Here is a 112,644-nt window from a genome sequence, read left to right as displayed (position 1 = left end):
CCGCCGCCCGGTGCCGGCCCGGCGACGGGCCGGGTCGCAGAAGACCCCGTCGACCCGGGAGACGTCGAACGTGGTGGCGTCGCCGCACTCGACCGTGAACAGCTCGGCCAGCCCGTGCGCCGCGGCGTTGGCGGCGGCCATCGCGGCGGTCACCGGATCGGCCTCCACCCCGTACACCCGGATGCCGGCGCGGGCCGCGGCGAGCGCGTCGGCACCGAGCCCGCAGCCGAGGTCGGCCAGGGTACGCACGCCGGCCGCGCGCAGCCGGGCGGCCCGGCGGTCGGCGACCACCCGGCGGGTGGCCTGCTCCAGCCCGGCGCGGGTGAGGAACATCCCGGCGGCGGCCGGGCCGAACTTGCCGACCGCCCGATGGCGCAGCTCGGCCTGGGTCAGTGCCGCCGAGGCCAGTGCCGGCGGCACACCGGTCGCGCGCAGGGCCGACGCCGCGACCAGCGGGTCACCGCCGGCCAGCCCGGCCGCCGCCGCGAGCGCGGCCGACCCCTCGGGGGTACGCAGCGCCGCCAACTGGTCGAGATCCACCCGAGCATTGTCCCGGGCCGACCGGACTGGCCGGACAGTGGTGTCAGTCGGTGGGCGTGGCGGCGACGAAGGCCCGCCAGCTCGCCGGGGGGAAGGTGAGCGCCGGCCCGGCCGGGTCCTTGCTGTCGCGCACGGCGACCACGCCGGGCAGGTTGTCGGCGACCTCGACACAGGCGCCGCCGTTGCTGTTGCTGCGGGAGGACTTGCGCCAGGTGACGTAGTCCGGCTTGACCGGGCTCTGCCCGGTCTCGACCGCACTCACGTACGACGATGAATAGTTGATCAGTTTGCCCAGCTCCTCCTGGCTGAGCCCGCGCGCCTGGCGTGCGCGGCGTAGCTGTTCGTGCAGGAACGTCAGTGTCGGTATCCGGGACACTCGGCTCCCCTTTCCGCGGCTTCTGGTGGAGGCAACCGACGGTAGGGAGATGGCCACTCTGTGGCGAGGTGTTCCCGGCGTGTTGCGGTAACGACTGGGCGGATCTGTGGCGACACGGCGAACGGTGCGTTGGCACTCTCCTTGACGGAGTGCTAGCCACGGAATAACCTGCGATTAGCACTCTCACCCTGAGGGTGCCAGCTTCCGGGTTTCACGACCCGGGTGCGAAACGCCAGGCGGACCGGCACCCGCGACGACGGCCCCGCCCGGTGGCATGTGGCAGATTGACGCTGGTCGGCCCCGCCGGCCAGCAACGAAACCAATACCCCAGGAGGGTATGCCCGTGACTACCGCGACCAAGGTTGCGATCAAGCCGCTCGAGGACCGGATCGTGGTCCAGGCGAACGAGGCTGAGACCACCACGGCGTCGGGCATCGTGATCCCCGACACCGCCAAGGAGAAGCCGCAGGAGGGCACTGTCCTCGCTGTCGGCCCGGGCCGGATCGACGACAACGGCAACCGTGTGCCGCTCGACGTCAAGGTCGGCGACACCGTTCTCTACTCGAAGTACGGCGGCACCGAGGTCAAGTACGCCGGCGAGGAGTACCTGGTGCTCTCCGCCCGCGACGTCCTCGCGGTCATCGAGAAGTAAGCAACCGATCAGTGCCATTGCCCCGGTCCGGCTCGCCGGGCCGGGGCAGTGGCGCTTCGAAGGGACATTCATGGCGAAGATCCTGAGCTTCTCGGACGACGCCCGGCACCTGCTGGAGCACGGTGTCAACGCCCTCGCGGACGCGGTCAAGGTCACCCTCGGCCCGCGCGGGCGCAACGTCGTCCTGGACAAGAAATTCGGTGCGCCGACGATCACCAACGATGGTGTGACCATCGCCAAGGAGATCGAGCTCACCAACCCCTACGAGAACCTCGGCGCGCAGCTGGTCAAGGAGGTGGCGACCAAGACCAACGACGTCGCCGGCGACGGGACCACCACCGCGACCGTGCTGGCCCAGGCCATGGTTCGCGAGGGCCTGCGCAACGTGACCGCCGGGACCAACCCGGCCGGGCTCAAGCGGGGCATCGACGCGGCGGCCACCAAGATCTCTGAGGCGCTGCTCGGTCGGGCCGCGGAGGTCACCGGCAAGGAGTCGATCGCGAACGTGGCGACGATCTCCGCGCAGGACTCCACCATCGGCGAGCTGATCGCCGAGGCGATGGAGCGGGTCGGCCGCGACGGTGTCATCACCGTCGAGGAGGGCTCGATGCTCACCACCGAACTGGACGTGACCGAGGGTCTCCAGTTCGACAAGGGCTTCATCTCGCCGAACTTCGTCACCGACCTGGAGGGTCAGGAGTCCGTCCTTGAGGACGCGTACATCCTGGTCACCACCCAGAAGATCTCGGCGATCGAGGAGCTGCTGCCGCTGCTGGAGAAGGTCCTGCAGAACAGCAAGCCCCTGCTGATCATCGCCGAGGACGTGGACGGCCAGGCGCTCTCCACCCTGGTGGTCAACTCGCTGCGCAAGACCCTCAAGGTCTGCGCCGTGAAGGCCCCGGGCTTCGGCGACCGGCGCAAGGCGATGCTCCAGGACATCGCGATCTCCACCGGCGCCGAGCTGGTCGCCCCGGAGCTGGGCTACAAGCTCGACCAGGTCGGCCTGGAGGTGCTCGGCACCGCCCGGCGCGTCGTGGTCGACAAGGAGAACACCACGATCGTCGACGGCGGCGGCCAGAAGGCCGACGTCGCCGACCGGGTGGCCCAGATCCGCAAGGAGATCGAGGCCTCCGACTCCGACTGGGACCGGGAGAAGCTGGCCGAGCGGCTGGCGAAGCTCTCCGGCGGCATCGCCGTGATCAAGGTGGGCGCGGCGACCGAGGTCGAGATGAAGGAGCGCAAGCACCGCATCGAGGACGCCATCGCGGCGACCAAGGCCGCGGTCGAGGAGGGCACCGTGCCCGGCGGCGGCGCCGCCCTGGTGCAGATCCTCCCGGTGCTCGACGACGACCTGGGCTTCACCGGTGACGAGAAGGTCGGCGTCTCGATCGTGCGCAAGTCGCTGGTCGAGCCGCTGCGCTGGATCGCGCAGAACGCCGGTCACGACGGCTACGTCGTGACCCAGAAGGTCGCCGACATGAAGTGGGGCAACGGCCTCGACGCGGCCAAGGGCGAGTACGTCGACCTGGTCAAGGCCGGCATCATCGACCCGGTGAAGGTGACCCGCAACGCGGTCACCAACGCCGCCTCGATCGCCGGTCTGCTGCTCACCACGGAGAGCCTCGTGGTCGAGAAGCCGGAGCAGGCCGAGCCGGCCGCCGCCGGCGGGCACGGCCACGGCCACCAGCACGGCCCGGGTTTCTGATCCGGTAGCGACACCCGTTCCGGGGCACACCGTCGTACGGCGGTGTGCCCCGGTCCGTCTCCAAATCATTACCGCACCCTGACATGGTTGGCGACCCGCCGAGTTGATCGCGCACACTGGGCCGATGAGCACCACGTCGCGCCGGTACGCCGCGCTGGCCGGAGTCACCGCCGCCGCCATCGCGATCGGGATCGCGGAACCGGTGGCGGTGCTGACCGGGCCCCGGTCGGCGCCGCTGGTCGCGGTCGGCGGGGTGGTCGTCGACGCCGTCCCGGAGTCGCTGAAACAGCTCGCCATCGACATCTTCGGCACCGCCGACAAGATCGCCCTGCTGGTCGGCACCGCGCTGCTGCTGGGCGCGTTCGCCGCGCTGCTCGGGGTGCTGGCGGTGCGCCGGTTGGCCCTCGGCCTGGCCGGGATCGCGGCGTTCGCCGCCGTCGGTGCGGCCGCCGCCCTGACCCGTTCCGGCGCGGACGCCGCCGACGCGCTGCCGTCGGTGGTCGGCGGCGGCCTCGGCGCCCTGGTGCTCTGGCTGTTCATTGCCGGTCCGCTGGAGCTGGACCCCTGGCCCTGGTCCCCACCCAGCCCACTCGCGTCCCATCAGCCGGTGACACCGGCACCGGTGTCGCCAGCCGGCCCTTCGGCGGCGGACGGCCGCGCGGTGCCCGGCACCCCACCGGTGCCGTCCGCCTCGCCGGAACCGGCCGTGCCGCCGGTGTCGTCGGCCTCGCCGGGGGCGGCCGTGCCGCCGGTCTCGTCTGCCTCGCCGGGGTCGGCCGTGCCGCCCCCGGAGTCGGCGGCGCCGGGCGAGGGGGTCGATCCGGAGTCACGGCGACGGTTCCTCACCGGCGCCGGGTTGCTGCTCGGCACGGCCACGGTGGCCGGTCTCGGCGGGCGCTGGCTGGCCGGGCGACGCGGGGTGTCCGCCGCCCGGGAGGCGATCCGGCTGCCCGCGCCGGCTGTCCCCGCACCGGCCCTGCCGGCGGGCGCGGACCTCTCGATGGCCCAGCTCGCGCCGTACGTCACCTCGAACTTCGGGTTCTACCGGATCGACACCGCGCTGGTGGTGCCCCAGGTGGACCCGGCGACCTGGCGGCTGCGGATCCACGGGCGGGTCCGTACCGAGCGCACCTACAGCTACGCCGACCTGCTGGCCCGGCCGTTGGTCGAGCGGTACATCACGCTGGCCTGCGTCTCCAACGAGGTGGGCGGGGATCTGATCGGCAACGCCCGCTGGCTCGGCGTACCCCTGCGCGAGCTGCTGGACGAGGTCGAGCCGGAGGCGGACGCCGACCAGGTCGTCGGCCGGTCGGTCGACGGCTGGACGTGCGGCACCCCCACCGCCCTGCTGCGCGACGGGCGGGACGCGCTGCTGGCCATCGGCATGAACGGTGAGCCGCTGCCCGTCGAGCACGGCTTCCCGGTACGGGTGGTGGTGCCCGGCCTCTACGGCTACGTGTCCGCCTGCAAGTGGGTGACCGAGCTGGAGTTGACGCGGTTCGCCGACTTCGACGCGTACTGGGTGCCGCGGGGCTGGTCGGCCCAGGGGCCGATCAAGACCCAGTCGCGGATCGACGCGCCCCGGGCACGCAACCGCCTGACCACCGGCCCGGTGACCGTGGCCGGCGTGGCGTGGGCGCAGCATCGGGGCATCCGCCGGGTCGAGGTACGCGTCGACGGCGGGCCCTGGCAGGAGGCGGAACTCGCCCCGACGGTGTCGGTGGACACCTGGGTCCAGTGGTCGTGGCGCTGGGACGCCACGCCGGGCGAGCACCGGCTCCAGGTCCGGGCGACCGACGCGACCGGCGAGACCCAGACCGAGCGCACTCAGGGCGTCGTCCCGGACGGCGCCACCGGCTGGCACACGGTCACCGTCACCGTCCGCTGACCGCGGTGGCATGCTGGCCAACCGGGGTCAACCGGACACCAGTCCCCGTTAACCTCAGCCGGTGGAGGCAGGGCGTGGCGGCAGGCGCTCCCTGATCCATGGCTACGGTGTTGCGCGCCGAGCCAGCTGGCTGGAGCTCTTCTTCGACCTGGTGTTCGTGGTCGCCGTGTTCCGGCTCGGCCAGCGGCTGGTGGACGATCCGTCGGCCCGCGGAGTGCTGGTCTTCGCCGGTCTGATCAGCGCGATCTGGTGGTTGTGGTTCAGCTTCTCCTATTTCGCCGACCTCTTCGACGACGACCGCCCACCGAGCCGCCTGGCGCAGCTGACCGCGATGCTGGGGGTGCTCGCGTTGGCAGCTTCCCTCCCCGGTGACGCCGCTGCCGACGCCAGCCGCTTCGCGGTGATCTACGGGCTGCTGCTGGCGCTGCTCACCGCGATGTACGCAGTCGTGGGCTGGCTCGATGTCGAGGCACGGGAATTCTGCTGGTGGAACGCGGCCGGCTTCCTGGCCGCCGCCGGGCTCTGGTGTGGCTCGCTCCTGGTGGCCCCACCCGCGCGGTACGGGGTCTGGAGCGTCGCACTCGTCGTCAACGCCACGATCGCCGGACCGCTGGCCTACGCCGTGGTGCGCCGGGCGCCGACGCAGAAGTCCCACATGCCCGAGCGGTTCGGTCTGTTCACCATCGTCGTGCTCGGGGAGGCGGTCCTGTCGGTCGCGAACGGGATCGACGCCACGGGGTGGCGAGGTGTCTCGGTGGCGACCGGGATCGGCGGTTTCGTCATCGCCAGCGGGGTGTGGTGGGTGTACTTCATCGCCACGTTCGACAGCGAGGCGGGAAACCGGGCGCTGCGTGCCGGGCGGCAGGCGGTGGTCCGGAGCTACCTCTACGCCTACGGGCACCTGCTGGTCTACGCGGCGATCGTGACCGCGGGTGTCGCCGTCGAGCTGGCGGCGGAGGAGGCGGCCCACCGGGGGCCCGGACATGACGTGGCCGGGCGGCTGCTGGGCGGTAGTCAGCTGGCGATGATCGCCGGCTGCGTCATCATCTACCGGGGAATCAGCCTGTCGGTCAGCCGCCGGGTGGCGTTGGCTCAGGCCGGGGTGGGCTTCGTCGCGCTGGTGGTCGCGCTGGGGGGACTGCCGCCGCTGGTGGCGGTGTGGCTCATCGCGGCGGCCTGGGTGGTGCTGGCGGTCGTCGAACAGGGTGCCGCGTCGGGCCGGTCACGCTGACGGCCTTCCCGCCGTGGTGCCGCGACCGCTGGTCACGCTCGGGTCGGCCCGACTCGGCTGGCCGCGGCCCGCCCCACGGTTGGAGCACCGTGAAGCGGGCCGCGAGGTGGTGCCGGGCACGTCAGACGGCGATGCGTCCACCGTCGACGGGCAGCACCGCGCCGTGCACGAAGCTCGACCGCTCGGTGGCCAGGAAGGCGACCGCCTCGGCGATCTCCTCGGCCGAGCCGGGCCGGCCGGCCGGTGCCATGGTGGCCAGCTGGTCAAGGTTGTCCCCCATGCCGGCGGTGCCCTCGGTGCGGGTCGGGCCGGGGCTTACCGCGTTCACCCGGACGCCCTGAGGCCCGTACTCGGCGGCCCAGGACTTTGTGAGCAGGACCAGCGCGGCCTTGCTCGACCCGTAGAGGCTCATCCCCGCCTGACCGAACTCGGCGACCATGGTCGTCAGGTTGATGATCGCGCCGTGGCCGCGCTTCGCCATCTCTGGCGCGAGTTCGGCGACCAGGAAGTACGGGGCCTTCACGTTCAGCGCGAACACCGAGTCGAAGTCCTGCTCGGTGGTCTGCTCGGTGGGGCCGAACGGGTAGATACCGGCGTTGTTGACCAGTACGTCCACCTGCCCGACCAGCTCCCTGGTCCGCGCGGCCAGGTACCGGGCCGACGCCTCGTCACGCAGATCGGCGACCAGGAAGTCCGCCCGCCCGCCTGCCGCACGGATCTCCCGGACCACGTCGCCGCCCCGGGTCTCGTCCCGCCCGGAGATCACCACGTGGGCACCGAGCGTGGCCAGCGCCATCGCGGTCGCCCTGCCGATGCCGCTATTGCCACCGGTCACCAGCGCCGATTTTCCTCGAAGGTCTGTCATCGTTTCTCCACCCACATTCAGTTCCGTCAATCGGCGGCTTCGGTCGGGGCTGTCCCGACCAGTGGGTGCAAGTCGTCCAGGGGCTCAGCGTTTCCCATCGCCCTCTGCGGGCTGCTTATGGCCGCCATAAGCACCGCGGTCGTGCAGCTGCCGGAGCTACTCCGGGTCCCGCAGTTCCAGCGCGGCGATGAAATGACCGAGGTCGCGCCGGTGGGAGTCGGCCGGCCAGGCCGCCCAGGTACGCCGGACCAGGGGATGCCCGACCAGCGGTGACCAGGTGACCGGGTCGGGAATCGGTGGTGACCAGTCGGGTGGCGCCAACGCGAAGGCTGCGCCGGCGGTCACCGCGGCGAGCTTCACCGCGGGGATGAGTTCCTGTCCTTCCGGCGCGACAGGCCCGAGATCGAGTCCATGGCTGCGCAGGATCGCGGTGAGTTCGTCGTACCAGGCGGGGCTCCCGGAGCGGGGGAAGCCCACCCAGCTCAGCCCGGCCAGCGCGTCCAGGCGAATCCCGTCGGGCCCGGCGATCTTGGCGGCCGGTTCGGTGGCCAGCAGCACACCCAGCCGTTCCTCGATGACCAGCACAGCGTCCAGGTCCGGGCCGACCGGGCGTTCTCGGACCAGTCCGACGTCGATGTCGCCGGCCCGCAGTGCGGCGACCTGCGCCGCGGTGGACATGTGGCGAGCCTGCACCCGGGTGCCCGGGTAGGCCGCGGCGAGATCGGCCAGCGGTCGGGAGAGTACGTCGGTGGGGAGTTCCAGCGGGATCCCGAGCCTGAGCACGCTGTCGCCGACGGAGGTGTGCCGGGCGACGGCGGCGACCGCCTGGTCGTGCCGGGCGAGCACCGCGCGAGCCTCGTCGAGCAACGTCATGCCCGCCTCGGTGGCCCGCACTCCGGTGCTGCCACGAATCAGCAACTGCACGCCGAGTTGTCGCTCCAAGGCGTTCATGCTCTGCGACAGCGCGGGCTGGCTCACGTGCAATCTGCGCGCGGCCGCGGACAGACTCCCCTCCTCGACGACCGCGACGAACGCCCGCATTTCCCGTATTTCCACCCGCCCATCACATCACGCAGGCCGATGCCCCTCGCGCGGCGAGCCCTCGGGTGCCTGCTCCGCGATGTGCGTCGACGCCGCGCCCCGGTGCAGAGGCGCGGCGTCGCATGTCGGTGTCGCGGAGGTGAGGCCGCTCAGGCGACGTTGCGCTGGGCCGGGACGGTGGACTTGTGCGGGCGGCCCAGCCGGGCCTCCAGGCGGGCCACGTCGACACGGGCCTGCCGGCGGTCCGCCAGGTCCTCCCAGCCGAGGGCGAGGAGCCGCAGCCGCTCCGACTCGCTGAAGCCGCCCCACACGCCGTACGGCTCGCGGACCGACAGCGCGTGCGCGGCGCACTCGGCGCGGACCGGGCAGGCGCGGCAGACGGTCTTGGCGGCGGACTCCCGACGTAGCCGGGAGGAACCCCGCTCGCCGTCGGGGTGGAAGAACTGGGCACTGTCCCGCCCTCGGCAGGCACCGAGCCGCTGCCAGTCCCATAGGTCGACGATGGGTCCGGGCAGTCTACGTACGTTCGACATCAGCACCCCTCCTCCCGCGCGGCACCGCGAGATCCTTTTGGCCGGCTTCCGGGCGGCGGGCCGCGCAGGCGCACCGTTCCCGGCCTGGATGTCTCGGTACCCGGGCTTTCCCCGGCTCACACGTCTGTGATCGAGAACGCCCCAGATGTTGCGGCTTTTGTCCTATCTGTCGGAAAAGTTCGGAGGATTGCCCGGAACCCCCTCCTCAGCCGACCCCGTCATGGTCTGCTCGTTGGCGGAGAGGAGATCACAGTGCGTACCGTTCTTGTGTGCGTTCGGACACCACTCGCGGCCCAGCACCTGACTTCGGCCGCCGCGCGGCTGGGGCTGTCCGCGATCGTTCGTACCGCCGTCTCCGATCCCGAGGTGATGCTGCGGCTGGCCGAGCGACCGGCCGACGTGGTGCTGGCCGACACGGCCCTCACCCGGCCGGACAGCGCGGGCTTCGTCCGCCGGGTCCTGGCCCGCGCGCCGCAGGCGGCGGTCGTGCTGCTCGGCGCCGAGGAGTCCGAGGCGGCGGCGGCGACCATCAGCGCTGGCGCTCGGGGCCTCATCCAGAACGCCGACCATGACCTGACCAGCGCGGTGGCCAAGGCTCTGCTGCTGCTCACCGCGCCCGGCCGGGCGTCCCGGCAACGGATCACCGACCCGGCCCGGGACACCGCGGCGGTCGGCGGGCGCTCCGCGCCGTCGCTGCGCGGCTCGGGCGAGCCCGGCTGGGGCGCCGCGCCCGGCGAGGGCCCGGCGGGTGTGCCGTCGGTGCCGGTGCAGCGGGGCGACGACGAGGTCGAGCCGGCGACCGGTGAGCCGGAAGCGGACCAGACCGAGCCGCCCAGCCCCGCCCCGAGCGCCCGGCCTGCCCGGGCGGTCGGACTCACCGAGCGGGAGCTCCAGGTGCTGCTGGGAATGGCCGAGGGCAAGAGCAATGCGGAGATCGGCCGGGAGCTGTTCGTCTCGGAGGACACCGTCAAGACCCACGCCCGTCGGCTGTTCCGCAAGCTCGGCGCCCGGGACCGGGCGCACGCGGTGGCCGCCGGGTTCCGCGCCGGCCTGGTCGCCTGATCCACCACTCCGACGCGACACGGGCCTGATCGTGCTCGATCCAGGATGTAGTGGCTTCCTCGAACCGGGAAGCCACTGTTTCCTTGTTGCAGCACGATCTTGCCGGCTCGAACACCGGGCCGAACGAGCGGGTGGACCGGGTCAGTCGGCGGCGGGGGTGCCCGGTTCGTCCTCGGTGCCCTCGGTCAGGGTGTCGTGCACCCCGTCGGCGTACCCGCGGGCGTAGTCCCAGGTCACGTAGTGGTCCGGGTCCGGGTCGTACGCCGGCTCGTGCACCCGCGGCCGGCCCGAGTTGAGCAGGTGTCGCAGGTTGCCCCGGAGCAGGTCCCAGTCGAAGTAGTGCGGCTCCCGGCAGTCCTCGCACTCGATCACCAGCCCGCGGACCCCGATGGGCGCCAGCAGCGCCTGGTAGATCTCCAGGTCGGCGAGGTCTTCCAGCACATCCTGCCGCTCGACGTCGGTCAGCGGATCCGGCGTCGCGTCGTCGCCCGGATCGTCCAGCCCCGCGGTCGGGTCGGCCGGGTCGCCGTTGAACGGGTCGATGGGCTCGTCGTGCACCCCCTCACCGTAGACCCAAGTCGGTGGGAGCGTCCGCCCCCGGCCCCGCGCCGGGCCGGCCCGCCACCGGAGGAGTCGCCCAGCTCACTGGGTACGATGGGACGACGCGCCGGCACCGTGGCGCGTTCCGGTGCCCGCCCGCGCCACCTCGCTGAAGCCCATCCGAGCAGCTCAGGGGAGCAATCGTGGAAAATTCGCCCAGCACCGACCTTCCGGCCGGCGCCGAGCACGCCGAGCTGGGCGGCCACCTGCCCGAGCTGCCGGCCGGCTCGGCCCGGGTGGTTCCACTCGGGCTCACCTTCGACGACGTGCTGCTGCAGCCGGGCGAGTCGGACGTGGTTCCCAGCCGGGTGAACACCCGTACCCGGCTCACCCGCACGATCGAACTGACCATCCCGCTGCTCTCCAGCGCCATGGACACCGTCACCGAGGCGCGGATGGCGATCGCCATGGCCCGCCAGGGCGGCATCGGCGTGCTGCACCGCAACCTGTCCCTGGAGGACCAGGCCCTCCAGGTCGACCTGGTCAAGCGCTCCGAGTCCGGCATGATCACCAATCCGGTGACCGCCAGCCCGAACGACACCCTGCGCGAGGTCGACGAGCTCTGCGGCCGGTACCGGATCTCCGGTGTGCCGGTGGTGGACGGGGACGGCCAGCTCGTCGGCATCGTCACGAACCGCGACATGCGCTTCGTCTCCGAGCCGGACACGCCGGTGCACGAGATCATGACGCGTACGCCGCTGGTCACCGCTCGGGTCGGGGTGAGCAAGGACGAGGCGCTGGACCTGCTGCGCCGGCACAAGGTCGAGAAGCTGCCGATCGTCGACGACTCGGGCCGCCTGCGTGGGCTGATCACCGTCAAGGACTTCACCAAGAGCGAGCAGTACCCGGACGCCACCAAGGACGACGCCGGTCGGCTGCGGGTGGCCGCCGCGATCGGTGTCGGCGAGGACGCGTACAAGCGGGCCCGCACCCTGGTCGACGCGGGCGTGGACGTGCTGATCGTGGACACCGCGCACGGCCACCAGCGGGCGGTGCTGGACATGGTCCGCCGGCTCAAGAAGGACGTGACGATCGACATCGTGGGCGGCAACGTGGCCACGTACGCCGGCGCGAAAGCGCTGGTCGAGGCCGGTGCCGACGGCGTGAAGGTCGGCGTGGGGCCGGGCGCGATCTGCACCACCCGGATCGTCGCCGGGGTCGGCGTGCCGCAGATCACCGCGATCATGGAGGCCGCCCGGGCGGCCCGTCCGGCCGGCGTGCCGGTGATCGGCGACGGCGGCATTCAATACTCGGGCGACATCGCCAAGGCGCTGGTGGCCGGCGCCGACACGGTGATGCTCGGCAGCCTGCTGGCCGGCTGCGAGGAGAGCCCCGGCGAGCTGATCTTCGTCAACGGCAAGCAGTACAAGGCGTACCGCGGGATGGGCTCGCTCGGCGCGATGCAGTCCCGGGGCCAGGCCAAGTCGTACAGCAAGGACCGCTACTTCCAGCAGGACGTGCTCAGCGACGACAAGCTCGTGCCCGAGGGCGTCGAGGGTCAGGTGCCCTACCGGGGGCCGCTCTCGCGGGTGGCCCACCAGCTGGTCGGCGGGCTGCGCCTGGCGATGGGGTACGCCGGTGCGGAGAACATCCCCGATCTGCACCACCGCGGCCAGCTCATCCGGATCACCGCGGCCGGGCTCAAGGAGAGCCACCCGCACGACATCCAGATGACCGTCGAGGCGCCCAACTACCACACCCGCTGACCATCCCCCAACAACCTGGAGTCCCCCATGCGTGACGTGGTCGAGATCGGGCTGGGCAAGACCGCGCAGCGCGGCTACCACCTGGACGACATCGCCATCGTGCCGAGCCGCCGGACCCGGGACGTCGACGACGTCTCCACCGCGTGGCAGCTGGACGCGTACCCGTTCGGCATCCCGTGCGTCGGGCACCCCTCGGACGCCACGATGAGCCCGGCCTCGGCCGTCCGGCTCGGTGAGCTCGGCGGCCTCGGCGTGCTCAACGTCGAGGGGCTGTGGACCCGCTACGAGAACCCGACCAAGGTGCTGGAGGAGCTGGCCGGCCTCGACGAGGACGCCCGCGCCACCAAGCGGCTCCAGGAGGTGTACGCCGAGCCGATCCGCCCGGATCTGATCGCTGAGCGGGTCCGCGAGCTGCGCGCCGGTGGCGGCACGGTGGCGGTGCGGGTGTCCCCGCAGCACACCCTGGCGCTGGCTCCGGTGATCCTGGACGCCGGAGTGGACATCCTGGTCATCCAGGGCACCATCGTCTCGGCCGAGCACGTGTCGACCACCGACGAGCCGCTGAACCTCAAGGAGTTCATCGCCGACCTCGACCTGCCGGTGATCGTCGGCGGCTGCACGGACTACAAGACCGCGCTGCACCTGATGCGTACCGGTGCGGCCGGCGTGATCGTGGGCATCGGTGGCGACGAGTGGTCGACCACGGAATCGGTGCTGGGCATCCGGGTGCCGATGGCGACCGCGATCGCCGACGCCGCGGCGGCCCGCCGGGACTACCTCGACGAGACCGGCGGCCGGTACGTGCACCTGATCGCCGACGGCGACATCCAGACCTCGGGTGACATCGCCAAGGCGCTCGGCTGCGGCGCGGACGCGGTGATGCTCGGGGAGCCGCTGTCGCTCTGCGAGGAGGCGCCCGCCGGTGGTGCCTGGTGGCACTCGGCGGCCAGTCACCCGTCGCTGCCCCGGGGCGCGTTCGAGGTCGCCGGTGAGCCGATCGGCTCGATGGAGCAGCTGCTCTTCGGGCCGGCCGACGAGGCCGACGGCCAGCTGAACCTGTTCGGCGGGCTGCGCCGGGCGATGGCCAAGTGCGGTTACCGCGACCTCAAGGAGTTCCAGAAGGTCGGGCTGGTCCTCGACCGCTGACCTGTCTCCCGTACGCCGGAAGGCCGGCCCCGCCACGCTGCGGGGCCGGCCTTCGTCGTACCGGGGGCGTCAGCCCTCGGTGAACTCGGGCCGCGCCGGCGTCACTTCTTGAGGTAAATGGTCAGGTCGGACATGTTGCGGTAGCTGGTCGCCGCGAAGTCGAGCGACTGGCCCCGGTTGGCGGCGCCGCCGGGGGCGGTGTCCATCTCCCAGTTGGCGTGGTGGAAGTCCCGCTCGCCGATGGTCTGGAAGAACTGCTGGAAGTTGAGGTCGCCCTCGCCCAGCGGGGTCATCTGGTAGCCGTTGGGCACGCTGGTGTCCCGGTCGCCGTCCTTGGCGTGGAAGAGCGGGAATCGGGTGGTCCGGTCGGCCACGGTGAGGATCGGGTCGAACAGGTCGGTCACCTCGCGGCCCGCCGGGTCGACGTACTTCTGGTGCTTGTAGCGGGCCACGTAGGCCCAGTAGATGTCGAGCTCGAAGAAGACGTACCGGGGGTCGGTCCTGCCGAAGAAGTACTCCAGCCGCCGGACGCCGGAGGAGCGGGTGGGTCGGCCCTGGTCGTCCAGCGGACCGGAGTCGAGCAGGAAGCTGTACGCGACGTCGTGGTTGTGCGTGTAGAGCCGCATGCCCCGGGCCCGGGCCTGCCGGCCCAGCTCGTTCCAGGTGTCGGCGGCGGCGTCCCAGTCGGCCTTGTACGCGCTGTTGGTCGGGTCGCTGCCGGTGCCGATGTTCTTCATGCCGAGTTCCTCGGCGATGTCCAGCTGCTGCTGGAAGGTGGCCGCCTGGATCGAGGCGTGGGTGCCGTTGGCCACCAGGCCGTTGTCGTCGAGGATCTTGCGGATCTCGCGGGGCGTGATCTGCCGGCCGAGGATGTCGGTGCTCTGGGTGTAGCCCGCGAACTCAATCTCCTTGTAGCCGATCTCGGCGAGCCGGGCGAGAACCCGCTCGAAGCCGTACGGCACGCCGCTGTCGTCGGGCGCGGCGGTGATCCGGTCCCGGACGCTGTAGAGGATGATGCCGCGGTTCCTCGACGGGATCAGCGGTTCGACCCGAAGCCTGCTCTTCCCCTTGTCCTTGCGGTGGGCGAGCGCCGGGGTGCCGGTGGCGAGGACCGGCAGGCCGGCCGCGCCGAGTGCGGCGGCCGCGCCGGCGGACGCGGCGAGCAGTGACCGACGGCTGAGCCGGCCGGGAGAGGAGGCGTCGGGTGCGGTGTGGTCTGGCATCTGTTCCACCTTTCGCGACGGCGGTTGCCGTCGATGTCGATCAGCAGACGTGCGACGAGGGTCAGGTCGCGGGGCGCCGCCGAGTGACCGTTCCGCATTCCCGGCGGCCGGGAGCGTGCGGGTGCCGCGAGGTCGAAGGGGCAGGTCCACGCCGCCGTCACGGCGGGTGGCAAGGGACGGTCGTCCCGTTCAAGCGCGACCGGCGTGAATGTTCCGAACGCATTACATCTTGGTGACAGACAGTAACGTCGATCGAAGCCGAAAGAAAGTATTGATCAGAGCCAACTTTTGTTTGATTCAACGAAAGCAGCTGATGGTCTTCGATACCGGCTTCCCGCCCGGTGGTGCTGGCTAGGCTCGTCGTGACCCGGGAGGCCGCAGGAGGAGTGTGCATGGTCGTGACCGGACGGACATCGGCCCGCCGCCGGCTCGCCGCCGCCGTCACCGCGCTGACCTGTGCGATCGCGGTGGCCACGGCCGGCTGCACCCACGACGACGACGGGTTCCGGCCCGGTGCCGCCGACGCCGGAGACCCGTACGTCCCGGGCCGTGGCAACGGCGGCTACGACGTCACGCACTACGGCCTGGACGTCCGCTACGACCCGGCGACCGACCGGCTGACCGGCCGGGCCGCCATCACGGCGACGGCCACCCAGGACCTGTCCCGGTTCAACCTGGACCTGGCCGGGCTCGAGGTCAGCGCGATCACCGTCGACGACGCCCCCGCCGAGCACCGCCGCGACGACGGCGAGCTGGTGGTGACACCGCCCGCCGGGCTGCCGCGCGGCCGGGCGTTCACGGTCGCGGTGGAGTACGCGGGCGTGCCCACCGCCATCGCCGACGGGGAGCTGGGCAGCGGCGGTTTCCTGCACACCGCCGACGGAGCGGTCGCCCTGGGCCAGCCGGACTCCGCCGCCACCTGGTTTCCGGTCAACGACCACCCGTCCGACAAGGCCAGCTACGACCTCGCGGTGACCGTCCCGGACGGCCTGTCGGTGCTGAGCAACGGGGTGCCCGGGCCGAAGAGCAGCGCCGACGGCTGGACCACCTGGCGTTGGTCGGAGCGCACACCGATGGCCAGCTACCTGACCACGCTGGTGATCGGCGACTACCGGGTGGTGAGCGGCAGTCACGCCGGCCGGCCGATGGTCACCGCGGTGGCGGCGAGCATTCCGGCGACCGGTGGCGCGGCCGACTCGTTGGCCCGTACCGGCGAGATCGTCGACTTCCTGGCCAGCCGCTTCGGCCCGTACCCGTTCGACTCGTACGGCGGGATCGTCGTCGCCGACGACCGGATCGGCTACGCGCTGGAGACCCAGTCCCGCCCGGTCTACGGGCCCGCCTTCTTCGACGACGACCGGCCCAACCCGGGTGTGGTCGCGCACGAGCTGGCCCACCAGTGGTTCGGCGACAGCGTCTCGCTCAGCAGGTGGGGCGACATCTGGCTCAACGAGGGCTTCGCCAGCTACGCCGAGTGGCTGTGGGAGGAGCACGACGGCGGTCGCACCGCGCAGCGCAACTTCGAGCTCCAGTACGCGGCGACCGACTGGTCGCAGCCGTCGGTCGAGCCGGGCCGGGAACGGATGTTCGGGACCGCCGTCTACAAACGCGGAGCGCTCGCCGTGCATGCGCTGCGCCGGACCGTCGGAGACGACACCTTCTTCCGCATCCTGCGTACCTGGACCGCCGAGCGGGCCGGGGGCAACGCCACCACCTCCGACTTCGTCGCGCTGGCCGAGCGGGTGGCGAACCGGCAGCTGCGCCCACTCTTCGACGCGTGGTTGGTGGGCGGTGCGGCACCCACCCTGCCGTGACGGGGCCGTGATGGTCGGTCGATAGGCTGCCGCCCTGCGGCCGGCGGGCGGACGCCGTTCGCGTGGGGCGGCGCAGGCCGCCGCCGTACGGGGGAGGGCTCGTGATGTGGGTGACGAGGCACAGGCTGCGGGTGTCTGCCGGTCTGCTGGTGACCGCGGCGCTCGTACTGTCCGGATGCGACTCTTCGACCCCGGAGGCGGCGCCGCCCATAGGTGCCTCCCCGACGCCGTCGCGGACGTTCGCCCCCGGCGCGGCCGGGGTCGGTGACGCCTACTTCCCCACCTACGGCAACGGCGGCTACGACGTCGGCCGGTACACCGTCAAGGTGCGTTACGACCCGGCGAAGGACCAGCTGACCGGCAAGGTCACGGTGCAGGCCACCGCGACCGCCGACCTGTCGGCGTTCAACCTCGACCTGGCCGGCCTGACCGTCAGGACGGTCACCGTGGACGGCGCCCCGGCCACCCACACCCGGCAGAAGAACGAACTGGTGATCAAGCCGGCCGCCGGCCTGATCAACGGCAACGGATTCGTCGCCGAGATCGGGTACGAGGGGCAGCCGAAGCCGTTGAAGAACGAGGTGCTCGGCGACGGCGGGTTCCTGCACACCTCGGACGGTGCCATCGCGCTGGGCCAACCCGAGTCGGCGAGCACCTGGTTCCCGGTCAACGACCACCCCTCGGACAAGGCGGCGTACGACTTCGAGATCACCGTCCCGGACGGTGTGACCGCTGTCAGCAACGGCGTACCGGGTGGCAAGACCAGCAAGGACGGCTGGACCACCTGGAAGTGGTCGGAGAAGTCGCCGATGGCCAGCTACCTGAGCACGCTGGTGATCGGCAAGTTCCGGATCACCACCTCCGAGCACAAGGGAAGGCCGGTGTACAGCGCGGTCACCACGAAGGTGGCCAAGGGTGCGGCGGACGCCTCGATCGCGAAGACCGTCAAGGTGGCCGACTACCTGGAGAGCGTGTTCGGGCCCTACCCGTTCGACGCGTACGGCGGTGTGGTGGTCTCCGACAGCCGGATCGGCTACGCGCTGGAGACCCAGAGCCGCCCGGTCTACTCCGCCGCCTTCTTCCGGCAGGGCGAGAACACCGAGGTGGTCGCGCACGAACTGGCCCACCAGTGGTTCGGCGACAGCGTGGCGCTGGCCAAGTGGGAGGACATCTGGCTCAACGAGGGCTTCGCCACGTACGCGGAGTGGCTCTGGGCCGAGCACACCAGGGAGTACACCGCCGAGCAGGCGTTCGACAGCCGGTACGCCCAGGTGCCGGCGCAGGTGTGGACGACGCCGCCCGGCAAGCCCGGGGTGAAGGGGCTGTTCAGCGAGTCGGTCTACCAGCGCGGCGGGATGACCCTGCACGCGCTGCGGGTCGCCGTCGGCGACAAGGCGTTCTTCGAGATCGTCAAGACCTGGGCGGCGGAGAAGCGCAACGGCACCGCCACCACCGCCGAATTCGTGGCGCACGCCGAGCGCATCTCCGGCAAGCAACTCGACAAGGTCTTCGACGCCTGGCTCTACGGCACGAAGAAGCCTCCCACCCCCAAGCCCCTCTGATCCCGCCACGGTCCCCGCGATCCGGTCAGATCGCGGGGACCCCGGGTCAGGTCTTGACGCGCAGCGTGGGGTGGGCGGACAGATAGGCGTCGGCGCGGCCGGCGCGCAGCTCGGAGATGAACTTCCGGCCGACGCTGGTGAGCTGTTCGCCGCGGTAGGCGCTGCCCTTGCCGACGCCAGAGCCGGGCAGGCCGACCAGCACGAACCGGTCCTCCGGCACCCCGCCCAGCGCGTACGCCAGGTCCACGATGCGGCGACCGCCCACGTAGACCAGGGTGTCGCCCAGTGCGGCGACCACCTGGTCGACCCGCTCCGGCTGCCGGGCCAGGCCCTCGTCCAGGATCTTGCGGGTCAGCGCCCGGATCAGCTGCTGCTGGTGGCGCTGCCGGGCGTAGTCGCCGCCGGTGATGTAGCGCTGCCGCGCGTAGTCCAGCGCCTGCCAGCCGTTGAGGTGCCGGTCGCCCTTCTCGTAGACCATCTGCGGTCCGGTGTACCCGCCCGGGGCGCTCTCCCGGTACTTGCCGTCGGGCCGACGGTGCAGTGAGGCGACCCGCTGGTCGACGTAGATGTCCACCCCACCCAGGGCGGTCACCAGCCGGTCGAACCCGGTGAAGGTGAGCACCGCGCCAGCGTCGATGCGCAGGCCGGTGTACCCGCTGACCGTGCTGCGCAGCAGCTCGTACCCCTGGGCGGTGCTCGGCTGTTTGGGCTTGCCCGGCACCCGGCTGCCGAAGCTCATCGCGTGGGTGAGCTTGGTCTTGCCGCCGGCGTAGTCGGCCTTCGGGAACGCCGGGATGTCCACCAGCAGGTCGCGGGGGAGCGAGAAGAGGTACGCCCGGCCCAGTCCCTTGGGCACGTGCAGCACCAGCACGGAGTCGGCGTGCGGCTCCCAGCCGGGCACGCTGACCCGGGTGTCCACCCCGACCAGCAGCAGGTTCAGTGGTCCGGTGATGTTGGCGCCCGGCGGCGGCCCGGTCGGGCTGGGGCTGGGCGTGCCGGCCGGCAGCGCGCTCGGCGAGCCGGCCGGTGCCGAACGGTCCGGCGTGTCGTCGCCGGTCAGCCGGGTGACCACCACCGCCCCGGCCGCGACCAGCGCGACGATGGCGAGGGCCGCCAGCCCCAGCAGCAGCCACCGCCGGCGTGGTGCCATCGATCCGAGAACCATCTTCGAATTCCCTTCCACCCGTATCCGGAACAACGCTCCGACGGGTGCTCCGGGTTGCGGCCGGAAGGCACCGGGTCGGTCGGCCGGAGCATGATCGCGCGAAACTGCCGCTGGCGCGAGCGCTACTCACCGGTAATGATGCGTTCATGCGGTACGACGTGATCGTCATCGGGTCCGGCTTCGGCGGCAGCGTCACCGCGCTCCGGCTGGCTGAGAAGGGCTACTCGGTCGGCGTGCTGGAAGCGGGCCGACGGTTCGCCGACGACGAGTTCCCGCAGACGTCGTGGCGGGCCCGCCGGTTCCTGTGGGCGCCGAAGCTGGGCTGCTACGGCATCCAGCGGATCACCCTGCTCCGTCCGGCCGACCGGCGATCCGGCGGCGGTGTGCTGGTGCTCTCCGGAGCCGGCGTGGGCGGCGGTTCGCTGGTCTACGCGAACACCCTCTACGAGCCGCTGCCAGCCTTCTACAGCGATCCGCAGTGGCGGGACATCACCGACTGGCGCGACGAGCTGGCCCGCCACTACGACCAGGCGAAGCGGATGCTCGGCGTCACCACGTACCCGGTGGACACCGGAGCGGACCGGGCCATGCGGGCGGTGGCCGAGCGGATGGGGGTGGGGCACACCTTCCACGCCACCCCGGTCGGCGTGCACATCGGCCGCCCCGGCCAGCGGGCCGCCGACCCGTACTTCGGCGGCGCCGGCCCGGAGCGCACCGGCTGCCTGCACTGCGGCTCGTGCATGACGGGTTGCCGGCACGGGGCGAAGAACACCCTGGTCAAGAACTATCTCTGGCTCGCCGAGCGGCTGGGCGCCACGGTGCACCCGCTGACCACGGTGACCGCCGTCCGGCCGGCCGCCGGCGGCGGGTACGAGGTGCACACCCTCCGCACCGGGGCCTGGCTGCGTCGCCGTCACCAGGTGATCCAGGCCGACGAGGTGGTCTTCGCGGCCGGGGCGCTCGGCACCCAACGGCTGCTGCACGAGATGAAGGCCGATGGGGCGTTGCCGGGGCTCTCGCCGCGCCTGGGCGAGCTGACCCGGACCAACTCGGAGGCGATCCTGGGGGCCTCGGTGCCGCGCCAGCGTGCCCGGTCCGAGCGGCTGGACTTCACCGAGGGGGTGGCGATCACCAGCTCGTTCCACCCCGACCCGCAGACGCACGTCGAGCCGGTCCGCTACGGACGCGGTTCCAACGCGATGGGGTTGCTCCAGTCGCTGCTGGTCGACGGGGGTCCGCACCGGGTCCGGCGCTGGCTGGGCAGCATCGTGCGGCAGCCCGGGCTGGCCGCCGGCATGCTCTCGGTGCGTGGCTGGTCGGAGCGCACGGTGATCGCCCTGGTGATGCAGTCGGTGGACAACTCCCTGACCACCCGGTGGCGGCGTGGCGCGCTCGGCCGCCGGCTGGTCACCGGCCCGGGCCACGGCGCGCCCAACCCGACCTGGATCCCGGCCGGCAACACCGCGGCCCGGCTGCTCGCCGAGGAGATCGGCGGTACGCCCGGCGGCTCGCTCACCGAGCCGTTCGACATCCCGGTGACCGCGCACATCCTGGGCGGGGCGGCGATCGGGGCCACCCCGGCGGACGGGGTGATCGACCCCTACCATCGGGTGTACGGGCACCCGGGGCTGCACGTGGTGGACGGCGCGGCGGTCTCGGCCAACCTCGGCGTCAACCCATCGCTGACGATCACCGCGCAGGCTGAGCGGGCCATGTCCCTCTGGCCCAACAGGGACCACCCCGACCCGCGACCCCCGCTCGGCAGCCCGTACCGCCGGGTGGACCCGGTCGCACCGCACAACCCCGCCGTCCCGGCGGACGCTCCCGCCGCCCTGCGCCCCTGACCCACCCCGGCGGCGCGCTGGGGGCGAGCCGGTGCCGGGGGCGGCGGTGACTGTCGGTAGGCTTTGTGCACATGAGCCTGCCTCGCCCCGTCCTCGTGGTGGACTTCGGAGCCCAGTACGCCCAGCTCATCGCCCGCCGGGTCCGCGAGGCGAACGTCTACTCGGAGATCGTGCCGCACTCGATGCCGGTCGCCGAGATGCTGGCGAAGAACCCGGCCGCGATCATCCTCTCCGGCGGCCCGTCCAGCGTCTATGCGCCGGACGCCCCGCAGATCGACGCCGGCGTGTTCACCGCCGACGTGCCGGTCTTCGGCATCTGCTACGGCTTCCAGGCGATGGCCCAGGCACTCGGTGGGACGGTCGCGAGGACGGGCAGCCGTGAGTACGGCGGCACGCCGCTGCGCCCCCGTCTCCTCGAGCCCGGCGTGCTGCTCCGCGACCTGCCGGCCGACCTGCCGGTCTGGATGAGTCACGGCGACTGCGTCACCGAGGCGCCCGAGGGCTTCACGGTGACCGCCGAGTCGGAGGGCGCGCCGGTGGCGGCGTTCGAGGACCTGGCCGGTCGCCGGGCGGGCGTGCAGTTCCATCCGGAGGTCGGGCACACCGCGCACGGCCAGGAGATGCTGACCCGCTTCCTGTACGACATCGCCGGCATCGAGCCGACGTGGACGGCCGAGAACATCATCGACGAGCAGGTGGCCCGGATCCGCGCCCAGGTCGGCGACAAGGAGGTCATCTGCGGCCTGTCCGGCGGGGTGGACTCGGCGGTCGCCGCCGCGCTGGTGCACAGGGCGGTCGGTGACCAGCTCACCTGTGTCTTCGTCGACCATGGCCTGCTGCGTGCCGGTGAGGCGGAGCAGGTCGAGAAGGACTACGTGGCGGCCACCGGCATCAAGCTGAAGGTGGTCGACGCGGCGGACCGGTTCCTGGGCGCGCTGGCCGGGGTGACCGATCCGGAGCAGAAGCGCAAGATCATCGGTCGGGAGTTCATCCGGGTCTTCGAGGCCGCCGCCCGCGAGATCGCCTCGCACGGCGATGTCGAGTTCCTGGTCCAGGGCACCCTCTACCCGGACGTGGTCGAGTCCGGCGGCGGCACGGGCACCGCCAACATCAAGAGCCACCACAACGTCGGCGGCCTTCCGGAGGACCTGAAGTTCGCGCTGGTCGAGCCGCTGCGCACGCTGTTCAAGGACGAGGTCCGCGCGCTCGGCCTGGAGCTGGGCCTGCCCGAGGCGATGGTCTGGCGGCACCCGTTCCCGGGCCCCGGCCTGGCCATCCGGATCATCGGCGCGGTCGACCGGGAGCGTCTCGACCTGCTGCGCCGGGCCGACCTGATCGCCCGGGAGGAGCTGACCGCGGCCGGCCTGGACCGCGGCGTCTGGCAGTTCCCGGTGGTGCTGCTCGCCGATGTGCGCAGCGTCGGCGTGCAGGGCGACGGGCGCAGCTACGGGCATCCCGTGGTGCTGCGCCCGGTCTCCAGCGAGGACGCGATGACCGCAGACTGGTCACGACTGCCCTACGAGGTGGTGGCCCGCATCTCCACCCGGATCACCAACGAGGTGGCCGAGGTGAACCGCGTGGTGCTGGACGTGACCAGCAAGCCGCCGGGCACCATCGAGTGGGAGTGAGCGCGCCTCACGCGGTCGGTGGATAGGACGGCGTCGGGGCGTACCCCGGGTCCGGCACGCCGGGCGCGGGCCCGGCGGTGGGCGGCGGGCCCTGCGGCGCGACGCCCGTCGGGTGCGGCCAGGCCGGCGCTCCGGTGGGCTCCTCGGGCATCAGGAACCACATGATCGGGTACGCGAACAGCGCCAACCCGCCGGTGAGCAGGCCGCTGACCGCGAAGATCACCCGGACCACGGTGGGGTCGACGGCGAAGTAGCGACCGAGGCCGCTGGCGACACCGGCCACCATGCGGTCGGTGGTGGGTCGCCGGAGCTGCTTGTACGGGGCGTGGGGAGCGGTGGTGGATGTCATGCCTCCACACTCCGCGCCGGTGCCCGGCCCGACCTCGGTGACCGCCCGGATCCTTACCCTGACCGATCCCTGATCGGGGTCAGACAGTCAGGAATCCGACTCTTTTCCGTTCCGGTAACCCGGCCCGGGGAGAATTTGCTTCCGTGACCACCTTGCTGGAGCCGCTCCGCAGGATCGCGGCATACGCAGTTTGTGCTGACCCAGACGGCCAAGTGTTGCTGGTCCGTGCATCGGAGCGCTCCGGCACACCCGGCACGTGGTCGCTGCCCGGTGGGGCGGTCGACCACGGCGAGGACCCGAACCACACGGTGGTCCGGGAGACCGCCGCCGAGACCGGCCTCTCGGTCGCCGTCTCGGGCCTGGCCGACGTGCTCGCCGACATGCGGGCCCTGCCGGAGCGCGGCATCACGATCCACACCGACCGGCTGATCTACCGGGTGGCGGTGCGCGGCGGCACCCTCGCAGACCGGGTCGGCGAGCGCCCCACCGATCTGGCCCGCTGGTACACCCTCGACGAGGCCCGGCAGCTTCCGCTGCGCTCGTTCACCGCGCGTGCCCTCGGTCTGCCCGCCTCCTCGGCCGACGTGGTGCCCGACGAGGCGCCGGAGTTCCCCTCCTTCTACGCGGTGCCCGGCCCGGACGGGCTGCACCGGGCGCAGCGCTTCGCCGCGTACGCGGTGTGCACCGATCCGGCCGGTCGGGTGCTGCTCACCCGCGTCTCCGACGGCTACCCGGGCGCCGGCTGCTGGCACCTGCCCGGCGGCGGCACCGACTACGGCGAGCAGCCGGGCGCGGCGCTGATCCGGGAGCTGGTCGAGGAGACCGGCCAGACCGGCCGACTGGTCGAGCTGCTCGGCGTGGCCAGTCACCGCGACGCGGCCTCGCTCGGCCCGGAGGGCTACCCGATCGACTGGCACGGGGTGCGTGCGTTCTACCGGGTGGTGGTCGACCAGCCCAACCCGTTGACGGTGGCCGACGTGGGCGGCTCCACCTGCGAGGCCCGCTGGTTCGCCCGCGAGGAGCTGGGCGCCCTCCCCACCCACCACCTCACCGAGGTGACCGCCGAAGCAGTCCAAGCCGCCCAACTCACCTAACCCGCTCCCTCCCTCTCCCACCCCCCTCCCCGGCCCCCCGGACCCGCCCATCCCTGCGTTGATCATGAAGTTATTGTCAGGACACGCCGAGATGGATGGCGATAACTTCATGATCGACGGGGGATGGCGGGGGATGGCGGGGATGGCGGGGAGCGGGATGGAGCTGCGGCGGGGTGTGGGGGTCTACGGGGTTCTGTGGGACTCGGGGCGCGTGTTGGTGGTGCGGGAGCGGGGTGGGGACGAAGGGCCGGAGGTTTGGCGGGTGCCCGGGGGTGCGGTGGCGCATGCCGAGCATCCGGAGCACGCGGTGGAGCGCGAGGTCGCCGGGCAGACCGGGCTGACCGTGACGGTGGACCGGCTGCGGGCGGCCGTCGCCGACGTGACCACCTACCCGGAGGACGGCATCGCCCTGCACACCGACCGGTTGGCGTTCGAGCTGAGCACGCGTGGTGGCACGCTGCGTGACGCCGGGGACGGCCCGACCGACCGGGCTCGCTGGGTCACCACCGCCGAGGCGGCCCGCCTCCCGCTGGCACCGTTCAGCGCCGAGCTGCTCGGCCTGCCGGTCACCCCGCTCCCGACCGGTGTCCACCGGCCCGCCGAGCCGTTCCCGCCGGCGCACCCCGACCGTCGGCTGCGCTTCGGGGCGTACGGGCTGGTCACCGATCCGGCCGGGCGGATCCTGCTCACCCAGATCGCGCACGGCTACCCGGGAGCGGGCAGGTGGCACCTGCCGGGTGGCGGCACCGATCACGGCGAGCAACCAACCACCGGGCTGCTCCGTGAGCTGGTCGAGGAGGGCGGTCAGCTGGGCCGGGTGGTGGAGCTGCTCGGCGTGGACAATCTGCACAACCCTGCCGCGCTCGGCCCGGAGGGTCGGCCGTTGGACTGGCATGGCGTCCGAGTGATCTATCGGGTGCTGGTGGACGTACCTACCGATGCGGTGGTCACCGAGTCTGCCGGCGGTTCGACGGCCCGAGCCGGCTGGTTCACCCCGGCCGAGGCCGCCGACCTGCCGTTGACCGGGATCGCTGCCTCGGCAATCGGACAGTCGGGTCGATAGCCCCACGCTCGGTGAGCCGAGATGGTGACCCTCCGGTACAGTCGATGGCGGGAATGATGGAGGAAACGGGCGATGAGGCCCGGCATGGGAACAAGAGTGCGGTTCGCGCGGTTTAAGCCAGATATAAGTACCGCCGGCAGCTATCGCCAAGTCCCGTTCCCCTATGCGATGGTGTACTCCGCAAAACGGCTGCCGGGCCACGCAAGGTCCGGCACGAGACAGCCGGACACCCGCCCCACGGCGGCAGCCGATCCGGTGATGGAGGAAACGTGCCGAGAGCCCTATGGCGCCGGCGTCGTACGACTGACAGTCCGCGCCCCGCCGGGCGTCGCTGGGCGGGCCGGTTGCGCCGCAGCAGCACGTTCGCCCGTCAGGTGCTGCTGGTCCGTGTGGGCCGCCGCGACGGCGACCTGCGGACCACCGACCTGGCGCTGCCCGAGCACCGGTACGCCGACCGGCAGCGCCGCCGCTACGGCCTGGACCGCCTCGGCCGCTCATCGCTCGACGTCAGGCGGTCGGAGATCGAGGCCGTCATGCCGGTCAGCCCGGCGCTGCCGCCGATGGCGCACGCCGACGAGGCTTCGGCCCGGTCGATCCCACTGCTCCCCGGCGAGCGCACAGTCGCCCGCCGGATGAAGTTCGGCCTGGTCAACGCGTGCACGCTGGCCAGCCTGATGCTCGGCATGCTCGCCATCTTCCAGGCCATGCAGGGTGAGGTGCGCCTCGCCGCGCTCTGCCTGATCGCCTGTGTCGCCTTCGACGGTCTGGACGGCGCACTGGCCCGCCGGCTCGGTGTGGCCAGCCCGTTCGGCGCACAGATGGACTCACTGGCCGACATGTGCTCGTTCGGTCTCGCCGCGCCGGTCGTGGTCTACGCCTCGCTCGCCGGCTCGGTGTCGACGGCCGCGGCGGCGGTGGCCTGCGCCCTGGTCGCAGCGTGTGCCGCGATCCGACTGGCCCGTTTCAACGTCTCGCCGAAGGACGGCCGCTTCTTCTGCGGGGTGCCCACCACCATGGCGGCCGCGGTGCTCGCCGTGACCGTCGCGATCGGTCTGCCCGTCCCCGGCCTCGTGCTGGTCGCCGGGGTGGCGCTGCTCGCCTTCGCGATGGTCTCCAGCTTCCCGTACGCCAAGCTCGCCCGGCTGGTCAAGCTGCCGCCGTGGCTCTGGCTGGCCCCGGTGATCGGCGCGCTGGTCGACATCCGGCTCACGTTCGCCCTGATCGTGGTGGGTTACCTGGTCAGCGGGCCGGTGCTCTGGCTGCGGCAGCGTCGTACCGCCTGATTCGCGCGCAAAGGAAACGGGGCGCCCGCCGACCGGCGGGCGCCCCGTTTCTCGTTGGACGGGGTCAGCGCCAGCGGGCGATGACCGTGGAACCCCCGACCACCTTGTCGCCCGGTCCGACCAGCGGCTCGGCGGCCTCGGCCGGCAGGTACACGTCGGTCCGGGAGCCGAACCTGATCAGCCCGAAGCGCTCGCCCTTCGCGAGCAGCGCGCCGATCGGCGCGCGCTGCACGATCCGGCGGGCGATCAGCCCGGTCCGCTGGGCGACCACCACCGTGCCGCGGCTGGTGTCCAGCACGGTGTACGCGGCCACGTTGTGCTCGGCGTCCGGCTTCATCGCGTTGACGAAGCCGCCGTCGGCGACGAAGTAGTCCACCACCTTGCCGGCGACCGGCGCCCGGTTGACGTGCACGTCCAGCACGGACAGGAAGACCGCGATCCGCAGCCACTCACCATCGCCGAAACGTTCGTCGTGCAGTCGCTGCACCGACAGGACCTGCCCGTCCGCGCTGGCGACCACGGCCGCCGGGTCCTCCGGCACGTCGCGCTGCGGGTCGCGGAAGAACGCGGCGACCGGCCCGGCGGCCAGCGCCGGCAACAGCCAGAGCTTGGACGACGGACGTGCCACCCGGGCCAGCACGGCCAGGCCCAGCGTGATGCCGGCCGCGGCCACCCCGTTGGAGTCGATGTGCATGCCACGGGTCAGCGGAACGCTCGACGGCCGGTGCGCCGGGGCCAACCGGTCGGCCGCGGCCGGGCTGGCCGCGGTGAACCGCAGCCGGTAGATCCGGACCGGCGGCGAGTTGCGCAGCACCAGGTCCGCGCCGACGCCGTAGAGGGCGTCCTGCCGGGCCAACTCGGCGGCGGCGCCGGTGGTCCGACCGGGCGTGGCGGCGGTGGCGACGTTCAGCACCGCGCCGTCGGCCAGGTGCTTGACCAGGGTCTCGATGGTGCCGCGGGTGTCCTCGGCGGTGCCGGTGAACGCCTCGCCGGCGATGACCACCCTGGCGACCTCCGCCTCGGCCAGCGAGTCGATCACGCGAACCCGGTCGGCGACCCACCGGCCCTGGGCGGTGACGTGCTCGCGCAGCACCGTGACGCCGGACGACTCGGCGGGTACCACGGTGAGCCGGTCACCGGGGAGCAGCGCCTCGATCGCCGCGGCCAGCACCGCGGACTCCGGGCTCGCGCCGACCAGGAGGGCGACCTTGGGATCGTTGATCCGGGCCAGCTCGGTGACGAGCGTACGGGCGGCTCGCTCGCCGATGCGGACCGGACCGGACCGACCGGTGGTACGCACGGCGGGGGACTGGGTCATGTCGGACGGGCTCCTGACGGGGTAGAGACGGGAATCGCGGCGGGGCCCGCCATGGCGGGACGGGCCGGCCGGCGGAGGCGAGATCTCCACCGCTCAGCATATGCGCCTGCCCGCGCCGGCCGCACCGCCGGAGCGGTGGAGAAGGCCGGCGCGGGCAGGCGCCGGGTCAGGGCTCGCGCCGCTGGTCGTCCCGCTCGTCCGCCGGGTGGTCGACCCGGGTCGGCTCGTCGGCCTCCGCCCCGGCCGGGCCGGCGAGGAGGCCGGTGGTCGGCTCGTCGCCCCCGTCGGCGCGCTGATCGGAGACCGGGGTGGTCTCCGGCTCCGACGGCGGGTGGGCCAGCCAGGCTGGGTGGATCACCTCGGCGGTCGGCGTCTCCGGTGCCCGCATCTCGGCCGTCGGCGTCTCCGGTGCCCGCATCTCGGTGGTCGTCTCCGCCACCGGTCCCGGTGTGGGAGCGTCCCAGGTGGAGCGTTCGGCGTCCCAGGACGGCAGGCCCGCGCCGGAGATCGGCGCGGACGCACCGGAGACCGGCACGGCGGACTCGGCGGGGACGGCGTCCTGAGCGGTCGGTCCCGGTTGGGCCGGCCGGCCGGAGCGCAGCGCGCCGACCAGCCCGAAGACTCCGATCAGGATCAGTGCGCCGGCCAGGAACCAGCCGACCGGCGGCAGTGCGAGCCCGAGCAGTTGGGCGAGCAGCCACCAGGCGGACAGCCCCAGGAACACCAACCCGAAGGCGAACGACACCAGGTCCGTACGGTGAGCCTTCACCGGGTCACCTCCAGGTTGCCGGCATTGACGTGGATGTACAGGCGCAGTGTCCCGCCCCCGGGTCCGTCCGCGCCCAGGTCGGTGGACTCGCGCAGGCGCCCGTCCAGCCCGCCGGACCGGTTGCCGAAGATGGTGGCGTCGCCCGCGTTGACGTCCGCCACCGTGGTGACGTCCACGTTCGGGGGCACGACCACGGTCGCCTGGCCGAAGTTGATCGCCACGGTCACCTGGCTGTCCCGCTTCGCGAAGTCGATCCCGCGCAGGTCGAGCACGGCGTCACCGAAGCTGTTCTCGTACCGGTCGGCGAGGTCGCGGTAGTCGGTGGGCGCCCAGGTGACCGCGCCGTCGACGCCGCGGATCCGGTCGTACGACTCGGCCACCGTGGCAGTTCCCAATGCGGCGGCGGTCACCAGGCCGAGCGCGATCAGCCAGCGGGCCCGGCCGAACCAGGTGCCGACCAGCAGCCCCAGCGCGATCGTGGCCAACGCGGCGGCGAAGTACGCCGAGGCGCCGACGTCGAAGACGTCCAGCAGGTCGAGCAGGGCGACGACGCCGAGTGCCAGAAAGATCAGCGAGAACGTCACCGCGCCGAGTGGCGACCGCTCCCGGGGTCGCTTCGGCGGCTTCGGCGGCTTCGGTGGCTTGCGCGGGGGGTACGCGGCCGGCGCGGCGTACGGCCCGTGCGGCGCGAACGGAGGGCGGTATCCGGCCGGTGCCGGTGGCGTGACCGGGTAGCCGGCAGCGGGCGCACCGGTCACCGGCGCCGACGGCCAACCCCCGCTGGGCGTGCCGGTGCTCGGCCAGCCCTGCGTGGTGGACGGTGGTGCCGGCCAGGCGGCCTGCGGCGCCGTCGTGGCGGCCGGGCCCCCGGACACCGGACCCACTCCGGACACCGGCTGCGCGCTGGTGACCGGCTGCGGGGCGGAAGCGGCCGGCGCGTCGTACACCGGGGCGTGCGGGGTCGGCGTCCCGCCCGGAGCCGCGCCGGCGTACGCCGGATCGCCGCTGGCCAGCGGTGCGGTCGCCAGCGGGCCGGTGGGCGGCACGGCGCCGGAGGCCGGCGCCGGCCAGGCGACCGGCGGGACGGGCCCGGGCGGCGTACCCATCGGCCCGGAGGGCGCCGCCCCACCGGGGACACCGGGCTGTGGCCCTCGGCTGTCCCGGTTGAGCAGTAGCGCACCGCCGATCAGGATGGCCGCCCCGAGCAGCACCGCGCGGAAGGCGTCGGTGACGATGTAGCCGAAGCTGGCCGCGACCAGGATGCCCAGGATGATCACGGTCACCGGCGACATGCTGGACCGGCCGCGTCCGAGCATGGACTCCACGGGGGACGCGGTGTCGCCCTCGTTGGGGATGATCAGCCAGGCGGCGACGTACACCAGGATGCCGATGCCGCCGAAGAACCCGAGCACCGCGAGCAGCACCCGCCAGAGCACCGGATCGGTGTTGGTGGCTCGTCCGATGGCCGCGCAGACCCCGGCCAGGTAGCGCCCCTCACGCGGCCGGACCAGCCCGTACCGCGAGGTGAAGCCGGCCCCGCCCAGCGGCGGCGCCGACGGCCCGGGACCACCCGGCCCGGGTGGCGTACCCCCGGCCCCGCCCGCCCCGTAGCCGGTGCCGGCCGCGTACCCGGCGCCGTAGCCGGCGCCGGGCCCGTAGCCCGCGCCGCCGGGCCCGTAGCCGCTGTCCGGAGCGCCCGGTGTGGGGTCGGCGGCCGGACCCGCGTCGAAGCCGGTGGTGGCGCCGGTGGGCGGGCCGAACTGGGTGGGCTCGGCCCAGCCGGCGGGTGTCGCGGCTGGTGAGGGCGGTGATGAACCGCCCGGCTGTGCCGACCCGGGTCGGGGCGGCGGGGCAGCTTCCTCGGTCATGCCTCGATCCTGCTGCCAGGTGGGCCCGAGCGACCTCAGGACCCGACCCTGACCCCACCCTGAGATCCGGGCGGCCGGAATGTCGGGGGCGTCCCCGTGGTCGCGGTACGCCGCAGCGTGTGACGATCGGATCCACCGACCTCGCCCGACCCGCCACCGTGACCAGGGAGCCTCCGATCAGCATCGTGACACCGCCCCCGCGCCTCTACCGCGCCCCCGAGCACCGGATGGCCGCCGGCGTCGCCGCCGGCATCGCCGACCACCTCGGCATTTCGGTGCTGCGGGTGCGGGTCGCGTTCATGGTGCTGCTCGGCCTGAGCGGGCTCGGCCTGCTGCTCTACGCGGCCTTCTGGGCGGTGGTGCCGCTACGGCCCGGTGACACCGCGGTGCCGCGCCGGCGCGACGTGGCCCAGCTCCTGCCGTTCGTGGGGATCGGGCTCGGGGTTCTGCTGATCCAGGTGATGGTCTTCGACTCGGTCGGCGCGGCGGGCACCGCCGGCTGGCTGGTGGCCATCATCGCGGTCGGCGCCGGCGTCATCTGGCACCAGTCCGCGCCCGAGCGGCGGCGGCGGTGGGGCGACACGATGCCGGTGCCCTGGCTCGGCGCGGTGGTCGAGGAGAGCGACCGGCGGGCCTTCGTGCTCCGGTTCATCGGCGGCGGGGTGCTGGTTGCGGTCGGCATCATCGGCGTCGCGGCGGTCTACTCGCCGGCGCAGAACTTCGACGCGGTGATCAACGGCGTGATCTTCGCGCTGGTCGGGCTGGCCGGGGTCGGTGTGGTCGCCGCGCCGGTGCTCTGGCGGACGTACAGCCAGCTCCGCTCGGAGCGCGAGGGGCGCATCCGCGAGCAGGAGCGGGCCGAGCTGGCCGCGATGGTGCACGACCAGGTGCTGCACACGTTGGCCCTGATCCAGCGCAACGCCGGTGACGTCAAGACGGTGCAGCGGCTGGCCCGGGGGCAGGAACGTTCGCTGCGCAACTGGCTCTACAAGCCCACCGCGTCGCCGAACGAGCGGCTCGCGGCCGCGCTCGAGCAGGCCGCGGCCGAGGTCGAGGACACCTTCGCGATCACGGTGGAGGCGGTGGTGGTCGGCGACCGGGAGAACGACGAGCGGGTCGGCGCGCTGGTCGCCGCCGCGCGGGAGGCGCTGGTGAACGCGGCCCGACACGCGGGGGTGCAGACCGTGTCCCTGTACGCCGAGGTGGAGCCCGATCAGGTCAGCGTCTTCGTCCGGGACCGGGGAGCGGGCTTCGACCCGGATACCGTGGAGGACCACCGGCACGGCGTACGCGGCTCGATCATCGGGCGGATGAAGCGGCACGGCGGACGGGCCGAAATCCGGTCCGGCCCGGGGGAGGGGACAGAGGTCCGGTTGATCCTGCCGATCTCCCGGGACTCGTCCGCAGCGGAGAGGAACAGATGACCATGGCCGAGCAGTCGATGGAGCACCTCGACCCGGCGGACGCCCGCCCCGAGCGGCTGCGGGTGTTCCTGGTGGACGACCATGCGATGTTCCGGGCCGGGGTGCGCGCGGAGCTGGGCGCCCACGTCGAGGTGGTGGGCGAGGCGAGCACGGTGGCCGAGGCGGTCACCCGGATCGCCGCGACCGGACCGGACGTGGTGCTGCTCGACGTGCACATGCCCGACGGCGGCGGGCGCGCGGTGCTGGAGGCGATGCGGCGCAGCCATCCGCAGGTCAAGTTCCTGGCACTGAGCGTCTCCGACGCGGCGGAGGACGTGATCGGGCTGATCCGGGCCGGCGCCCGTGGTTACGTCACCAAGACCATCTCGCCGGACGAGCTGGCCGCGGCGATCCGTCGGGTCGCTGACGGTGACGCGGTGTTCAGCCCTCGGCTGGCCGGGTTCGTCCTGGACGCCTTCGCGGCCCGGCCGGACGCCCCGGTGGCCGACCCGGAGTTGGACCAGCTCACCAACCGGGAGCGGGAGGTGCTCCGGCTGCTCGCTCGGGGGTACGCGTACAAGGAGATCGCGAAGGAGCTGTTCATCTCCATCAAGACGGTGGAGACGCACGTGTCGAACGTGCTGCGCAAGCTCCAGATGTCCAACCGCTACGAACTCTCGCGATGGGCGGCGGACCGCCGCCTCGTGTGACCCGGGTTCCGCCACGCGCAGCCGGTGCATCTCGGCCCGGTCTGTGTCGTCGAATCCGCCGGCGTCGCCCGGGTGATGATCAGAAAAGCGACGTCGGCGCCCTCGTCCACCCAGCCGGCAATCTTGCCTGTGCAGCCGAAGGCGGCATCGTCCGGATGGGCAAAGACGGCCGGCGCGGGCCGGCCGTCGGACAGCACCGGAGCGGACGCGGGAAAGCTCATAGATCCCGACCCCGCGCGCGGCGGCGGTGTCCGGCTGGGCCACGTATTTCCTGCTCAGAGCTGCCCGACCCAACCGGTTTCTGATCATTTTTCAGGTATCGGCAACGTGGCGGGCAACTAACGGCTTGATAACGGCACCTTCACGGAAGCGGCAAGTGAGTGTCACAGTGGCAGCACCTCACCCTCGGTCTGCGGCACTCCGTACGGCCCACGACCACGACCTCCGCTATTTCGCGGCCGGTTCGTGGCTGTGTCGCCTGCGTCGGGTCGTACCTCGTCGGTGGGGGAGCCCGGCGGATCGGAACATCAGGGGTGTCTCCAGCTTCCCTGTGAACCCGGCGACCCGCGCCCCGGGGTGGTCGGGCGGTGTCACCCCCAGACGTGCGTGAAACCCACGACGGAACCAGGTTTAGAAAGAGGAGGCCCCTCGGAATGAGAGTCTCGAAGCGGGCGACGAGCGCGATCGCGCTCAGCGCGGCTGCCGCGCTTGTCGCGAGCGGTTGCTCGAGCGGTGACGGTGACGGCGACGCCGCCGCCAGCAAGGACGGCTCGATCGTTATCCACGGCGTCCAGCCGGAGAACCCGCTGGTCCCGTCGAACACGACGGAGACCGGCGGTGGCAAGATCATCGACTGGATGTGGACCGGCCTGGTCGAGTACCCGAACGACGGTGGGGCCCCGCGCAACGCGCTGGCGGAGTCCATCAACACCACGGACTCCAAGGTCTTCACGATCAAGATCAAGAAGGGTACCAAGTTCCACGACGGTACCGAGGTGAAGGCGAAGAACTTCGTCGACGCCTGGAACTGGGCCGCCTACTCGCCGAACGGTGCGCAGAACGGCTCCTTCTTCTCGGACATCGCGGGCTTCGACAAGACCTACACGTCGGACCCGGACGGCGAGGGCCCGAAGAAGGCTCCGGCGCCGACGGCCGAGAAGCTGTCCGGCCTGAAGGTCGTCGACGACCAGACCTTCGAGGTCACCCTGGCGGCCCCGACCGCGGTCTTCCCGACCAAGCTCGGCTACAGCGCCTTCATGCCGCTGCCGGACGTGTTCTTCACCCAGAAGCCCGAGGAGTTCGGCAAGAAGCCGATCGGCAACGGCCCGGTGAAGTTCGTGTCGTGGGACGACAACGTCCTCATCAAGCTGACGCGCTTCGACGACTACAACCTGCGCGACACCATGAAGGTCAAGGACGTCGACGTCAAGCTGTACCAGGACGAGACGGCGGCCTACAACGACCTGCTGGCCAACAACCTGGACTTCCTGGAGTCGATCCCCACCTCGGCGCTCGCCGGTGACAAGTGGAAGACCGACCTCGGCGAGCGGGGCCTGTCGACCACCACGCCGACGACCGGCCTGATCGCGTTCCCGATCTACGACAAGCGCTTCCAGAACCCGAAGCTGCGTCGTGCCGTGTCGCTGTCGATCAACCGCCAGGAGGTCACGGACAAGATCTTCTTCGGTACCCGCAAGCCGGCCGACAGCTGGGCGAACCCGCTGACCCCGGGTGCCAAGCCGGGTAACTGCACCGCCTGCAAGTTCGACGCCGCCGAGGCCAAGCGGCTCCTGGCCGAGGCCGGTGGCTTCACGGGCGAGATGGTCTTCTACTACAACACGGACTCCAGCCACAAGGACTGGATGGACGCTGTTGCGCAGCAGGTCAAGACCAACCTCGGCATCGAGGCTCGCGCAGAGGGCATGCCGACGTTCGCGGTCTTCCGCCAGCAGGTCAACGCGCACAAGATGACCGGCCCGTACCGCGCCGCCTGGCAGCAGGACTACCCGGACGTGGAGAACTGGATCAACCCGCTCTACGTGACTGGTGGCTCCTCGAACGACGGCCTCTACAGCAACCCGCAGGTCGACACCCTGGCCAAGGCCGCCGGTGCCGCACCGAGCCTGGAGGCCTCGCACGAGCAGTTCTCCAAGGCCGTCGAGCTGGTCGACCAGGACGTGCCGAGCATCCCGGTCTACTTCTACGGCCAGCAGTCCGGCCACTCGGAGAAGGTCAAGAAGCTCGAGCTGAACAACGTCGGCGAACTCGACATCACCTCGGTCGAGCTCTGATCCGAACGGTCTGACCCCGGGTCGGGCTCGCCACATCCGGTGAGCCCGACCCGGGGCCGTTCCGCGAGTGAGTGTTACAACATCCACTCGCCACGTTGTCACCACCGTGTCGGCCGTCCGACGCGCCCCCTGTCTGGAGGACCACCCCATGGGCCGTTATCTGTTGAGACGGCTGCTCCAACTCGTGCCGGTCTTCATCGGTACGACGTTCATGATCTACGCCCTCGTCTGGGCCGTTCCGGGCGATCCGTTCGCCGGCAAGTGCGGTGACCGCCGCTGCCCGGACCAGTACATCGCCTTCATGACCGAGAAGTACCACCTGGACCAGAACGTCTTCGTGCAGTACGCGAACTACATGAAGAACCTGCTCCAGGGCGACTTCGGTCAGACGTTCTCGCAGCGCGAGATCAGTGACATCATCCTGACGTCGTACCCGAACACGCTGAAGCTGGCCCTGGTGGCGCTCAGCATCGAGGCCGTGATCGGCCTCGGCGCCGGCGTGCTGACCGGTCTGCGGCGCAACGGGTTCCTGGACAACCTGGTCCTGGTCTCCACGCTGTTCCTGATCGCGCTGCCGGTCTTCGTCGTCGGCTTCGTCCTTCAGTGGCTGCTCGGCGTGCAGTGGGGCATCATCAAGCCGACCGTCTCCTCCGAGATGCGGCTCTCCGAGCTGATCGTGCCGGGCTTCGTGCTCGGTAGCGCGTCAGTGGCGTACATCGCCCGGGTGGCACGAACGAGCATCGCGGAGAACCGCCGCGCCGACTACGTGCGTACCGCCATCGCCAAGGGCCTCCCGATGCGCCGGGTGGTGGGCGTGCACCTGCTGCGCAACTCGCTCATCCCGGTGGTCACCCTGCTCGGCACCGACCTCGGTGCCCTGATGGGCGGCGCGATCGTCACCGAGGGCATCTTCGGTATCAACGGAATCGGCCGCCAGGTCTTCCGCGCGATCGTCACCAAGGAAAGCGCTACCGTGGTAGGGATCGTGGTCGTCCTCGTGCTGGTCTATCTCGTGATGAACCTGCTGGTTGACCTGCTCTACGCCGCCCTGGACCCGAGGATCCGCTATGAGTGACCCGAGTACCGCATCGATCGTCAGCACCCCTCCCGCGCAGCCGACCGACGCCGGCGCCCCCACCACCGCTGGCCTGCCGCAGAGCAACGAGAAGCCGCGCGGCCTGCTCGGTGACGCCTGGCGGGACCTGCGGCGCAAGCCGCTGTTCTGGATCTCGGCCACGCTGATCGTGATCTTCCTGCTGATGGCGGCCTTCCCGGCGCTGTTCGCCCCGGGCGACGCGGTCAACGGCACGCTGTCCCGGAGCCTCAACAAGCCGTCCGCTGATGGCTGGTTCGGTTACGACGTGCAGGGTCGGGACGTCTACGCCCGGGTCATCTACGGCGCGCGTGCCTCCATCGTGGTCGCCGTGCTCTCCGTGCTCGGCACCCTGCTGGTCGGTGGTGCCATGGGCATCATCGCCGGCTACCGCGGTGGCTGGGTGGACGCTCTGCTCAGCCGGATCGCCGATGTCTTCTTCGGCCTGCCCTTCGTGCTCGGCGCGATCGTCATCCTGACCACGTTCAACGGCTCGAACTCCGGCAACAGCAAGGCCCAGATCATGGGCCTGGTGATCGCCTCCCTGATGGTGCTGAGCTGGCCGGTCGTGATGCGGCTGATGCGTTCCTCGGTGCTGGCCACCAAGGAGGCCGACTACATCGTCGCGGCACGCGCGTTGGGTGCCGGCACCGGCCGGATCATCCTCAAGCACCTGCTGCCGAACTGCCTGGCCCCGCTGCTGGTCTACGGCACGATCATGGTCGGCTCGTTCATCGGCGCCGAGGCCACCCTGTCGTTCCTGGGCGTCGGCCTGAAGTCGCCGGTGGTGTCCTGGGGCATCATGATCAGCGACGGGCAGCAGTTCATCCGGGTCGCGCCGGGGCTGGTGTTCTTCCCCGCCGCGTTCCTCGTCACCGCCGTGCTGAGCTTCGTGATGCTCGGTGAGGCGGTCCGCGAGGCCCTCGATCCGAAACTCCGCTAGGGGAGATCCAGTTGTCCGACATTCTCGTGTCTGAGCAGTCCGCGCCGGGAACCGGCGGCTCCGGACGTCCCTCCGGCCGGCTGCTCGAGGTCGAAGACCTGCGGGTGGAGTTCCGTACCCGGGACGGCGTCGCCAAGGTCATCAACGGGGTCACGTACCACGTCGACGCGGGGGAGACCCTCGCCGTGCTCGGCGAGTCCGGCTCCGGTAAGAGCGTCACGGCGCAGACCATCATGGGCATCCTCGACACCCCGCCCGGCTTCGTCACCGGTGGGCAGGTCCGCTTCCACGGCAAGGACATGCTCCGCATGTCCAACGAGGAGCGCCGCCGCATCCGCGGTGAGGGCATCGCGATGATCTTCCAGGACGCGCTCTCCGCGCTGAACCCGGTCTTCACCGTCGGGTTCCAGATCGCCGAGCAGTTCCGGGTCCGGCGGGGCATGGGTCGCGCGGAGTCCAAGAAGCGCGCCATCGAGATGCTTGACCAGGTCAAGATCCCGAACGCCAAGGACCGGTTCAGCAACTATCCGCACCAGTTCTCCGGCGGTATGCGGCAGCGCGCCATGATCGCGATGTCGCTGGCGCTCGACCCTGAGGTGCTGATCGCGGACGAGCCGACCACCGCGCTCGACGTGACCGTGCAGGCCCAGATCATGGACCTGCTCGCCGAGCTTCAGCGTGAGCGGCAGATGGGCATGATCCTGATCACCCACGACCTCGGCGTGGTCGCCGACGTCGCGGACCGGATCGCGGTCATGTACGCGGGCCGGATCGTCGAGGAAGCCGACGTGTACGACCTGTACGCCAAGCCGGCGCACCCGTACACGTTGGGTCTGATCGACTCGATTCCGCGTATGGACGAGAAGGGGCAGCAGCTCCGGACGATCAAGGGCCTCCCGCCGAACCTGATGAACATCCCGCCGGGCTGCCCGTTCAACCCGCGCTGTCCCATGGCTCAGCCGGTGTGCCGGGAGAAGCTCCCGCCGCTGCTGCAGGTGGGCACCGCACGGGCCAGCGCCTGCCACTTCGCCGAGGAGCTGGTGAACCGTGTCTGAGAACATCATCGAGGTCCGTGACCTGGTCAAGCACTACCCCGTCACCCAGGGCGTGGTGTTCAAGAAGACCGTCGGTCAGGTCAAGGCGGTCGACGGGGTCTCGTTCGGCCTCCGTGCCGGTGAGACGCTGGGTGTGGTCGGTGAGTCCGGCTGCGGCAAGTCGACCCTCGCCCGGGTTCTGATGAACCTGGAGCGGCCGACCGCCGGCAGCGTGGTCTACAAGGGCCAGGACATCTCCAAGCTCTCCGGCGGTGCGCTGCGGCGCCTCCGTCGGCAGATCCAGCTGGTGATGCAGGACCCGTACACCTCGCTCAACCCGCGGATGACCGTCGGTGACCTGCTCGGTGAGCCGTTCGAGATCCACCCGGAGGTGGCGCCGAAGGGCAGCCGTCGGGCGAAGGTCAGGGAACTGCTCGACCTGGTCGGGCTCAACCCGGAGCACATCAACCGGTACCCGCACCAGTTCTCCGGCGGTCAGCGCCAGCGCATCGGCATCGCCCGGGCGCTCGCGCTGCGGCCCGAGGTGATCGTCTGCGACGAGCCGGTGTCGGCGCTGGACGTGTCCATCCAGGCCCAGGTGATGAACCTGCTGGAGCAGTTGCAGGGCGAGTTCGGGCTCTCGTACGTCTTCATCGCCCACGACCTGTCGGTGGTCCGCCACCTCTCGGACCGCGTCGCGGTGATGTACCTCGGCAAGATCGTTGAGATCGGCACCGAGGACGAGATCTACGAGCGGCCGACCCACCCGTACACCCAGGCGCTGCTCTCGGCGGTGCCGGTGCCGGACCCGACCCAGCGGAACAACAAGACGATCATCCGGCTCACCGGTGACGTGCCGTCGCCGATCAGCCCGCCCTCGGGCTGCCGGTTCCGGACCCGCTGCTGGAAGGCGCAGGACGTCTGCGCCGAGCAGGTCCCGCTGCTGGAGATCCGGCGGAGCTCGGATCACCCGAGCGCCTGCCACTTCGCGGAGAAGCGCGAGATCGTCGCGAGCCACGAGGCCGCCTGAGTCACCCGGAACCGCCTGCCGACGTCACCACGACGACGGCAGGCGGTTTCGTTTGTCCGGGGCGCCCGGCTGCCTGCTTCGGAGCCGAGCGGTGGCGTCGGACCGGTCGCAGCGTGGGCCGTCGAGCGGCGGCCGCCCGAGCCGGGGCCGGCCCGTGCGGCTCACAGTGGGCCGCGCCCCGCTCGGAGCAGCAGCAGTGCCAGTTGGGTGCCGTCGGCGCCGAGCGCGACCCGGAAACGCTCCAGGATCTCCCGTTCCCGGGAGAGCACCAGGCGCGTCCCGCCGGACGCCATCCGGGTCGCCCCAACCTCCTGAGATAGCGTGGCCCGCTCGTGCCAGAGCGAGATCAACGCGTCGTCGATCTCGTCGATGCGTTCCCTGATCTGCACGATCCGTGCGGCGGCGGCCGGCTCCGCGGTGCCGGTCCGTGCCTCGGTCGGCCCGCCGTCCTCGGCCGGTGGCGCCATTCCCACCGGGGGCTCGCTCCCATTGACCGGGGGCTGCTCAGCCCCTGGTCGGACCGGCCCGCCGCTCTGCTCCGCCACGTCTGTCATCATCGGGTACCTCTCGCACTGTCGTGCCCGGTGCCCGGATCCCGGGACGAAAAAGCCCCGGGCTCCAGGAGCCCGGGGCTTTCGCAGGTCTGATCGATCAGGCGCGACCTACGGCTGCCGGACTCCCGGTGCCGTAGTAAAAGTAGTAGCGCTGAGCGAACACGCCGTCGAGTATGCCCATGCCACCCGCCTGTGCGCAAGGAATCGGCGTCAACAGGCACCTCCTCGGCTCCGGCACGTTCTGCGGGCGGGCCCTGGTGTGACCACCACGTTGCTTCCACCGTCATCGTTCTCCGTCGGGGGGCGGGCGCGCCGGCGACGACACCGCGCGGTCGGGAAGTGTCTGGCCGGCGGCATAGACTTGTCGCGCGATGCATCCTCTCTTCGACATTCCCGCGTCCTCGCCTGCGCCGGAGTCCGCGCCGGCCCGTCCGGACCGGCCCCGGCCGGCCGCCGTCCGCCTCGATCCGCAGCAGTTGCTCGCCGGGCTGAACGGGCCGCAGCGCGACGCGGTCACCCACGCCGGCTCTCCGCTGTTGATCGTCGCCGGTGCCGGGTCGGGCAAGACCCGGGTGCTCACCCACCGGATCGCCTACCTGCTCGCCGCGCGGGACGTGCACCCCGGCGAGATCATCGCCATCACCTTCACCAACAAGGCCGCCGGCGAGATGAAGGAGCGGGTGGCCGCGCTGGTCGGCCCGCGGGCCCGGCTGATGTGGGTGTCGACGTTCCACTCCGCGTGTGTCCGGATCCTGCGGGCCGAGCACGAGCACGCCGGGCTCAAGTCCACGTTCTCGATCTACGACGCGGACGACTCACGCCGGCTGATGCAGCTGGTCACCCGCGAGCTGGACCTCGACCCGAAGCGCTATCCGGCGCGCGGGCTGGCCGCCCAGGTCTCCAACCTGAAGAACGAGTTGGTCGACCCGGAGCAGTTCGCGCAGCGGGCCAAGGGGCCCAACGAGCGGGCGCTCGCCGAGGCGTACACGCTCTACCAGCGGCGGCTGCGCGAGGCGCACGCGCTCGACTTCGACGACCTGATCATGACCACGGTGCACCTGCTCCAGTCTCATCCACACGTGGCCGAGAGCTACCGTCGCCGGTTCCGGCACGTCCTGGTCGACGAATACCAGGACACCAACCACGCGCAGTACACGCTGATCAAGGAGCTGGTCTCCGGCACCGAGGGGCTGGAGCCGGCCGAGCTGTGCGTGGTCGGTGACGCCGACCAGTCGATCTACGCGTTCCGGGGCGCGACGATCCGCAACATCCTGGAGTTCGAGCGGGACTTCACCGACGCGCGGACGATCCTGCTGGAGCAGAACTACCGCTCCACCCAGACCATCCTGAACGCGGCCAACGCGGTGATCGACCGGAACACCTCCCGCAAGCCGAAGCGGCTGTGGAGCGAGGCTGGCGCCGGCGAGCAAATCGTCGGCTACGTGGCCGACACCGAGCACGCCGAGGCGGACTGGGTGGCCCGGGAGATCGACCGGCTGGTCGACGCCGACGAGACCCGCCCCGGCGACGTCGCCGTCTTCTACCGCACCAACGCCCAGTCCCGGGTCTTCGAGGAGGTGTTCATCCGGGTCGGCCTGCCCTACAAGGTGGTCGGCGGGGTGCGCTTCTACGAGCGCAAGGAGGTCCGCGACGCGCTCGCGTACCTGCGTTCGGTGGTCAACGACGACGACACGGTGAGCCTGCGGCGGGTGCTGAACACCCCGCGCCGGGGGATCGGCGACCGAGCGGAGGCGTGCGTCGAGGCGCTCTCCAGCCGCGACCGGATCTCCTTCGGCGCGGCGCTGCGCCGGGCCCGCGAGGCGCCGGGCATCTCCAGCCGGGCGGCCAACGGCATCGCCGACTTCGTGGCGCTGCTCGATGGTGCCCGGGAGCTGGCCGAGACCGGCACTCCGGAGGAGGTCCTGGAGGCGCTGCTGACCCGCTCGGGCTACCTCAGCGAGCTGGAGGAGAGCCTGGACCCGCAGGACGCCGGCCGGGTGGACAACCTCCAGGAGCTGGTCAGCGTCGCCCGGGAGTTCACCGAGCGGATCGAGGCGACCGGCGCCGAGGGCGAGCGGGCCACCCTGGCGGGCTTCCTGGAGCAGGTCGCACTGGTCGCCGACGCCGACCAGATCCCCTCCGACGACCCCGACCATCAGGGCGTGGTCACCCTGATGACGCTGCACACCGCCAAGGGGTTGGAGTTCCCGGTGGTCTTCCTGACCGGGCTGGAGGACGGCGTCTTCCCGCACCTGCGTTCGCTGGGCGACACCCGCGAGCTGGAGGAGGAGCGCCGGCTGGCGTACGTCGGCATCACCCGGGCCCGACAGCGGCTCTACCTCTCCCGGGCGGTGACCCGCTCGGCCTGGGGGCAGCCGGCCTACAACCCTCCGTCGCGGTTCCTGGAGGAGCTGCCGCCGGAGCTGGTGCACTGGGAGCGCACCGAGGGGTCGTACACCTCATGGGCCGGTGGGGGCGGCGGCGTCGGTGGTCGTGCGGACCGCGCGCCCGGCGTGCGGGGCACCTTCAGCGGGGGCACGCCGAAGGCGGCGCAGTTGGCCAAGCGCCTCGGGGTGGACGGCAGCCGACTGACCACGGCCAGCGAGCTGCCCCAGGGGCCGAAGGTGTCGGCGGGCGACCGGGTCAACCACCAGCGGTACGGGTTGGGGCGGGTCGTCGCCGTCGAGGGGCACGGCCCCGGTGCCCGCGCGCAGATCGACTTCGGTGACCAGACCATGTGGCTGGTGCTGCGGCACGCCCCGATCGACAAGCTCTGACCCGGCCGGGCCGAGACGTCGCCCGGCGTATCTGGCCCGCCCGCCCAAGATCGCACTATGTTGCGGAAAGAGTGGCCTCCGGCAGCGCGGACGCCACTCTTTCCGTGATGTCGTGTGGATCAGTACCCGGTCGAGGTGTGACCGGTCCAATCGGCTACTGCGAGCTCACTCTTGAGGTTTTCCTGTAGCTCAGCGAGCTTGGCGGTGACGTCGGCGCGGTGCGCCTCCGCGGGAAAGCGCCGGTGTTGTACGAGAACCTACAGCCGGCAGTAGGTCCTCACCACAGATGTCGGTGATCGGCGTGTGAGCCTGGAGCTCTGCGCTGGTTCTCGGGCCCCCTAAGAGCAGGACGTCCTGCAGCACCTCCTCACCCGCGCCCTCATCCGCTGACCGCTCTGATGGGTCTTCAAGGAGGAGTCTGCACCGGCTGCAGACTCCCACTCACCATCGAGCAGGTGCACCAGCCGCGTGAGCGCGCCGAATCAAGGGGCCGCTGCTTGAATCTCGGACGGGTCGGCTGCCGCGGTGGTGACCGCGTCAAGACCGCTGGCTTCCGGGCCAGGACCAGGGTCGAGTGAGTCAGGTCAGCACGCGGATCGGGCTGCCGTCGAGGAAGGCGCCGATGTCGTCCACGGCGTCGCGGAAGAACGTCGCGTAGTTCAGCTCGCTGACATAGTCGAGGTGCGGCGTGGCCAGCACGTTCGGCAGCGTACGGAACTCATGTCCGGCGGGCAGCGGCTCCTCGTCGAACACATCCAGCCCGGCCCCCGCGATCCGCCCCTCGCGCAGTGCGGACGCCAGGGCGGACTGGTCGACGATCGCCGCCCGCGAGGTGTTGACCAGGTAGGCGGTGGGCTTCATGAGCGCGAGTTCCCGCGCGCCGACGAGCCCGCGCGTCCGGTCGCCGAGCACCAGGTGAACGGAGACGACGTCGGAGCCGGCGAGCAGGGCGTCCAGGTCGGGGGCCCGCCGCGCGCCGCCCTCCTCGGCCCGCTCGCGCGTCAGGTTCTGGCTCCAGGCCAGCACGTCCATGCCGAACGCCCGCCCGACGGCCGCGACCTGCGACCCGATCCTGCCCAGGCCGAGCAGCCCGAGGGTGCGTCCGTGCAGGTCGGTGCCGAGGGTGTGCCGCCAGGGACCGCTGGTGCGCAGCGCGGTCGCCTCGGACACCAGGTGGCGGGCCAGGCCGAGGATCAACGCCCACGTCAGCTCGACCGTCGAGGTCCAGCCGCCGCCCGTGCCGCACACCGTGACGCCGTGCGCCCGCGCCGCCTCCAGGTCGATGGCGGCGTTGCTCATGCCGGTGGTGACGAGCAGCCGCAGGTGGGGGAGCCGGTCGAACACCTCGGCGGGGAACGGCGTGCGCTCCCGCATGGCGACCACGACCTCGCAGTCGCGGATGGCCGCCACGAGCTCGTCGGTGCTCGTGGAGTGCTCGCGGAAGCTGGTGACCCGGACCCGGGACCAGTCCGCCAGCCCGAGCGCCACCCCCTGGTAGTCGTCCAGCACGGCGCAGCGCAGATCAGTGGACATGACGAAGGACCGTACGCCCCCTGCTCCAGCTCATCGCTGCTTTGGCGCTGGAGTCCCGCTTGCGAGCAGGACGGCATATACAGGGGCGAGTCGAAGCGCACACCACCTCGGACCTGCGGTTGTTCCTGTGCTGGTACGCGGAGCGGTGTATCGATCCGCTGCAGGAGCCGCGACCATCTGGTGCGACCGCATCTCGCGACCAAGCCACCGGAACCTGGCCACGTCGGCGCCCAGCTGTAGGTCCTCAGCAGAGTTGTCGGTGCTCGGTGCGTTGGCCTGGAGACCTGCATTGGTTTCTCACTGGCTTGTCGGCAGGTTCTTCTCACCGATCTGTCGGTTTCTTGATGATCTTGATGGCCCACGCACTGCCTGACTCTGATCGTGGCGTTTGGGGTTAGCGGCAGCGTTATCGCAGCCGCTGTGGGGAACGCTTGATTAGCGACCCCGATCGGGACGCCGTCGGCCGGTCGGCTCAGACGCCCGCCAGCGCTTCCGTCGGCGTGAGCCGGGCGGCCCGCACGGCGGGGTAAAGTCCCGCGACCGTGCCGATCAGCAGCGTCGCGGCGAACCCGCCCGCCGTCGCCCACAGCGGCACCACGGCCGGCCAGTCCTGCGTGGCCGCGTACCCGCCGGTCACCACGACGCCGATCAGGATGCCGCCGAGGCCGCCGAGCGCGGACAGCAGCAGCGACTCCACCAGGAACTGCAGCAGGACCTGGCCGCGGGTGGCCCCGAGCGCCCGGCGCAGGCCGATCTCCGACCGGCGTTCGAGTACCGAGATGACCATCGTGTTCGTGACGCCGATGCCGCCGACCAGGAGCGCCACCGCGCCGAGGCCCAGCAGCAGACCGCTGAACGTGTTCTCGGTGATCGTCCTGGCGGCCAGTGCGTCGGAAGGCCGCGAGACCAGGACCTCGGTGGGCGCCGTCGGTTTCACGGTGCGCGGAAGGGCCATGCGCACCTCGACCACCGCGTCCTCCGCCGTACGCGTGTAGACGGTCGTCGCGTGCCCGTCGAAGCCGAGGTAGGCCGCCGCGGCCGACCAGCCGATGAACACGGCGCGGTCCAGCTCCTCGGCCAGCGGCACCGGCCGCAGCACGCCCACCACGGTGAAGCGTTGCTTGCCGAGCACGATCTGCGGCTGTGCTGCGGCGTCGTCGATGCCGAGCCGCTGCGCCGCGGTCCAGCCCAGCACGGCGGTGGGGAAGTCGGCGGTGGGCAGGCTCAGCCAGCGCCCGCTGACCGGGCTGAGTCCGACCGTTTCCGGCAGGTCGAGGCGGCCCGCATAGACGGCGAGGCTGCCGGTCTGCGCGGGGTTGACGTGCTCGTTGCGGTACGCGTACACGTTGGGCAGCCGTCCGACCGCCGACACCGCCTCCACCGACGCGATTCTTGCGATCATGGGGATCGCCTCGTCCGGTAGGTGCGTCGGCGTGTCGTCCGACGATCTGCCCGGCTCGACAGTCAGCAGGTTGGTGCCCAGGTCGTCCAGCTGCCGGTCCAGTTCGGCCTGGCTGGAGCTGGAGATGCCGACCACGGCGATCATCGCGGCGATGCCGATCGCGATGCCGAGCGCGGACAGGAACACCCGCAGTCGGCGCGATCGCAGCCCGGCCGCGCCGACCCGCAGCACATCGCCCGGCGACAGCCGCCCGGGGCGGGGCGGGGCGCTCATACGGCCGCCCCGATCCGTGTGGCGAACGGCACCACGCCGGGTTCGCGCTCGTCGCGCACGATGAGCCCGTCGGAGACCTCGACCCGCCGCGGCAGCCGTGCCGCCAACTCCCGGTCGTGGGTGATGACCACGACGGTGGTGCCGGCCGCGTTCAGCTCCGTCAGCAGGCCCAGCACGGTCTCGCCCGAGGCGGAGTCGAGGTTGCCGGTGGGCTCGTCGGCCACCAGCAGCGGCGGATCGCCGATCAGCGCCCGGGCGATCGCCACCCGCTGCCGCTCACCGCCGGAGAGCTCGTGCGGACGGTGGTGCAGCCGGTGGCCCAGGCCGACCCGTTCCAACGCGACGTCGGCCCGCCGCAGCCGCTCCCGGGCGGCCACGCTCGAGTAGAGCAGGCCGTCGGCCACCGCGGCCCGCACCGCAACGCCCGGGGTCAGGTGGAACTGCTGGAAGACGAAGCCGATCGTGGCGGCCCGAAGGCCGGACAGCTGCCGGTCGGACCGGGCCGCCACGTCGTGCCCGCCGATGCGGACCTGGCCGCTGGTGGGGCGGTCCAGGGTGCCGATCAGGTTGAGGAGGCTGGACTTGCCCGATCCGGAACGCCCGACGACGGCGACCGCCTCGCCGTATCCGATGTCGAGGCTGACCCCGCGTACGGCCCGTACTCCGCCGGGGTAGGTTTTGGTGACGTCCGTCAGCTCGACCACGTTCACTGCGCGACCCCCACGGTGACGCCCTCGGCGATGCCGTCGCCGCTGATCTCGACCTTGCCGCCGGCGAACAGCCCCGTCTGCACTGGCACGACCCGGCTGGTCACGCCGTCATGCAGTTCCAGGCCGTAGCCGCGCTCGCCGATGGCGAGCAGCGCCTGGATCGGCACGACAAGCACGTCGGCGTGCTCGGCGGTGACGAAGCGGACCGTCACCGGCCCGGGCTCCGGCTCGGCGGTGGCTTTCAGGACCAGCTGCACGGTGACCTTGGGCTCTCCCTGACCCGGCGGCGGATCCGCGGGCGCGCCGCCGGTGGACGCGGGTGTTACCACGCCGAGCACGGTCGCCTCCACCGGTGCGCCGTCGGGCAGCGTGACGGTGGCCTTGACGCCCTTCTTGGCCAGGTCCGGTTCGGTGGCCGGCACCTTCGCGGTGACGATGAGGGTGGTCGGGCCGGCGAGGATGTCACCGGCGGCCGGCGCCCCGAGCCGCGCGGTCTGGGTGGCGATCCGCAGCGCGCCGGGTGCGACGATCACGTCCGTCGGCGCCACGGTGCCCGTGACGGGCAGCCCCAGGTCTTTCTGCCACCGCTTGACGGCGGCCGCGGTCGACGCGGAGTAAGAGGTGTCGGCCTCGAAGCCGGTGTACTTCAGCGCGACCAGGTTCGCCTCGAGCTGGGCGACGTCCGGGCCTTTGACCCCGCCGGCGAGGACCCGGTAGAACGGCAGCTCGCCGTAGAGCAGCACGATCGGGTTGTTGTCCGCACGCAGCAGCGGCTGTCCGCGCCGCACCGTGCTGCCGGCCGCCGCGAGCCAGGTCAGGGTGCCGACCGCCTTGGACGTGACCGCCGACGGTTGGCCGTAGCCGATCTCGCCTTCGACGACCGTGGCCGCCGTGATCGTGGAGCGTGTCACCTTGACCGTGCCGACCGCGGGAGCGCCGACGGGGCTGTCGTCCCCGCCCCCGGCGAAGACCCCGGCGGACATCGCCGCCGCCGCGGCGACCACCGCGGCGGCGACGACACCGAAGAGCACACGGCGCCATCGGGGGCTCATCCGACACCCGGCCCGTCGGTGGCCCTGGGCATGCAGATCTCCGTCGCCGCCTTGTACGTCGGGTTCGCCATCCGGGCCCTGAGTTCGTCCTTCATGCGTTTCGCGGTGGCCCCGTCGATCGGGGCAGGGTCGGGATCAGGATCGGGGTAGTCCGGCACGCCGTTGTTGCGCATGCACGCCGCGATCTCCCGGCGCTCGCGCAGTTCCTCCTCGGTCGGCTTGCGGGGCGTGTCCTTTACCGGGGGGTCCAGCGCGGGCCACTTCTGGAAGCACTCGACCAGTTCGGGAGTCAGCTCGCCCTCCGGCAGGCCCGAGAAATCCACCATGTTGTCGTGACCGAGGTAGCGGACCGACAGGCCCTTCTCGTTCAGGCACGTCGCGAGGTTCTGCTTCTGCTTGTCGTAGGCGTCCCACTGGCCGGCGGTGCCGGAGTTCGCCTCGCCGGTGGTCTCCGACTGGCCCGGCCCGCACGCCGTCAACACCGCCACCAGCAACGGCGCGCATGCCGCCAGTGCCGCGTACCGGATGCCACGCCCTGAACGCTGGCCCACACGTCTGCCGTCGATCGGCATCTACTTCTCCTCTGGAGCTAGGTTTCGCATCGCGTACGACGTGTCCGTCCCGGCGGGAACGTCGCCGCCAGGCCTGTGCTGGACGCCGGAGGGGTTCGCCGGCCGTCTCGGTACACAGCCCACCAGAGGTGGTGTTATGGGGCGGTGAGCAGAATTCCTCACATCCCGTTAACATCATCTGAAGTCGATTGATTTACTGATTCTTCGGGTGTGGGCGTGGGTTCATGCCCGCGGGGCGTCACTGCGGGGCAGGATCACGCGCACTGACAGGCCGCCGTCGGGACGGGGGGTGGCCAGCGCGTCGCCGCCGTGGGCCTGGGCGACCGCACGCACGATGGACAGGCCCAGACCGCTGCCCCTGGCCGAACCCACCCGGTCGGTGAGCCGGCGGAACGGCTCGAACAGCACCGGCACCTCGTGCGGCGAGATCAGCGCGCCCGTATTGGTCACGATGATCTCGGCCTGCCGGACCTCGGCCAGGATCTGCACCCACACGAAGCCGTGCGGGCGGTTGTAGCGGACCGCGTTGTCGACCAGGTTGCGGATCAACTGCTCCAGCAGGATCGGGTCGCCGACCACCGGCGCCGCCGCGAGTTGCGCCTGGACCTGCACCCGCTGCTCCGCGGCCGCCTTCGCGGTGACCTCGAGCGCATACCCCGCCAGTTGTGCCAGGTCGACCGACCGCCGGTCGGTGACCGCCTCGTCTGCCCTGGCCAGGGTGAGCAGCGAGTCGATCAGCCGTTCGTGGCGCAGGTTGACCGCGAGCAAGTTATCGCCGAGCTGCCTGACCTCGGCCGGGCTGTCCGGGCGGCTCATCGCAACCTCGACCAGGGTGCGGTTGAGCGCGATGGGGTCTTCAGCTCGTGCGCGGCGTTGGCGATGAAACGGCCCTGCCCGGCGAACGCCCCGTCGAGGCGGTCCAGCATGCTGTCGAACGAGTCGGCCAAGCTCTTCACCTCACCCGGCGGGGCGTCCAGGTCGATGCGCTTGTGCAGGGTGCGCCCCGCGATTCGGTGCGCCGTCTCGGTGATCATGCTAAGCGGGCGCATCAGCCGCCCCGACACAAACCAGCCCGCCGCGGTGACCACCACCCACACCACCAGCAGCGTCATCCCGCCCTTGAACAGCAGGTTCGCCTGCATCGAATCCATGATCGCCTGCTTGGAGGCGAAGCTCTGCCCGATGTGCTCACCCGCGGCCGCCTGTTCCTCCGGCGGGAGCACCGCGTACTTCTCCTCGTACAAGGCGTTCAGGCTGTACTCCATGCTGTTGTCGACCAGGATCAGCACGCCGCCGAGCACCACGCTGCCCGCCAGGGCGAACAGCAGGCTGAACACGACGGTCAGCCGGACCCGCAGGCTGCCGTGCCAGGAACCGTTCATCGCAACCGGTAACCCACTGCGGTCACCGTCTCGATGAGCTGCGGCTCCCCGAGCTTGCGGCGCAGGCCGCTGATGGTGACCCGGACGATGGTGGTGAACGGGTCCATGTGCTCGTCCCAGACCTTCTCCAGCAGCGTCTCGGCCGACGCCACCGCGCCCTCGGCCCGCAGCAGCTCCTCCAGCACCGCGAACTCGCGGCGGGACAGGCTCACGTAGCGGCCGTCACGGTACGTCTCCCGGTGGTGCGGGTCGAGCCGGATCCCGGCCCGCTCCAGCACCGGCGGCGTTGCCGGGCGGGCCCGGCGGCCCAGCGCCCGCACTCGCGCCACCAGCTCGGCGAACGCGAACGGCTTGGGCAGGTAGTCGTCGGCGCCGAGGCTGAGCCCGGCGACCCGCTCGGCCACCGTCACCGACACCGTGAGCATCAGCACGCGCACGTCCAGGCCCTGCGCCACGACCTGGCGGCACACCTCGTCGCCGTGCACCCGCGGCAGGTCGCGGTCCAGGACCATCACGTCGTACGCGTTGACGGCGAGCTTCTCCAGTGCCGCCGCCCCGTCGTAGGCGACGTCGACGGCGATGGCCTCCTGCCGCAGCCCCTCGGCGACGGCCTCGGCCATCAGCTCCTCGTCCTCCACGACCAGGACCCGCACCCCGCCACCTCCTCGACCGACCGACCGACCGCCAAGTATGCACGGGGCGTCGTTAGCAGGGTGTTAGTGAATTCCCTGTCGGCACGCTCACACCCCCTGCTGTTGGCTACCGAGCGTGACTGGAAAGCTGGCCGAGGCGGTCGTCGATCTCGCGGTGGTCGCGGGGCAACGTCGAACGGATCGCCGGGGCCACGACCGCCGCGGTGATGGCCGTGGTGAAGGCGGACGGGTTCGGCCACGGCGCGGTGCCGGTGGCCCGGGCCGCGCTGGCCGGCGGCGCCACCTGGCTCGGGGTCACCAGCGCCGCCGAGGCGCTGCAGCTGCGCGCCGCCGGGCTCACCGCGCCGGTGCTGAGCTGGCTGCACGGCCCCGGCACCGACTTCGCCGCGCTCGCCGCCGCCGACGTGGACGTGTCCGTGGCCGCCCCGGAGCTGCTCGACGCGGTCGCCGCCGCGGCCCGCGGCACCGGCCGCACCGCCGAGGTCCACCTGAAGATTGACACCGGCGTGTCGCGGCACGGCGCGACCGCCGACGGCTGGCCGGAGCTGGTCGCCTGGGGCCGCAAGTACGAGCGGGAGGGCGTGCTGGCCGTGCGCGGCGTGTGGTCGCACCTGGCCACCGCCGACTCCTCGCCCTACGGCGTGACCGTGCAGACGGCCGCGTTCGCCGAGGCAGTGAGGCACGCCCGCGACGCCGGGCTGGACCCGACGCTGCTGCACCTGGCCAACTCGGCCGCCGCCTTCACCGCCCCGCCGACCCACTTCGACCTGGTCCGCGCCGGCATCGCGGTGTACGGGGTCGAGCCGGTGCCGCAGCGCCGCTTCGGGCTGCGGCCGGCGCTCACCCTCCGACATGGCGGTGCTGGAGCACCCGGACGGGTCGCTGCAGGCGGGGCCGTCGCTGGAGATCCGGGTCGAGGGCGGGCACGACTTCTTCGACTACGACGCCAAGTACACCGCCGGCGAGGTGGTGTTCGACATCCCGGCGCGGCTCGACCCGTGGGTCACCGCGCTGCTGCACTGCCGGGCGCTGCAGGCGTTCGGCCGCGCTGGAGTGCCGCGGCCTGCTGCGTGTCGACTTCTTCCTGCCCGCCGACGGCGGCGAGCCGGTCCTCAATGAGGTCAACACGTTCCCGGGGTTCACCGCCGCGTCGCAGTATCGCGCATCTGGCAGGCCGTCGGGATGTCATACCCCGACCTGCTGAACACGCTCGTGAACACCGCGGCGCGACGGCGGCCCGCTCCCTGACCGCCCTGGCCAGGCGGCACCGGGACGCCGCTGGGCCGGGCCACTCGGGGTAGGGCCCGGCCCGGCGGACACCTCGCGCCGGCCCGGGGACGTCGGCCGAAACCGAAAGATCTAGTGAGAACCAGCGCTCAGCAGCCCAGGTCGATGCCGCGCGCCCGCATGAACGGAGCCGGGTCGATCTGGTTCCACATGCCCTGGTGCACCTCGAAGTGCAGGTGCGGGCCGGTGGCGTCGCCGGTGGCGCCCTCGTAGCCGATCACCTGGCCGGCCTTGACCTTCTGGCCCACGGTGACCGCGATGCGGCTCTGGTGGGCGTAGTGGGTCAGGTAGCCGTTGCCGTGGTCGACGAAGACGGAGTTGCCGTACCCGTCGGAGGCGTCACCGGCCTGGACGACCGTGCCGGCGGCCGCGGCGTGGATCGGCGTACCGGAGGGCAGCGCCAGGTCGATGCCGGCGTGCAGGGTGCCCCAGCGCTGGCCGTAGCAGGAGGTGACCGAGGCGCCCGGCATCGGGTCGACCCAGGCCGGCGTCGGCTTCGTGGTCTTCTTCGGCTTGGGCTTCGGCTTCGCGGTGGCCGTCTTCGTCGGCGTGGGGATGGCGCTGGCCGCTGTCGGGCTCGCCGTCGGGCTGGCCGAGGGGGAGATTGGCGTGCTCGACTCGCGGGCGGAGCGGTCCGCCCGGCTGGCGGCCTCGGCCCGGGACTGCGCGTCCAGGGACACGGCGGTGGGCGCCGGGCGGTCCGGGCCGGTGGTGGCGACGGCGACGCCGCCCAGGCCGAGGGCCACCAGGGCGGCCGCGCCGAGCACGATGAGGCGGTTCCGCCGGCCGGCGCGCTGCGGTTGCTCGGCGGCGGTGTCGGGGGTGTTCTCGTTCTGGACGGGGCTGTCTTCCTGCACGGCGGACCTTCACAGTCGAGGGGCACTTGACCTCGAAATACTGGTGTCGGGCCGAGCCGGGGCAGGTACGGGGACCGGGAGGTAGGCCGACGGGTCGGGTACCGCCTGCCCGGATATGACCTGCTTAGGTGTGATCCATCCGGAAAACTGATCTTGTCGGGCAGTGTCGTCGACCACAGTTCGTTCTGTGATCCAGCAGACAATCACCCCGCGCAAGCGACAAAAAACCGCCCGGATTGACAGATCCGGGCGGTCAACGGCCAGTACGCAGCGTCAGGACGCGGCTACCTCGCTGTAGATTATTGCCTCGACTCCCAGCTTGATGTCCACTCTGCGGTCCTGCAGGAACGGCACGGGGTCGATCGGCTCGCCCTTGACATGGATCTCAAGGTGCAGGTGGGTGCCGTAGGCGTGACCGGTCTGGCCCACCAGGCCGAGCTGGTCGCCCGCCTTGACGTTCTGCCCCTCCTTGACGCTCAGCGCGGAGGAGTGGCCGTAGATGGCCTCGCTGCCGTCGGCGTGCTGGACGATCACCGCGTAGCCGTACCCGCCGAACCAGCCGGCCTTGGTGACCAGCCCGTCGTGGATCGCCACGTACGGCGTGCCCTCGGCAACCACCAGATCCACGCCGGTGTGCATCTTGCCCCAGCGCACCCCGTAGGGAGAGTTGAAGTCGTAGCCCTGCAGCGGCAGCAACCAGAGCTCGGGCTCGGCTTCGTCCGTGCTCCGGCTGTCCCGGGAGGCGCGGTCGGCGTTGTCCGCACGGGCCACGGCGTCCTGGCTGGTGACCGACGCCTGCTTCAGCTCGTCGAGCACCGACGGGCTGACGTCCTTGGCGTCCGGCAGGGCGCTGGCGCCGAGCGCGACGATGCCGGCTCCGACGAAGGCGGTGGTGACGACCGCGGCGTAACGGCTACGCGGGGGGGTGGGTACGCGGCGACGACCGCGATATCTATCGGGCTCAGACGACAGGCGCTGGCGCACGCACACCCTCCGTTGTCGGGGTTCCGAGGCGACCGGTGGACGTTCGTGAAGCTCTGCTGAACGTCCGCTGACCGCGTCGTCACCCGTCCTTGGACTCGATGACAACCGTGGACACGTTAGCCAACCACCAGGCGAGTCACAAGCCAAAGCGCCGAATTGGCGTGTCGATCTGTCCGTTTGCGTCCGTGATTGTCATGCCTCGTGACGTCATTCGGTGCCCTCGTTACTGCCCGTTCGTCGCCGACCGTGACCGGTCCGGCGGAGTCGTCCGGCTTGACGGCGAGGGTCGTCGGCATCCGCCCGCGCGCTCACCCGTACTCCCCGTGACCGAGCCCCCGGCGGTGCCGCAGCGCCGGGCGCGTTTTCCGGCCCGGATTTCCCGGGCCCGGCCGGCCGGGTTACCGTTCGTTCAGGTGAAGGCCGTGGAGCCGGTGAAAGGTGTGCGCTGATGAGCTCTCGTATTCGGGTCGTCGTCGCCAAGCCAGGCCTGGACGGCCACGACCGGGGCGCCAAGGTGGTCGCGCGGGCCCTGAGGGACGCTGGGATGGAGGTCGTCTACACCGGCCTGCACCAGACTCCCGAGCAGATCGTGGAGACCGCCATCCAGGAGGACGCGGACGCCGTCGGTCTCTCCGTTCTCTCCGGCGCGCACATGACGCTCTTCCGTCGGGTGCTGGAACTGCTCGGTGAGCGGGACGCGCGGGACATCGTCGTGTTCGGCGGCGGCATCATCCCCAACGGCGACATCCCCGAGCTGGAGAAGCTGGGCGTCGCCAAGATCTTCACGCCGGGCGCCACCACGCAGTCGATCGTCGAGTGGGTCCGGCAGAACGTCGCGCAGCCGGTCGCCTGAGGCGCGCCGGAACGGGTCGTCGGACGGGGCCGGGCACGGGGGAGGGGCCGGACGCACCCCTCACACGTCCGGCCCCTCTATGCACGATGCCCCGCCGCCACCCCTCGACCGACAGGGCATCGGCCGTCTCCCGTCATCGCGCTGATCAGCGCTCCGACACCTGACTCAACGACGCCCCGACGGCCGGGTTACGCACCCCCGGCAACATCGCCCGGACGGCTGACGCCGCCCGCGCCGCGCCGGGAACCGGCCGTGTCCGACGCCTGGTTGTGCATTACCGCACACCGCGCACCCGCTCGGTTGCCGGTCGTGCCCACCTCGTTAGGCTGCGGCCAATGGCCTGTGTCAAGTGATGACAGGCGTCAAACTGTTTTCTGAACGCTGGTGGCGGCGCGACGGCGCGCCGCGGAGACGGGACGGGACGCGCAATCGTGGACCTGTACGAGTACCAGGGGCGGGACCTGTTCGAGCGGCACGGCTTGCCCGTGCTTGCCGGCGGCGTCGCCACTACCCCGGAGGAGGCCCGCGCGATCGCCGAACGCCTCGGCGGTCGGGTGGTCGTCAAGGCGCAGGTGAAGGTCGGCGGCCGAGGCAAGGCCGGCGGCGTCAAGCTGGCCGAGGGCCCGGATGAGGCGGTGGCCAGGGCCACCGACATCCTGGGCATGGACATCAAGGGCCACACCGTCCACAAGGTCATGATCACGGTGACGGCGGACGTGGCCGAGGAGTACTACTTCTCGTACCTGCTCGACCGGGCGAACCGCACCTTCCTCTGCATCGCCAGCGTCGCTGGCGGCATGGACATCGAGCAGGTCGCCGCCGAGACCCCGGATCGCGTGGTCAAGGCCTCGATCGACGCGAACGTCGGTGTCGACGAGGCCAAGGCGCGGGAGATCGTTTCCGCCGCCGGCTTCCCGGCCGAGGTCGCCGACCAGGTGGTCGAGGTGGCCGTCGGCCTGTGGCAGGCGTTCGTCGCCGAGGACGCCACCCTCGTCGAGGTCAACCCGTTGGCGAAGAACGGCGACGGGCGGATGCTGCTGCTCGACGCCAAGATCACCCTCGACGAGAACGCCGCGTTCCGGCACCCGGACCACGAGGCCCTGGTCGACCAGGCCTCGGTGGACCCGCTGGAGCAGGCCGCCAAGGAGAAGGACCTCAACTACGTCAAGCTCGACGGCGAGGTCGGCATCATCGGCAACGGCGCGGGTCTGGTCATGTCGACCCTCGACGTGGTCGCGTACGCCGGTGAGCGGCACGGCAACGTCAAGCCGGCGAACTTCCTCGACATCGGCGGCGGCGCGAGCGCCGCGGTGATGGCGAACGGCCTGGAGATCGTCCTCTCCGACCCGTCGGTGAAGAGCGTCTTCGTCAACGTCTTCGGCGGGATCACCGCCTGCGACGCGGTCGCCAACGGCATCGTGCAGGCGCTGGCCCTGCTCGAGCAGCGTGGCGAGAAGGTCACCAAGCCGCTCGTCGTCCGGCTCGACGGCAACAACGCCGAGGCCGGCCGGGCGATCCTCGACGACGCGAACAACCCGCTGATCCAGCGGGTCGACACCATGGACGGCGCGGCCGAGCGGGCCGCCGAGCTGGCAGCTGCGGGGGTCTGATCATGGCTATCTGGCTGACCAAGGACTCCAAGGTCATCGTGCAGGGGATGACCGGTTCCGAGGGTTCCAAGCACACCCGGCGGATGCTCGCCGCCGGCACCAACGTCGTCGGTGGCGTCAACCCGCGCAAGGCGGGCCAGAAGGTCGACTTCGACGGCACCGAGCTGCCGGTCTTCGCGTCCGTGGCGGACGCCATGGCCGAGACCGGGGCCGACGTCACGGTCATCTTCGTCCCGCCGCAGTTCACCAAGGCCGCCGTGGTCGAGGCGATCGACGCCGCGATCCCGCTGGCCGTGGTGATCACCGAGGGCGTGCCGGTGCACGACACCGCCGCGTTCTGGGCGTACAACCTTGCGCAGGGCGAGCAGACCCGGATCATCGGGCCGAACTGCCCGGGCATCGCCTCGCCGGGCGCCTCCAACGCCGGCATCATCCCGGCCGACATCACCGGCTCCGGCCGGATCGGTCTGGTCAGCAAGAGCGGCACGCTGACCTACCAGATGATGTACGAGCTGCGCGACATCGGCTTCTCCACCTGTGTCGGCATCGGTGGCGACCCGATCATCGGGACCACCCACATCGACGCCCTGAAGGCGTTCGAGGCCGACCCGGAGACCGACGCCATCGTCATGATCGGTGAGATCGGCGGTGACGCCGAGGAGCGGGCCGCCGAGTTCATCAAGGCGAACGTCACCAAGCCGGTCGTCGGCTACATCGCCGGCTTCACCGCGCCTCCGGGCAAGACCATGGGCCACGCCGGGGCGATCATCTCCGGTTCGGCCGGCACCGCCGAGGCGAAGCAGGCGGCGCTGGAGGCGGTCGGAGTCAAGGTCGGCAAGACGCCGACCGAGACCGCCCGCCTGATGCGCGAGATCATGTCCGGCAGCTGAGCAGACCAGGCAACACCGCAGGGGGTCGACCGGTTCCGGTCGGCCCCCTGCGCGTACCACTGCGTGGTTGCGCTCCGTATGCGAGCGGGCCGCCGGCCGGGGCGTGGCGCGGGCCGCGGTCGAGCAGGTGTGCCATCTGGCCGCCACCGACTACCGGCTCGCCGTGCTCACCGCGGTGACCACCCTCGACAACCCGGCGTCCCAGGCGGTGCTGGCACGCACCGGATTCACCGTGACGGGCGAGATCCGTGGCGACGGCCGCCCCGGCCTGCGGTACGAGCGTCGACTCGTCGGCTGACCAGTCCGCTCAGTCGTTGTTCCAGAACGGGTAGTTGCCGGTGGAGCGCAGGACCGCTCCTCCGATGATGTTGATCACGCCGAACGCGATGGCGAGATAGCCGAGGACCGGCGACTGGTTGTACCGCCGGGCGTCGCGGATGGACAGGTAGCCGAAGACGATGCCGAGGATGCCGCAGCAGATCAGGCCCAGCACGATGCCCAGCACGCCCCAGAGGGTGGTCCGGTCCCGTCCCCTCGCCGGTGGGGGTGGGGGTGGGGGGTATGCGCTCGTCACGGCGTCCTCCCGGCGGTCATGGGCGGTGGGCCGACCTGGACCGCGACCGGCGGACCCGACCCGGGCGGCGGTGACAGCCGACCCCTCGGGGCCGAGGCTAGACCGGGCCGGGCGTCCCGAAGCCGGATTCGGTCAACTCGCCGCCCTTCGGGGTGAGTTAACGGACTGCTCCCGCACCCGCGACGTGCCAGAGTAGAGCCGATGTCCCCCGTCACCCCTGACCATCCCAGCCGTGCCGGCGGTGTGAGCGCCGACGACCGGCCCGTCGGCCGTGCCGCGCCGGCCCGGCGGGTGCCCGCGCCCCGCGCCGGTGGGTCGCCGCGCGGGCGCGCACCACTGCCCGTCGCCGCAGGGGTGGCCGCCGGCTGGGCCGCACTCACCTCGTACCTGCCGGTCGCCATCGTGCTCGGCCTGGTCCGGCTCGGCGCGGATTCCGCGACGTTGAGCGGCACCCTGCGCACCGCGTTGGCCGGCTGGCTCCTCGGGCACGGTGTGCCGCTGCGCACCGAGTCCGGCCCGTTCGCGCTCGCCCCGCTGGCGCTGACCGTGCTCGCGCTCTGGCGGCTCACCCGGGCCGGCGTGCACGTCAGCCGTGCGATCGGCGCCCGCGACACCCGCTCACCACCCCGGGCACTGCTCGCCGCGAGCGCGGTCGGCATCGCGTACGCGCTGCTCGGCGCCCTGGCGGCGGTGCTGGTCGGCGCCGGCGGGCCGGCGGTGTCCCCGGTACGGGCGGCGGCCACGTTCGCGGTCGTCGGCACGCTCGCCGCGCTGGTCGGCGCGACCCGGATCACCGCCGTCACCCGGCTGCTCGTCGCCCGGATGCCGCGGCCACTACGGGACGGCGTGCGCACCGGGCTGGTGGCCGTGCTGCTGCTGCTCGGGGCGGGTGCCGGCGCGGCTGGCCTGGCGGTGGCCACCGGCGGTGGAGACGCGGCCGACATGATCGGGGCGTACCGGACCGGCGTGGCCGGGCAGGCCGGGATCACGCTGGTCAGCGTGGCGTACGCGCCGAACGCCGCGATCTGGTCGACGAGCTATCTGCTCGGGCCGGGCTTCGCGGTCGGCACCGACACCGCAGTCCGCACCAGCGAGGTGTCGGTCGGCGCACTGCCGGCCGTACCGCTGCTCGCCGGCCTGCCGCGCGGCCCGGTGGACGGCCTCGGCGCCCTGCTGCTCGCGGTGCCGGTGCTGGCCGGGATGGTCGCCGGCTGGCTGCTCGCCCGCCGCGTGGCCCGGGTCGCCGGCCCGGAGCGGGCCCCGCGGCGCTGGGCCCAGTTGCTGACGCCAGCAGCGTTGGCCGGGCCGGTGGCCGGCGTGCTGGTCGGCGTGGCCGCCGAGATCTCCGGCGGTCCGCTCGGCGCCGGCCGGCTGGCGCAGCTCGGGCCGGTGGCCTGGCAGGTCGGGCTCGTGACGGCCGGTGTCATCGCGGTTGGCGCGCTGCTCGGCGCCGCCGCCACCCGCGCACTCACCCGCGTCCCAGCTCAGTAGCCGCGCGCCGCCGGTGCGACCGCGGGGCGCCCCGGACGAATCCGGAGCGCCCCGTCACGACCGAACCGGTCAGGGCTGGGTCGGCAGATTGACCTGCGCCACGACGCTCAGGATGATCAGCAGGATGCCCAGCCCGACAGCGACAGCGCCGCAGATCAGGCCGGCCTTGGCCTGCCCGGCGTTGCTGGCCTGGCCCTGGGCGACCTTCTGCCGGGCCAGGTACCCGGTCACCACGCCCGCGATGCCGAGCGGGATGCCCAGGTAGAAGCAGCAGAGCAGCGGGATCGACGCGATGCCGAGAATCATCGACACCAGGCCGAGGGTGTTGTTCTGTCCCTGCTGCTGCGGGTAGCCGGCATTCGGGTACGTCGGCGTGCCGTACGGCGGCTGCTGCTGCTGCTGGCCGTACGGGTCCTGGTACGGCTGCTGCTGGCCGTACGGCTGCCCCGAGGTGGGCTGCTGGCCGTACGGGGCGGCCGGCTGCTGGCCGTACGGGTTCTGCGGCTGCTGGCCGTACGGGGCGGCCGGCGGCGGGGCGTACGGGTCGTGCGGCGGCTGGGGGGCGGTCGGGTCCTGATTGGGCTGCTGGCCGTACGGGTCCTGACCGGGGTTACCGGGCTGCATTCGAGAAGCTCCTTGGACTGGTTTCGTCAGTAGCTGCTGTTGTCGCTACTCATGATCGCGCCCAGACCGCCCAAAGCACAGCACACCAAGAAGATGGCATACCACGCAATGCCCACGATCAGGGCCCACTTCGACCACTTCCGCGACTCCGCCGCGGCCGCCTGGGCCCCGGCGAAGTCACCCTGCTGGAGCAGCGGGTTGACCTTCGACGCGTTGATGATCGCCGGGATGGCCAGCGGCCAGAAGAGGAAGATGGCGACGATCGACATCGTCATGTTGTTGTTGATCGGCGGCGGCTGTTGCTGGGGGTGGTAACCGGGCTGCACGGGTGCTCCTCATTCCAACGACACGGCTGGCGTGCCGGATCAGCGACGGGGGTGCGGGCCGGCACAGCGTCCAGCCCGAGCGACCGGCAGCGTACCGGGTCGATGCCCGTCAGCACTGTCAAAGATCGGCGCGCCGCCCAGCCGATGGGCGCCCTGACCTGCCCGATAGGGTGGCCCGGTGACCGAGCCCGCGTCCGCCGCCCGCATCGTCGTCCTCGTCTCCGGCTCCGGAAGCAACCTGCAGGCGCTGCTGGACGCCGCCGCCGACCCCGCGTACGGCGCGCAGGTCGTCGCGGTCGGCGCGGACCGCGAAGGCATCGCGGGCCTGGACCGGGCCGCGGCCGCCGGCGTGCCGACGTTCGTCGAGCGGGTCCGCGACCACGACACCCGGGAGGGCTGGGACGCCGCGCTCACCGCGCACGTCGCGAAGCACCAACCCGACCTGGTCATCTCCGCCGGGTTCCTCAAACTGGTCGGCCCGCACTTCCTCGCCACCTTCGGTGACCGCTACCTGAACACACACAACACCCTGCTGCCGGCGTTCCCCGGCATCCACGGCCCGCGCGACGCTCTCGCCTACGGCGTGAAGCTCACCGGGGCCACGCTCTTCTTCGTCGACGCCGGCATGGACACCGGGCCGATCGTGGCGCAGGTCGCGGTTCCGGTGCTCGACTCCGACGACGTGGAGGCGCTCACCGAGCGCATCAAGGAAGCCGAGCGGCGCCAGCTCGTCGAGCAGGTCGGCCGTCTGGTCCGCGAAGGCTGGACCATCACCGGAAGGAAGGTCACGGTTCCGTGAGTTCCACTCAGGACGGGCGCCGCCCGATCAGGCGGGCGCTGGTCAGCGTCTACGACAAGACCGGGCTGGTCGAGCTGGCCCAGGCCCTGCACGCGGCCGGTGTGGAGATCGTGTCCACCGGCAGCACGGCGGGCACCATCGCCGCCGCCGGCGTGCCGGTGACGCCGGTGGAGACGGTGACCGGCTTCCCCGAGGTGCTCGACGGCCGGGTGAAGACCCTGCACCCGAAGGTCCACGCCGGTCTCCTCGCCGACCTGCGCAAGGACACCCACGTGGCGCAGCTCGACGAGCTGGGAGTGGCCGCGTTCGACCTGCTGGTCTCCAACCTCTACCCGTTCCAGGCGACCGTCGCCTCCGGCGCCGGCGTCGAGGAGTGCGTGGAGCAGATCGACATCGGCGGCCCGGCCATGGTCCGAGCCGCCGCCAAGAACCACGCGTCGGTAGCCGTGCTCACCGACCCGTCCGGGTACCCGGCGCTGCACGCCGCGCTCGGCGAGGGCGGGTTCACCCTCGCCGAGCGCCGCGCGCTGGCCGCCCGGGCGTTCGCCGACATCGCCGAGTACGACGTGGCGGTGGCCCAGTGGTGCGCGCAGGAGCTGGCACCGGCCGACGACTCCTGGCCGGCGTTCGCCGGGCAGGCGCTGCGCAAGTCCGCCGTGCTGCGCTACGGGGAGAACCCGCACCAGCCGGCCGCGCTCTACACCGACCCGGACGCTCCGGCGGGGCTGGCCCAGGCCGAGCAGCTGCACGGCAAGGAGATGTCCTACAACAACTACGTCGACGCGGACGCCGCCTGGCGGGCTGCGAACGACTTCGCCGACCAGCCGGCCGTCGCGATCATCAAGCACGCCAACCCGTGCGGCATCGCGGTGGGCGCGGACGTGGCCGAGGCGCACCGCAAGGCACACGCCTGCGACCCGGTGTCGGCGTACGGCGGGGTGATCGCGGTCAACCGGTCGGTCTCGGTCGAGCTGGCCCGGCAGGTGGCCGACATCTTCACCGAGGTGGTCGTCGCCCCCGGCTTCGACGAGGGCGCGGTGGAGGTGTTGCAGGGCAAGAAGAACATCCGGCTGCTGCGCGCGCCGGCCTGGAACCCGGCGAGGGTCGAGTGGCGGCCGGTGACCGGTGGCGTGCTGACCCAGGTCGCCGACCGGGTGGACGCCCCCGGCGACGACCCGGCGAGCTGGCGGCTGGCGACCGGGGAGGCGGCGGACGAGGAACTGCTGCGCGACCTCGCGTTCGCCTGGCGGGCGGTCCGCGCGGTGAAGAGCAACGCGATCCTGCTCGCCCGGGGCGGCGCCACCGTCGGGGTCGGCATGGGGCAGGTCAACCGGGTCGACTCGGCTCAGCTGGCGGTCAGCCGGGCGGGCGCCGACCGGGCCCGGGGGTCCGTCGCCGCGTCGGACGCGTTCTTCCCGTTCGCCGACGGCCCGAAGATCCTCATCGACGCCGGCGTCCGCGCCATCGTGCAGCCCGGCGGCTCGATCCGCGACGAAGAGGTCATCGCCGCGGCCAAGGAAGCCAACGTCACCATGTACCTGACCAACACCCGCCACTTCTTCCACTAACCACCGGCCGGGCCGGTCCCCGGCCCGGCGATCATGAAGTTATTGCGCGGCTGATCGGCGTGTCGGGACAATAACTTCATGATCAACGGCGCTGGGCGCCCGGGGCCCGGGTGGGGTTAGGCAGCGGTTGGGCGGAGTTCGGCGAAGTGGCAGGCCGACGGGTGTGGGTCTGCGGCGCGGGGCACGGTTTGCGGATCCTCGACGGCGCAGATGTCCTGGGCCTTCCAGCAGCGGGTCCGGAAGTGGCAGCCGCTCGGCGGGTCGGCCGGGCTGGGCACGTCGCCGACCAGCCGGATCATGTTGCGCTGCTCGCGCGCCTCCGGGTCCGGGACCGGCACCGCCGAGAGCAGCGCCTGGGTGTACGGGTGGGTGGCCCGCTCGTAGATCTCGTCCTCGGTGCCGGTCTCGACGATCCGGCCGAGGTACATGACCGCGACCCGGTCGGCGATGTGCCGCACCACGGAGAGGTCGTGGGCGATGAAGATGTACGAGAGCCCGAACTCGTCCTGGAGCTGCTCCAGCAGATTGATCACCTGGGCCTGGATGGAGACGTCCAGCGCCGACACCGGCTCGTCGCAGACGATCACCTCGGGCCGCAGCGCGAGCGCCCGGGCGATGCCGATGCGCTGGCGCTGACCGCCGGAGAACTGGTGCGGGTACCGGTTGATGTGCTCCGGGTTGAGCCCGACCACATCGAGCAGTTCCTGGACCCGTCGATCCCGGCTGCCCTTCGGCGCGGCGTCGCGGTGGATCTCGAAGGGCTCACCGATGATGTCGCCGACGGTCATCCGCGGGTTGAGCGAGGTGTACGGGTCCTGCATGACCATCTGCATGTTGCGGCGCAGCCGGCGCAGCTCGGCCCCGGACGCCTTGAAGAGGTCCTTGCCCTCGAGGGTGGCGCTCCCGGAGGTGGGCGTCTCCAGCCGCATCAGCAGCCGGGCGAGGGTGGACTTCCCGCAGCCGGACTCGCCGACCACGCCCAGCGTCTCACCGCGGCGCAGCTCGAAGCTCACGCCGTCGACGGCCTTGACCGCGCCGATCTGCCGTTGGAACAACACGCCCTGACTGATCGGGAAGTGCTTGACCAGGTTGTCGACGGAGAGGATGGTCTCGCCCCGGACCTTGGTGGAGCTAGCGGGCGCTGTCATCACGGACCTCCTGCGCGAAGTGGCAAGCGCTGGTCCGGCCGTCGCCGAGAACCAGGTCGTGCGGCACCGCGTCCACGCAGACCTGCTGCACGTACGGGCACCGGGGGTGGAACGGGCAACCGGAGGGGATGCGCATCAGGTTCGGCGGGAGCCCCTTGATCGTCGACAGCTCCTGGCCGCGGACGTCCATCCGCGGGATCGACTCCAGCAACCCCTTGGTGTACGGGTGGGCCGGCGCCTTGTAGAGCGAGCGGACGTCGGCGTGCTCGACGATCCGGCCGGCGTACATGACCGCGATCCGGTCCGCGACGCCGGCGACCACGCCCAGGTCGTGGGTGATCAGGATCATCGCCATGTTCAGGTCCCGGCGCAGGTCGGCCAGCAGGTCCATGATCTGGGCCTGCACGGTGACGTCGAGCGCCGTGGTGGGCTCGTCGGCGATCAGCACCTTCGGGTTCAGCGCCAGCGCCATGGCGATCATGACGCGCTGCCGCATGCCTCCGGAGAACTGGTGCGGGTAGTCACCGATCCGCTTTGCGGCACCCGGGATCTTGACCAGGTCCATCAGCTCGATGGCACGCTGGCGGGCGTCAGTTCGTGACATGCCGTCGCGCTGGCGCAGCGTCTCGCCGATCTGCCAGCCGACCGGGAACACCGGGTTCAGCGCGGAGAGCGCGTCCTGGAAGATCATCGCGATCTCCTTGCCGCGGACCTGCCGGCGCTGTTCCTCGGAGCGGGTGAGCAGGTCCTGACCCTGGTAGAGGATCTGGCCGGAGCGGATGACCGCGGGCGGAGTGTCCAGGATGCCCATGATCGCCTGGGCGGTGACCGACTTGCCGGAGCCGGATTCGCCGAGTACGGCGAGGGTCTCCCCGGCGTCCAGGTGGTAGGACACGCCGTTGATCACCCGGGCCACACCCTCGTTGGTCCGGAACTCGACGTGCAGGTCCCGGAGTTCCAGCAGGTGGCCGCCCTCGGGCGTGGCGGAGGCGGGCGTGGGTTGGACGGTGGAGTGGGTCATGAGAGGTTCACCGCAGCTTCGGGTCGAAGGCGTCACGGATCGCGTCGCCGAGCATGATGAACGCCAGCACGGTCAGCGCGAGGAAGGCCGACGGGACGATCAGCGGCGTGGCCGCCTCCCGCATGTGGATGCGGCCGGTGTCGATGTCCTGGCCCCACGAGATGGTCGGCGCCTTCAGGCCGATGCCCAGGAACGAGAGCGTCGCCTCGGCGGCGATGAAGGAGCCGAGCGCGATGGTCAGCACGACGATGGCCGGGGCCAGCGAGTTCGGCAGGATGTGCCGCCACATGATCCGGCCGTGGCCGGCGCCGAGCATCCGGGCCGCCGCCACGTAGTCCTGCTCCTTGGCGGTGATCACCGAGGAGCGCACGACCCGGGCGGCCGTGGTCCAACCCAGGATCGCCAGCACGAAGATCACCGCGGCGATCCGGGCGTTCACGCTGTCGCTGGACACTCGCTTGAGCAGCACGATCGCGGCCAGCAGCAGCGGGATGCCGAGCACCACGTCGATCACCCGGGAGAGCACCGCGTCGACCCAGCGGCCGAAGTAGCCGGCCACCATGCCGACCACCAGCGCGATGACCCCGGTCCCGAGCGCGGAGAGCGCGCCGACCAGCAGCGAGGCCCGGGTGCCGTAGACCGCCCGGGAGTACGTGTCGCAGCCCTGGAAGTCGTACCCGAAGATCGCGCCTCCGGACGGTCCGGCGTGCTGCCGGGAGAGCACGCAGTCGTTCGGGCTGTTGGCGGTGAAGATCCCGGGGGCCAGGGCCATCAGGGTGAAAACGACGACCAGCGCCAGCGAGATCCAGAAGATCGGGTTGCGGCGCAGGTCGCGCCAGGCGTCCCCGGCCAGGCTGCGGGCCTTGTTCGCCGCGCCGATCTGGTTCGGCGTGCCCGGCTCGCCCGAGGGGCCACGGCGTGCGGCCTGGTTCTCGGTGGCCGCCACAGTTTCAAAGTCACTCATAGCGGATCCTCGGGTCGAGTACGGCGTACAGGACGTCCACCACCAGGTTCGAGACCAGGTAGACCACGACGAGCACGCTGACGATGCCCACCACCAGGGGGCCGTCCTCGGTGCGGATGCCGCGGAAGAGGTTGAAGCCCACGCCGGGGATGTTGAAGACGCCCTCGGTGATGATCGCGCCGCTCATCAGGTTGCCCAGTTCCACACCGAGGAAGGTGACCACGGGGATGAGCGAGTTCCGCAGCACGTGCACGGTGACGATGCGGCGCTTGACCAGGCCCTTGGACCGGGCGGTCCGTACGTAGTCGGCGCGCAGGTTCTCCGCCACCGAGGTGCGGGTCAGTCGCAGCGCGGTGGCCAGCGACAGCGAGCCGAGCACGATGCCCGGCAGCAGCAGCGCGTAGAACGTCGGCTCGGAGCCGGCGGTGGGCGGGAAGAGCTGCCACTTGACGCCCAGGAAGTACTGCGCGAGGGGCGCCAGCACGATGGTCGGGATGCCCAGCACCAGCAGGGTCAGCACCAGCGTCGAGTTGTCGAAGATGCTGGCCCGGCGGATGCCGGCGACCACGCCGGCGGTGACTCCGAAGATGATCGCCACGGCGAGCGCGATGAGCGCGAGTTTCACGGTGACCGGCCAGGCAGCCTGCAGGATGTCGCCGATCTGGCGACCGGTCAGCGACTGGCCGAGGTCGCCCTGGAGCAGGCTCTTGACGTAGTCGAAGTAGCGGTAGAAGAAGCCGCCGACGCCGGTGGCGTCCAGGTGGTACTTCTCGGTCAGGTAGGCCCGCTGGGCTTCGGTCACCGGGCGCTCGCCGGCGAGCGCCTGGATGGGGTCGCCCTGGCCGGCGAACATCAGCGCGTAGACGATCAGGGTGGTCCCGAAGAACGCCAGGACCATCTGCAGTAGGCGCCGCAAGATGTAGCGGAACATGCTTAGCAGTCTCTCCGGAAATGTGCGAAAGGGTCGCAGGACGGCATCTCTGGTCGTACCCGAAATATCCGGGATGCCTGCCGTTCGGCCCGGGGATGGCCGGCGCTACCGATGCCGGGTCCGTTGTCCGGGCCCGGGGAGCGCGGTCCGGGCCACCCGGGCGTCATCGCCCGGGTGGCCCGCACCATGGTCAGCTCAGCTGGCTGCTTCGATCTTGACGAGGTTGACCCGCTGGAACAGGTCCATCTCGACATTCTTGACCTTGGACGAGTGGCCGAACACGTTCTCGCCGAAGCGGAGCGGGATGACCGGCATGTCCTTGGCCAGGATGTCCTCCGCCTGCTGGTACTTGGCGATCGCCTCGTCCTGCGTCTTGGCGGCGGAACCCTCCTTGACGAGCTTGTCGAACTCCGGGTTGCTGTAGCCGTAGTAGTTCGACGAACCGTTGGTGCTGTACAGCGGGCCGAGGTAGTCCTCCATGGTCGGGTAGTCCATGACCCAACCCATCCGGAACATGCCCACCGGCTGCTTCTTCTCGACCTTGGTCAGCAGGTCGGCGAACTTCGGCTCGGTCGAGCCGACGACGTCGACACCCAGGTTGGTCTTCAGCTGGTTGACCGTGGCGTCGACCCAGTCCTTGTGGCCGCCGTCCCCGTTGTAGGAGATGACGATCTTCGACGGGCCGCCGGCGGCCTGGTAGAGCCTCTTGGCCTCGGTCGGGTTGAACTCCCCGGCCGCACCAGCGGTGTTGTCCCGGTAGCCCGGCAGCACCGGCGAGACGAACGAGCGGGCCGACTGCTGCGAACCCTTGAAGACCGACTTGCTGATCTCGTCCCGGTCGATCGCCATCGAGATGGCCTTGCGCACGTCCGGGTTGCTGTAGTCCTTGTCGAACGTCGGGAACGCGAGGAACTGGAACGACGACATGGGGCTGGTCTTGTACCGGTCACCCAGGTCGGTCGGAGCGGTGCTCAGGCTCTCGGTCGGGATCGTGGGCAGCACGTCCAGGTTGTCCGCCAGGACGTCCGCGTAGGCCGCGGTGAGCTGCTGGTAGATCCGGAACTCGACGTCCTTCACCTTGGGCTTCTCGCCCGGGTAGGCGTCGTACCGCTCGACAACGATCTTGCTGTCGTGCTGCCAGGTGCCCTTCATCTTGAAGGGGCCCTGCCCGATCGGCGCCTGCTCGTAGGAGTCCTTGAGCACGCCCGGGGCCGAGAACGCGGCCTCCGGCATCGGGTAGAACGCGGTGTAGCCGAGCATCGTCCGGAAGTCGATGTACGGGTCGGCGAGCGTCACCTGGAAGGTGAGGTCGTCGACCTTCTTCAGACCGGACATCTCCTTCGCCTTCGGCGCCTTGCCCTGCAGGTCCGGGTAGCCAGCGATCTTCTCGAAGAAGAAGTTGCTGTCCTGCCCGTTGGGGGCGTACGCGCCGTAGTTCCAGGCGTTGATGTAGTCCTCGGACGTGACCTTCTCACCGTTGTGGAAGGTGTAGCCGTCCTTGAGCTTGACCGTCCAGACCTTGTTGTCCGACGACGTCACGGACTCGGCCGCGACCTCGTACGGCTTGTTCTGGGCGTCGTAGTCGACGAGCGGGGAGAACAGGCCGGTGAGCACCTGCGCACCGGACGTCTCGGTGGTGTTGGTCGGAACCAGGTGCTTCGGTTCCGCGATCTGGATGCTGACAGCTGAACTGCCGCTGCTGGACCCACCGTCTCCGCCGCTGCCGCAGGCCGCGAGGCCCAGCGTCACCGCGAGCGGGAGGGCGGTCCAGGCGGCGAGCCTACGAACTCGCATTGAGCCTCCTCATCTCCTCACGCTGCGCAGTCAAGCCCGACGCTGGGTTTACGCTGCGCAACAAGGGGTAACGGTAGGTCGGGCAACCGCCTTCGGCAACGAGCCGGTTGCGGCTGCATAACGGTCCGGGATGGCTTTCCTTGCCGAGTGCGGGGAGGCCTGCTACCCCAGACGGGGCTTAACCGGACTGACCTGCTTTTTCGCCGGTCGATTTCACGCCTGTTGTGGTGCCTCCGCCCTCGCTGGCCTGCTCTGGGTCGAATGCCGCCCCCCACCCTGCTGTGCCGACCTGTCCGGTTCGGCGGTGATCAGCTCCACAAAACGTCACGGAGAGTGACTAGCGACACGTCACAGTTCGTGACCGGCGGCGAGTGGCAGGGATCTCGGCAGCCGGTCCCGGACTGAGGTCGTCCGAACGGTCGGCGGTGGCCGTGAGACGATCTGGTCGTGACGGCGACGCTTCTGGACGGCAAGGCGACCGCGGCGGAGATCAAGGATGAGCTGCGGATACGGGTGAAGGCGCTCGCGGAGCGTGGCATCACCCCCGGGCTGGGCACGGTGCTGGTCGGGGCGGACCCGGGCAGCCAGGCGTACGTCAACGGCAAGCACCGGGACTGCGCCGAGGTGGGCATCGCCTCCATCCGCCGGGAGCTGCCGGCCGACGCCACCCAGCAGCAGGTCGACGACGTCCTGGCCGAGCTGAACGCCGACCCGACGTGCCACGGCTACATCGTCCAGCTGCCGCTGCCGGCCCACCTGGACACCCAACGGGTACTGGAGCTGATCGACCCGGCCAAGGACGCCGACGGCCTGCACCCGGTCAACCTGGGCCGGCTCGTCCTCGGCTACGACGGCCCGCTGCCCTGCACGCCGCGCGGCATCGTGGAGCTGCTCCGGCGGCACGATGTGGCGCTGCGCGGCGCCACCGTCGCGGTGGTCGGCCGGGGCAACACCGTCGGCCGTCCGCTCGGGCTGCTGCTCACCCGGCGCAGTGAGAACGCCACCGTCACCCTGTGCCACACCGGCACGCTCGACCTCGCCTCGCACACCCGGGCCGCCGACATCGTCATCGTCGCGGCCGGCGTACCGGGCCTGCTCACCGCCGACATGATCAGTCCTGGCGCGGTGGTGGTGGACGTCGGCATCACCCGGGTGATCGGCGCGGACGGCAAGGGCCGGTACACCGGCGACGTGGACCCGGGCGTGGCCGAGACGGCCGGCGCGCTGGTCCCGATGCCCGGCGGCGTCGGCCCGATGACCCGGGCGATGCTGCTCAGCAACGTCGTCGAACGCGCCGAGCGCGGCTGAGGTGTAACGAAGGGCACCCTGCGGACGCTCGTGCGGGTGAGCGGACGTTCCGTGTCGAACCAGGCCGTAACCATCCGCCCCTGACCTGATCGGTGCCAGGATGACTGATACGGTCCGGAAAACCGACTGGTATCAGGGAGTGGGACGACCATGGGTAAGAAGGTCACTGTCGTCGGGGCTGGCTTCTACGGCTCCACCACCGCACAGCGCCTGGCCGAGTACGACGTCTTCGACACCGTAGTGATCACCGACATCGTGGAGGGCAAGCCCGCGGGTCTCGCACTCGACCTCAACCAGTCGCGGGCCATCGAGGGCTTCGAGACCAAGGTGGTCGGCGCGACCACCGGCCCGAACGGCGAGGGCTACGAGGCCATCGAGGGCTCCGACGTCGTGGTGATCACCGCTGGCCTGCCGCGCAAGCCGGGCATGAGCCGGATGGACCTGCTGGAGACCAACGCCAAGATCGTGCGGCAGGTCGCCGAGAACGTCGCCAAGTACGCCCCGAACGCCGTCGTCATCGTGGTCTCCAACCCGCTGGACGAGATGACCGCCCTGGCGCAGCTCGCCACCCAGTTCCCGAAGAACCGGGTGCTCGGCCAGGCCGGCATGCTCGACAGTGCCCGGTTCAGCAACTTCGTCGCCGAGGCGCTCAACGTGCCGGTGGCGTCGGTCCGCACGCTGACCCTGGGCTCGCACGGCGACACCATGGTCCCGGTGCCCTCGAAGAGCACGGTCAACGGCAAGCCGCTGCGGGAGGCGATGCCGGCGGCGCAGATCGAGGAGCTGGTGGTCAAGACCCGCAACGGTGGCGCCGAGGTGGTCGCGCTGCTCAAGACCGGTTCCGCGTACTACGCCCCGTCCGCCGCGGCGGCCCGGATGGCGAAGGCCGTCGCCGAGGACTCCGGCGAGGCCATGCCGGTCTGCGCGTGGGTCGACGGCGAGTACGGCATCGACGGCGTCTACCTGGGCGTCGAGGCCGAGATCGGCGCCGAGGGCGTCAAGCGGGTCGTCGAGACCGACCTGGACGCCGACGAGCGGGCCAGCCTCCTGGCGGCCGCCGAGGCCGTCCGCGCCAAGCAGGGCGACGTCGCGAACATGTGACCCGAACCACCGCTCCGCGAAGGGCGCCCTTCGCTGTCCCCCCACCCCGATCCACCCCCGTGATCAAGAGGTTTGCGTCACCGCGACCGCGGTTCCTGACGCAAACCTCTTGATCAACAAGCTGGGAACGGGGGGAGCGGGGTGAAGGGGGTGAAGGGAGTGCCCAGGTGGGGGGTGGCCAGGAGGGTGGGGTTGAGGGTGCGCAGGGCGGCCAGCCGGGAGGCGCGGGCGAGTTCCGGGTCCACCTCGTGGGCGTACGCCAGGTTGGGGTCGACGAGTTGCACGGCGTGCACCAGCAGGTCGCCGGTGAGCAGCATCCGCTCGTCGGCCGCCGTCAGGAGCACCGACTGGTGGCCGGGGGTGTGTCCCGGGGTGGGCAGCAGTCGTACCGCCGGGGTGAGGCTGGTCTCGCCGTCGACCACCCGGAGCTGGCCGGCGGCGCGCAACGGCGCGACCAGGCCGGCCGGCAGCCCGGGACTGATCGTCTCCGCGGCGTCCAGCTCGGCGCGTTGCACAAGGTAGCTCGCGTTCGGGAAGTACGGCCGGCCGGGCGTGCCGGTCACCGCCCAGCCGATGTGGTCGCTGTGCAGATGGGTGAGCACGACCGTGTCGACGTCGGCGGGGTCGATGCCGGCGGCGGCCAGTTCGGCGGGCAGCCGACCGGGTACGGGCGCCCAGCTCCCGGCGGGCGCGTCGGCCGGCCCGATCCCGGCATCGACCAGGGTCACCGGCCCGTCGCCGGCCCGGACGGCGAAGCTGCGGAAGGACAGCCACCACTGCCCGTCGGCGGTCACCGAGGTGGGGTCGCGCCGGTCGGCTTCCCGCCAGTGCGCCGTTGTGGCGTGCGGAAACGCCTCCGTCCGGGGCTGGAAGAAGGCACCCTCGGAGTCGGTGAGCGCGGTGACCGTGATAGACCCGAGGGTGCGGCTCAGTGGCATCGGGCGATGATGTCAGGAGACTTCTGCGCCGTGCAGCCCGGTTTCCGCCGGCCGGTCGAGGCCGGCTGGGGGCCGCCGGCCTGTTTCCAGTACGCTCGTACTGCTTGAGCACGTGTCCCCCGAGAGGAGCGCCGGCCGATGGCGAAGATCAAGGTAAACAACCCGGTCGTGGAGCTCGACGGCGACGAGATGACCCGGATCATCTGGAAGCAGATCCGGGAGCAGCTGATCCTGCCCTACCTCGACGTCGACCTGCACTACTACGACCTGTCGATCCAGCACCGTGACGAGACCGACGACCAGGTCACCATCGACGCCGCCAACGCCATCAAGGAGCACGGCGTCGGCGTCAAGTGCGCGACCATCACCCCGGACGAGGCCCGGGTGGAGGAGTTCGGCCTGAAGAAGATGTGGCGGTCGCCCAACGGCACCATCCGCAACATCCTCGGCGGCGTCGTCTTCCGTGAGCCGATCATCATGTCCAACGTGCCGCGGCTGGTCCCCGGCTGGACCAAGCCGATCATCATCGGCCGGCACGCCCACGGTGACCAGTACAAGGCCACCGACTTCGTCGTCCCCGGCCCCGGCAAGGTGACCGTCACCTACACCCCGGCCGACGGCGGCGCGCCGATGGAGATGGAGGTCGCCAACTTCTCCGGCGGCGGCATCGCCATGGGCATGTACAACTACGACGAGTCGATCCGGGACTTTGCCCGGGCCTCGTTCCGGTACGGCCTGGACCGCAACTACCCGGTCTACCTGTCCACCAAGAACACCATCCTCAAGGCGTACGACGGCCGGTTCAAGGACATCTTCGCCGAGGTGTTCGAGAACGAGTTCAAGGCCGAGTTCGCCGCCGCCGGCATCACCTACGAGCACCGGCTGATCGACGACATGGTCGCCGCCGCGCTCAAGTGGGAGGGCGGCTACGTCTGGGCCTGCAAGAACTACGACGGTGACGTGCAGTCGGACACCGTCGCGCAGGGCTTCGGCTCGCTGGGTCTGATGACCTCGGTCCTGCTCTCCCCGGACGGTCGTACCGTCGAGGCCGAGGCCGCGCACGGCACGGTCACCCGGCACTACCGGCAGTACCAGAAGGGCGAGAAGACCTCGACCAACCCGATCGCGTCGATCTACGCCTGGACCCGGGGCCTCGCCCACCGGGGCAAGCTGGACGGCACGCCGGCGGTGACCGAGTTCGCCAACACCCTGGAGCAGGTCATCGTCGACACCGTCGAGGGCGGCCAGATGACCAAGGACCTCGCGCTGCTCATCTCGCGGGACGCCCCGTGGCTGAGCACCGACGAGTTCATGAACGCGCTCGACGAGAACCTGGCGCGCAAGATCGGCGCCTGATCCACGCGTACCGCAGCAACGGAGCCCGTCGGCACCCGCCGGCGGGCTCCGGCGTGTCCGTGGTCGACACACCGCCCGCGTCACCCCGGCCGGCGCGCCTCGTTGACCAGGGTGGACGAGATGCCAGTCGCGTCCAGGAAGGTTGACCGCGGTCGACCCGCGGCATGCGTGCCGATCAGCCAGCCTTCCCGGCTGTGTCGAGCACAGCCAGCCGTCCCTTCCCTGCGGGGGGCCCTGTCCCGGGCCCCCCGCGCCCTGTCTCCCGGGTGTCAGGCGTTAGGAAGGGCCCCTTCCTATGCACCCGGCGTTAATAAGGGGCCCTTCCTTCAGGCGGCGCGCAGGAGGTCGGCGGCGCGTTCGGGGGAGATGTCGTTGATGAAGACGCCCATCCCGGACTCGGAGCCCGCCAGGTACTTCAACTTGTCCTTGGCGCGTCGGATGCTGAACAGCTGAAGGTGCAGGTGGCCCAGCTCGCGGTCGATCCGCACCGGCGCCTGGTGCCACGCGGCGATGTACGGCATCGGCATGTCGAACAGCCCGTCGAAGCGGCGCAGCAGGTCCAGGTAGAGCGGCCCGAAGGCGTCCCGCTCGCTGTCGCTGAGCGCCGGGATGTCCGGCACGACGCGGCGCGGCGCCACGTGCACCTCGAACGGCCAGCGGGCCGCCGCCGGCACGAACGCCGTCCAGTGCTCGTTCTCGACGACCACCCGGTCGCCGGCAGCGCGTTCGGCGGCCAGCACGTCCGCGTAGAGGTTGCCTCCGCCGGTCCGCTCGGCGTGCCGGCGTGCCGCGGCCAGCAGCGCCCGGGTGCGCGGCGTCACGAAGGGGTACGCGTAGATCTGCCCGTGCGGGTGGTGCAGCGTGACACCGATCTCGACGCCCCGGTTCTCGAAGCAGAACACCTGCTCCACGCCGGGCAGCTCGCCGAGCACCTCGGTCCGGTCGGCGAGCGCGTCCAGAACGGTGCGGACCCGGCTCGGGGGGAGGCTCGCGAAGGAGGCGTTGTGGTCCGAGGTGAAGCAGACGACCTCGCACCGGCCGAGGCCCGGCCGGGCCGGCGTGAACGGGGTGATCTCCCCGGGCTCGTCGGTCACCCGGCCGCTCAGCGACGGGAAGCGGTTCTCGAAGACCACCACGTCGTAGTCGGGGGCCGGGATCTCGGTCAGGCGGTCGCCGACCGATGGGTCGAGCGGGCACTCGTTCGCTGGCGGGAGGAAGGTGCGGGTCTGCCGGTGCACGGCGACCGCCACCCACTCGTCGGTCAGCGGGTCGTAGCGCAGTTGGGACGCGGGGGGCGGCGGCGGAAGGTGCCGGCGGTCCGCCTGGTCGCGGACAGCGTCGTCGCGCTCGTCGAAGTAGATCAGCTCCCGGCCGTCGGCCAGGTCGATCGCGGTGCGCTTCACTGCGCCGTCCCCTCACTCGTCGGCGTGCGCGTCATGCGGCCCGCCCCCGTCGCCTTCACGATGATCAATTCGCCCACCTGTTCCTCGAGTACCTGTCGCGCGGGCGGAGGCAACCGGTCGTCGCTCACCAGGACGTGCGCCGCGGCCAGCTCGACGATCGAGGAGATGCCCACCGTGCCCCACTTGGTGTGGTCGGCGAGCACCACCAACCGGTCCGCCGCCGCGACCAGTGCCCGGTCGGTCTCCGCCTCCATCAGGTTCGGGGTGGTGAAGCCGGCCCGTTCGCTGATGCCGTGCACTCCGAGAAAGAGCAGGTCCAGGTGCAGCGTCCGGACGGCGTCGACCGCGAGCGGGCCGACCAGCGCGTCCGAGGGCGTGCGTACGCCGCCGGTGAGCACCACCGTCTGGTCCGGCCGGCCGCCGGCGTGCAGGATCTCGGCCACCGGCAGCGAGTTGGTCACGACGGTCAGGCCGGGCACGTCCACCAGCCTGCGGGCCAGCTCGGCGGTGGTGGTGCCGGCGGAGAGCGCGACCGCGGCACCCGACCGGACCAACTGGGCGGCCCGGTCCGCGATGGCGGCTTTCTCGGGCAGCTGGCGGACCGACTTGGCGTGGAAGCCCGGCTCGTCGGTCGAGCTCGGGCCGGCCGCCGTGGCGCCGCCGTGCACCTTGGCCAGCAGGCCGCGTTCGTGCAGCGCCTCCAGGTCGCGCCGGATGGTCATGTCGGAGACGCCGAACTCGGTGGCCAGCTCGGTCACCCGGACGCCGCCCGTCGACCGGACCCGCTCCAGGATGGCCGCCTGCCGCTGCTGAGCGAGCATCCGCCGTGCCTCCCGGGTCCACGTACTCTCACGCGGTCAAACGTGTTCCAACAAAGATGAACACTAGCGCGTAGCCGGTAGCGGTGGAAGGAACGGGGTACGGCCGGCTCAGGCGGACGGGGTCTTCATCTCCACCCAGCCGGTCTCGGTCAGGTGGTGCAGCACGGCCTGCACCGCCTCCGGCACGCTCAGATCGGTGGTGTCCACCACCAGGTCCGCGTCCGTCGGCTCCTCGTACGGGTCGTCGATGCCGGTCATGCCGGTGAGCAGGCCGGCCCGGGCGCGCGCGTACAGGCCCTTGCGGTCTCGCTGTTCGCACACCTCCAGCGGGGTGGCGACGTGCACCAGCACGAAACCGGCCCCCGCGGCCAGGGCCATCTCACGAGCGGTGGCGCGGGCCGCCGCGTACGGGGCGATCGGGCAGCAGATGCCCACCCCACGGTGCCGGGCCATCTCCGCGGCCACCCAGCCGATCCGTCGGACGTTGAGATCCCGGTCCGTCTTGCTGAAGCCCAGCCCGGCGGAGAGCTCCCGGCGCACCACGTCCCCGTCGAGCAGGGTCACCGTGCGGTCGCCGCTCTCGCGCAACACGTCCGCCAGGCCCCGGGCGATGGTCGACTTGCCGGAGCCGGAGAGCCCGGTCAGGAAGACCACGAGGCCCCGGTGCCGGCGCGGTGGCCGGGCCCGGGCCAGCTCCTTCGCCACCGCGGGCGGGGTGTGCCACTCCGGCAGCGGGAAGCCCCGGTCCAGCAGGTCGTCGATCTCCTCCTGCGTCAGCGCGAGACGGCGGTTGCGCGGCGGGATGTCCTCCCGCCAGCGCCACTGCCCGTCCCGGTTGTCGTACGCCAGCTCGCGCGGCACCAGCACCCGCAGCCCGGCTCCGGAGAGCATCTCCCCGGTGGAGAGCAGGTGGGTGACCCCGTACGCGGCGGAGACCCGTGCGCGCAGCAGCGCATCGGCGATCTCCTCCCGACGGTGCGACAGTGGCACCGCGACCAGGGTGGCCGGCGGCATCCGGTCCCGGGCGGCGAAGATGCTGCGCACCAGAGCCTCCGGCGGGAGCCCGGCGACGCCACCCTCACCGACCGGGATCATCACCAGCAGGTGCGCGGCCAGGGTGCGCGCGGCGTGGGCGATCTGGGCAAGCTGCGGCCGGTGCAGCGGCCGGTCGGCGATCACTCCGAGCACCCGGCCCGGCGGCAGCAGCGCGCGGACCTCCTCCGGGCTGCGGCGCAGTCGCTGGAACGGCCCGTGGCCACCGTCACCCAGCCGCCGGACTTGGCCGCCCACCCCGGCCACGCCGTCGCGTACCGGCCAGACGTCCGCCACGTCCAAGGCGGCCACCGGCGCGCCCTCGCCGTCGGTCAGCACCAGCGCCCGGCGGGCCGGATCGCGCGGATCGAAACCCTGGGCCAGCGCGGCGGGCAGTTGGAGGGCCACCGCGACCTGCCACGGCGTGCCGTCGGCCAGCCGCCCGCGTCGGCTGACCGAGACCAGATCGGCGCGGGTCATGAAGCCGGTCAGGGGGGCGTACGCGCCGGTCAGCAGCAGCTCAAGATCCGCGAGCTCGCCCGGACGCGGCGTGTACGCCGGCGCGTCCCGGAGCACCTCGTCGGGCAGCACCCAGCCGTTGCTCATCCACACCCCCCACTCGCTGACCGGCACACAGTTTCGCAGCCGACCGCCGATCGGTCGAGGCCGCCACTCCACGACCCGGCGGGCGGTCAGCGGCGGATCCGGCGACCCACCGCCGACCGCAGTCGGTTCCAGATCCACCGCTCGTCGCGGAATCGGGGCGGCGCACCCTAGGGGTCGGCCGCCGCGAGATCAGGGGAGTGCAGGGGGCGCGCCGGTGTCCGCGGGGGGCATCGACTCCCTACGCTGGGCATCGTGACACTGATCGCGACCCAGTCGCTCACCAAGACGTACGGAGGTCGGGTCACCGCGCTCGCCGACCTCACCGTCGCCGTCGAGCCGGGGATCATCGGCCTGGTGGGCGCGAACGGCGCCGGCAAATCCACCTTGATCAAGATCCTGCTCGGCCTGATCGCCCCGACCAGCGGTCAGGTCTCGGTGCTCGGTTTCGACCCGACCGCTGACCCGGCGGCGGTCCGCGCCCGGGTCGGCTACATGCCCGAGCACGACTGCCTCCCGCCGGACCTGTCCGCCGCCGAGCTGGTCACCCACCTCGGCCGGATCAGCGGCCTGCCGCGCACCGCGGCCCGCGAGCGGGCCTCCGAGGCGCTGCGGCACGTCGGGCTCTACGAGGAGCGCTACCGCCCGGTCGGCGGCTACTCCACCGGCATGAAGCAGCGGGTCAAGCTGGCGCAGGCGCTGGTGCACGACCCCGACCTGCTGCTGCTCGACGAGCCGACCAACGGCCTCGACCCGGCCGGCCGGGACGCCATGCTGGCGCTGGTGCACCGCATCGGCACCGAGTTCGGCATCTCCGTGCTGGTCTGTTCGCACCTGTTGGGCGAGGTGGAACGGATCTGCGACACGCTGATCGCCATCGACGGCGGCCGGCTGCTGCGCGCCGACCACATCTCCGCCATGACCTCGGCCACCGACGTGCTCGCCGTGGAGGTCAGCGAGGGCACCGAGGAACTCGCCGCCCGGCTCGCCGCGCTCGACCTGCCGGTGGCGCGGGACGGCCGGCTGCTGCTCGTGCCACTCGCCGACGACAGCACCTACGACCTGATCCTCGGCGCGGTCGCCGAGCTGGACCTGCCGCTGCACCGACTGGACCAGCGCCGGCACCGGGTGGCCGAACTCTTCGCCACGAGGGAGCTCTCCCATGCCTGAGCTGTCAACCGCCGCGGTGCGCTCCACGCCGACGGGCGTCATCCACGACATCGGCTACCAGCGCTACGAGGGTCCGCGGCTGGGCCGCCGGCACGTCTTCGGCGCGCTCTATCTGCACGGGCTGCGCACCGCGTTCGGGTTCGGGCGCAGCGCCAAGGCCAAGATCTTCCCCTGGCTGGTGGTCGGCATCGTCACCCTGGTCGCGGTGGCCCTGGCCGCCGTACGCAGCCAGATCGGCGAACCGGTCGCCACGTACGCCCAGTTCGCCGACTCGATGAGCTGGCTGGTCCTCTTCTTCGTCGCGGTGGCCGCGCCGGAGCTGGTCTCGCGGGACCTGCGCAGCGGGGTGCTGCCGCTGTACTTCTCCCGACCGCTGCCGCGCGGTGACTACGCGGTGGCCAAGCTGCTGGCGCTGGTCACCGCACTCTGGCTGCTGCTCGGCGGGCCCCAGCTGGTGATGTTCCTGGGCGCCGCGTTCACCACCAAGGACGGCATGCGCGGGGTCTGGAACGAGCTGCTCGACCTGCTGCCCGGGCTGCTCTACGCCGGGCTGTGGGCGGTGGTCTTCGCCTCGGTCGGGTTGCTGGTCGCGTCGCTGACCGGCAAGCGCGCGTTCGCCGCCGGTGGTGTGGTCGCCGTCTTCCTGATGACCACCCCGATCGTGGGCACGCTGAGCATCCTGCCGTCGCGTACGGCCAACGAGCTGGCCGGGCTGGCCTCGCCCTCCACCCTGGTGCAGGGCGTGGGCATCTGGTCGCTGGGCGATCTGCTCGTGGAGGGCGACCAGGGCGGCCCGTCGATCGGCGGCTTCGGCCCGGTCTACGCCCTGGCCGCGCTACTGCTGGTCGCCGGCGCGACCGCCCTCCTGCTGGCCCGCTACCGGAAGGTCGCCTCCTGATGAGCACGCTGAGCCTGACCGGGGTGTCCCGGTGGTACGGCAACGTGGTCGCCGTCAACGACATCAGCATGGCGCTCGGGCCGGGAGTGACCGGGCTGCTCGGCCCGAACGGCGCCGGCAAGACCACGCTCCTGCACATGATGGCCGGGTTCCTCGCCCCGTCGCGGGGCACCGTGACCCTCGACGACGAGCCGACCTGGCGCAACCCGAGCGTCTACCGCCGGCTGGGGCTGGTCAGTGAGCGCGAGGCGGTGCAGGGCTTCCTCACCGCGTACGAGTTCGTGCTGGCCAGCGCGAAGCTGCACCGGTTGGCCGATCCGGCGGCGGCGGCCCGGCGGGCCATCGACCTGGTGGAGCTGGAGTCCGCGCAGGACCGCCGGATCGGCACGTACTCCAAGGGCATGCGGCAACGGGCGCGGGTGGCCGCCGCGTTGGTGCACGACCCGCAGGTGCTGCTGCTCGACGAGCCGTTCAACGGGATGGACCCGCGCCAGCGACTGCACATGATGCAGTTGCTGCACACGCTTGGCGACGCCGGCCGGACCATCCTGTTCAGCTCGCACATCCTGGAGGAGGTCGAGCAGGTCTCCGGGACGGTGCAGGTGATGGTGGCCGGCCGACTGGCGGCCTCCGGCGACTTCCGGACCATCCGGCGGCTGATGACCAATCGCCCGCACGTCTTCGCGGTGCGCTCCACCGACGACCGGGCGCTGGCCGTCGCGCTGATCGCCGAGGATTCGGTGAGCGGCGTGGAGCTGGACCGCACCGGCCTGACCGTGCGCGCCGGCGACTACGGCGCCTTCACCCGGGCGCTGCCCCGGATCGCACTGACCCGGGGCATCCGGGTGCGCCAGCTGGTGCCGTCCGACGAGTCCCTGGAGAGCGTCTTCTCCTACCTGGTGGAGGCCTGACATGTCGACCATTACCTGGATCACCGCGCGCGGCCTGTTCGGCCGGCGGCGGTTCCTGCTGCTGCTCCCGCTGCCGCTGGTGCTGCTCGGGCTGGCCGTGCTCTGCCGGTCGCTGGGCGTCGACCCGGGCGAGTGGGGCCCGCCGGTGCTGGTCGGCCTCGGGTTGGCGGTGGTGCTGCCGGTGGTGGCGCTGATCATCGGCACCGGTGTGCTGGGCGCCGAGATCGACGACGGCACGGTGGTGCACATCCTGACCAAGCCGTTGCCGCGGTGGCAGATCGTGCTGCCCAAGCTCGCGGTGGCCGCCGGGGTCACCGCGGTCACCGTCGCGGTGCCGCTCTACGTGGCGGGCGTGCTGGCCGATTCGGTACGCCTCGGCCTGGCGCTGGCCGCCGCGGCGGCGCTCGGCGCGCTGGCGTACTCGGCGCTGTTCCTCGCGCTCAGCCTGGTCACTCGGCGGCCGGTGCTCCTCGGCCTGGTCTACGTGCTGATCTGGGAGGGGCTGCTGGGCAACTTCGTCAGCGGCACCAAGGTGCTCTCCATCCAGCAGTACGTGATCGCCCTCGCCGACCGGCTCGCCCCCACCGGGCTGCTGGAGACCACGGTGTCGGTGCCGGTGGCGGCGGTGATGACCGCGCTGGTCAGCATCGGCTTCACCGTGCTGGCCATCGACCGTCTGCGCTCGTTCAGCGTGGCCGGCGAGACGAGCTGAGGTCGGTGCGGCGCGGTCTTCCGGCCAGCCACCGTCCGGCGGTAGGGCTGGCCGGATGGACCGGGCGGGGCGTCGCGCGCCAGGCTGGTGGGCGTGAGCGTCGAAGCGGAGCGAGTGTCGTTGGCTGAGCCGTACTCCCGGAGCAGCCGGCCGTGGCTGACCAGCCTGGCGGTCGCCGGACTGGCCTGCGCCACCGTCGCGACGGCCGCCCAGGGCAGCGGACGGTTCCACTGGTGGGCCGGCTTCATCCTGATCCCGGGCGCGCTGATCGCGGCCAGCGGAGGGCCGCTGCTGGCCAGGGGTGGGGGCCGGGCCTTCGCCGGGTACGTCATCGCCTGCGTCGGCGCGCTGGTGTTCGCGGTGGGCGCGCTGTTGATGTTCAGCGTGATGGGCCGGGGTTGGCCGGTGCTGGTGACGTTGCCCTGCCTGGCGGTCGCCGGCACCTACCTGTGGCGGGCGGCCCACCCGCTGGCCCGTGGCCTGCACCGGGCGGTTGCCCTGCTCGCGCTCACCGGCGCGTTGCTCGGTCTGACCCTGCAACTGATCCGGGTGGATCTGATCCACCTGGAGACCGGCTGGTGGGGTGCGTTCCTGATGCTGGCCGGGGCGATCGTGCTGGGCAACGCCGTGGAACTGACCCGGCACCGGATGCCGTACCGGCTCCAGGCGATCACGTTGCTGGTCGGGCCGGCGGTGGTCTCGTTCCTGCTCGGCCTGCGCTTCCTGCGCGGCTGGTGAGCTGCTGGGAAGGTGCCCTCCCCGCGGAGGGCACCTTCCGCACCGGTCAGAAGGCGCAGGCGATGACGAGTTCCGGTGTGCGATCGGGGAGCAGATCGAGCTTGCCGATCCGGCCAGCCGCGCGCAGGTCGTCGGCGACCAGGGTGAGCTGGTCCAGCAGCGCCGCCGGGCCGAGCGCCTCGGCCAGCGGCACCTCCGCCTTCATCGACAGTTTCCGCTCCGACTTGGCCCGCCGCACCTGGCTCAGCGCGTCGCCGGCCAGCCGAAGCAGCGCCGGTTCGCCCGTTCCGTCGATCGTCCGGGCCACCTCGTGCGTGGTGGGCCAGGGCGCCCGGTGCACCGAGCCGTACCGCCACCAGGACCAGACCTCCTCGGTGACGTACGGCAGGACCGGGGCGAACAGCCGCAACTGCACCGACAGCGCCGAGGCCAGCGCGGCCCGGGCCGAGTCGGCCGCCGCTCCGGTGCCGTACGCGCGCTCCTTGACCAGCTCGATGTAGTCGTCGCAGAACCGCCAGAAGAACGCCTCGGTCACCTGCAACGCCGCGGTGTGGTCGTAGGAGTCGAAGGCGGCGCCCGCGGCGGTGACCACGGTGGCCAACTCGGCGAGCATGGCCCGGTCCAGTGGCGCGGTCGCCGGGGTGCGCAGCGCGTCCGCGGCCCCCAACCCGAGCGCGAACTTCGACGCGTTGAGCAGCTTGGTGGCCAGCCGCCGGCCGACCTTGATCTGCGCCGGGTCGAACGCCAGGTCCATGCCGGGCTTGCCGCTGGCCGCCCAGTAGCGCACCGCGTCCGAGCCGTGCTGCTCCAGCAGCGCCAGCGGGGTGACCACGTTCCCCTTGGACTTGGCCATCTTCTTGTGGTCCGGGTCGAGGATCCAGCCGGAGAGCACGGTGTCCCGCCAGGGCAGCACGCCGTGCTCGAAGTGCGAGCGGACCACACTGTCGAACAGCCAGGTCCGGATGATCTCCTGCCCCTGCGGGCGGAGGTCCATCGGGAAGATCTGGGCGAACAGCTCCGGGTCGGTCTCCCAACCGCCGACGATCTGCGGGGTCAGCGACGAGGTGGCCCAGGTGTCCAGCACGTCCGGGTCGCCGACGAAACCACCCGGCCGGCCGCGCTGCGACTCGTCGTAGCCGGGTGCCGGATCGGTGGATGGATCGACCGGCAGCGCGGACTCGTCCGGCGTGAGAGGCTGGGACCAGTCCGGCTCGCCAGCGTTGTCGAGCCGGTACCACACCGGCACCGGCACCCCGAAGAAGCGCTGCCGGCTGACCAGCCAGTCGCCGGTCAGGCCGCCCACCCAGTTGTCGTAGCGGTGCTTCATGTGCGTCGGCACCCAGTGCAGCTGTTCGCCCCGAGCCAGCAGCGTCGCCCGCAACTCGTCGTCCCGGCCGCCGTTGCGCAGGTACCACTGCCGGGTCGAGACGATCTCCAGTGGCCGGTCGCCACGCTCGTAGAACTTGACCGGGTGCGTGATCGGGCGTGGCTCGCCGAGCAGGTCGCCCGCGTCGGCGAGCATTCCGACGATCTCCCGGCGGGCGCCGTTGACGGTCTGCCCGGCCAGTGCCGCGTACGGCTGCGCCGGCACCCCGGCCGGCGGTTCGGGGAGCAGCCGGCCGTCCCGGCCGATCACCACCCGGGTGTCCAGCCGCAGCTCACGCCACCAGGTCACGTCGGTCAGGTCCCCGAACGTGCAGACCATCGCGACGCCGGTGCCCTTGGCCGGGTCGGCCAGCGGATGGGCGTACACCGGCACCTCGACGCCGAACAGCGGGCTGCGCGCCGTGCCGCCCACCAGGTCGGCGTACCGCTCGTCGTCGGGATGGCAGACGAGCGCCACGCAGGCCGGCAGCAGCTCGGGCCGGGTGGTGTCGATGAGCACCTCCCGCCCGCCGGGCGCGGTGAACCGCAGCCGGTGGTAGGCGCCGGGCCGCTCCCGGTCCTCCAGTTCGGCCTGGGCGACCGCGGTGGCGAAGCCGACATCCCACAGCGTCGGCGCCTCCGCCTGGTACGCCTCACCCCGGTGCAGGTTGCGCAGGAACGCCCGCTGGCTGGTCGCCCGAGCCACCCGGCCGATCGTGGTGTACGTCAGGGACCAGTCCACGGAGAGCCCGAGGCGCCGCCAGAGCGCCTCGAAGACCTGCTCGTCGGCGACGGTCAGCCGCTCGCACAGCTCGATGAAGTTGCGCCGCGAGATCGGGGTGGGGTCGCGGCGGGCGGCCTCGTCGACCGGGGTCGCGGGTGGCCGCCACACCGGGTCGTACGGCAGCGCCGGATCGCACCGGACCCCGTACACGTTCTGCACCCGACGCTCGGTGGGCAGGCCGTTGTCGTCCCAGCCCATCGGGTAGAAGACCGCCTTGCCACGCATCCGTTGGTAGCGCGCCGTCGTGTCGGTGTGGGTGTACGAGAAGACGTGTCCCATGTGCAGCTCGCCCGATACGGTCGGCGGCGGGGTGTCGATCGAGTACACGTCGACACGCCTCTTCGAGCGGTCGAACGCGTACGTGCCCTCCTCCTGCCAGCGGCGCGCCCAGCTCTCCTCGAGCCCGTCCAGGGTCGGACGCTCGGGGACGCCGGCGCGGGCCGTCCTCGCCGTTTCGGTCATCCTGCGATCGTAGGCAGGCTCCAACGGCCGGACCACGGGTTAACCCGCGTGCCACGATGGATTTCGTGCCTGCGCCTCCAATGACCGGAGGGAGGGGGTCGGCCCCGTCACCGGGCGACCGGGCCGGCGACCGGGCCGGAGGTGGCCAGTCGGATCCGCAGCCTCCCGTCGCTGCGGGCGTTCGCCCGCTCCAGGATCGTGGAGATCGGGGCGTAGGAGTTCCGCTCGTTCTCGTTGGTGCAGGCGCCCTCTCCCGGGTCGCCGTTCGAGAGGATGCCCAGCGCCTTGCCGTCGGCCTCGGTGAACAGCGGGCCGCCGCTGTCGCCCGGCCGGGCACAGATCCGGACGTCGATGCCACCGCTGCTCTTGCCGGTGATCTCGCCGCACCGGGTGCCGGGCACGTAACCGGCGCCGGCGCCGGAGTCGACGTACTGCTCACCGGACTTCGGGGTGTACGCCGAGCCGGTCGCGCAGACCACCCAACCGGTCTGGATGGCGCTCCACGGCACGTAGCCGGTGATCCGCACGTCCCGGCTGCCGCTGGTGGCGCACCGCGGGTTGTCCGCGACACACCAGTAGTTGACCAGGCTGGGCGTGCTCGTGGCGCCGCGCGGGTACGCCCACCGGGGGAGAGCCCCGGGCTGGTACGGCATGATCGCGTAGTCGTACGGGTAGGCGTTCTCGGCCAGGCTCGGGTTCGGCGCCTCCACGTTCACCGGCACCTTCGGGCCGAGGAACTGGTGCCAGGTCCGGTCCACCTGCTGGTGCCGTCCGCCGACGACGCAGTGCCCCGCCGTCAGCACGTACGCGTCGCGCACTCCGACGATGAGGTTGAAGCCGGTGGTGCAGCCGCCGACGGTGCCGTCGTCGCGCGGCACGTCCAGGCGGATGCCGCCGCGCATCGGCGCCTGCGGGCAGTAGCGCGGGTCGCACGCCTTCTGCACGTTGGTCGCGGGGGTCCGGGCCTGGGTCCGGGTCGGCACCCCGGCGGCGCGGCGCGCCTCGGCCAGCCGCGGTTCGTCCGCCGTGATCCGGTCGCCGGTGAGCACCACGACCTCGTTGGCCTGATGATCCACCACCACGTCCGAGGGGGACGCGTCGAGCGCGGCGGCGACACCGGCCGCGGCCTCGACGAGCTGATTCAGCGTGTGCCGCACGGCGACCACCCGGACGTGCGCCGGGTCCGGTACGTCGGCCACGGCCGCCTGGACCGCCGCGACGTCGGTCGCTCCGATGGTGAGCACGCCACCGGCCGCCTGGTCGAGCCACATGCCGCCGTACGAGTGCGGGACCTGCTCGGTCAGCCGCGCGTCCAGGGGCGCGGAAAGCTCCTGGAGGGCGAGCCGGCGTGCCGCCTCGGTCGCGGAGATCCGGTAGCGGTCCCGCAGGTACGCGACCGAGGCAGGCGCCGCCTCAGCCACCACCTTGGCCGGTCGGGAGCGTACCGGCCCGGAAACGGCCTTCGACTCCGTCGCGGTCTTCGTGTCCGGTGCGGGCGCGGCTGCACCGGACGCGGTCGCGCCGGGTGGCGCGGTCGGTCCGCTGGCTGTCGCGCTGCCCAGCCCCTCCTCGGCCGCGACCGCGGTCACCGCGCGGCGCTCGGCCGCGTCCCCACTGGTCACCGCGACAGTGGCCCCGACCAGGCCGGCGACAGCCAGTCCAGCCACGATCATGCGTCCCCGTGTGCGCACCCCCGTGCCCTCCCCGTGCGTTCGTCGGTGCCCGGCCGGAACAGAGCAGTCGTCGTTGCCGACCGCGCCGGGCGAAACCGAGATAGACGAGCCGTGATTGTAGCTACAGGAGCGACTCCCGCCACTGCCGGTGCAGGGCGGCGTACCGGCCACCGGCGTCGGCGAGCTGGCCGGGCGGGCCGTCCTCGACGATCCGTCCGCCGTCGAGGACGAGCACCCGGTCGGCGGTCTCCACGGTGGAGAGTCGATGCGCGATCACCAGGGCGGTCCGGTCCCGCAGGATGGTGCCGAGCGCCCGCTGCACCAGCCGCTCGGTCGGCACGTCCAGCGAGGACGTCGCCTCGTCCAGGATCAGGACGGTCGGATCGGCCAGGAACGCCCGGGCGAACGCGACCAGCTGCCGCTGCCCGGCGGAGAGCCGGCCGCCGCGCCGGTGCACCTGGGTGCCGTACCCCTCGGGCAGCGCGGCGATGAACTCGTGCGCGCCGATCGCCTGGGCGGCGGCCTGCACCGCGGCGTCGTCGGCGTCCGGTCGGCCGAACCGGATGTTCTCCGCCACGGTGCCGCTGAACAGGTGGTTCTCCTGGGTCACCAGCACCACCGCCCGCCGGAGGTCGGCGTCGCTCACCTCGCGCAGGTCGGTCCCGTCCAGCCGGACCGTGCCGGCGTCCGGGTCGTGGAACCGGGCCACCAGCTTGGCGATGGTCGACTTGCCCGCGCCGGTCGTCCCGATCAGCGCGACGGTCTGCCCGGCCGGCACGGTCAGCTCCAGCCCGGCGAGGATCGGGGTGTCCGCGCGGTAGCCGAAGGAGACCGCCCGAAAGGTCAGCTCGCCGCGGCCGGCGCCGTTCGGCAGCGGCACCGGCCGGGCCGGCTCGGCGACCGCCGGCCGCTCGTCCAGCACCCCGGCCAGCTTCTCCAGCGCGGCGGTGGCCGACTGGAGCGAGTTGTAGAACTGGCTGAGCTCCTGCATCGGCTCGAAGAAGCGACGCAGGTAGAGCAGGAACGCGGCGAGCACCCCGACCTCGGTCCGTCCGCCGAGCACCCGCCAGCCGCCGTAGCAGAGCACCACCGCCACGGCGACGTTACCGATCAGCTTGATCGCCGGGGAGTACGTGGCGATCAGCCGGAACGCGTGCAGGCTGCTCGACCGGTAGTCGTCACCGAGCGCCTCGAAGATCCGCTGGTTACGCGGCTCCCGGCGGAACGCCTGCACCGCCCGGATGCCCCGCATCGACTCGACGAAATGCACGATGACCAGCGCGACCGCCTCCCGGGTCCGCCGGTAGGCGCTGGCCGACGCCCGCGCGAACCAGCGCGAGAGCCAGAACAGGAAAGGGAAGGCGAGCAGCGTCACCGCGGCCAGCGGCAGGTCCAGCCAGAGCAGGATGGCGGCCACCGACAGGATGGACAGCCCGGCGAGCACCAGGCTGTCGATCCCGCCGTCGACCAGCTCGGCGATCGAGTCGAGGTCACTGGTGAGTCGGGAGACCATCCGGCCGGAGGTGTACCGCTCGTGGAAGCCCACCGACAGCCGCAGGAAGTGCCCGAACACCCGCTGCCGCAGGTCCAGCAGGACGGCCTGGCCGATCCGGGCGGACAGCGTGAGGAAGCCGCGCCGGGCCGCGTACTCGGTCACCGCGGCGGCGGCGAACGCCCCGGCGACGGCGGCCAGCGGGCCGGGGTCGCCGGCCCGCAGCGGTGCGATGGCCCGGTCGATGCCGATCATGACCAGGTACGGGCCGGCCATCGCGGCGGCGTTCTGGGCCAGCAGCAGGCCGACCGCGGCGGCGAGTCGCCCCCGGTGCGGGCGGAGCAGGTCGGCCAGCAGTGCCCGGCTGTGCCGGCGCAGCCGGGCCACCGCCTCGGGGGTGCTCTCCTCGGCCCGGCTGCGGTCGGCCTCCGGGTCGGTGGCCGTCCCGCGCCAGCGGGCCAACTCCGGCTTTTCCCCGGGTGGATCGGCCTGCTCCGGCACGCTCACGAACGCACCAGCCCCCGCCCGTCCGCGGTGGGCGCCGCGGGCGCGGCGGCTCCGGCTGGCGGCGGCTGCCCGGCCGGCGGCTCGGCAGCCAGCAGGGCACGGTACGCCGGTACGGTGGCCAGCAACTCGGAGTGCCGGCCGATCGCGGTGATCCGCCCGCCGTCGAGCAGGGCTACCCGGTCGGCCAGTGCGATCGTCGACGGCCGGTGCACCACCAGCAGCGCGGTGCTGTTCCGCAGCACCCGCCGCAGCGCCGCCTCGACCAGCCCCTCGGTGTGCACGTCGAGGGCGGACAGCGGGTCGTCCAGCACCAGCAGCGCCGGGCGACCGAGCACCGCCCGTGCCAGCGCCAGCCGCTGGCGCTGGCCCCCGGAGAGGGACAACCCCTGCTCACCCACCCGGGTGGCCAACCCCCACGGCAGGTCGTACGCGAAGTCGGCCTGGGCCAGCGCCAGAGCGGCCCGGACCTCGTCGTCGCCGGCGTCCGGGCGCCCCAGGGTGAGGTTCTCCCGCACCGACATGGAGAAGAGCGTCGGCTCCTCGAACGCCACGCCGACCAGTCGGCGCAGCGAGTCGAGCCGCAGCTCACGTAGGTCGTGACCGTCCAGCGTGATCCGACCGCCGGTCACCTCGTGCAGCCGGGGCACCAGGGAGAGCAGCGTGCTCTTGCCGCTGCCGGTGGCGCCGACCAGCGCCAGCGTCTCGCCCGGCTCGATGCTGAGGTCGATCTCGCGCAGCACCGGCGTGGTCGAGCCCGGGTAGCGGAACGCGACCCGTTCGAAGCGGAGTCGGCCGTGGACCGCGTCGCGGGGCAGGGCGAGCGCTCCGGGGGCGTCCATGATCTGCGGCGGGGTGTCCAGCACCTCCTGGATCCGGTCGGCGGCGGTGGCGGCCTCCTGGCCGTTGGCGATGATCCAACCCAGTGACTGCACCGGCCAGATGAGCATCAGTTGGAGGCTGACGAACGCGACCAGCTCGCCGATGGTGAGCGCGCCCCGCGCGGCGGCGGCCGCCCCGGCCACCAGCACCACGCCGAGGGTCAGGTTGGGCACCAGGTCGAGCAGCGCCGCGGTGTTGGCCAGCAACCGGCCCTTGGCCACGCCGGTGTCGTGCAGCGTCCGGGCGCCGCCGGCGAAGCGGGCGGCCAGCTCGACCCCCCGGCCGTACGCCTTCATGGTGCGCAGGCCCTGCGCGGTCTCCTCGACCAGGGTCGCCACGTCGCCCTGCTGGTCCTGCATCCGGCGGGACGCGGCGTGGTATTGCCGGCCGAACCGGCGGCTGATCAGCAGCAGTGGCACCGCGCTGGCCGCGACCAGCAGCCCGAGCGCCGGGTGCAGGTGGATCAGCAGCAGCACCACCACCAGGTAGGTGGTCAGGTTGAGCACCAGGAAGAACACGCCGAAGGAGAGGAATCGCCGGATCACCGAGAGGTCGCTGGTGATCCGGGAGAGCAACTGGCCGGACTGCCAGCGATCGTGGAAGCTGGCCGGCAACCGTTGCAGATGTGCGTAGACGTCGGCGCGCAGCGCCGCCTCCATGCCCACCGCCGAGGAGGACTGCACCCAGCGGCGGATGAAGATGAGCACCGCCTCGACGACGCCGAGCAGCAGCGCCAGGCCACCGAGCTGGAGCAGGCCGGCGGGATCGTGCCGGGCCACCGGCCCGTCCACCACCCGCTGCACCACCAGCGGTACGGCGATTCCGGCCGCGGTGCCGGCGAGCCCGGCGACCAACAGCCAGGCGAACTCGGTGGTGTACGGGCGCAGGTAGCGGCGCAGCCGCCAGAGGTTGTGCACGGGGTGGGGGCCCGCGGCGATCCGGGCGGCCGGGTCGCCGTCGCTCTCCACAGGCACTACCCGACGGTAGCGTCAATGGGTGTCGATGCTTGTGTCAGGTTGTTGTCAACCGCCGCTCATGACCGAGAAGCCACTTCTTCACGTCCAGCCCCCAGCGGTAGCCGCCGAGCGTGCCGTCGGTACGCAGCACCCGGTGGCAGGGCACGAACAGCGCCACGGCGTTACGGGCGCAGGCGGCCGCGGCGGCCCGCACCGCCGGCGGCCGGCCGGCCAGCGCGGCGTACCCGGTGTAGGTGACCGGGGTGCCCGGCGGGACCTCGCGCAGCACCTGCCAGGCGTGGGCCATGAACTCGCCACCGGTGCTCTGCCGCACCGGCACCGCGTCGATGGCGGTGAGGTCACCGTCCAGGTAGGACCGGACGGCCACGCTGACCGGGCCGAGGTCGGCCCGCGCTCGTAGTGGCGCCCGCAGGGTGGGGTGGACCAGGGGCAGCAGCGCCGCCGGATCGGGGGTGAAGCCGGCTGCCCGGACCTCACCGTCCGGACCGGCGATGATGCTCAGCGGGCCGGTCGGTGTGCTCAGTACGGTGCTGTCGATGCTCATGCCGCTCTCCAGAGTCTGATCGTGGCGTAGGACCGCCAGGGGCGCCAACGTTCGGCGTACGCGTCGAGGGTCTTCGAGGTGTCGGGCAGGCCGAGCGCGGTCGCGCCGCGCCGGACCGCCAGGTCGGTGGGGAGCAGGACGTCCGGGTCGCCGAAGGCGCGCATGGCCAGGTAGCCGGCGGTCCACGGGCCGATGCCGGGCAGCGCGAGCAGCCGCCGGGCGGTCTCCTCCCGGTCGCCGCCCGACGCGAGGTCCAGCTCCCCGTCGGTCACGGCCCGCGCCAGGGTGCGTACCGTCTCCCGCCGCCCGGCCGGCATCCCGAACCCCGCATCCGGCACCCCCAGCAGCTCCTCCGCGGTGGGAAAGCCGCGGAGACTCCCCGGAGGCTCACCGCGTTGGTCATGAGGCGGGCCGGGGGTTCGATCTCCGTCCGGCCCGCCGACCTCATGGTCGGTGCGGTCGCGGGCGGCCAGCAGGCGGGTGAGGGTGGTGCGGGCGGAGGTGACCGAGACCTGCTGGCCGATGATGGCGCGGACCGCCAGCTCGAAGCCGTCCACCGCACGGGGGACCCGGATGCCGGGTTCGGCGGCGACCGCCGGGGCCAGAGCCGGGTCGGCGGCGAGCGTGGCGTCGATGGCGACCGGGTCCGCGTCCAGGTCGAGCAGCCGGCGGCAACGGGCCACCGCCGGTGCCAGGTCGCGCAGGTCGGCCAGGCGCAGCGTCGCCGCCACGTGCCCGTCCGCCGGGGTCAGCGCCACCTGGCCGGCACCGTGCGGCAACCGCAACCCCCGGTGGTACGTCCCGTCGCGGACCTCCTCCACCCCGGGCAGCGCCCGCACCGAGAGGAAGTCCAGCAGCGCCCGGGCGTGCAGCGGCGGACGGTACGCCAGTCGGAGCGTGATCGTCCCCGCGCCGGCCGGCGCCTGGTGCCGGCCACGGGCCGCCCGCAGCTTGGACGGGGCGGTCGCGTACACCTCGCGGACCGTGTCGTTGAACTGCCGCACACTGCCGAAGCCCGCGGCGAACGCGATCTCGGCCATCCCGAGGCCGGTCGTCTCGATCAGGATCCGGGCGGTCTGCGCCCGCTGGGCCCGGGCCAGCGCGAGCGGCCCGGCGCCCATCTCGGCGCGCAGCATCCGGTGCAGGTGCCGCTCGGTGTAGCCGAGCCGGGCGGCCAGCCCGGGGACGCCATCCCGGTCGACCACCCCGTCGGCGATCAGTCGCATCGCCCGGCCGACCACGTCGGCGCGGACGTCCCACTGGGGCGAGCCGGGTGCGGCGTCCGGGCGGCAGCGGCGGCAGGCGCGCAGCCCGGCGCCCTGCGCCGCAGCCGCGGACGGGAAGAACCTGACGTTCCGCCGCTTGGGGGTGGTCGCGGGGCAGGACGGCCGGCAGTAGATCCCGGTCGACGTCACGCCGGTGTAGAACCAGCCGTCGAACCGCTGGTCACGGCTGTCCACTGCCCGGTAGCACCGCTCGAAGTCCATCTCCACGTCACCGATGATGCCCCGATCCCCGGGCGATCGGCTGGCGGGAATCGGACGTGGCCATGCGGGCCCCGAACACCGGCATCAACCGATGGTCCGCCCAGCGTTCAGCGGCGGCGCCGATGCGGCTGGCCGGACCGGCCGGACCGGCCGGACCGTCCGGCCCCTTCGGCCGGGTCGGGCCGGGCCACCCGCTCGACTGGGGCGGGCCTGGCGCTCAGCAGGGCCGGCCGGAACACGCCGTCCGGGTCGTACCGCCGCCACAGCCGGCGTACCCGGGCACCGGTCGCACCCGGGTAGATCCGGGCGAACGCCGCCGGGTCCGGCCGGCTCTCGAAGTTGAGGTAGGCGCCGTCGGCCCGGCCGGCGGCACCCCGCCAGGCGGCGTCCAACGCCGCGCCACCCTGCGGAGGGAACACCGAGGCGATTACCAGGGTGCTCTGGTGCCGATGCGGGTAGGCGGTCGCTTCCGGGGCGACGTCGTTGACCGCTCCGCCCACCGAGCGGAGCTGGATCACCGCCCGCCCGGTGACCGCCCGCATCACCGCCCGCGCACCGGCCTCGCCCAGCTCGGTGAACAGACCGTTGGTGGTCGTGCCCCGCTGTTGCCCGACGTTCGGGTGCAGGTGCGCGGTCGGCACCAGGGTCGGGTAGGGCAGCAGGTCGGTCCGGTGTTCGAGCACCTTCCCGATGGCCAGCAGCGGCTCCACCAGGGGCCGGGCCCGGCGCAGGCTCTCGGCGGCCACCACGGCGGTGACGGACATGAGGGCCGACCGCCCCTCCGCGAACAGCACGGCGGCCGCGGACAGCTCCCGGGGGGCCTGCGCCAGATAGCCCGCCCACTCCCGGACGGTGCGGCCGTCCGGGTGGGCCTCGATGACGAGCTGCGCCACCCCGACGTTGCGTTGCTCGGTGGCCTCGATCTCGAACGCCACCACGATCCCCGCCCCCGCACCGGCGCCCCGCACCAGCCAGAACAGCTCCGGCTCGTGCTCCGCGTCCGCGCGCACCAGCGTCCCGTCCGCGAGCACCACCTCCACGGCACGGACGCGGTCGATGGTGAGGCCGTAGGAGCGGACCAGCCAGCCGACGCCACCGCCGGTGGCCAGGCCGCCGACGCCGACGTTGCCGTGGTCACCCGAGCTGATCACCAGACCGTACGGGGCCAGCGCCGCCGCGACGTTCGCCCACCGGGCGCCGGCCTCGACCCGGACCAACCCGGACCGTTCGTCGAGAACCCGCACCCGGTTGAGCATGGACAGGTCGATGACCAGGCCACCGTTGTTGGAGGAGGCGCCGGAGAGGCCGTGTCCGCCGCTGCGGACGGCGATCGGCAACCGCTGCTCCCGCGCGTACCGGATCGCGGCGACCACCTGCGTGGCGTTCTTCGGCAGCAGGACGCCCGCCGGCGAAGCCGTCGTGGTGTACGTCGAGCGCAGCTGCGCGTACCTGCGGTCGCCTGGTGTGACGATCTGCCCGGTGAGCGAGTCGGGCACCCGGGCCAGGGCGCGGCGCAGACCGGAGGCGGGCCGGTGTCCTGAATCGGTCATGGCCCAAGAGTGGGCGGTCGCACCTGCCCCGACAAACTCGCGTTGGCCATTGAGCCTGTTCGCCGGGATGCGGGAGCGCGCCGGTTCGGGAAACAACCGCGCGAGGGTGACCGGGATCTCGGTCTGACCGCTCGCACGGCGGCTCACGGAGCTGGTGGGCGATGGCGGCCGGCCGGTCAGATCGGGCGGCAATGCCCGACCTGACCGGATCTGATCAGCTCGGCCGGCCCGGTACCCCGGGCGGACCGGGCGGACTCGGCTCGACGGTCGGACGCGCCGGCGTCGGCGTCGGCAACCCGGGTACCCCGGGCGGGCCGGGCGGACTCGGCTCGACGGTCGGACGCGCCGGCGTCGGCTCGCCGGGTACGCCGGGCGGGCTGGGTACGGCGTCCGGCGCGGACGGGGTGGGCGCGGGCAGGCTGGGCACGACCGAAGGGCTCGGGCTGGGCGCGGCCGGCCGGGGTTGGTCCGACCCGGTCCCGGCGAGGGCGAACGGGGCGGCGATCAGGACGGCCACGAGGGTGCCCACCGCCCCCATGGTCACGGTGGCACGGCGCCGGTTGCGCACCCGCCGTTCCGCTCGGCTCAACTGGTCATGCACGATCGGTGCCTCCTCGGCCAGGTCGGTGAGGGTGGAGCGGATGAGGCGCTCGAAGGGATCGGTCATCGCCGTACCTCCAGCATTGCGACCTCCGGCAGCAGCTCCCGCAGTCGGCTGACGGCCCGGTGGGTGCGGCTGCGCACCGTGCCCACCGAGCAGCCGAGCAGCTCGGCCACCCGCGCTTCGGGCAGGTCCTCGTAGTAGCGCAGGACCACCACCGCCCGCTGCGCCGGTGGCAGGTGGCGCAGTGCGGCACGCATCGCCAGCCGCACGTCCGACCCGCCGCTCGGGTCGGCGCCCACCGGTTCGTCCGCCGGGTTGAGCGGCGTCTCCCGCCACCGCCGCAGTCGCCGCCACCAGCTGATCTGCTCGCGGTACATCACCACGCGCAGGTACCCCTCGGGGTCGGCGTGCCGGATGGTTCCCCACTTCGGGATGGTCCGTGCCAGCGCCGACTGGAACAGATCCTCGGCGGCGTTGCGATCCCCGGTCAGCAGGTACGCGACCCGCAGCAACGCCGGTGTCCGGCTGGCGACGAACTCGGCCAACCGGGCGCGCTCGTCCTCGTCCACCCACCACCCCGTTTCGTTGTCACCCATACAGACGCCCCAGGTCATCCTCGCTATCCACGTTCGGTGCGGCTTTTCCGCCCGGAAGTGTCGGTCGTGGCGGGTAACGTCCGGCCACCAACTCAAGAAGGGGTGCGGTGATGGCGAGCGTGGCGGGTCGGGCGGCGGCATCGACACGGGACGCGTTCCCGCCGCTGCCCCGCGCGGTGGTGCAGTCCTTCTACCGCCGGATGCGGGCCGTGGCGCCGGCCGCCGTCGGCGCGATCGAGCGGGACCGGGCGGCCGACGTCGAGCGGGCCTTCGCCGACACCGCCTGCGGCAGGCTGGCCCGCTCACTCGACGATGCGGGCCTGCGTGCGCTCGGAATGTGGACGCACCACTGGTGCATGCGCTTCTACGACGACGACACCCGGGTTGGCCGGCGGCTGGTCCAGGAGATCGCGGTCCGGCCGGGGCTGGGCTGGACGGCCGACGAGGTGCGCTGGATGCTGCGCGAGTCGGTCTCGGCCGGCCCGGCCGCCGCCGAACGGTTCACCCTGCCTCGGGCCGCCGCCGCGCAACTGCCCCCGGAGGAACGGCCGTTCGGGGAGCTGCCCCCGGGTCACTGGCCGGAGAGCGAGCCGGCCGAGGGCCAGCGCACCGCCAAACCGGTTGAGGGGCATCCCGCCGGGTCGGAGCCGAACCGGCAGGCCGAGTCCGACCCGTCGGCTGAGCCCGCGCCGGGCCGTGTGGCCGGCAGCGAGCCGATCGGGAGGACCGCCGGGGCGATGGCCCTGGTGCCGCGTCAGCGACGCGCTGGCTGAGCTGGCATCGGTTCGCGCCGCCGTGGCCGGGGTGATTGGCCCGCGGTCGGCTGCGGCAGGATGAAGGCCGTCCCGCACCGACGGAAGGACCCGCATGCCCGCCAGCGAACCGACCATCCTCGCCACCAGCATGGGTTTCTTCCGGGGCGACCGGGGCCCCACCGACCTGCGCCCCGGTCCGGTGTTCGAGCTGGCGGCCGAGCTGGCCGAGGCCGGCCCGCAGCCGCGCATCTGCTACCTGGGGCAGGCCGTCGGGGACCAGCCCACCTCGCTGACGGCCATCTACGGCGCCTTCGCCGACACCCGTTTCCGGCTGTCGCACCTCGCCCTGTTCCCGATGCCGAACGTCGAGGACGTCCGCGCCCACCTGCTCGCCCAGGACGTGATCTGGGTCGGCGGCGGCAGCGTGGCCAACCTTGTCGCGCTGTGGCGCGTGCACGGGCTCGACGAGATCCTGCACGAGTGCTGGCAGGCCGGCGTGGTGCTGGGCGGCGTCTCCGCCGGCTCGATCTGCTGGAATGTAGGTGGCGCCACCGACAGCTTCGGCCCCCGGCTGCGCGGCTTCACCGACGGCCTGGGCTGGCTGCCGTACGGCAACGGGGTGCACTACGACAGCGAGGGTCAGCGGCGACCGCTGATGCACGAGCTGGTCGGCGACGAGACGTTGCCGACCAGCCACTGCACCGACGACGGGGTCGGGCTCGTCTACCGGGGCACCCGACTGGCCGAGGCGGTCGCCGACCGCGAGGGCGTTTCGGCGTACGAGGTCAGCCGCGGCGCGGACGGCAGCGTCCGGGAGGCGGTCATCGCCCCACGCCTGCTCGGCTGACGGCCGCCCTTCACCCCCGCCGGCACGGGCCGGCTGGAGTCGAAAACCGAGCCGCGTGGGCCGGCCCGTCCAGCACCGGCGTAAGCTGGCCCGTCGTGAGTCTCACCATCGGCATCGTCGGCCTGCCCAACGTCGGCAAGAGCACGCTTTTCAACGCGTTGACCAAGAACGACGTGCTGGCGGCGAACTACCCGTTCGCCACCATCGAGCCCAACGTCGGCGTGGTCGGGCTGCCCGACGAGCGGCTGGGCAAGCTGGCCGAGATCTTCTCCTCGCAGAAGGTGCTGCCGGCGCCGGTGTCGTTCGTCGACATCGCCGGCCTCGTCCGCGGCGCGTCGAAGGGGCAGGGCCGGGGCAACGCCTTCCTGGCCAACATCCGGGACGCCTCGGCGATCTGCCAGGTGGTGCGGGCCTTCTCCGACCCGAACGTGGTGCACGTCGACGGCAAGATCTCCCCGGCCGACGACATCGAGACGATCAACACCGAGCTGATCCTCGCCGACCTGCAGACCCTGGACAAGGCGCTGCCCCGGTTGGAGAAGGAGGCCAAGCTCCGCAAGGACCGCCTGGCAGCGGTCGCCGCCGCGAAGGCAGCCATCGAGGTGCTCGACGGCGGCACCACCCTGTACTCCGGGGCCGCCGCCGCCAAGATCGAGCTGGAGCACCTGCGCGAGCTGCACCTGCTCACCACCAAGCCCTTCCTGTACGTCTTCAACGTCGACGAGGCCGAACTGGCCAACGCCGCGTTCCTCGACGAACTGCGCGCGCTGGTCGCTCCCGCCGAGGCCGTCTTCATGGACGCCAAGATCGAATCCGAGCTGGTGGACCTGCCCGAGGACGAGGCCCGCGAGCTGCTGGAGTCGATCGGGCAGAACGAGCCCGGCCTCAACCAGCTCGTCCGGGTCGGCTTCCGCACCCTCGGGCTCCAGACGTACCTGACCGCCGGCCCGAAGGAGGCGCGGGCCTGGACCGTTCCGGTCGGCGCCACCGCGCCGGAGGCCGCGGGCGTCATCCACTCCGACTTCCAGCGCGGCTTCATCAAGGCCGAGGTGGTCTCCTACGGCGATCTGGTCGCGGCCGGTTCGATGGCGGCGGCCAAGGCGGCGGGCAAGGTCCGCATCGAGGGCAAGGAGTACGTCATGCAGGACGGCGACGTGGTGGAGTTCCGCTTCAACGTCTGAATCCGGCCTGTTGTCGCAGGTCAGGAAGGTGAGCCTTCGCTCTGGGGCACATCGGGGGCACAACCCCATGCCTCATCGACCGCCCGGCGGGTGCGCTCCTCAGAGTCCGGCATCAGGTGCCCGTAGGTCGACAGGACCAGGGTCGCGTTCTCGTGCCCCAGCCGTTCGGCCACCGTGATGACCGACTCGCCCTGCATCAGCAAGACCGAGGCGTAGTGGTGGCGCAGGTCGTGGGTCGTGATGCTCTCCGGCAGGCCCGCCTTCCGTACGGCCGCGCCGAAGATGAGCGTGCCGTAGTAGTCGTGCCGGTAGGGGCCGGCGAAGCGGGTGGTGAAGACGGTGCCGTCATCAGCCGGCGGGAACTCCGCCATATGCGCCCGGAGAGCGTCGGCGACGACCTGCGGCAGCGGCACGGTCCGACGCGAGCGCGGAGTTTTGGGCACCGTCCGCACCTTTGACTGCGGCGCAAACTGCCACTCGATCCGGATCACTCGCGCGGCGAAGGCGACATCCTCCACGCGCAGCGCGAGCAGCTCGCCGAGGCGCAAGCCCAAGCCGGCCTGGGTGATGACCATCGCCCGATTGCGGGCAGGGATCGCCTCAGAGAGCGCGCGCACCTGGTCGACGGTGAGCGGCACGACGCGTTCCCGGTGGGTTGATGGCAGGCTGATCCGGACCACGGGCGAGCGGCCGACGAGTTTATCCAGCACCGCCGCCGCGTAGACCGAGCGGAGCAGCCCAACGAGGTTGCGCAGGGTCGACGGCGACAGCACTTTGCCACGCTCGGCCGCCCACGCCTGCACCTCAGAGGGCACGACGGCCCCCAGTCGGCGGGAGCCGAGCGGAGTCGCGGCAATGTGCGTTTCGATCAGGCTGGAGACGCGCCGGGCAGTGGTGGGACGGTGAACACGGCCGGCGGCCCAGCGGCGGGCATACTCTACGACCGTCGTCTTGTCGGACGGGTCGACGTACTGGCCGCGCACAATGTCGGCCTCGACCTGGGCGAGAAAGCGGTCAGCGTCGGTCTTGCGCGTGAACGAACGCTTCCGCTGGCGGCGGGCGTCGTCGCGCCACCGGGCCAGGTAGCTCACCTTGCCGTCACGTACCCGCTTCTCGACACTGCCCACGTCAGGCCGCCTGCCCCGACAGCCAGGACCGGACATCGGCCGGGTCGTAGCGCAGGTGCCGGCCGACCTTGAAGGCACGGGGACCGGTACGGCGGTAGCGCCACTGGTAAAGCGTGCCGACCGGAACCCGGAGGAACGCAGACACGTCCTCGATCGACCACAGATCATCGGTGCTCATTGCTGCTCGGCTTGCCAATGTCAGTCCTCCTTGTCGGTGCTATCTAGGCGGCCGGCGACAGGCCGGCGGGGGTGGTGCCGAGTTCGTGGGCGAGTTCTTCGCGGCCGGCGGCTTGTCGGGCGCGTGCCATGGCGGCGGCGGTGTTGGCGAGGAGTGCGTCTCCGGTGGTGTGCCAGCCGACGCCGGCGAAGGTGAGGGTGCCGACGATGAGGGTGGTGTCGTCGGGGTGGTCGACGGCCCGGACGGTGCCGGGTTGCTCGTCGGCCTGGTCTTGGTCGTCGTTGCGTCGGTAGGTGACGCGGGTGTCGCGCAGGAGTTGGAAGGTGACGGAGTAGCGGCGGGCTTTGGTGAGGAAGTGGCCGCCGAAGCCGAGCATGTGTGCCCACCGACGCAGCCGGGCGTACGGGTTGCCTATGGCTGGTTTCGTGGGTTCGGCGTCAAGGCTGGCTTGACGTTCGGCGATGCAGACGGGGCAGGCGGCGTAGCGGGTATGGGTGCCGCAGTCGGTGCATTCCCAGCGCTGGACGAAGCCGGGCCGGGGCCGGTGGTCCCGGGGCCGCTCGGACAGCGGGACGGGTGTGGTGGTGGGTCGGCCGAGTCGCCAGCAGGCGTCGATGAGGCGGGCGGTGTGGTCGCCGTCAGGGTCGGCGTAGTCGCCGATCGAGTCGGCGGTAAGCCTGACGGAGCGGTGCCCGGTTACCTCGGTGCTTTTCGTGGCGTACTTGGCAAGGTAGCCGGCGACCATGCCGTCAGTGACCTCACCGGTTCCGATCAGGCTGATGGGCCGGATGTCGAGCTGCGTGCCCCAGACCACCGGCCAGCCGGCGGGCCGGTCGGGATGGGCCGGGCTGATGTAGCCGACCTGCTCTACGGCGTGACGGATCGCGTCGTCGAGGTCGGCGGCGGTGAACCCGGCCGGTGGTGGGACGACGGCGGTGGGGTCGGTGGGGTCGACGCCGTCCAGGCGCACCAGGGCGTGGAAGTGGACTGCTCCGCGTGCTTGGAACTCGGCGGCTTTGCCGTGCGACAGCCGGACCGGGGCGACCGTGCGGACCTTGCCGGAGGGCGTGACCGTTCGGGCCGGGGGGATGCCGCGTCGGCGGGCGAGCTGGGTGAGGTGCCGCTCCGCGGCTTGCTTGGTGCGCCGCCACAGTTCGCCTGCGAACACGTTCCAGACGACCTGGTGGTCGTGGTCGTAGCAGTCCAAACACAGCGGCTGACCGAGGGCGGCGTCTGCCGGTTCGTGCCTGGCCCAACAGACGGCCGGGCGGCCGTGGGCGCATAGGCCGGCGGTGGGGTCGGTGCTGCGGCGGGCGTGGCAGGGGTCGGGTCGGCAGTCGCAGCGTTTGCGGTTGGCGCAGGTGTGCCGCTTGACCGCACGGACGTGCACGGGACCGAAGGACGGGGCGGTGAAGGTGGCGAACACCGCCGGGTGCCGGGACACCGTCTCCGGGACGCCTTTGCCACCGACGAGGCCGGCGCGCAGCAGTTGGTAGGCGTCGCGTTGGTAGACGGTGGCGCACGTCGGGCAGACGGTGGCGCGGCGGTTGCCACACGCCTTGTAGATCGCGGCGTCGGGCATGTGGTCGGTGTGCCGGGCGTTGAGGAGTCGGCCGGTGGCGGGTTCGATGGTGAGGAGTTGGCCGGCGAGGCGGATGGGGCGGGTGCAGCCGGCGGCGGCGCGGACGTGTTCGAGCCAGCCGAAGTAGTCGGGCTGCTGGGCGCGGGTGAACGCGGAGCCGGCGGCGGTGTAGCCGACGAACGGGGTGGTGTCGGCGTTCGAGCCCACACCCCGGGCCGAGGTGGCTCGGGGTGTGAGGTCCAGCGTCGAAACCATCAGGCAGCCTCGCCAGCGAGGCGCCGGGTGGTGATGGTGTGTTGGGTGACGATGATGCGGCAGGCGCCGCACTGGCGATCCGTTGGTTCGTGCCGGTGACACGCGATCGTGGCGGTCGTCTCGCCGCAGCGGATGGTGACCGGAGTCCGGCACGGGCCGCCGGGGATGACGTGGAGGACGGTGCGTCGGGTGTCGTAGGGGTGCGCCTCGACGTAGGCGGGACAGGTGTGGGTGACCTGCTCGATGTCGACGACGTGAATGGTCATCGGGCACCGCCGACCGGGGTGCCGTTCACGGCCGGGTGGCCGGTGATGGTGTGCAGCAGTTCCCGGGCGATGTCCGGGGTGACCGAGAGCAGGTCGGCGAGTTCGTCGGCGGTGATGGGTCGGCCGGTGCTCTGTTCGTGGCGTCCGATGACGAAGCGGGCGGTGGGCATCAGGTGCGCCGGGACCTCAGGCCGGGCCACCGGGATCGGCGTGAAGGTGGGTGCCGTGATGACGGCCGGCGTCGGTGCCGGCGGGATGTCGACGACCGGCACAGGAGCCGGGGTGATGTCGACGGCCGGTGTGTCGGTCGGCTCGGTAGCCGGTGCCGGGGTGAGGTCGTTGACGGCGGCGAGGAGGGCGGCGGCTTCGGCTTGGATGGCGGCGAAGTCGGGGCGGATGCGTCCGGCGACGAGTTCGACGCCGATGACCAGGACGACGACCAGGGCGAAGACCAGGCGTAGGCCGAGGCTGCCCGGGGAGGCGAAGTTGATGGTGGCCGACAGCAGTGCGGCGGCGGCGAAGACGACCATGGCTCCGCGTTTGGCGTCTTTGGCGATGCCGGAGGTGCGGACGACGGTCAGCATGGACACCATGGCGGCGTCGAAGATCAGCGGCACGAGGTAGGCGAAGTAGCCGGCGTTCTGGGTCCACAGGTAGTGGGCCTGGTGCAGGTAGCTGGTCAGCAGCGCACCGAGCAGAACGAAGCGGTTGTACCGCTTGATAGATGCGATCGCCGCGAGCATGGTCGGCACCGCGTTGCGGGCGTATTCGGCGGCGAACTGTTCGGTGACGGCGTTCGGGTCAGTGCTCGACATGGGGAGTCACCTCCGGGGCCGGGATGGTGTCGAGGGGGATGAGGTCGACCACGCCGGAGCAGTGGGCGCACATGATCGGGGCCAGCCCTTGGGCGGCCATCTGCTCGCGGAAGCAGGGCAGGCAGGCGAAGTCGGCCGGGAACAGGCCGTCTCCCTCGCAGAGGGCGCAGGGGCCGAGGCAGACGGGGCAGGGCTTGTAGACCGGGCCGAGGATGTCGTGAATGCCGGCGGGCGAGCTGCCCTCGATGCACCACAGGCAGGGGTCAGACAGGTGGAAGCTCACGACGGGTTCCCTTCGTGGCAGTCGAGGCATTCGCCGTAGCGGCGGGGGATGTAGTAGGGCTTGACCTGGGCGCAGACGCGGCAGGTCCGGCGGGCGCGAAGCGCTTTGGCGATCGCCTCCCGCTGAGCGGGCGTGGCGGTGCGCTTGGGTGCGGCCATGTCGAGGCGGTAGAGGTAGGCGACCCGGCGCTGTGTGCGGTGCCGCCAATAGATCTGCGCGATGGGGTCCTGGCCGTTGGGGCGAAGGCCGGCGGCGCGGAGCTGCCGCACGGTGGCCAGGCCAACCGGGGCACTGTGGTAGGGGAAGGTGGGGAACCCGTAGCGGGTGCCGAGCGGGTCGTAGAACTCGACCCGGATACCGGTGCGATCGGCCAGGGCGTCGAGGTCGACGCTGCGAAGGTCGGTCACGGCCGCTCACCGCCCCAGCGCTGCTGGGCGGCCTGCTTGGAAATGCCGAGACGTTGGCCGATCTCGGCCCAGGAGTAGCCGAAGGCCCGCAGCCCGACGACGGCGTCGCCGATGGCCTCGTCGAGGTTGGCCGACAGGGCGACCAGGTCACGCAGGGCTTCAACGTCGCCGGTGGCGACGCGGCGGCCGTGGGCGCGGATGATGCGGCGGGCGAAGCCGGCGAAGGCGTCGTTTTCGACGACCTCGCGGCGCTTGGGTCGTGGGGTGTGCGTCAAGGACGCCTTGACGGTGAACATCAGCGCTCGCCTCCCTGGTTGTGGAGGCGGTCCCACTGGTCGGCGGCGAAGTTGAGGGCGTTGATGACCCCGGTGAGGGTCCGACGCCGGTCGTCGTTCCAGCCGAACAGGTCGGTGGACGAGTTGAGGTCGAGGAAGTCGATGAGCGCCCACACGGCGGCGCGGTAGTCGCGGCATTCCGGCCGGTCGGTGAAGAACGGCAGCTCGGTGGCCGTGCCGTACGCGGCCATGGCGATGGCCCCGGAGACGCAGGCGCGGGGGGTGAGGGCGTCGAAGACGATCGTGTAGTAGTCGCCCTGGGTCCAGCCGTGCCGGAGCAGGTAGAGGGCAGACATCCGCAGCAGGTCAGCGGGGGTGACCTGTGCTGCGGTGGGTGGGTTGTGGGTAGCCTTCATGGCAGCCACGTCCTTTCGGGGCTGTTGGTGGGAGGTCGGCAGGACCAGCTCTGCTGCCAGGCGAAATCTGGTCCTGTCGGCCGTTCTTGTTGGTGGTCAGCAGCCGGGGCAGTGGCGTTTGCCGCTGCCGGTGGAGCCGCGCAGGGCGGCGAGGATGAGCGCGGCGACGGCCAGGAGGCCGGCGATGAGCGCGGCGTGGTGGATGAGGAACGCCACCAGGTAGACGACAGCAGCGATGGCACCGGCCAGCACGGTGCCGGCGGCGGTGGTGATGGCGATGACTCGCCGGGTACGACGGACGCGACGTGGCCGGGCGCGGTCGGTGATGTGGGTGCGCAGGGAGGTGACCCGCACCGGACGAGGCGCGGCGGTGGTGGTGGTGGTGGTGGTGGTGGTGTCGACCAGGCGCAGGGCGACCCGGATACGCGGGTCGGTGGGCGACACGGGCCGGGGTGCGGTCATCGAGACCAGGGTTCCGGCGGTGTGGTGGTTGCGGATGACGTTGGCGACCTGCTCAGGCAGGCCGATCAGGGTGTGGTCGCGGTAGCCGAGGGTGCTCATGCGGCGATCTCCCAATCCATACGAGAGCCAGCCGGGACCGCAGTGCCGGTGGGGCGGCGGGTCCAGGCGGCGTAGTCGGCGATGTTGTAGATGTCGGTGTCGGTGAGGTAGGCGGCCTTGATGCGGCGGGGCACGCCGCCTTCGGCCAGGAGGTAGGCCGCGCCCTGGTTCGTGGGCGAGATGTCGGAGGCGGTGTAGCCCTGCTCGGCCCAGCCCTGACCGAGAATGATGTTCGAGCTGTTCAGGCTGGTGCAGCGGAACGCGGCCCGGTAGCCGAACAGGTCCCGCAGGCTGGCGGGAATGATGTCCCACGACGGCCGCTGAGTCGCGGCGACAACGGGCATGCCGCAGGCACGGCCCAATGAGACGAGCCCGCGTAGCAGGGTGGAGAACTCTTCCTGCTGGGCTTTGGTGCCCAGGACGGTGGAGTACATGGCGAGTTCGTCGATGATGGTGACGATGACGGACATGCCGTCGCCGTCGGCGAGCTTGCGGCGCCGGTTGGCCAAGAGCCAGGCGTAGCGGTTGGTGGCCACGACCAGGAGGCGACGCAACACGTCAATGCCCTGGTCGATGTCAGGGCCGATGAAGGCATCGGCGAGGTCACGCCAGGGGCCGAGTTCGACGAGTTTGGCGTCGAAGAGCACCAGGCGGGTGCTGTCGCACAGGGCGGCGTGGCCGCAGATGTTGTTGATCAGGCCGGACTTACCGCCGCCGGGTTCCCCTGCGGTGAGCAGGTTGCGGTAGATGACGTCCAGGTAGACGGGTTGGCCGAACTCGTCGATCCCAATGAAGATCGGGTCGAACATCGACAGGCCAGGACCCACCGGCACCGCCTCAGCAGTGGTGGGAATCGTGGTGGTCATGAGGTGCCCTCCTGGGCGTTGTGGGCGCGAGGAGCCACACGAACGAGCCGCCATGACTCCTCGCGTCCCGGGATGGGTGTGGGTCAGATCCAGTCGGAGGTGTCGTCGTCGTCCGACGCGGACGACGCGGAGGAAGCCGCGGGCTTGCTGCCGTTGGCCGTGGTGGCCGGCTTCTTCGCCGGCTTGCCCTGGCTGGGAAGGGTGACCGTCGGCATGTCGATGTCCGGTAGGTCCAGGGCGGTGGGGACCGTCAGCGGCGATGCCGAGACGGGGGCGGTCGGGTCGATCACGTCCACCAGCGGGGAACCGACGTGGGCGGTCAGCACCTCACGGCGTTTGATGTCGAACCGCAGGTAGGCGGCGTTGTTCTCCGAAGCGCGCTCGATGAGCACGGTGGAGGCGTGGCAGGTGACCGCGATCTTGTCGAGGCGGCCTTCCAGGTCCTTCGCCGATAGGCCTGGGCGCAGGTAGACCCAGACCCGCTCACCGACCGGGGTGGGGCGTGCCCACAGGATCAGTGGGAGGCTGCCGGACTGGTTGGCGATGATGAACTGCGCGAAGCACACCCGCAGCCGGTGCCGAACGATCAGGCACCATCCCCAGGCTTTGACCTGGCGGCGAATCGGGCGGACGGCGGCGGGGACGCCGACGACCAGGGCGACCACGAGCAGGGTCACCAGGGTTGGAGTGTGGTTGGCCAGCTGCACCCAGCAGGTCAGCAGGAGGACACCGAGGATGGTTTCCGGGGTCCACCACCACAGCAGCCGGATAACCGGCCAGATCCTGACGAGCACCCAGACGAGCCCGCCGGTCGGAACGCCGATCAGCGCGCCGACGAACAGGGACACGATGGGGTGCCAGTAAGAAGCGGCCACCACGGCCGACAGAAGGCCGACGATGACCGCCGTGAGGATGAACGCCATCTTGGCGTTCCGCGCGGAGGAACGGTGGACCTTGGCCTCGATGACCGTCACCGTTCCGGTTGACCTGCCGCCGAAGCGGCGGGGGCTAGACTTGGACACGACGAGTCCTCCCAAGCACATTGGGTCGGATGAGTTGGAAGGCACGGGGTCGGGTGATGTAGGAGTCAGACCGACCCCGCGCCAGCTCTTACGGGGATGCCACCACCACAGGTGATGACCAGGTTCGGGAATGTAGGAGTCAGAAGCACTCCCGGACCCATGGTGTGGATGGGTTCAGCGGACCATCAGGCCGCTTCGCGAGCCACGGACACCAGCGGCTCACACAGCACAGCGGTGCGAGAGACCTACTTGCCGGCCGGAGAACCAGTCTTCGGCTTCAGCGAGACCGCCCGGAACGCGACGCCGTTGCGCCCGTTGGTCGCCCACGGAATGGCCTCCAACTGCTCGACGGCCAGGAAGTCGCCCACCTTCACGCTCGGCTTCTCACCCGCCGTGGTGATGGTGATGACCTCCCCGCCGTTCTCGTCGAGCACGAAGACCTGGGTAGACCACATGAGCCGGCCCGTGTTCTTCTCGGACTTCTGATTGCCGTTCTGGTCGTTCTTCGGCTCCGGGTCCTTCGACGCCGTCACCTGCTTGCTCGTGGTGTCCACGTACAGCTTCACAACAGACCTCCTGTGTCTGAGCGCGCCCCTCGTGGGCGACTGCCCTGTTGTTGGGTTGTACCAACAACATCCTGTCTACCAGGATGATGCAGCAGGGTCAAGGGGTTGTTAGCGTGTAGGTACAACCCACCTAAGGAAGCGTGATGACTCTCAACCCGGCCGACTCTCGGCCGCTCTACCACCAGCTCGCCTCGCTGCTCAGGGAGCAGATTCAGACGGGCGAGCTGGCACCGGGTGACCGGTTCCCCACAGAAGGCGATCTCTCCGAGAAGTACGCCACCAGCCGAAACACCGTTCGGCTCGCCCTCGACGTGCTCCGCAACGAGGGTCTGATCACCTCCCAGCGAGGACGCGGCAGCTTCGTTCGCGCCGACCCGCCGATGCGCTACTACGCCTCACTTACCGGCTCCCGGAAGAAGCGGCTTGAAGCGGATCGCCGACGCGACACGTTCAGTCAACAGATCGAGGCACAGGGCAAGACACCGCACCAGATGAGTAGCGTGGAGACCCTGCCAGCGACGGCGGAGGTAGCCGCACACCTCGGCTTAGAGCCCGGAACGCTGGTCGCGGTCCGACGGCGGATCATGTACGCCGACGACCAGCCGCTACAGCTGGGCGATAGCTACTACCCGCTCGACATCGTGCAGGGCAGCAAAATCATGAGCCCTGAGGATGTCGTGGAGGGCACCGACCAGGTCTTGGAAGACCTGGGGCACACCCCCACTCGCTACGAAGACGAGATCACTTGGCGGATGCCCAGCGTCGAGGAAGCCACGAAGTTGCACCTCGGACCAGCAACTCCTGTGGGTCGACTCCTGCGAACCAGCATCGACCAGCACGACCGGCCGATCGAGCTGTACCAGGTGATCCTGCCGGGCGACAGACACGTGCTGCTGTATGAGGTGGACGCCCAGTGAACCTAAGACCAGTTGTCCTGACAGGGAACGTTGTACGTCTGGAGCCATTGGGCTACGAGCACACAGATGACCTCGTTGCCGCTGCCGCTTTCGACGAAATCTGGACCTACCTCGACGAGCCAACCCCTTCCTCGACTCAAGCAGTGGAGGCGCTGATTCGCGATGCGCTCAACGAGCAAGAGCGCGGGAGCCGGATTCCCTTCGCGATCATCGACCTTGGCACCAACAGGGCCGTCGGTAGCAGTAGCTACATCGATATCCGGCCACAGGACCGGTCGGTAGAGATCGGCTGGACTTGGATTACCCCAAGCCACTGGGGCACCGGAGCGAATACCGAAGCCAAGTTCATGCTGATGCGGCACGCGTTCGAGGAGCATTCCGCGGGGCGAGTGGCCATCAAGACAGATCTCCGCAACGAGCGGTCGGAGCGGGCAATTGCCAAGCTCGGGGCAGTCCGGGAAGGCGTGTGGCGGAACCACCGGTTGCTGAGCACCGGCAGGTATCGGGACAGCGTCTTCTACAGCGTGATCGACTCGGAATGGCCTCAGCTGCGGGAACGCCTCAGCGCCGGTCGCTGAGGTCTCCGGCCCAGATCGGAGCGCGGAGCCGGCCGACTGCCGGCGATGTCGGGCTTCACTTGATCCGTTACACATCAGCTTCCCTTGACGGGTGACAGCCGGCCGGATCTTCCTGTTCTGCTGTCACAGTGCGTTACCGGCGTGCCGTCCTATCGCCGGGGTAGCGGTCCTCGATGCCGGTCAAGACGCGCGGTCAGCGGCATGAGCGGATACTCGGCGTACCTAGAGCGGTGCCGTGAAAACAGATCTTCAGATCTGACCCGTGGCACTCGCCGTCGTCCGGCGTGGCGACGCGATCCTTGTTCCTCCACTCAGCCGAGATGGCGGATGGGCCATCTAAGCCGCAGGCCATAGGTATCTCATCGATGAGGGCGGCCCCGTCAAGCGGCAACCGTTGAGCCGTTTCGACGCACAGGGAAAGCCGTCCCGTCTGACATGATCTCCTTCCGGCGGGCCGTGCGGCTCAGGTTGGTATGGCTTTTGTGGCGCGGGTGGCCCCCGCCTCTCGGCCGATGGCGACCACGGCGGCGATGGTGATCGGGACGAGTGTCAGGTGGCAGAGGGCCAGTGTCGCCTTGCTCGCGGTGTCGAAGTCGGTGGGCAGGGTCATTAGGGCGATCGTGCCGACCGCCAGCACCGGGCCGACGACCAAGGCGGCCCGGATGACCCAGGCAGCAAGCGGTGCCAGCAGAGCGACGACGGCAAGGCCGATCAGCAGTGGTATTGCGCTGAAACCAGCGACGGTGACCGCGTCGACCTCGGCCGGTCCGCTGGAGGAGGTGAATTGAAACGTGCCGCCGGCTGCTCGCCCGACGCTGTAGAAGACGAGATTGACCACCACGGCGGTGACGCCGCCGAGAGCGACGACCGCCACCCGAGAGAGCCTAGACATCAGCAGGCTCCGTTCCGCGCTGACGGGCCAGGAACGCCTCGATGCGGGCGAATGCACCGGCCCACACCTCGCTGACGAAGAAGTCACGGACCTCGGGAACCGGGAAGCCGCTCTGGACGACGGTCATCAGGGTACCGCCGGCCTTCTCTTCGAAAGTGACCTCGATACGGGTCGTCATGGTCATGCCATCCGGGCTGGCGCCGCTGGACTCGGTGACGAGCCGGTGCGGGCGGTCGATCTCGACGAACGTCTGCGTCTCCCGGAACAGCATGTCGGGGCTGGGCCCCCACACCGCAGTCTGCTGTCCGCCGACCCGCAGATCGACCTCGATCTCGACGATGCCGGGCTGCTCGTCGAGGATGGTGAACCAGATCTTCTGCTTCTCGGCGTCCGTGTACGCGTCGAAGACCTCCTCCGGTGTCGCGGGCAGTTGCCGCGTCATCCGCATGTCAAGCGTCATGAATCCTGTCCCTTCGGGCCGGGTTGGAGGGTGAAGTAGGCGTCGAGACCGTCGAGGCGGCGGGCCCAGAGCCGTTGGTAGAAGCCGATCCAGGCCATCGCCTCATCCAGCGGCGCAACGCCGAGGCGGCACTGACGTGACCGGCCGACCTTCTCCGTAACGACGAGTCCGGCATCTTCGAGCACCTGGACGTGCTTTTTCATACCGGTCAGGCTCATCCCGGTGGGCTCGGCGAGCTCGCCGATGGTGGCCGGGCCGTCGCCGAGCTGGATCAGAATGCCTCGGCGGGTCGGATCGGCCAGCGAGGCGAACACCCGGTCCAGGACATGTTGGTGAACCATGTAGTTCACCTTACGACACTGAACCTTCAAGCTCAATGTCGTCTTGGTGCTGCGCGCGGCGACGCGCTCAATTCGGCAGAAGCGGATGCCGGGGGCACCAGCGTGGTGGACGGCCGGTGTCACGGGCCGTGTCCGGCATGCTCAAGGCCGGTGTAACCCGTCAACTGGAGTCACCGTGTAACGGATCAAGCGGAGTACGACAGCCGACTGCCGGCGATGTTGTGCAAACTTTCTGTACGTCTTCAAGGCGGCCCGAGACGGGCCGCACGCGCCGCCGCCTGGGCGCGCGTCCGACGCTCCGCTGTCGCTCCACGCCGGCCACGCAACACGCCCGACGGCTGGCGCGGAGAGCGGGAAGCCCGGTGGGCCGCCGAGGACGACAGGGGTGTTGACCGGTTGGGGGTTGGGCCGGCAGCCGGCCGGCCGCGCGGCCACGAGCCCGCGCGGCGTGAGGGAGCGGACGCGGGCCGCGTCGGCGAGCTGGCGGTGGTCGCGGGGTTGCGGTTACTGCGCCTCCGGCGGGGGCGCTCCGGCTCCAGGATGGCCGGGGCTACGCCGGCGGGTCGCGGTCCGTGGGTGGTGGCGCGAGCCATCCCGCCAGCCATCGACCCGGGCAAGCCGAGCAGACCACCGCCCGACGCGCCAGCGTCCGAACGGGCGTCAACGTCCGCTTGACATGGCGCACCGGGCGGAGGCCCGCTCCCCTACGAGGCGGGTCGAGGGCAGACGGGATGGCCAGCCACGTTAAGAGACCTTGCGTGCAATGGAGTCGTAGCGGTCTTGTAAATGATCCTCTTTGATCTTGCCATTTCGATTCTGTCGTACAAAAGTCTTCAGATCGCGAATCCCTAGTGGCAACACCATGCCGTTCTGATCCGATATGCGCCGGATATGTTGGTAGTAGCTGTTCTGCATCTCGCCTCGGTATGCAATAACAGCGAATCTGCCGACGGCGTTGGCCATGTAGTAGCTTACCTGGTGGAAGTCGCTCGACTTTAGTTGCTCGTAATTCTTGCATTCCCAAACGACCTGCAACGCGTCGTACCGTTGTCGCATTGCGGCCCAGAATCCTGTCTGAGCACGATTTGATGCGATCCAATCCCGGATAACCTCACCATTGACGCTGCGAACCCGATGTTCCGGGTTTTCGAGACCACGAAAGAAACAGAGTTTTAGGACGTCGCCTACCGCCTGCTCAAAGTCATCGGCACCGGCGGGACCATGAGGAATCGAGTCCAGCCGAGCACTCAGCAGGTCCAGTTCGTCGATGTAAGTTGTCTGGTCCAAGCCCCCAGGGAGGTCAAGAATAATGCCGATGCGTCCAAATTCTTGATCCTCAGGCAGAGATCGTACGAGGACATCCTGAAGATCTAGCGCATCCCAGTAGCATTTGTGAATGACTATCTCGGCATCATCGGAGATAGCTGGCGAGCTCGTCTCTTGAGGGCCAAGTGCCCGGAATCTCGCAGGTTGTCCAGGACGGCGGAGCCCTATGAAGCCGATGTTGTACAGCAAGCGAACAAAGCTCTCCAAAGCCTGATTCTCGAAAATCCATGAAGCACAGGCCCTCTTCGCCTCGGAGTCTTGAAGGAGCTTGCGTATAAAAGCTTCCATCCCCCCAGGTGTGAAAGAGCGCCCCAGGCCGTAGAAACGTCTCAGCACCACCGCAATCTGTGGATAGTTCTCCGCGTACTCATCTCCGAGATCCTTAAACCGGTTATCTGAGAATCGACGTCTTGCAGAATCGACATCCTCCACCAAGATTTGTTCGTGGCCTCGTTCCTGCGCAAGGTCGATGGCGTGCGACACATAGATAAGTACGTCGCGCGGCCGGTTGTAGCAGTAGTCGAACACTCTCTCCTTGGCCGCTTCCGGCTGCTCGAAGAAGACGTCCCACGTAGGTCCTCCCAGGGCTTGCTTGGCGGTGAGAGCCCGATTCAGCCGTCGCTCTACCAGTTCTAGGAGTTGCCGCCTGTTCCAGTCCAGGGCTACAACGGCCGTTTCAATCCTCGATGATTCCGAGTCTCTAGCCCTTACGCGCTCAAAGATGTTTTCACGTAGGAATAGCAGAGCGCGCGCCCACGGCAATTGAGACGACATCTCCAAACAGGCGTGCATAAAGGCCGTGAGGTAGACGAGAGCCTGATCGGAACCGTCCCAGAAATCGTCAATACTGTCGATCAGCAGCGCGTAGCTTCCTCCGCTCTGAAGGTGCTTCATCTCTTCAAGAAGAGCTTTTGTCGCTTTATTCTCGGCGATGAAGACCTGATCGTCAGCGAACGCAACCCCCCGGCCGACTGAGGCGATTAGCTGGAGCGTACGTGTGTCGAAATCTTGCCTGCAGAAAGTGTTCAGCTCGTTGGAGATTATCGGCGGCAGGTCCGCGTAGGTCGAGTGAGCCTCACGCCATAACAATAGAACTTCATCCAGCATTGATCGTTTGAACACAGAGACCAGAGAGCGAAATGGGCCCTTCCGAGAATTCTCGAACACCTCCATGTCGAATGCCGACGATGATGGTGAGAAGATTTCGGGAACGATGACGCGCGAGTGCCCAACCTGTACATCGCAGTATGTTCGAGTTGCTGTCTTACCGGTTCCTCTGCGGCCAACGAAGAAGTACTTCCCGCTCTCTGCGTCGAGCGCCACGTTGAAAGCGGGAGTGCGAACCCAGACGTTTTGGTCCTCAAGCGCCTTGTCATACTCGGCGAAAGACTGTCCGATCTTGGCACGCAAGATGGTGCCTTTCGGTAGATGGGGCGAGGGCGGAACAGCCGGCGTCGTCTGCCTCGACCCTTTAGCCCGTTTAGCCATCGTTGCCCCTTCGACGTGATCCTTGAGACCACGATCGTCGCAACAACCGGTCTGACACGCTAGTGACCGTTTGGCGATACTTGGGGTCTGTGCCTACAACCATCGCTGCTTGGCATGCTCGGAGTGTCAGGCGAACCACGGTCGACAGCAACCGGAGCAGATGAGGGCGACCAGGACGAGCCGCCGGCGGATGATTACCGAACGTCGGCGAGTTGGACGAACGGCCGGTGGTGGGTGACGAAGTGGGTGACAACCAGGGTGCGCAATCACGGACGACCACAGACGCCGGTGGACTGTCGGCGCAGGTTAAGACCGCTATTTCGGCAGGTCGGAACACCATGATCGTTCCTTCGGGACGAAGAGGTCAAGTCCGCCGGCCAACAGGCGGCCAGCAGGGCCTGACGCCCCCCAGAAGCATTGGGATGGCTGGGGGGATTGACGACGAGTGTCGCGAGGTCGTACTGCGTGGGGCCGCCGTGGGACAATCCCACGCGTGATCCAAGAAGCCTGGCGACCTCTCGGCATCGACACAGAGGAACAGATCGCTGAGTACGATGCCCTCCATGATGGTGTCCCAAAATGGATGACTTCATCCTTTTGGGTATGGGTGCGAGATGCCCTGACTGTGCGTCGGCGTTATCGCGACGGAAGTGGACCCGTGCCGATGCTGGACACGGACTTGGCGGAACGCATGTGCCAGACTCTCAAGATCCCTATTCCCGACCTCCGCGCCTCGGGGGTCAGCGGACAAGTCGGTGAGAGGCAGCTACTGACCGCGATCACAACGCTGCAGAAGCATGCTGCCCCTCTTCAGATCGCCGACTACCTCCTTGCTCACGACAGCCAAGCGAGTGCGGAGGACCTTGGTGCCGTACTGGTACGCAGTAAATCGGCATACGAGATTGGCGTCCGAGCCGGTCGTCCGGGCCTGACACGTCGCGTCCCCCTGGGCGTGCAGGTTGCTGCCGACTCTGTGATGGCAAGAGCTGGGCGAGCTGGAACGCGGCTAGCCAAGGCATGGGAGGAGCTCTACGGTCTCACCCCCAATGCTAGCGAGGCGTATCGGTTGGCAATCTTGTCCGTTGAGGACGCTGCCGTACCCGTGGTGTCGCCCAGTAACTCAAGAGCGACGCTCGGAACAGTGCTTAGGCAGCTTGAGGACCAAGGGGACTGGAGGCTGCCGATGGAGCGCGAGCACGACTCCGCTCTTTCGTCACAGGTCGTCATTGGCATGCTGCGGATGTTGTGGCATGGCCAGCATGACCGTCACGGCGGCCAGCCTTCAGCGCCGGGCAACGTATCGATAGACGAGGCTCAGGTAGCCGTGTCTGTGGCAGTCACGCTGGTCCAGTGGTTCGATACCGAGTTGATCGGACGAGCACCTCGGACGTCCTGATCCGACTGAGTGACTAACTGGGTGACGATCGGGCCGGACGCCGACGGACGAGCGTGGACCCCGGAGGACCGATCCGACGGCTCAGCTCGGGTGCAACAGCAGGTCGCAACTCCGTGCTGGTTGCCTGGGGGTCAAGGGGTCATCGGCCCGAATCCGGCCGTCCCGACAGCGGCCGAGTTAGCCAGGACTGGGGGTGCATCGGGTGTAGGGAACGTTGCCTAGATCGGGGAAACCGCCCAGGTCAGAGATGGCGGTGTCACCTGCCTGTGTGTAGGTGAGGGTGAAGAGAACCGGCATTGGCGCTGGGCAGGGCATGAGCACGTCGAACGTGATCGTCAACCAGGTGATGGCGCCGGGTGGGAGTGGGTGCGGGGTCCTGGCGTCCATGTACGACAACTGGCCGCAGCTTCCCCATGCGCTCGTCGTTGCTCTCAGCCCGTTCAACGGAAGGACCGGTTCGATCCGGTCAAGCGTC

104 protein-coding genes and 4 pseudogenes (1 of these 108 only partly in view) are annotated in these 112,644 nt (G+C 71.0%); 45 read left to right on the top strand and 63 right to left on the bottom strand.

Annotated features, from left to right (window positions below; all coding sequences use genetic code 11):
- From ABZU69_RS13935 to ABZU69_RS13925, 3 genes and pseudogenes are all read right to left on the bottom strand, one after another.
- A protein-coding gene (locus tag ABZU69_RS13935; RefSeq protein ID WP_354964728.1) for a methyltransferase domain-containing protein crosses the window boundary here: on the bottom strand, window positions 1-540 show its 5' portion. The gene continues 663 nt to the left of window position 1, outside the view; 540 of the gene's 1,203 nt are visible here — the first part of the coding sequence; its start codon is at window positions 538-540; the stop codon falls past the left edge of the window.
- Window positions 541-583: 43 nt separating this feature from the next.
- Window positions 584-751 (bottom strand): annotated as a pseudogene (locus ABZU69_RS13930) (DUF397 domain-containing protein); the annotation flags it as partial.
- A 15-nt stretch (window positions 752-766) separates the two neighbouring features.
- Window positions 767-916, bottom strand: a pseudogene (locus tag ABZU69_RS13925) (helix-turn-helix transcriptional regulator); the annotation flags it as partial.
- Between the two features lie 337 nt (window positions 917-1,253).
- Here ABZU69_RS13925 and groES point away from each other — a divergent pair.
- The 4 genes from groES (at window position 1,254) to ABZU69_RS13905 (ending at window position 6,392) form a co-directional block, all read left to right on the top strand.
- Window positions 1,254-1,568, top strand: a complete 315-nt coding sequence (groES, locus tag ABZU69_RS13920; RefSeq protein ID WP_084757526.1) for a co-chaperone GroES — start codon at window positions 1,254-1,256, stop codon at window positions 1,566-1,568.
- 70 nt (window positions 1,569-1,638) lie between these two features.
- Window positions 1,639-3,273: a chaperonin GroEL gene (gene groL / locus ABZU69_RS13915; RefSeq protein ID WP_354964727.1), complete on the top strand. Its 1,635-nt coding sequence runs from the start codon at window positions 1,639-1,641 to the stop codon at window positions 3,271-3,273.
- Between the two features lie 124 nt (window positions 3,274-3,397).
- Window positions 3,398-5,161: a molybdopterin-dependent oxidoreductase gene (locus ABZU69_RS13910; protein WP_354964726.1), complete on the top strand. Its 1,764-nt coding sequence runs from the start codon at window positions 3,398-3,400 to the stop codon at window positions 5,159-5,161.
- 61 nt (window positions 5,162-5,222) lie between these two features.
- Window positions 5,223-6,392, top strand: coding sequence for a low temperature requirement protein A (locus ABZU69_RS13905; protein ID WP_354964725.1), 1,170 nt, complete (start codon window positions 5,223-5,225; stop codon window positions 6,390-6,392).
- Window positions 6,393-6,513: 121 nt separating this feature from the next.
- Here ABZU69_RS13905 and ABZU69_RS13900 read toward each other — a convergent pair whose 3' ends face one another.
- The 3 genes from ABZU69_RS13900 to ABZU69_RS13890 form a co-directional block, all read right to left on the bottom strand.
- Window positions 6,514-7,257: an SDR family oxidoreductase gene (locus ABZU69_RS13900; RefSeq protein ID WP_354964724.1), complete on the bottom strand. Its 744-nt coding sequence runs from the start codon at window positions 7,255-7,257 to the stop codon at window positions 6,514-6,516.
- A gap of 156 nt (window positions 7,258-7,413) precedes the next feature.
- A complete protein-coding gene (locus ABZU69_RS13895) occupies window positions 7,414-8,313 on the bottom strand; it encodes a LysR substrate-binding domain-containing protein (RefSeq protein WP_354964723.1) in 900 nt (299 codons plus the stop codon).
- Between the two features lie 134 nt (window positions 8,314-8,447).
- Window positions 8,448-8,831 (bottom strand): WhiB family transcriptional regulator, encoded by a 384-nt coding sequence (locus ABZU69_RS13890; RefSeq protein ID WP_354964722.1) that lies wholly within the window; start codon window positions 8,829-8,831, stop codon window positions 8,448-8,450.
- A 252-nt stretch (window positions 8,832-9,083) separates the two neighbouring features.
- Here ABZU69_RS13890 and ABZU69_RS13885 point away from each other — a divergent pair, with 252 nt between their 5' ends.
- A complete protein-coding gene (locus tag ABZU69_RS13885; RefSeq protein ID WP_354964721.1) occupies window positions 9,084-9,893 on the top strand; it encodes a LuxR family transcriptional regulator in 810 nt (269 codons plus the stop codon).
- Window positions 9,894-10,034: 141 nt separating this feature from the next.
- Here the strand turns inward: ABZU69_RS13885 and ABZU69_RS13880 are convergent, their stop codons facing one another.
- Window positions 10,035-10,451 (bottom strand): DUF5319 domain-containing protein, encoded by a 417-nt coding sequence (locus ABZU69_RS13880; RefSeq protein ID WP_354964720.1) that lies wholly within the window; start codon window positions 10,449-10,451, stop codon window positions 10,035-10,037.
- 185 nt (window positions 10,452-10,636) lie between these two features.
- Between ABZU69_RS13880 and guaB the strand changes: the two genes are divergently transcribed.
- Entirely contained in the window at window positions 10,637-12,199 is a 1,563-nt protein-coding gene (guaB, locus tag ABZU69_RS13875) for an IMP dehydrogenase (protein WP_354964719.1), read from the top strand.
- A gap of 27 nt (window positions 12,200-12,226) precedes the next feature.
- Complete coding sequence (locus ABZU69_RS13870; protein WP_354964718.1) at window positions 12,227-13,345, top strand: GuaB3 family IMP dehydrogenase-related protein; 1,119 nt, start codon at window positions 12,227-12,229, stop codon at window positions 13,343-13,345.
- Window positions 13,346-13,446: 101 nt separating this feature from the next.
- On the opposite strand, the gene ABZU69_RS13865 is transcribed toward ABZU69_RS13870, so the two are convergent.
- On the bottom strand, window positions 13,447-14,568 hold the full coding sequence (locus tag ABZU69_RS13865) for a sugar phosphate isomerase/epimerase (RefSeq protein ID WP_354964717.1): 1,122 nt from the start codon (window positions 14,566-14,568) through the stop codon (window positions 13,447-13,449).
- Window positions 14,569-14,960: 392 nt separating this feature from the next.
- Between ABZU69_RS13865 and ABZU69_RS13860 the strand changes: the two genes are divergently transcribed.
- Window positions 14,961-16,382: a M1 family metallopeptidase gene (locus ABZU69_RS13860; protein ID WP_354964716.1), complete on the top strand. Its 1,422-nt coding sequence runs from the start codon at window positions 14,961-14,963 to the stop codon at window positions 16,380-16,382.
- Between the two features lie 104 nt (window positions 16,383-16,486).
- Window positions 16,487-17,944 (top strand): M1 family metallopeptidase, encoded by a 1,458-nt coding sequence (locus ABZU69_RS13855; protein ID WP_354964715.1) that lies wholly within the window; start codon window positions 16,487-16,489, stop codon window positions 17,942-17,944.
- A 46-nt stretch (window positions 17,945-17,990) separates the two neighbouring features.
- Here ABZU69_RS13855 and ABZU69_RS13850 read toward each other — a convergent pair whose 3' ends face one another.
- Window positions 17,991-19,109, bottom strand: a complete 1,119-nt coding sequence (locus ABZU69_RS13850) for an LCP family protein (protein ID WP_354964714.1) — start codon at window positions 19,107-19,109, stop codon at window positions 17,991-17,993.
- 146 nt (window positions 19,110-19,255) lie between these two features.
- On the opposite strand from ABZU69_RS13850, the gene ABZU69_RS13845 reads away from it, so the two are divergent.
- A complete protein-coding gene (locus ABZU69_RS13845; protein ID WP_354964713.1) occupies window positions 19,256-20,953 on the top strand; it encodes a GMC family oxidoreductase in 1,698 nt (565 codons plus the stop codon).
- A gap of 71 nt (window positions 20,954-21,024) precedes the next feature.
- Window positions 21,025-22,581 carry a glutamine-hydrolyzing GMP synthase gene (gene guaA / locus ABZU69_RS13840; RefSeq protein ID WP_354964712.1) on the top strand — a complete coding sequence of 519 codons (1,557 nt, stop codon included), beginning with the start codon at window positions 21,025-21,027 and terminating at the stop codon, window positions 22,579-22,581.
- A gap of 7 nt (window positions 22,582-22,588) precedes the next feature.
- Here the strand turns inward: guaA and ABZU69_RS13835 are convergent, their stop codons facing one another.
- Window positions 22,589-22,930: a PspC domain-containing protein gene (locus ABZU69_RS13835; protein WP_354964711.1), complete on the bottom strand. Its 342-nt coding sequence runs from the start codon at window positions 22,928-22,930 to the stop codon at window positions 22,589-22,591.
- 143 nt (window positions 22,931-23,073) lie between these two features.
- Here ABZU69_RS13835 and ABZU69_RS13830 point away from each other — a divergent pair, with 143 nt between their 5' ends.
- The 3 genes from ABZU69_RS13830 to ABZU69_RS13820 all read left to right on the top strand — a co-directional run bounded on the left by ABZU69_RS13830 (window position 23,074) and on the right by ABZU69_RS13820 (window position 26,370).
- A complete protein-coding gene (locus ABZU69_RS13830) occupies window positions 23,074-24,024 on the top strand; it encodes an NUDIX hydrolase (RefSeq protein ID WP_354964710.1) in 951 nt (316 codons plus the stop codon).
- A 157-nt stretch (window positions 24,025-24,181) separates the two neighbouring features.
- Window positions 24,182-25,087, top strand: a complete 906-nt coding sequence (locus ABZU69_RS13825; protein ID WP_354964882.1) for an NUDIX domain-containing protein — start codon at window positions 24,182-24,184, stop codon at window positions 25,085-25,087.
- Between the two features lie 344 nt (window positions 25,088-25,431).
- A complete protein-coding gene (locus ABZU69_RS13820) occupies window positions 25,432-26,370 on the top strand; it encodes a CDP-alcohol phosphatidyltransferase family protein (RefSeq protein ID WP_354964881.1) in 939 nt (312 codons plus the stop codon).
- 64 nt (window positions 26,371-26,434) lie between these two features.
- Here ABZU69_RS13820 and ABZU69_RS13815 read toward each other — a convergent pair whose 3' ends face one another.
- The 3 genes from ABZU69_RS13815 to ABZU69_RS13805 all read right to left on the bottom strand — a co-directional run bounded on the left by ABZU69_RS13815 (window position 26,435) and on the right by ABZU69_RS13805 (window position 30,325).
- Complete coding sequence (locus ABZU69_RS13815; RefSeq protein WP_354964709.1) at window positions 26,435-27,688, bottom strand: phosphatidylserine decarboxylase; 1,254 nt, start codon at window positions 27,686-27,688, stop codon at window positions 26,435-26,437.
- A gap of 166 nt (window positions 27,689-27,854) precedes the next feature.
- Window positions 27,855-28,457, bottom strand: a complete 603-nt coding sequence (locus ABZU69_RS13810; protein ID WP_354964888.1) for a hypothetical protein — start codon at window positions 28,455-28,457, stop codon at window positions 27,855-27,857.
- Window positions 28,454-30,325, bottom strand: a complete 1,872-nt coding sequence (locus tag ABZU69_RS13805) for a PspC domain-containing protein (protein WP_354964708.1) — start codon at window positions 30,323-30,325, stop codon at window positions 28,454-28,456. Before ABZU69_RS13805 ends, ABZU69_RS13810 begins: the two co-directional genes overlap by 4 nt.
- 158 nt (window positions 30,326-30,483) lie before the next feature.
- Between ABZU69_RS13805 and ABZU69_RS13800 the strand changes: the two genes are divergently transcribed.
- Together ABZU69_RS13800 and ABZU69_RS13795 are read left to right on the top strand one after the other, a co-directional pair.
- Complete coding sequence (locus ABZU69_RS13800) at window positions 30,484-31,749, top strand: PspC domain-containing protein (protein ID WP_354964880.1); 1,266 nt, start codon at window positions 30,484-30,486, stop codon at window positions 31,747-31,749.
- A gap of 2 nt (window positions 31,750-31,751) precedes the next feature.
- Window positions 31,752-32,438 (top strand): response regulator transcription factor, encoded by a 687-nt coding sequence (locus ABZU69_RS13795; protein WP_172899192.1) that lies wholly within the window; start codon window positions 31,752-31,754, stop codon window positions 32,436-32,438.
- Here ABZU69_RS13795 and ABZU69_RS13790 read toward each other — a convergent pair.
- Window positions 32,396-32,659, bottom strand: coding sequence for a PIG-L family deacetylase (locus ABZU69_RS13790; protein WP_354964707.1), 264 nt, complete (start codon window positions 32,657-32,659; stop codon window positions 32,396-32,398). The two genes, ABZU69_RS13795 and ABZU69_RS13790, sit on opposite strands and share 43 nt — an antisense overlap.
- A gap of 432 nt (window positions 32,660-33,091) precedes the next feature.
- On the opposite strand from ABZU69_RS13790, the gene ABZU69_RS13785 reads away from it, so the two are divergent.
- From ABZU69_RS13785 to ABZU69_RS13765, 5 genes are all read left to right on the top strand, one after another.
- The gene (locus ABZU69_RS13785) at window positions 33,092-34,729 is read left to right on the top strand and encodes an ABC transporter substrate-binding protein (protein WP_354964706.1); all 1,638 of its coding nucleotides are present in this window, start codon (window positions 33,092-33,094) and stop codon (window positions 34,727-34,729) included.
- Window positions 34,730-34,877: 148 nt separating this feature from the next.
- The gene (locus ABZU69_RS13780) at window positions 34,878-35,804 is read left to right on the top strand and encodes an ABC transporter permease (RefSeq protein WP_354964705.1); all 927 of its coding nucleotides are present in this window, start codon (window positions 34,878-34,880) and stop codon (window positions 35,802-35,804) included.
- A complete protein-coding gene (locus tag ABZU69_RS13775) occupies window positions 35,797-36,765 on the top strand; it encodes an ABC transporter permease (protein ID WP_354964704.1) in 969 nt (322 codons plus the stop codon). The genes ABZU69_RS13780 and ABZU69_RS13775 overlap by 8 nt, the downstream gene beginning before the upstream one ends.
- Before the next feature lie 26 nt (window positions 36,766-36,791).
- On the top strand, window positions 36,792-37,820 hold the full coding sequence (locus ABZU69_RS13770; RefSeq protein WP_354964879.1) for an ABC transporter ATP-binding protein: 1,029 nt from the start codon (window positions 36,792-36,794) through the stop codon (window positions 37,818-37,820).
- Complete coding sequence (locus ABZU69_RS13765; protein WP_354964703.1) at window positions 37,813-38,829, top strand: dipeptide ABC transporter ATP-binding protein; 1,017 nt, start codon at window positions 37,813-37,815, stop codon at window positions 38,827-38,829. The genes ABZU69_RS13770 and ABZU69_RS13765 overlap by 8 nt, the downstream gene beginning before the upstream one ends.
- 161 nt (window positions 38,830-38,990) lie before the next feature.
- On the opposite strand, the gene ABZU69_RS13760 is transcribed toward ABZU69_RS13765, so the two are convergent.
- On the bottom strand, window positions 38,991-39,296 hold the full coding sequence (locus tag ABZU69_RS13760) for a chorismate mutase (protein WP_354964878.1): 306 nt from the start codon (window positions 39,294-39,296) through the stop codon (window positions 38,991-38,993).
- Window positions 39,297-39,754: 458 nt separating this feature from the next.
- Between ABZU69_RS13760 and pcrA the strand changes: the two genes are divergently transcribed.
- Window positions 39,755-42,160 (top strand): DNA helicase PcrA, encoded by a 2,406-nt coding sequence (gene pcrA / locus ABZU69_RS13755; RefSeq protein ID WP_354964702.1) that lies wholly within the window; start codon window positions 39,755-39,757, stop codon window positions 42,158-42,160.
- A gap of 579 nt (window positions 42,161-42,739) precedes the next feature.
- Here the strand turns inward: pcrA and ABZU69_RS13750 are convergent.
- The 8 genes from ABZU69_RS13750 to ABZU69_RS13715 all read right to left on the bottom strand — a co-directional run bounded on the left by ABZU69_RS13750 (window position 42,740) and on the right by ABZU69_RS13715 (window position 49,737).
- Window positions 42,740-43,693, bottom strand: coding sequence for a D-2-hydroxyacid dehydrogenase family protein (locus ABZU69_RS13750; protein WP_354964701.1), 954 nt, complete (start codon window positions 43,691-43,693; stop codon window positions 42,740-42,742).
- A gap of 472 nt (window positions 43,694-44,165) precedes the next feature.
- Window positions 44,166-45,368 (bottom strand): ABC transporter permease, encoded by a 1,203-nt coding sequence (locus tag ABZU69_RS13745; RefSeq protein WP_354964700.1) that lies wholly within the window; start codon window positions 45,366-45,368, stop codon window positions 44,166-44,168.
- A complete protein-coding gene (locus ABZU69_RS13740) occupies window positions 45,365-46,072 on the bottom strand; it encodes an ABC transporter ATP-binding protein (RefSeq protein WP_354964699.1) in 708 nt (235 codons plus the stop codon). The genes ABZU69_RS13745 and ABZU69_RS13740 overlap by 4 nt, the downstream gene beginning before the upstream one ends.
- 2 nt (window positions 46,073-46,074) lie before the next feature.
- A complete protein-coding gene (locus tag ABZU69_RS13735; RefSeq protein WP_354964698.1) occupies window positions 46,075-47,130 on the bottom strand; it encodes a peptidoglycan-binding protein in 1,056 nt (351 codons plus the stop codon).
- Complete coding sequence (locus ABZU69_RS13730; protein WP_354964697.1) at window positions 47,127-47,702, bottom strand: hypothetical protein; 576 nt, start codon at window positions 47,700-47,702, stop codon at window positions 47,127-47,129. Before ABZU69_RS13730 ends, ABZU69_RS13735 begins: the two co-directional genes overlap by 4 nt.
- Before the next feature lie 222 nt (window positions 47,703-47,924).
- Entirely contained in the window at window positions 47,925-48,518 is a 594-nt protein-coding gene (locus ABZU69_RS13725) for an ATP-binding protein (protein ID WP_354964696.1), read from the bottom strand.
- Window positions 48,515-49,084, bottom strand: coding sequence for a HAMP domain-containing protein (locus ABZU69_RS13720; RefSeq protein ID WP_354964695.1), 570 nt, complete (start codon window positions 49,082-49,084; stop codon window positions 48,515-48,517). The genes ABZU69_RS13725 and ABZU69_RS13720 overlap by 4 nt, the downstream gene beginning before the upstream one ends.
- Window positions 49,081-49,737 (bottom strand): response regulator transcription factor, encoded by a 657-nt coding sequence (locus ABZU69_RS13715; RefSeq protein WP_354964694.1) that lies wholly within the window; start codon window positions 49,735-49,737, stop codon window positions 49,081-49,083. Before ABZU69_RS13715 ends, ABZU69_RS13720 begins: the two co-directional genes overlap by 4 nt.
- Window positions 49,738-49,943: 206 nt before the next feature.
- On the opposite strand from ABZU69_RS13715, the pseudogene ABZU69_RS13710 reads away from it, so the two are divergent.
- A pseudogene (locus ABZU69_RS13710) lies at window positions 49,944-50,483 on the top strand (alanine racemase); the annotation flags it as partial.
- Between the two features lie 302 nt (window positions 50,484-50,785).
- Window positions 50,786-50,941 carry a hypothetical protein gene (locus tag ABZU69_RS13705; protein ID WP_354964877.1) on the top strand — a complete coding sequence of 52 codons (156 nt, stop codon included), beginning with the start codon at window positions 50,786-50,788 and terminating at the stop codon, window positions 50,939-50,941.
- 172 nt (window positions 50,942-51,113) lie between these two features.
- Here the strand turns inward: ABZU69_RS13705 and ABZU69_RS13700 are convergent, their stop codons facing one another.
- Both ABZU69_RS13700 and ABZU69_RS13695 read right to left on the bottom strand, forming a co-directional pair.
- A complete protein-coding gene (locus tag ABZU69_RS13700) occupies window positions 51,114-51,881 on the bottom strand; it encodes a M23 family metallopeptidase (protein ID WP_354964693.1) in 768 nt (255 codons plus the stop codon).
- Between the two features lie 273 nt (window positions 51,882-52,154).
- Window positions 52,155-52,865 (bottom strand): M23 family metallopeptidase, encoded by a 711-nt coding sequence (locus ABZU69_RS13695; RefSeq protein ID WP_354964692.1) that lies wholly within the window; start codon window positions 52,863-52,865, stop codon window positions 52,155-52,157.
- Window positions 52,866-53,313: 448 nt separating this feature from the next.
- Here ABZU69_RS13695 and ABZU69_RS13690 point away from each other — a divergent pair, with 448 nt between their 5' ends.
- From ABZU69_RS13690 to ABZU69_RS13675, 4 genes are all read left to right on the top strand, one after another.
- Window positions 53,314-53,718, top strand: a complete 405-nt coding sequence (locus ABZU69_RS13690) for a cobalamin B12-binding domain-containing protein (protein WP_074314422.1) — start codon at window positions 53,314-53,316, stop codon at window positions 53,716-53,718.
- Between the two features lie 431 nt (window positions 53,719-54,149).
- Window positions 54,150-55,328, top strand: coding sequence for an ADP-forming succinate--CoA ligase subunit beta (gene sucC, locus ABZU69_RS13685; protein WP_354964691.1), 1,179 nt, complete (start codon window positions 54,150-54,152; stop codon window positions 55,326-55,328).
- Between the two features lie 2 nt (window positions 55,329-55,330).
- Window positions 55,331-56,218, top strand: coding sequence for a succinate--CoA ligase subunit alpha (gene sucD, locus ABZU69_RS13680; RefSeq protein WP_354964690.1), 888 nt, complete (start codon window positions 55,331-55,333; stop codon window positions 56,216-56,218).
- A 67-nt stretch (window positions 56,219-56,285) separates the two neighbouring features.
- Window positions 56,286-56,516, top strand: a complete 231-nt coding sequence (locus ABZU69_RS13675; RefSeq protein ID WP_354964689.1) for a GNAT family N-acetyltransferase — start codon at window positions 56,286-56,288, stop codon at window positions 56,514-56,516.
- A gap of 9 nt (window positions 56,517-56,525) precedes the next feature.
- Here ABZU69_RS13675 and ABZU69_RS13670 read toward each other — a convergent pair whose 3' ends face one another.
- Window positions 56,526-56,792 (bottom strand): DUF4190 domain-containing protein, encoded by a 267-nt coding sequence (locus ABZU69_RS13670; protein WP_354964688.1) that lies wholly within the window; start codon window positions 56,790-56,792, stop codon window positions 56,526-56,528.
- Window positions 56,793-56,993: 201 nt separating this feature from the next.
- On the opposite strand from ABZU69_RS13670, the gene ABZU69_RS13665 reads away from it, so the two are divergent.
- The gene (locus tag ABZU69_RS13665) at window positions 56,994-58,283 is read left to right on the top strand and encodes a DUF6350 family protein (protein WP_354964687.1); all 1,290 of its coding nucleotides are present in this window, start codon (window positions 56,994-56,996) and stop codon (window positions 58,281-58,283) included.
- A gap of 69 nt (window positions 58,284-58,352) precedes the next feature.
- Here ABZU69_RS13665 and ABZU69_RS13660 read toward each other — a convergent pair whose 3' ends face one another.
- Together ABZU69_RS13660 and ABZU69_RS13655 are read right to left on the bottom strand one after the other, a co-directional pair.
- On the bottom strand, window positions 58,353-58,907 hold the full coding sequence (locus tag ABZU69_RS13660) for a DUF4190 domain-containing protein (protein ID WP_354964686.1): 555 nt from the start codon (window positions 58,905-58,907) through the stop codon (window positions 58,353-58,355).
- A gap of 26 nt (window positions 58,908-58,933) precedes the next feature.
- A complete protein-coding gene (locus ABZU69_RS13655) occupies window positions 58,934-59,233 on the bottom strand; it encodes a CD225/dispanin family protein (RefSeq protein WP_354964685.1) in 300 nt (99 codons plus the stop codon).
- A 178-nt stretch (window positions 59,234-59,411) separates the two neighbouring features.
- On the opposite strand from ABZU69_RS13655, the gene purN reads away from it, so the two are divergent.
- Both purN and purH read left to right on the top strand, forming a co-directional pair.
- Entirely contained in the window at window positions 59,412-60,032 is a 621-nt protein-coding gene (purN, locus tag ABZU69_RS13650) for a phosphoribosylglycinamide formyltransferase (RefSeq protein WP_354964684.1), read from the top strand.
- The gene (gene purH, locus ABZU69_RS13645) at window positions 60,029-61,600 is read left to right on the top strand and encodes a bifunctional phosphoribosylaminoimidazolecarboxamide formyltransferase/IMP cyclohydrolase (RefSeq protein WP_354964683.1); all 1,572 of its coding nucleotides are present in this window, start codon (window positions 60,029-60,031) and stop codon (window positions 61,598-61,600) included. Before purN ends, purH begins: the two co-directional genes overlap by 4 nt.
- A 116-nt stretch (window positions 61,601-61,716) precedes the next feature.
- Here the strand turns inward: purH and ABZU69_RS13640 are convergent, their stop codons facing one another.
- The 5 genes from ABZU69_RS13640 to ABZU69_RS13620 all read right to left on the bottom strand — a co-directional run bounded on the left by ABZU69_RS13640 (window position 61,717) and on the right by ABZU69_RS13620 (window position 67,458).
- Entirely contained in the window at window positions 61,717-62,748 is a 1,032-nt protein-coding gene (locus ABZU69_RS13640) for a dipeptide ABC transporter ATP-binding protein (protein ID WP_354964682.1), read from the bottom strand.
- Window positions 62,732-63,769: an ABC transporter ATP-binding protein gene (locus tag ABZU69_RS13635; protein WP_354964681.1), complete on the bottom strand. Its 1,038-nt coding sequence runs from the start codon at window positions 63,767-63,769 to the stop codon at window positions 62,732-62,734. The genes ABZU69_RS13640 and ABZU69_RS13635 overlap by 17 nt, the downstream gene beginning before the upstream one ends.
- Window positions 63,770-63,776: 7 nt before the next feature.
- The gene (locus ABZU69_RS13630) at window positions 63,777-64,733 is read right to left on the bottom strand and encodes an ABC transporter permease (RefSeq protein ID WP_354964680.1); all 957 of its coding nucleotides are present in this window, start codon (window positions 64,731-64,733) and stop codon (window positions 63,777-63,779) included.
- Window positions 64,726-65,664, bottom strand: coding sequence for an ABC transporter permease (locus ABZU69_RS13625; protein ID WP_089019049.1), 939 nt, complete (start codon window positions 65,662-65,664; stop codon window positions 64,726-64,728). Before ABZU69_RS13625 ends, ABZU69_RS13630 begins: the two co-directional genes overlap by 8 nt.
- Window positions 65,665-65,859: 195 nt before the next feature.
- Window positions 65,860-67,458, bottom strand: a complete 1,599-nt coding sequence (locus ABZU69_RS13620; RefSeq protein ID WP_354964679.1) for an ABC transporter substrate-binding protein — start codon at window positions 67,456-67,458, stop codon at window positions 65,860-65,862.
- A gap of 447 nt (window positions 67,459-67,905) precedes the next feature.
- Between ABZU69_RS13620 and ABZU69_RS13615 the strand changes: the two genes are divergently transcribed.
- Window positions 67,906-68,766: a bifunctional methylenetetrahydrofolate dehydrogenase/methenyltetrahydrofolate cyclohydrolase gene (locus ABZU69_RS13615; RefSeq protein ID WP_354964678.1), complete on the top strand. Its 861-nt coding sequence runs from the start codon at window positions 67,906-67,908 to the stop codon at window positions 68,764-68,766.
- A gap of 150 nt (window positions 68,767-68,916) precedes the next feature.
- A complete protein-coding gene (locus ABZU69_RS13610; RefSeq protein ID WP_354964677.1) occupies window positions 68,917-69,867 on the top strand; it encodes a malate dehydrogenase in 951 nt (316 codons plus the stop codon).
- A gap of 113 nt (window positions 69,868-69,980) precedes the next feature.
- Here the strand turns inward: ABZU69_RS13610 and ABZU69_RS13605 are convergent, their stop codons facing one another.
- Window positions 69,981-70,805: an MBL fold metallo-hydrolase gene (locus ABZU69_RS13605; RefSeq protein ID WP_354964676.1), complete on the bottom strand. Its 825-nt coding sequence runs from the start codon at window positions 70,803-70,805 to the stop codon at window positions 69,981-69,983.
- Between the two features lie 138 nt (window positions 70,806-70,943).
- Between ABZU69_RS13605 and ABZU69_RS13600 the strand changes: the two genes are divergently transcribed.
- Window positions 70,944-72,161, top strand: a complete 1,218-nt coding sequence (locus tag ABZU69_RS13600; RefSeq protein WP_354964675.1) for an NADP-dependent isocitrate dehydrogenase — start codon at window positions 70,944-70,946, stop codon at window positions 72,159-72,161.
- A 326-nt stretch (window positions 72,162-72,487) separates the two neighbouring features.
- Here the strand turns inward: ABZU69_RS13600 and galT are convergent, their stop codons facing one another.
- The 3 genes from galT to cysC all read right to left on the bottom strand — a co-directional run bounded on the left by galT (window position 72,488) and on the right by cysC (window position 76,023).
- Complete coding sequence (galT, locus tag ABZU69_RS13595) at window positions 72,488-73,564, bottom strand: galactose-1-phosphate uridylyltransferase (RefSeq protein WP_354964674.1); 1,077 nt, start codon at window positions 73,562-73,564, stop codon at window positions 72,488-72,490.
- Window positions 73,561-74,385 (bottom strand): DeoR/GlpR family DNA-binding transcription regulator, encoded by an 825-nt coding sequence (locus tag ABZU69_RS13590; protein WP_354964673.1) that lies wholly within the window; start codon window positions 74,383-74,385, stop codon window positions 73,561-73,563. The genes galT and ABZU69_RS13590 overlap by 4 nt, the downstream gene beginning before the upstream one ends.
- Before the next feature lie 108 nt (window positions 74,386-74,493).
- Entirely contained in the window at window positions 74,494-76,023 is a 1,530-nt protein-coding gene (cysC, locus tag ABZU69_RS13585) for an adenylyl-sulfate kinase (RefSeq protein WP_354964672.1), read from the bottom strand.
- A 252-nt stretch (window positions 76,024-76,275) separates the two neighbouring features.
- On the opposite strand from cysC, the gene ABZU69_RS13580 reads away from it, so the two are divergent.
- From ABZU69_RS13580 to ABZU69_RS13560, 5 genes are all read left to right on the top strand, one after another.
- Window positions 76,276-77,190 carry an ABC transporter ATP-binding protein gene (locus tag ABZU69_RS13580; RefSeq protein WP_354964671.1) on the top strand — a complete coding sequence of 305 codons (915 nt, stop codon included), beginning with the start codon at window positions 76,276-76,278 and terminating at the stop codon, window positions 77,188-77,190.
- Complete coding sequence (locus ABZU69_RS13575; protein ID WP_354964670.1) at window positions 77,183-78,088, top strand: ABC transporter permease subunit; 906 nt, start codon at window positions 77,183-77,185, stop codon at window positions 78,086-78,088. The genes ABZU69_RS13580 and ABZU69_RS13575 overlap by 8 nt, the downstream gene beginning before the upstream one ends.
- Window positions 78,088-78,999 carry an ABC transporter ATP-binding protein gene (locus ABZU69_RS13570; RefSeq protein ID WP_354964669.1) on the top strand — a complete coding sequence of 304 codons (912 nt, stop codon included), beginning with the start codon at window positions 78,088-78,090 and terminating at the stop codon, window positions 78,997-78,999. The genes ABZU69_RS13575 and ABZU69_RS13570 overlap by 1 nt, the downstream gene beginning before the upstream one ends.
- Before the next feature lies 1 nt (window position 79,000).
- Window positions 79,001-79,711 carry an ABC transporter permease subunit gene (locus ABZU69_RS13565; protein WP_354964668.1) on the top strand — a complete coding sequence of 237 codons (711 nt, stop codon included), beginning with the start codon at window positions 79,001-79,003 and terminating at the stop codon, window positions 79,709-79,711.
- 93 nt (window positions 79,712-79,804) lie between these two features.
- The gene (locus ABZU69_RS13560; protein ID WP_354964667.1) at window positions 79,805-80,449 is read left to right on the top strand and encodes a hypothetical protein; all 645 of its coding nucleotides are present in this window, start codon (window positions 79,805-79,807) and stop codon (window positions 80,447-80,449) included.
- A 46-nt stretch (window positions 80,450-80,495) separates the two neighbouring features.
- Here ABZU69_RS13560 and valS read toward each other — a convergent pair whose 3' ends face one another.
- The 9 genes from valS to ABZU69_RS13515 all read right to left on the bottom strand — a co-directional run bounded on the left by valS (window position 80,496) and on the right by ABZU69_RS13515 (window position 93,342).
- Window positions 80,496-83,060, bottom strand: coding sequence for a valine--tRNA ligase (gene valS / locus ABZU69_RS13555; protein ID WP_354964666.1), 2,565 nt, complete (start codon window positions 83,058-83,060; stop codon window positions 80,496-80,498).
- Between the two features lie 107 nt (window positions 83,061-83,167).
- On the bottom strand, window positions 83,168-84,727 hold the full coding sequence (locus tag ABZU69_RS13550; protein WP_354964665.1) for a trypsin-like serine protease: 1,560 nt from the start codon (window positions 84,725-84,727) through the stop codon (window positions 83,168-83,170).
- A gap of 127 nt (window positions 84,728-84,854) precedes the next feature.
- Window positions 84,855-86,732 carry an ABC transporter ATP-binding protein gene (locus tag ABZU69_RS13545; RefSeq protein ID WP_354964664.1) on the bottom strand — a complete coding sequence of 626 codons (1,878 nt, stop codon included), beginning with the start codon at window positions 86,730-86,732 and terminating at the stop codon, window positions 84,855-84,857.
- Complete coding sequence (locus ABZU69_RS13540; protein WP_354964663.1) at window positions 86,729-88,585, bottom strand: ABC transporter ATP-binding protein; 1,857 nt, start codon at window positions 88,583-88,585, stop codon at window positions 86,729-86,731. Before ABZU69_RS13540 ends, ABZU69_RS13545 begins: the two co-directional genes overlap by 4 nt.
- A gap of 37 nt (window positions 88,586-88,622) precedes the next feature.
- Window positions 88,623-89,132 carry a methylated-DNA--[protein]-cysteine S-methyltransferase gene (locus ABZU69_RS13535; RefSeq protein WP_354964662.1) on the bottom strand — a complete coding sequence of 170 codons (510 nt, stop codon included), beginning with the start codon at window positions 89,130-89,132 and terminating at the stop codon, window positions 88,623-88,625.
- Entirely contained in the window at window positions 89,129-90,625 is a 1,497-nt protein-coding gene (locus tag ABZU69_RS13530) for an AlkA N-terminal domain-containing protein (RefSeq protein WP_354964661.1), read from the bottom strand. The genes ABZU69_RS13535 and ABZU69_RS13530 overlap by 4 nt, the downstream gene beginning before the upstream one ends.
- A gap of 101 nt (window positions 90,626-90,726) precedes the next feature.
- A complete protein-coding gene (locus ABZU69_RS13525) occupies window positions 90,727-92,169 on the bottom strand; it encodes an FAD-dependent oxidoreductase (RefSeq protein ID WP_354964660.1) in 1,443 nt (480 codons plus the stop codon).
- A 214-nt stretch (window positions 92,170-92,383) separates the two neighbouring features.
- Window positions 92,384-92,836, bottom strand: coding sequence for a hypothetical protein (locus tag ABZU69_RS13520; RefSeq protein ID WP_354964659.1), 453 nt, complete (start codon window positions 92,834-92,836; stop codon window positions 92,384-92,386).
- Window positions 92,833-93,342: a SigE family RNA polymerase sigma factor gene (locus tag ABZU69_RS13515; protein WP_354964876.1), complete on the bottom strand. Its 510-nt coding sequence runs from the start codon at window positions 93,340-93,342 to the stop codon at window positions 92,833-92,835. Before ABZU69_RS13515 ends, ABZU69_RS13520 begins: the two co-directional genes overlap by 4 nt.
- Window positions 93,343-93,479: 137 nt before the next feature.
- On the opposite strand from ABZU69_RS13515, the pseudogene ABZU69_RS13510 reads away from it, so the two are divergent.
- The 3 genes and pseudogenes from ABZU69_RS13510 to ychF all read left to right on the top strand — a co-directional run.
- Window positions 93,480-93,908 (top strand): annotated as a pseudogene (locus ABZU69_RS13510) (hypothetical protein); the annotation flags it as partial.
- Window positions 93,909-94,236: 328 nt separating this feature from the next.
- Window positions 94,237-94,971, top strand: coding sequence for a peptidase E (locus tag ABZU69_RS13505; RefSeq protein ID WP_354964658.1), 735 nt, complete (start codon window positions 94,237-94,239; stop codon window positions 94,969-94,971).
- A gap of 95 nt (window positions 94,972-95,066) precedes the next feature.
- Window positions 95,067-96,152, top strand: a complete 1,086-nt coding sequence (gene ychF, locus ABZU69_RS13500) for a redox-regulated ATPase YchF (protein ID WP_354964657.1) — start codon at window positions 95,067-95,069, stop codon at window positions 96,150-96,152.
- A gap of 20 nt (window positions 96,153-96,172) precedes the next feature.
- Here ychF and ABZU69_RS13495 read toward each other — a convergent pair whose 3' ends face one another.
- The 13 genes from ABZU69_RS13495 to ABZU69_RS13435 all read right to left on the bottom strand — a co-directional run bounded on the left by ABZU69_RS13495 (window position 96,173) and on the right by ABZU69_RS13435 (window position 104,771).
- On the bottom strand, window positions 96,173-97,279 hold the full coding sequence (locus ABZU69_RS13495; protein WP_354964656.1) for a site-specific integrase: 1,107 nt from the start codon (window positions 97,277-97,279) through the stop codon (window positions 96,173-96,175).
- A gap of 1 nt (window position 97,280) precedes the next feature.
- Window positions 97,281-97,457 (bottom strand): helix-turn-helix domain-containing protein, encoded by a 177-nt coding sequence (locus tag ABZU69_RS13490; RefSeq protein WP_354964655.1) that lies wholly within the window; start codon window positions 97,455-97,457, stop codon window positions 97,281-97,283.
- 43 nt (window positions 97,458-97,500) lie between these two features.
- Window positions 97,501-99,294 carry a replication initiator gene (locus ABZU69_RS13485; protein ID WP_354964654.1) on the bottom strand — a complete coding sequence of 598 codons (1,794 nt, stop codon included), beginning with the start codon at window positions 99,292-99,294 and terminating at the stop codon, window positions 97,501-97,503.
- The gene (locus tag ABZU69_RS13480; RefSeq protein WP_354964653.1) at window positions 99,294-99,560 is read right to left on the bottom strand and encodes a hypothetical protein; all 267 of its coding nucleotides are present in this window, start codon (window positions 99,558-99,560) and stop codon (window positions 99,294-99,296) included. Before ABZU69_RS13480 ends, ABZU69_RS13485 begins: the two co-directional genes overlap by 1 nt.
- The gene (locus tag ABZU69_RS13475; protein ID WP_354964652.1) at window positions 99,557-100,375 is read right to left on the bottom strand and encodes a DUF2637 domain-containing protein; all 819 of its coding nucleotides are present in this window, start codon (window positions 100,373-100,375) and stop codon (window positions 99,557-99,559) included. The genes ABZU69_RS13480 and ABZU69_RS13475 overlap by 4 nt, the downstream gene beginning before the upstream one ends.
- Window positions 100,362-100,658, bottom strand: coding sequence for a hypothetical protein (locus tag ABZU69_RS13470; protein WP_354964651.1), 297 nt, complete (start codon window positions 100,656-100,658; stop codon window positions 100,362-100,364). Before ABZU69_RS13470 ends, ABZU69_RS13475 begins: the two co-directional genes overlap by 14 nt.
- The gene (locus ABZU69_RS13465) at window positions 100,655-101,065 is read right to left on the bottom strand and encodes an RRQRL motif-containing zinc-binding protein (protein ID WP_354964650.1); all 411 of its coding nucleotides are present in this window, start codon (window positions 101,063-101,065) and stop codon (window positions 100,655-100,657) included. Before ABZU69_RS13465 ends, ABZU69_RS13470 begins: the two co-directional genes overlap by 4 nt.
- The gene (locus tag ABZU69_RS13460; protein WP_354964649.1) at window positions 101,062-101,361 is read right to left on the bottom strand and encodes a hypothetical protein; all 300 of its coding nucleotides are present in this window, start codon (window positions 101,359-101,361) and stop codon (window positions 101,062-101,064) included. The genes ABZU69_RS13465 and ABZU69_RS13460 overlap by 4 nt, the downstream gene beginning before the upstream one ends.
- Window positions 101,361-101,756: a hypothetical protein gene (locus ABZU69_RS13455; protein ID WP_354964648.1), complete on the bottom strand. Its 396-nt coding sequence runs from the start codon at window positions 101,754-101,756 to the stop codon at window positions 101,361-101,363. The genes ABZU69_RS13460 and ABZU69_RS13455 overlap by 1 nt, the downstream gene beginning before the upstream one ends.
- Before the next feature lie 96 nt (window positions 101,757-101,852).
- On the bottom strand, window positions 101,853-102,317 hold the full coding sequence (locus tag ABZU69_RS13450) for a hypothetical protein (protein ID WP_354964647.1): 465 nt from the start codon (window positions 102,315-102,317) through the stop codon (window positions 101,853-101,855).
- The gene (locus ABZU69_RS13445) at window positions 102,314-103,183 is read right to left on the bottom strand and encodes an FtsK/SpoIIIE domain-containing protein (protein ID WP_354964646.1); all 870 of its coding nucleotides are present in this window, start codon (window positions 103,181-103,183) and stop codon (window positions 102,314-102,316) included. Before ABZU69_RS13445 ends, ABZU69_RS13450 begins: the two co-directional genes overlap by 4 nt.
- Before the next feature lie 83 nt (window positions 103,184-103,266).
- The gene (locus ABZU69_RS13440) at window positions 103,267-104,157 is read right to left on the bottom strand and encodes a hypothetical protein (RefSeq protein ID WP_354964875.1); all 891 of its coding nucleotides are present in this window, start codon (window positions 104,155-104,157) and stop codon (window positions 103,267-103,269) included.
- 293 nt (window positions 104,158-104,450) lie between these two features.
- Window positions 104,451-104,771 (bottom strand): hypothetical protein, encoded by a 321-nt coding sequence (locus tag ABZU69_RS13435; protein WP_203123010.1) that lies wholly within the window; start codon window positions 104,769-104,771, stop codon window positions 104,451-104,453.
- Between the two features lie 143 nt (window positions 104,772-104,914).
- Between ABZU69_RS13435 and ABZU69_RS13430 the strand changes: the two genes are divergently transcribed.
- Together ABZU69_RS13430 and ABZU69_RS13425 are read left to right on the top strand one after the other, a co-directional pair.
- Window positions 104,915-105,688 (top strand): GntR family transcriptional regulator, encoded by a 774-nt coding sequence (locus tag ABZU69_RS13430; protein WP_354964645.1) that lies wholly within the window; start codon window positions 104,915-104,917, stop codon window positions 105,686-105,688.
- A complete protein-coding gene (locus ABZU69_RS13425; RefSeq protein ID WP_354964644.1) occupies window positions 105,685-106,266 on the top strand; it encodes a GNAT family protein in 582 nt (193 codons plus the stop codon). Before ABZU69_RS13430 ends, ABZU69_RS13425 begins: the two co-directional genes overlap by 4 nt.
- 463 nt (window positions 106,267-106,729) lie before the next feature.
- On the opposite strand, the gene ABZU69_RS13420 is transcribed toward ABZU69_RS13425, so the two are convergent.
- The 4 genes from ABZU69_RS13420 to ABZU69_RS13405 all read right to left on the bottom strand — a co-directional run bounded on the left by ABZU69_RS13420 (window position 106,730) and on the right by ABZU69_RS13405 (window position 110,773).
- Window positions 106,730-107,140: a DUF6069 family protein gene (locus tag ABZU69_RS13420; RefSeq protein ID WP_354964643.1), complete on the bottom strand. Its 411-nt coding sequence runs from the start codon at window positions 107,138-107,140 to the stop codon at window positions 106,730-106,732.
- 10 nt (window positions 107,141-107,150) lie between these two features.
- Complete coding sequence (locus ABZU69_RS13415; RefSeq protein WP_354964642.1) at window positions 107,151-107,618, bottom strand: SRPBCC domain-containing protein; 468 nt, start codon at window positions 107,616-107,618, stop codon at window positions 107,151-107,153.
- Window positions 107,615-107,959 (bottom strand): metalloregulator ArsR/SmtB family transcription factor, encoded by a 345-nt coding sequence (locus ABZU69_RS13410; RefSeq protein WP_354964874.1) that lies wholly within the window; start codon window positions 107,957-107,959, stop codon window positions 107,615-107,617. The genes ABZU69_RS13415 and ABZU69_RS13410 overlap by 4 nt, the downstream gene beginning before the upstream one ends.
- Window positions 107,960-108,703: 744 nt before the next feature.
- The gene (locus ABZU69_RS13405) at window positions 108,704-110,773 is read right to left on the bottom strand and encodes a hypothetical protein (protein WP_354964641.1); all 2,070 of its coding nucleotides are present in this window, start codon (window positions 110,771-110,773) and stop codon (window positions 108,704-108,706) included.
- A gap of 1,183 nt (window positions 110,774-111,956) precedes the next feature.
- Here ABZU69_RS13405 and ABZU69_RS13400 point away from each other — a divergent pair.
- Window positions 111,957-112,169, top strand: coding sequence for a hypothetical protein (locus ABZU69_RS13400; RefSeq protein WP_354964640.1), 213 nt, complete (start codon window positions 111,957-111,959; stop codon window positions 112,167-112,169).
- The last annotated feature ends 475 nt before the right edge of the window (window positions 112,170-112,644 follow it).

Origin of the sequence: Micromonospora sp. NPDC005206, from assembly GCF_040608175.1 — a bacterium.
Classification (GTDB): domain Bacteria; phylum Actinomycetota; class Actinomycetes; order Mycobacteriales; family Micromonosporaceae; genus Micromonospora.
This window is presented reverse-complemented; position numbering and strand designations above follow the sequence as displayed.

What these genes read in the sequence shown, in the direction of transcription:
- ABZU69_RS13835 (WP_354964711.1), bottom strand. Translation starts at nt 22,930, where the DNA reads ATGACATCCACCACCGCTCCCCACGCCCCGTACAAGCAGCTCCGGCGA.
- ABZU69_RS13450 (WP_354964647.1), bottom strand. Translation starts at nt 102,317, where the DNA reads ATGAGCACCCTCGGCTACCGCGACCACACCCTGATCGGCCTGCCTGAG.
- ABZU69_RS13690 (WP_074314422.1), top strand. Translation starts at nt 53,314, where the DNA reads ATGAGCTCTCGTATTCGGGTCGTCGTCGCCAAGCCAGGCCTGGACGGC.
- ABZU69_RS13590 (WP_354964673.1), bottom strand. Translation starts at nt 74,385, where the DNA reads ATGCTCGCTCAGCAGCGGCAGGCGGCCATCCTGGAGCGGGTCCGGTCG.
- ABZU69_RS13630 (WP_354964680.1), bottom strand. Translation starts at nt 64,733, where the DNA reads ATGAGTGACTTTGAAACTGTGGCGGCCACCGAGAACCAGGCCGCACGC.
- ABZU69_RS13505 (WP_354964658.1), top strand. Translation starts at nt 94,237, where the DNA reads ATGCCCGCCAGCGAACCGACCATCCTCGCCACCAGCATGGGTTTCTTC.
- ABZU69_RS13735 (WP_354964698.1), bottom strand. Translation starts at nt 47,130, where the DNA reads ATGAGCCCCCGATGGCGCCGTGTGCTCTTCGGTGTCGTCGCCGCCGCG.
- ABZU69_RS13665 (WP_354964687.1), top strand. Translation starts at nt 56,994, where the DNA reads ATGTCCCCCGTCACCCCTGACCATCCCAGCCGTGCCGGCGGTGTGAGC.
- ABZU69_RS13855 (WP_354964715.1), top strand. Translation starts at nt 16,487, where the DNA reads ATGTGGGTGACGAGGCACAGGCTGCGGGTGTCTGCCGGTCTGCTGGTG.
- ABZU69_RS13635 (WP_354964681.1), bottom strand. Translation starts at nt 63,769, where the DNA reads ATGACCCACTCCACCGTCCAACCCACGCCCGCCTCCGCCACGCCCGAG.
- ABZU69_RS13790 (WP_354964707.1), bottom strand. Translation starts at nt 32,659, where the DNA reads ATGAGCTTTCCCGCGTCCGCTCCGGTGCTGTCCGACGGCCGGCCCGCG.
- ABZU69_RS13405 (WP_354964641.1), bottom strand. Translation starts at nt 110,773, where the DNA reads ATGGCTAAACGGGCTAAAGGGTCGAGGCAGACGACGCCGGCTGTTCCG.
- ABZU69_RS13565 (WP_354964668.1), top strand. Translation starts at nt 79,001, where the DNA reads ATGTCGACCATTACCTGGATCACCGCGCGCGGCCTGTTCGGCCGGCGG.
- ABZU69_RS13570 (WP_354964669.1), top strand. Translation starts at nt 78,088, where the DNA reads ATGAGCACGCTGAGCCTGACCGGGGTGTCCCGGTGGTACGGCAACGTG.
- ABZU69_RS13415 (WP_354964642.1), bottom strand. Translation starts at nt 107,618, where the DNA reads ATGACGCTTGACATGCGGATGACGCGGCAACTGCCCGCGACACCGGAG.
- groL (WP_354964727.1), top strand. Translation starts at nt 1,639, where the DNA reads ATGGCGAAGATCCTGAGCTTCTCGGACGACGCCCGGCACCTGCTGGAG.
- ABZU69_RS13445 (WP_354964646.1), bottom strand. Translation starts at nt 103,183, where the DNA reads ATGACCACCACGATTCCCACCACTGCTGAGGCGGTGCCGGTGGGTCCT.
- ABZU69_RS13745 (WP_354964700.1), bottom strand. Translation starts at nt 45,368, where the DNA reads ATGAGCGCCCCGCCCCGCCCCGGGCGGCTGTCGCCGGGCGATGTGCTG.
- ABZU69_RS13400 (WP_354964640.1), top strand. Translation starts at nt 111,957, where the DNA reads ATGGAGCGCGAGCACGACTCCGCTCTTTCGTCACAGGTCGTCATTGGC.
- pcrA (WP_354964702.1), top strand. Translation starts at nt 39,755, where the DNA reads ATGCATCCTCTCTTCGACATTCCCGCGTCCTCGCCTGCGCCGGAGTCC.
- ABZU69_RS13730 (WP_354964697.1), bottom strand. Translation starts at nt 47,702, where the DNA reads ATGCCGATCGACGGCAGACGTGTGGGCCAGCGTTCAGGGCGTGGCATC.
- ABZU69_RS13870 (WP_354964718.1), top strand. Translation starts at nt 12,227, where the DNA reads ATGCGTGACGTGGTCGAGATCGGGCTGGGCAAGACCGCGCAGCGCGGC.
- ABZU69_RS13850 (WP_354964714.1), bottom strand. Translation starts at nt 19,109, where the DNA reads ATGGTTCTCGGATCGATGGCACCACGCCGGCGGTGGCTGCTGCTGGGG.
- ABZU69_RS13625 (WP_089019049.1), bottom strand. Translation starts at nt 65,664, where the DNA reads ATGTTCCGCTACATCTTGCGGCGCCTACTGCAGATGGTCCTGGCGTTC.
- ABZU69_RS13845 (WP_354964713.1), top strand. Translation starts at nt 19,256, where the DNA reads ATGCGGTACGACGTGATCGTCATCGGGTCCGGCTTCGGCGGCAGCGTC.
- valS (WP_354964666.1), bottom strand. Translation starts at nt 83,060, where the DNA reads ATGACCGAAACGGCGAGGACGGCCCGCGCCGGCGTCCCCGAGCGTCCG.
- ABZU69_RS13575 (WP_354964670.1), top strand. Translation starts at nt 77,183, where the DNA reads ATGCCTGAGCTGTCAACCGCCGCGGTGCGCTCCACGCCGACGGGCGTC.
- ABZU69_RS13860 (WP_354964716.1), top strand. Translation starts at nt 14,961, where the DNA reads ATGGTCGTGACCGGACGGACATCGGCCCGCCGCCGGCTCGCCGCCGCC.
- ABZU69_RS13795 (WP_172899192.1), top strand. Translation starts at nt 31,752, where the DNA reads ATGGCCGAGCAGTCGATGGAGCACCTCGACCCGGCGGACGCCCGCCCC.
- ABZU69_RS13640 (WP_354964682.1), bottom strand. Translation starts at nt 62,748, where the DNA reads ATGACAGCGCCCGCTAGCTCCACCAAGGTCCGGGGCGAGACCATCCTC.
- ABZU69_RS13430 (WP_354964645.1), top strand. Translation starts at nt 104,915, where the DNA reads ATGACTCTCAACCCGGCCGACTCTCGGCCGCTCTACCACCAGCTCGCC.
- ABZU69_RS13750 (WP_354964701.1), bottom strand. Translation starts at nt 43,693, where the DNA reads ATGTCCACTGATCTGCGCTGCGCCGTGCTGGACGACTACCAGGGGGTG.
- ABZU69_RS13520 (WP_354964659.1), bottom strand. Translation starts at nt 92,836, where the DNA reads ATGACCGATCCCTTCGAGCGCCTCATCCGCTCCACCCTCACCGACCTG.
- ABZU69_RS13785 (WP_354964706.1), top strand. Translation starts at nt 33,092, where the DNA reads ATGAGAGTCTCGAAGCGGGCGACGAGCGCGATCGCGCTCAGCGCGGCT.
- ABZU69_RS13900 (WP_354964724.1), bottom strand. Translation starts at nt 7,257, where the DNA reads ATGACAGACCTTCGAGGAAAATCGGCGCTGGTGACCGGTGGCAATAGC.
- ABZU69_RS13480 (WP_354964653.1), bottom strand. Translation starts at nt 99,560, where the DNA reads ATGACCATTCACGTCGTCGACATCGAGCAGGTCACCCACACCTGTCCC.
- ABZU69_RS13910 (WP_354964726.1), top strand. Translation starts at nt 3,398, where the DNA reads ATGAGCACCACGTCGCGCCGGTACGCCGCGCTGGCCGGAGTCACCGCC.
- guaA (WP_354964712.1), top strand. Translation starts at nt 21,025, where the DNA reads ATGAGCCTGCCTCGCCCCGTCCTCGTGGTGGACTTCGGAGCCCAGTAC.
- ABZU69_RS13780 (WP_354964705.1), top strand. Translation starts at nt 34,878, where the DNA reads ATGGGCCGTTATCTGTTGAGACGGCTGCTCCAACTCGTGCCGGTCTTC.
- ABZU69_RS13760 (WP_354964878.1), bottom strand. Translation starts at nt 39,296, where the DNA reads ATGGCGCCACCGGCCGAGGACGGCGGGCCGACCGAGGCACGGACCGGC.
- cysC (WP_354964672.1), bottom strand. Translation starts at nt 76,023, where the DNA reads ATGAGCAACGGCTGGGTGCTGCCCGACGAGGTGCTCCGGGACGCGCCG.
- ABZU69_RS13865 (WP_354964717.1), bottom strand. Translation starts at nt 14,568, where the DNA reads ATGCCAGACCACACCGCACCCGACGCCTCCTCTCCCGGCCGGCTCAGC.
- ABZU69_RS13825 (WP_354964882.1), top strand. Translation starts at nt 24,182, where the DNA reads ATGGAGCTGCGGCGGGGTGTGGGGGTCTACGGGGTTCTGTGGGACTCG.
- ABZU69_RS13725 (WP_354964696.1), bottom strand. Translation starts at nt 48,518, where the DNA reads ATGAGCCGCCCGGACAGCCCGGCCGAGGTCAGGCAGCTCGGCGATAAC.
- ABZU69_RS13775 (WP_354964704.1), top strand. Translation starts at nt 35,797, where the DNA reads ATGAGTGACCCGAGTACCGCATCGATCGTCAGCACCCCTCCCGCGCAG.
- ABZU69_RS13805 (WP_354964708.1), bottom strand. Translation starts at nt 30,325, where the DNA reads ATGACCGAGGAAGCTGCCCCGCCGCCCCGACCCGGGTCGGCACAGCCG.
- ABZU69_RS13485 (WP_354964654.1), bottom strand. Translation starts at nt 99,294, where the DNA reads ATGGTTTCGACGCTGGACCTCACACCCCGAGCCACCTCGGCCCGGGGT.
- ABZU69_RS13605 (WP_354964676.1), bottom strand. Translation starts at nt 70,805, where the DNA reads ATGCCACTGAGCCGCACCCTCGGGTCTATCACGGTCACCGCGCTCACC.
- ABZU69_RS13475 (WP_354964652.1), bottom strand. Translation starts at nt 100,375, where the DNA reads ATGTCGAGCACTGACCCGAACGCCGTCACCGAACAGTTCGCCGCCGAA.
- ABZU69_RS13890 (WP_354964722.1), bottom strand. Translation starts at nt 8,831, where the DNA reads ATGTCGAACGTACGTAGACTGCCCGGACCCATCGTCGACCTATGGGAC.
- ABZU69_RS13460 (WP_354964649.1), bottom strand. Translation starts at nt 101,361, where the DNA reads ATGTTCACCGTCAAGGCGTCCTTGACGCACACCCCACGACCCAAGCGC.
- ABZU69_RS13535 (WP_354964662.1), bottom strand. Translation starts at nt 89,132, where the DNA reads ATGAGCATCGACAGCACCGTACTGAGCACACCGACCGGCCCGCTGAGC.
- ABZU69_RS13815 (WP_354964709.1), bottom strand. Translation starts at nt 27,688, where the DNA reads ATGACCCAGTCCCCCGCCGTGCGTACCACCGGTCGGTCCGGTCCGGTC.
- ABZU69_RS13620 (WP_354964679.1), bottom strand. Translation starts at nt 67,458, where the DNA reads ATGCGAGTTCGTAGGCTCGCCGCCTGGACCGCCCTCCCGCTCGCGGTG.
- ABZU69_RS13525 (WP_354964660.1), bottom strand. Translation starts at nt 92,169, where the DNA reads ATGACCGATTCAGGACACCGGCCCGCCTCCGGTCTGCGCCGCGCCCTG.
- ABZU69_RS13410 (WP_354964874.1), bottom strand. Translation starts at nt 107,959, where the DNA reads ATGGTTCACCAACATGTCCTGGACCGGGTGTTCGCCTCGCTGGCCGAT.
- groES (WP_084757526.1), top strand. Translation starts at nt 1,254, where the DNA reads ATGCCCGTGACTACCGCGACCAAGGTTGCGATCAAGCCGCTCGAGGAC.
- ABZU69_RS13660 (WP_354964686.1), bottom strand. Translation starts at nt 58,907, where the DNA reads ATGCAGCCCGGTAACCCCGGTCAGGACCCGTACGGCCAGCAGCCCAAT.
- ABZU69_RS13600 (WP_354964675.1), top strand. Translation starts at nt 70,944, where the DNA reads ATGGCGAAGATCAAGGTAAACAACCCGGTCGTGGAGCTCGACGGCGAC.
- ABZU69_RS13720 (WP_354964695.1), bottom strand. Translation starts at nt 49,084, where the DNA reads ATGAACGGTTCCTGGCACGGCAGCCTGCGGGTCCGGCTGACCGTCGTG.
- sucD (WP_354964690.1), top strand. Translation starts at nt 55,331, where the DNA reads ATGGCTATCTGGCTGACCAAGGACTCCAAGGTCATCGTGCAGGGGATG.
- ABZU69_RS13490 (WP_354964655.1), bottom strand. Translation starts at nt 97,457, where the DNA reads ATGAGCACCGATGATCTGTGGTCGATCGAGGACGTGTCTGCGTTCCTC.
- ABZU69_RS13455 (WP_354964648.1), bottom strand. Translation starts at nt 101,756, where the DNA reads ATGAAGGCTACCCACAACCCACCCACCGCAGCACAGGTCACCCCCGCT.
- ABZU69_RS13610 (WP_354964677.1), top strand. Translation starts at nt 68,917, where the DNA reads ATGGGTAAGAAGGTCACTGTCGTCGGGGCTGGCTTCTACGGCTCCACC.